Raw genomic sequence first — 114,769 nt, forward strand, 5'->3', positions numbered from 1 at the left:
GCCACCTTCTCGGCCTGAGGCTTGACCCAGTCGTCCTGCACGATGCCGCCCGTGTCGCCGCTGTTCGGGTTGAACGACCAGTACGAGAAGCTGATGCCGCTCGAACCGAGGTAGGACACGATGTTCTCGAACCACTGCCGGTCGCTCGTCGTCTGGAGCTTCGACCCGAACTCCCCCACCAGCACCGGCGCGATCTCCTCGCGGGCGAGGTAGCCCCAGTTCGCGTCCCAGACCGACGGCAGGTTCGCCGGGTAGGCCGGGTCGGAGAACCAGGTCTGCGCGTAGATCGACGCCGGGTAGTCGTGCGGTGAGTAGACCACCCGGTCGGGCACGCTGAGCGTCACGGGGTCGTTCCCGGCGTCGGCGAGCCCGCCACCCCACCAGGTGGTGTCGCCCGACGTCTGCCGCTCGACGCCCTCGACGATGACGAGCAGCTCGGGGTTGACGGCGAGCACGGCGTCGCCCGCCCGTTCGGCCGCGGCCCGCCAGTCGACCGAGGAGTCGCCGCACCCCCAGCACGCCGCGCCGTGCGGCTCGTTGTGCAGGTCGACGCCGATCACCGAGGGTTCGGAGCGGTATCGCTCGGCGAGCATCTGCCAGTCGGCGATCCACGCCTCCTCGGGGAAGCGGTCGGTGTACCAGAGCTCGGACTGCCCCGCCGAGTCGGGGCGGTGCCGGTCGAGGATGACGTTCAGGCCGTACGACTTCGCCGCCTGCACGATGGCGTCCATCAGCTGCAGCGGGCTGAGGTCGACGAGGGTGGGGTTCTCGAAGGCGTTGATCGACGTGGTCACCGGCTGCGCGAGGCACTCGTTCGAGAACGGCAGGCGGACGGTGTTGAACCCCATCGACGCGATCTGCGCGAGTCCGGCGTCGAGGCTGATCGACCAGAGGCCGTGCGGCGCGCAGTTGGTGGTCTCCATGCCGAACCACGAGATGCCCTTGATCACGTAGGTGCTGCCGTCGGCGGTGACGATGCGCCCGCCGTCGGTGTGCAGCGCGCCGGGCAGGGTGGCAGAGAGGTCGCCGGCGACGGATGCGCTGCCCGGCGTCGAGGGCAGGGCCGGGGTCGGCTCGTCCTGCGGTGTGGCGGGTACCGGCGACATCGACTCCCCCGATCCGATCGGGCCGGGGCCCGCGGTTCCACTGTGGCGGGGCGCCGGCGTCGGCACGACGTCGCCGGGCAGAGCCGACGCCGACGCGGCCGATGCCGCCGACGCCGACGCCGTGCCGACGATCGCCGCGACGAGCAGCATCGCGGCCGCGCCGGCCCGCCATCCCACCATGTCGTCCCCCTGTCGTCCGCGAGGCCCGAGCGTCGTGCGCCGAACTCGAGCGTCGTACACCGAACCCGAGCGTCATACACCGAGCCCGCGCGTCGTGCGCCGAACCCGAGCCCGACCCCGCTCGCACGAGACTACCCGCCCGCCGCCCCCGCGGTGCGAGGATGGTCGCATGGCGAAGGAACGGCAGTACGCGCAGAGCTTCGGCGCCGAGGCGGCCGCCTACGACGCGGGCCGCCCGGGCTATCCCGACGACGCCGTGGAGTGGCTGCTGTCGCAGGCCGCCACCGACGACGGCGCCCGCCCCGACGTGGTCGACGTGGGCGCCGGAACGGGCAAGTTCACCGCCTCGCTGCCGGCTCGCAGCGCATCCGTCGTCGCCGTCGAGCCCGACGCCCTGCTGCGGGAGCGCCTCGCCCGCAACCTGCCCGCCGTGACGGCCGTCGAGGGCACCGGAGAACGGCTGCCGCTCGGCGAGGATTCGGCCGACGTGGTGACCTACGCCCAGTCGTGGCACTGGGTCGACGTCGAGGCCGCCTCGCGGGAGGCCGCGCGGGTGCTGCGACCGGGTGGGGTGCTGGCGCTGGTCTGGAACGTACGGGACGAGTCGGTGGACTGGGTGCACCGCCTCACCGAGGTGATCGGCGCCTCGATCGCGGACGAGTACGAGACGGTCGCTCCCCCGGTCGCCGAGCCGCTGCGGCGCGACGCGCACGCCGAGTTCCGCTGGACGAACGAGCTCGACCGGCCCGCCCTGCACTCCCTCGTCACCTCGCGCAGCAGCGTGATCGCGCTCGACGAACCCGCTCGCGCCGAGCTGCTCGCCGGCCTCGACGAGCTGCTCGACACGCATCCCGAACTCGCGGGGCTCGACCGCTACCCGCTGCCCTACCTGACCCGCGTCACCATCGCCCGCCCGATCTGAGCGGATGCCCGGCGGCGCGACCCCCGCCGACGACGACGACGCCGACGCCGACGCCGACGCCGACGCGACGCTCCCCGCCCCCGCGGCGGCCCGCTATCGTGAAGCCATGCCCGACGCGCCGACCCCCGTCACCACCGGCGAGCGCGTGCCCGGACACGGCCCGCGCACCCGCCTGCGCGGCTTCTCGCTGAACGCGGTGCTCGACAACCTCTTCTTCGTCATCGCCGGGGCCGCCGCCGTGTGGCTGGCCTACCTCGTGCTCACGCAGGGCTTCGAGTCGGGCTGGGCGCAGGTGTGGTTCTACCTCGTGTTCTGGGTGCTTGTGGCCTACATCGCGCTGCCGCGGCTGCATCGCATCCTGACCAACATCTACGTGCCGAACTACTTCATCGGGCGCACCCGCACGAGCGACGGCCTGCTCGGCGATCCGGTGAACCTCGGCCTGCTGGGCGCCGAGGAGCAGCTGCACACCGCGATGAAGGCGGCGGGCTGGACCCGGGCCGACGACCTGAGCCTCGCCAGCGGTCTGCGCATCGTGCGCTCCACCGTGCTGCGCCGCAGCTACGACGAGGCGCCGGTCAGCCCGCTGATGCTCTTCGGCCGCAACCAGGACTTCGCCTATCAGCAGGAGGTGAAGGGCAACCCCGCCAAGCGCCACCACGTGCGGTTCTGGCGCTGCCCCGACGACTGGCTGCTCCCCGGCGGCCACAAGACCGACTGGCTCGCCGCCGGCACCTACGACCGTGCCGTCGGCTTCTCGCTGTTCACGCTGCAGATCACGCACAAGATCGACGAGAACACCGACGTCGAGCGCGACCACATCGTCGCCACGATCGAGCAGTCGGTCCCGGCCGCCGAGGTCGACGTGCTGAAGGACTTCGCGACCGGCTACCACTCCCGCAACGGCGGCGGCGACGCGATCGTCACCGACGGCGACCTGCCCGTGATCGACCTGCGCGCCGTGACGCCGACGCTCGAGGCCGCCGCCGAGGTGCACGCCCCGGTGCCGACCCCGCACGTCGGGCCGAACGCGTCGCCCGTGCCCGACAAGACGGTGCGGCGCCCGGCCCAGATCGTCTTCGGCGCTGCCGTCGTGGTGCTGCGGGCGTTCTCGCCGCTGTTCATCATCGCGGCGGTGGTGTTCGACTGGCAGGGCGTGCGCGACCTCATCACCATCGACACGGGCGACGAGCTGCCGGCCGGGGTGGATGCGCGTGAGCTCGTGCTCTGGGGGGTGGTGGTCATCTCGGCGCTGTTCGGGCTGGCGCAGCTGCTGTTCGGGGTGCTGATGTTCTTCGGCAGCAACGTCGCGCGCGTGCTCGTGATGCTGTTCAGCACGATTAACATCGTCATCGCGCTGATCGACCACCTGGGTGGCGCCCGGATCACCCTCGGCACGAACCTGATCGGGGTGTCGCTCGACATCCTGATCCTGATCGCCCTGTCGAGCGGGCGGGCGCGCGACTACGCGCGGCGGCCCCGGGTGAAGAAGGCCGAGCGGCGGGCGCTCTGAGCCTTCGGCGTCAGGGTGCCGGGCGCGGCGCGATCGTGTCGAGCCCGCGGGGCGGGAGTGCGATCCAGCCTTCGCGCCGCGCCCGCTCGACCTGCTCGGGGGGCGGCGGCGGTGTGAGTCCGAGGGCGTGGGCTCGGGCGACGAGCGCGGCCACGACCGCATCGAAGGCGTCGTCGTCGGCGGCCATCATGTCGGCCGACGCGCCGAGGTCGAGCCAGGGCATCCGCTCGCCGATCTCGCCGAGAAGTCGTGCCCGCACCCCGGGGTCGGTCTTGTAGCCCCGCGTGTCGAAGCCCCAGAGCCGCAGCGACGCACCCGGGTAGACCTCGGCCACCCGGCCGGCGCCCGAGCGGTCGACCGGCCCCAGACGGTCGCCGATGCTCTGCAGCAACGCGGCGCAGTGCATCGCGGTGAGGCCGAGCCGGTCGGTGGAGACGCTCAGCGGCCAGCGACCGGTCACCTCGCGGGTGACCCGGTCGGTCTCGCGGTAGGCCAGGGTGCGGCGCCACGGCATGCCGGTCAAGTCCCCGTCGATCCGCTCGCCGCGCGCATGGGCGGCCACGAAGACGGTGAACTCGTCGGGCCAGCCGAAGGCGCAGTCGATGCCCGTCGACACGGCATCCTCGGCCACGGCGACGATGCGCGCATCCGGAACAGCGGTCTCGAGCGACCGCAGCCGGGCCGACGTCGCCGACCACTCGACCACCGCGAGCGCGGTGCCCCGGGTCTCTGCGGCGAGGTCGACCCCCGCGGTCAGCACGACGGAGGACGGATCAGGCGGCGATGACGGTGAGCCCCATGCCCACCATGGACAGCGCGACGACGGCCGAGACGATCGCGACGTTCGAGAGCACCCCGACGGGGAGGCGCCCGGCGATCGGACCGCGGTCGACGGCCGACATGGCCTGCCCGAGGTCGCTGAAGCCACCGAGGTCGAAGCCGGTGGAGCCGGTGGCCAGGAAGTGGCCCTCGGTGTACTCGATCATGCCGGCGTACTCCCCGGAGCGCGAGGCGATCCAGAGCTTGGACTCCGGGGTCGCCCAGCTGAGGGGGGCGACGATCGGCGTGGCCGCCTCGTGGCGCGGGGCCCGCACCGCGGTGATGTTCGTGAGCAGTGCCATGTCGACGCCCTTCTGATTACCCCTGACTGATTATTAGAGAGACTAGCAATAAGTCAGACAGGTTTTACCGGGTTGTCGCGAAGAGGCCTGTGGTGTAAGGCTAATTTTCGTTCTGCGGCACCTTGACCTGCAGCGCACCCGCGTCGATCCAGGTCTTCATCGCGATCGCCTTGCCGAACCCGTCGCCGTCGAGTTCGATCTCCTCGGGGCGGCGCAGTCGCAGCACGAGCTCCTGACCGCGCAGATAGTTGAGGGCGCGCACCTCCTTCGCCGAGCCCATCAGGCGCCGGCCGACGGTGGTGCGCCGCAGCACCCCGTTCTCCCAGAAGATCTTGCCCATGATCTGCAGCCAGCCGAAGAAGCCCTCCGGCCGCAGCAGCACGATGTCGAACAGGCCGTCGTCGACCGCCGCGTCGGGCAGCAGCAGGATGTTCGCCGGCAGCGACCCGCAGTTGCCCACCATGATCGTGTGGGCCCGCACGCTGCGGGGCTCCTTGCCGTCGAGGCTGTACCGCAGCCGCAGCTGGTTCTTGTCGCGCAGCACCGTGGCGACCGCCTTCGCGTAGGCGAGCCAGCCGACCTTGGCCTTCAGCTCGTCGTCGGTGGCGGCGAGCATCTTGGCGTCGAGGCCGAGGCCCACCATCACGAGATAGGCGTGCTGGGTGACCTTCTGGTCGTCGTGACGGATGCGCACCTGCCCCAGATCGATCGCCCGCTCGGTGCCGCGGAAGGCCGTCTGCAGGGCGTTCTCGACGTCGTCGAGGGTGAGGTCGAGGTTGCGCGCGAGCAGGTTGCCCGTGCCCGAGGGGAGCAGGCCGATCGGCACGCCCGTGCCACCCAGCACCTCGGCGACCGCGCGCACCGTGCCGTCGCCGCCCGCCGCGATGACGAGGTCGACGCCCTCCTCGAGCGCCTTCTTCGCCGGGCCCTGGCCCGGGTCGTCGACGGAGGTCTCGAGCCAGAGGGTCTCGGCCCAGCCGGACTCCGCCTCCTCGGCCGCCACGGCGGCCTTCAGGGCGTCGAGGTCGACTTTGATGGGGTTGTAGACGAGCGCTGCGCGGGGTGAGGTCATTGTGGCGACCGTACCAGGAGGGAACCCGCTCCCCCACCCCGTTGCGGGTGCCGGGCTAGTCGGTCACGGCGGGGAAGCCGGGGCCGAACAGCGCACGCAGACAGCGCGCCACCTGCTCGGTGTCGCCGTCCATGTAGGCGTTGATCGCGGCCCGCGCGGTGGACGCCGCGCGCTCGACGGCGAACTGCTCCTCGATCGAGCGCCCGAGCGACGCCTTCGGCAGCACGCGCTGCGTTCCGGTGGGGCTCGTCAGGTCGGGCAGCGGCACGAGGCCGTCGTTCGCGAGGCGCTCCCAGACCCAGCAGACGTCCCAGAGCAGACTGAACGAGCGCTGCTGCAGCGCCTGCCGCAGCGCGATCGTCTCGAGGTAGTAGGAGCTGATGCCGACCCCCTGCTCGTGCTTCCAGGCGATCAGCAGCCGGATCAGTGCCCGCAGCGCCCCGTCGTCGTCGATGCGGGAGAGCAGCAGCTCCCGCGACCCCGGGAGGTGCGGCGCCCAGTGGTGCGCCGCATCGGGCACCCAGACGGTCTCGACCTCGCCCGCGCTCGCGCCCGCACCAGCGCCCCCGCCCGTCGCTCCGTACGACGGGATCAGCCGGAGCCCCGCCGTGCCCGGCCGGTCGATGACGAGCGAGTCCCCGTTCTCCGGGCGCGAGGCGAAGACGCCGAGCGCCGAGGCCGGCGCACCCGTCGAGCCCGCGCCCTCCACGAGGGCCGCCCGAAGGGTGTCGAGCGCCTTGGCGAGGCTGCGCGGCCTCGGCCCCTCGAGCACGACGAGGCAGTCGAGGCGGCTGCGGCCGGCGACGGCCGTGCCGTGGGCGAACGACCCGGTGTCGAGCATCCGACGCACCCGCGGGCTGTGCAGCAGCGCCTTGCCGACGTGGGAGCGCAGGAGCTTCGTCTCGTCGACGACGATCGACGACGGCGTCAGCGCGTCGCCGTACGACCGCGTGGCTTCGGCGACATCATCCGGCACGGCTCGACCTCCCGAGGACGAACCTACTCCGGGCGGGGCCGGGCGCGACGGCGCGACTCAGCGGCGCCGGCGCGCCCGAGAGCCTCAGCGGGGCAACGCACCTCAGCGACTCAGCGGCGCCGGCGCGCCTTGAGGGCCCGGCTGTCCTCGAGCTCCCACAGGTCGAACTCCCGCACCCGGCGCATGCGCTCGGCCCGATGCCGCACGTACTCCTCGTCGACCACGAGATTCGACGTCGCACGAACCTGGTCCAGGCGCGCCTCGATCTCGCGCGAGATCTCCTCCCACGCACGCGTGCGGGCGTCGTCGACCAGCAGCGCCACGGCGACGTCGTCGGCGGCATCGCGACGGATGCTCGCGGCCACGTCGCGGTACACGCGGCGCCGAGCCGACAGCAGCTCGAGGTCGCGCGCCTTGTAGTCGTGCTGGTGCCGGGCGACACCGCGGTCGCTCTGCGCCTCCTCGATCACCTCCTGGGCGTGGTCGAGGTTGCTCTCCTGCTCCTCCGCGAGCTCCGCGAGAACCTCGCGGGCGGCCTCGGCGGCACGGGAGCGGTCGAAGTTCTCGTCGTCGCGCAGGGCCGAGACGATCAGCCGGTTCTTCAGCCCCATGACGGCCGAGAACCGGGCGATGAGCATCCCGTCGGCGATGGCCGCGTCGATCTCGTCGGACGACAGCGGCTCGGGGGGTGCGATCGGCTCACCGCTCGCCAGCCAGCGAGGTCTCTTCGCTCGCCGCCGAACCATGGATGCGCCTCCTCCCCTCCAGCTTAAGCGCTCGGGCCGTCAGGCGCAGAGCCGCCCGCGCAGCCACTCCGCCGCGTCCGACCGCCGCAGCTCCCCCGACCGCAGCAGGCGGGTGAACTCGACCGCCGCATCCGTCAACCGCCCGTCGGCCGACTCGGGGCGGTCACCACCGATGCGGATGCTCGCCCACCGCGCCGCCCGCGGCCCCACCCGCGCGGCCACCGCGACGATGCCCGCGAAGTGCCGGGCCTGCCCACGGGTCGCGTCGTCGTACTCGGGGGCGAAGCCGCGCCCGCGGATGACGTTGCGGCCCCCGGTTCCGGCGTCGAGCACCCAGAGCGGACCGAGCCGCACCCCGGCCCCCGCCCGTCCGATCTCGACGAGGAAGCGGCGGGTCGACCAGCGCGCGGGCGCACCCGCGTCGATCGCCGCGACGAGAGAGCAGAGTCGGGAGCACGCATCCATCTCTTCGACAGTACGACGAGCATCCGTCGACCGCTTTTTTCACGTTGCGAAAAGTTTTACCGTGTGCAACTATGGCGGCATGACGATCGACTCACCGCCCGCCCCGGCCGGGCTGCGCGAGCGCAAGAAGCGCGAGACCGCGCGGGCCATCGAAGTCGCCGCGGTCGAGCTCGCGGCCGAGCAGTCGCTCGCCGAGGTGACCATCGAAGCGATCAGCGCCCGGGCCGACGTGACGAGCCGCACCTTCTTCAACTACTACGCGAGCAAGGAGGACGCGGTGCTCGGCGTCTCGCGCGCATTCCCGCGCCCGGGCTTCGACGAGCTCACCCCGCTGCCCGGCTACTCGGTCATCGAGACCCTGCTGCACGCCGTCACGGATCAGCTCGGTTCGCTCGAGCTCGGCAGCGCCGACTTCCAGGCGAAGAAGCGCCGGGTCATGCTCGAGAACCCGCACCTGCTCGCCCGCGACTTCCAGACCATCGGCGACATCGAGGCGGAGCTCGCCGTCGTCGCCCGCCGGCTGCTCGACGCCGACGGCACCGTGCCCGAGGCCGAGCGCGAGAACCACGCCTGGGCGAACGTCAGCCTGCTCGGCGCGGTGCTGCGGCTCGCCATGCAGAGCTGGAGCCGCGACTCCGGCTCGGGCGCTCCCGTCGCCGATCACCTCGGCGCCGCCTTCCGCACCCTCCGTGCCGTCGCTCGCGACGCCTGAATCATTCCGTCTCCACCCCACCCACGACCCCGAGGACCTCATGACCGCCAACCCCGACGTGAACGGCGCCGCCGTCTCGCCGTCCGGCCGCACCCCGTCCGCTCCCGCCACCCCCGCCGACCCTGCCGATGGCTCCACCGGCCTCACCAAGCGCCGGGTGAACCTGATCTTCGCCGCCCTGCTCGTGGCGATGCTGCTGTCGGCCCTCGACCAGACCATCCTCGGCACCGCCCTGCCGACGATCGTCGGCGAGCTCGACGGCGTGAACCACATGCTCTGGGTCGCAACCGCGTACATCCTCGCCTCGACCATCGTGATGCCGGTCTACGGCAAGGTCGGCGACCTGATCGGCCGCAAGTCGCTGTTCGTCATCGCGCTCAGCATCTTCGTCTTCGGCTCCGCCATCGGCGGCTTCGCGATGTCGATGGAGTGGCTGATCGCCGGCCGGTTCATCCAGGGCCTCGGTGGCGGCGGGCTGATGATCCTGTCGCAGGCGATCATCGCCGACGTCATCCCCGCCCGCGACCGCGGCAAGTACATGGGCTTCATCGGCGCCGTCTTCGGGCTCTCCTCGGTCGCCGGTCCGCTGCTCGGCGGCCTCTTCACCGACACGCTGAGCTGGCGCTACGCCTTCTGGATCAACGTGCCGCTCGGCATCGCCGCCATCGTCGCCGCCGTGGCCCTGATCAAGCTCCCGAAGCTGAACCGCGCCGCCCGCCCGAAGATCGACGTCGCCGGAATGGTCACCCTGGCCGTCGCCGCGTCGGCGCTCGTGCTCACCGCCTCCTGGGGCGGCACCGAGTACGAGTGGAACTCCCCCGAGATCATCGGCCTGATCGTGACCACCGTCGTCGCGGCGGTCGCCTTTGTGCTGATCGAGCGGCGGAGCGCCGAGCCGGTCATCCCGATGTCGCTGTTCGCGAACCGCAACTTCACGCTCACGACCCTCGGCGGTCTCGCGATCGGCATCTCGATGTTCGGCGCGATCGGCTACATGCCGACGTTCCTGCAGATCGTGAACAACGTCAACGCGACCGTGTCGGGCTTCATGCTGCTGCCGATGCTCGCCGGCCTCCTCGTCACCGGCATCGGCGGCGGCTTCCTGATCTCGAAGACCGGCCGGTACAAGTGGATGCCCATCGTGGGCTCCCTCGTCGTCGCTGGCGCCCTGGTGCTGTTCTCGACCATGCGCGCCGACACCCCGCTCGGGCTGGTGCTGGTGTACCTGGCGATCCTCGGTCTCGGCATCGGCCTCGCGATGCAGGTGCTCGTGCTGATCGTGCAGAACTCGGTGCCGCATTCGATGGTCGGAACGGCGACCGCGGGCAACAACTTCTTCCGCGAGATCGGCGCCTCGCTCGGCTCCGCCGTGGTCGGGTCGCTCTTCGTCGCCCGCCTCACCGAGCAGCTCGCGTCCTCCGCCGCCCAGCTCGGCGGCGGGGGCGGCGCCCTCCCGACCGACACGAACGCGCTCACCCCGGCCGCCATCAACGCGTTGCCGCCCGAGGTGCACACGATCATCGTCGAGGCCTACTCGAACGCGCTCAGCCCGGTGTACCTCTACTTGGTGCCGCTGATGCTCGTGGCGGCCCTCCTGCTCTGCTTCGTCAAGGAGATCCCGCTCGAGACCACCGTGGTGCGGCCCGAGGCCTGATTCGTCGCCCCTCCATCGAGCCGTCGAAAATCGCCCTCTCAGAGCTTCGAGAGGGCGATTTTCGACGGGTCGACCACTCCGGGCTAGGCCGAGACCTCCTCGGGGCGGGGGAAGCGCGCGAAGAGCTTGTCGAAGACCGCGTGGCGGTCGAACTGCAGAGCGTACTCGCGCGCCTCGTCGGCCCACTGCCGCCGCTCGTCGGGCGTGGTGTGCAGCACCGCCCGGTCGATGGCCGCCGCCACCGCGTCGGGGTCGTTCACCGGCACGACGATCGCGTGGTCGCCGATCGCCTCGCCGATGCCGCCGGTGAGGGTGGTGATCACGGGCCCCCCGCCCGCGAGCATCTTCTCGGCCAGCGCGATGCCGAAGGTCTCGACGAATTCGGGGCGCGGCTTCGACGGGAGTACGAAGGCCGCGCATCCGGCCATCAGGTACGGCTTCTCGGCGTCGCCCACGTCGTCGAGGAAGCGGATGCGGTGCGCCAGCGGCGAGGCCGCCGCCAGCTGCTGCAGCGCCTCGGCCTGCGGCCCGCGCCCGGCGATCATCAGCGGCAGCTCGGTGGTGCGCCCCACCTCGCTGCGCTCGAAGCCGGCGATCAGGTCGTCGACGCCCTTCGCGTCGGTGAGTCGTGAGAGGAACAGCAGGTAGCCGTCGTCGACGAGCCCGCGCGACTCGAGCTCGGCCGCCTTCGACCCCGGGTCGAGGTCGAGGTACTGCGCGGCGTCGATGGCCGGGTACGAGACCTCGATGCGCTCCCGGCACTGCGCCGCGAAGCGGGTGCCGTGCTGCTCGTCGACCCGCTCGGCCTCGCTGATGATGAGGTCGCGGGTGTACTCCGAGACGGCGACGCAGTGGTCCTGCGACAGGTATGACGAGAGGATGTGTGCGGCCGCCCCCAGCCGCCCCTCCTCGACCGCCGTGCGCACCACGTTGGTGACGTCGCTGCCGACCGCCTCGGCGATCGTGGTGACGTTGACCGGCAGTCCGGTGCCCCAGGCCGCGCGCACGGCGTCGGCGACCGCGATGGTGTGCGGGCTCAGGTAGAGCGACAGCGCCACGGTCGGCACGCCGTCGGTGAAGAGCTCGACGAGCCGGCCCGTGATCCCGGCGAGGTAGCGCCCGTCGGGCACCTTGTAGTCGCCGACCGGGGCGGGGCGCTCGACGATGATGCCGTCGCTGTAGGGCAGCACGGTGTCGAGCGGCTTGAGCGGCAGCCCGGCCGCCTCGAGGCGGTCGATCGGCCAGGTGACGAGGCGCACCTCGTCGAAGCCGCGGGTGAGGGCGGTCTCGGCGAGGTTGCGGCCCTCCACCGAGTGGCCGCAGATCACCGGATCGGCACGGACCACGATGACCAGGCGGTTGCGGATGGCGTTCATGGGGTGTCTCCTGTCGTGCGGGCGGTGCCCGGCTGCTCGGTGGTCGGCGGGATGGTCGGCGGTGTGGATCGGTCGGTGGGTTCGAGGGCCTCGTCGGGAGCGGGCGGCGGAGCATCCGGAACCTCACGATGCAAAGGCTCGGCGTCGGCGGCGGAATCGGCCGGGTGGTCGGTCTGCAGCGCCTCGGCCACGAGCGACGCCACCTGCTGCGCGGTCGCGAACGCCGCGGCCGCACCCGCCTCGGCGGAGGTCGGGCCGGCGGCACCGGCGGCGACCGGGTGCGACGGTGGCAGATGGCGGGTGCCCCAGTCGCTGGGTGCCGGCCCCAGCTCGACGACCAGCTGCCCGCCCCGATGCCACTCCTCGCCCGTGAGGTGGCTGCGGTCGAGCGGATGCCCGTTCAACCACATGCGCTGCACGTACTGCACCGGCCCGCCAGCGACGGGCTCGACGAAGTTCTCGGTGCGGATGGTGAAGTCTCCCCCGGCGACCGCCACCGTCACCTCGCGGAACGACGGAGCGTTCACGAGGAACAGGTTCTGCCCCGCGACCGGGAACACCCCGATCGACGCCCAGACGAACCACGAGCTGAGCCCGCCCGAGTCGTCGTTGCCGGGCAGCCCGCCGCGACCGGTGCCGAACTGCTGGTGCACGATGTCGTGCACGATCTCGGCGGTGCGGTCGGGGCGGCCGGCGTAGTGGTAGGCCCAGGGCGCATCCATGTCGGGCTCGTTGTTCAGCCCCTCGAAGCGGCCGAGCACGTAGCCCGCGAGCAGCTCCTGGGCGTCGGGCTTGTTGCCCGGCTGCACCACGGGCTCGGCGCCGTAGCCGAAGAACGTGTCGAGCTGCTCGACGAAGCGGTCGCGCCCGCCGCTCACCTCGATTCGGCCGGCCATGTCGTGCTGCAGGCGGAAGGAGTAGTTGTAGCGGCTGCCCTCGTAGTAGGTGCTGTCCTTCAGCAGGCCGCTCGTCGGGTCGTAGGCGTTGATCCACCGGGCGGCGAGCGCCTCGAACTGCGCCGCGAGCGCCGTGTCGCCGACGTGCCGGGCCACCTTCGCGGTGCACCAGTAGCCGAACGCCAGGTCGAGGGTGTGACTGATCGGATGCGCCTCCCCCCGCAGCAGGAACTCCTCGCCGTAGGTGCGGCGCAGGTCGTCGCTCATGTGCACGAGCGCCCACTCCCAGTCGATGCCGGGCAGACCCGCCTGGCAGAGCTCGGCGAGGAAGGTGTGGGCGAGCGCGCTGCCCTGCCGGGAGAAGCGGTCGCCACCCCGGGCGAGGCGGTAGCCGATCGGGAAGTTCCCCTCCTCCTCGCAGATGGTCAGCAGCGCGTTGGCCAGCTCGACCGCCTTGTCGGGGAACAGGGTGATCAGAAGCGGCAGCTGGGTGCGGTAGATGTCCCACATCGTCGACAGGTCGAAGGCGAACGGGCCCTCGCTCGGCCAGAACGGGCTCTCGGAGTCGGCGAAGCAGGGCTTGATCAGCGAGTGGTAGAGCGCGGTCGAGAAGACCGTCTTGCGTTCGGGGCTCGGCGTCTCGACCGAGATCGTCTTGAGGTGCTTCCGCCACGTCTTGCGCGTGCGCTCGCGCCGGGCCTCGAACCGGCCGGGGCCGGGGCCGCAGTCGGCGCGGAGGTTCGCCTCGGCCTGCTCGCCGCCCCGCAGCGAGAAGCCGATGCGCAGCTCGATCGTCTGGCCGGGCTCACTCGGCCCCGCCCACATCAGCCCGAACGGCCGCAGGGTCGTCGGGCGGATGTGATCGAGCGCCAGCTTCGTGCCTCCGGGCATCAGCCGCCGGTCGTACCAGAGCATCTGACGCCACTGCGGGGTGTCGCACTCGATGTGCACGGCGATCGGCGCCCCCTCGGCGACGATCTCGCCGCGTGCGACGCCGGGCTCGAGGGTCTCGAGGTTCGCCCGAAGGGGGATGGTCGCTCCGTAGGGAATGCCGAGTCCGCCCAGCGAGAAGTCGATCACGACCCGGGCGTTCGCGTGGCGGGGGAAGGTGTAGCGGTGCACGGCGCTCTTCGGGCCCACGGTGATCTCGGCGGTCACACCCGAGTCGAGCGTGGCCGAGTAGTAGCCGGGGCTGGCCTCCTCCTCGGTGATGTCCCAGGTGCGGCCGAGAACGTCGAGCGGTTCCACCATCGGGGTCACCCGGAAGTAGTTGTAGTACTTGCGGATGGCGCCGGTGCCCGACTGCTGGAAATGCGTGAAGCCGCTCGCCAGCAGGGTGTCGTGGATGGTGCTCGGCACACCCTCGAGGCTGAGGTCGTAGCGGCCGTAGCCGGTGGGGTAGCCGCCGGAGTAGGCGCAGGCCGAGACCATGCCGAGCGGGTAGGTGGCTCCCGGGTGGGTGTTGCCGATCTGGGGCTTCGGCCACCACCAGGTCGCCGCTAGGCCGGTCTGCGGCGGGAGCGCGGTGGCCTCGGTGCCGATGAAGGGGTCGACGCGGTCGATCATGCGCTCGGGCTCCTTCGGCTGGTGACGGTGGCGTCTTTGTCTGGGGTGATCGTCGGAGCGTAGGTTCCGCCGGGTACCGCGCGGTGAACCGAAGGTGGACGGACGGCGAACGGATGCGACGGACGGGGCTGGTGCGGTCTCATGGGGCTCCTCGTGGTCTCGGGTCGGGTCAGGGCGGGGGCGCCGTGAGCAGGGCGGCGCGCTCGGCGAGGTACGGGCCGAGCGGTGTGAAGGCGTTCTCGCCGGGCTGCGCGTTCCAGCGCACGGCGACGGTGTCTCCGCGGAGAATGAGGAGTGGCGTCCGATCGCCCGCCTGCACCGCCTCAGCCTGAGCGCGCAGGGTCGGCGGGTCGAGGGCGAGGTCGACGGTGTCGAAGTTCACGGTGTCGCCCTCGGCGAAGCGTCCGTAGGCGGCGCGTCGGTGGTCGCGTCGCTCCTCGGCCCGGGGGTTCTGGTTCGTCACGCGGCCGGGTTCGATCGCGCGGGTGACCTGGCCCACGCCGTGCAGCCGGGCATCCGTGTCGAGCAGGAGCACGCCGAGCCGCCACACACGGCCCAGCGGCCTCATCACCGGCCCGCGCCGGACGCCGAGGATTGCGCGCCGCTCCTCGAACCGGGCCAGGGCCTCGGTTCGGGCATCCGCCCCCTGCAGCGCCGCCACCGTGCCCGCGAGCAGCTCGTCGAGCCCGGCCGCAACGGCGGCGTCGCCCTGCTCGGTGCCCCCGGTGGTGCCGTTCATACGACGACGCTACCGGTCGCCCCGTTTCGCCCGTGTTACCGGATGCCCGCCCGCCGCTCGAGGGCCCAGCCGACCGCGAGCGCGCCGAAGGCGACGGCACCGGCTGGGAGGCCCAGTGCCCCACCGACGACGACACCCTGGATCACACCGACGAGGGTCGGCAGCCAGGCCGTCAGAGCGCCTGGGTCATCCGGCCATCGGAGGGACGTCTCGAGGACCGCTGCCACGACTCCCAACCAGGCTCCGGCGAGCATCCCGCCCGGGACGACCCAGATCGCCTGGGCGGGTCGCGGTAGTTCGCGATCCGCTCGCCGGCTCCTCATGACAGGCTGCGGTCTCGCTTCGTCGGAGATCTCGTTCCGACTTCGGCGCCCGAGGCCGTCGATCACCGCGAGGCCGACGACGCCGTGCGCGAGGGCGACCGACGCCAGGCCGATCAGTCGAGCATCCGGGGGGAACAGGACGAACACGTAGGCCCACAGAGCCGGAACCAGGCCCGCTGTCGCGAGCGCGACGGACCAGCCGGCCCGAAGGCGCACCGCCCACGCCACCAGCAGACCGAGCGCTGCCGGCACCGCGATGAGGCCGCCGGAGACGGCGCCGACGGCGGTGCCGATGATCATCGCCGTGCTGGTCAATCCGGCGGAACCGGTGCCGCCGGCACTCGACGGGTCGACCAGCTGGTCGGGCAGGAACACCGCCACCGCCTGGAACGATCCGATCAAGGCGCCCTCGAAGACCCCACCGGCTACGGCGAGCAGGGCGAAGTAGGCGGCGGGCGCCCGGGCACTGCGTGGTGCAGCGCCCGGGGCCCGGCCGTCAGACGAGATCACACACCGCCGCCGCCCGAGGCGCCGGCGTGGTCGGCGACCCGCTGCCAGAAGAGCATCCAGTTCGCACCGGCGACGCGGGAGTTGGCGATGTTGACGGCCGGACCGTTGTCGACCTTGACCATCGCGTGCACATAGAGATGAAGGTAGCCGCTCGGGTCGTTGTACCAGGAGAAGGTGATCAACGATCCTGCGCCGTCGAAGTGACCGGGCAGGGCGACGAACTGCATCGCTCCCCCGTTGGCGGTCTGCACCTTGACCGGGGCGGCGAAGGCCTGCAACGAGAACGGGCTCGCGTTCAGGTTCAGCACCTGGCCGTCGACGGGGTAGCCGCGTGGCGCCCCGAAGATGGGGAAGGAGCAGTTGAAGCAGCTGTGCAGCAGACGACTGGCGGCCAGGTCGGTGGCCTTCGGGTAGCGGGCGCTGTAGAGCGGGAGCGCCGCCGAGAAGTCGTAGGAGTAGTACCAGTTGGGGTCGAGGAGCACCGGGTACGCCGTCTGCGCGTCGAGGTCGACGTGCTGGGTGAGGGTGTCGCCGGTCCACTCGTAGCGGGTGGGGAGGTCGCGGCCCGCGGCGTCGCGCGCCCAGGGGGCGGCGAGGGTGCCGATGTAGTGATGGGCGGCGTCGGCGAGGAGGGTGTCGCCGTCGGGGAGCTCGGTGCGGGTGGTGCCGTCGGGGAGGTCGAAGGTGTAGTCGAAGGCCGTACCGGCGTCGGGGCCGGACAGGGCGGTGAGGAGCCGGACGCCGTTCGTCAGGGGCTGCACGTAGGCGGCGGCCGTCTGGCCGATCGAGAACGCGTCGATGCCCGCGGTGGTCGACGCCTGCCGGCTCGTGGCGCCGTCGATCGTGATCGTCGTCGGGAGCCCGGCACCCTCGGTCTGCGCAGGCGAGAGCTCGACGGTGGGGGCGACGCCGCCGGCGTCGAGCCGCAGCTCGAACGGGCGGGCACCCTGCGCGGCGGCGATCGCATCGGCCTCGGCGACGGTCGCCGGGCGGCTCGTCTCGGCGAGCAGCTCGGGGGCGACCCGGCCGATCACCGCCGCCGGGTCGGTGATGGGCGCGTTGAGGGTGGATGCGCTCGCCGGACCGCCGGCCGGGAGCGTGATCAGGGTGGCCGCCGCAGCGGTCGCGACCACGGCCAGCGCAGCGGAAGCACGCCGCAGCATGGGTCGGTGGAGTCGTGACATCGAGTGACCTTTCATCGGAGTGGACCGTTCCCCCGGGCCTGACCGCGATCACAGCATAGACACATATGGCGTTTGCACCACATGCTTTTTCGATTAATCCTCCGTTTTTGTTCGACCTCTCGAAATGACCCTCCGACGTCAGCGCATCAGGGCGTGGGCAGCGGCGTCGCGAGCGGGTCGCAGTGGGTAAGGTCGGTCTGCGCGAGGGGCTCCCCCTCGGCGATGACGTAGGTCACGAGCAGCACCACGGTCGCCCGACCCCCAGTTCGGGTGCGATGCGCCGCGCCGGGGCCCGCGACGAGGCGGCCTCCCCTACCCTGAGGGCGGATGCGGCAATCGCCGGCCTCGGGCGGCGGCGACCACCCGTCCCGGCGACGCGGCCCGCGATCGCCGCACAGTGAGCACCGGCCCGGGAACAGCCGCATGTCCAGCAGCAGGGATCTCCTCGAGCACCACCGGTCGGCCGGGCGCGTCGTCGGAGTGGTCGCGGGCGTGCTGGCGCTGCTCCTCGGCGTCGCCGCGGCGCTCGGGCTCTGGCTGCTGCCTCCCGTGCTCGCCGAGACACCGCGCGAACGCCTCACCACGGCAGCCCCGACGGTCACGGTGCACGATGACACCACCGCAGCCACGATCACTCCGGGGGCGGGGTGGCTGCTGCTCGGGGTCGGCCCGTTCCTGGCGACGGATGCTCGGACCCTCGTCTCCCCCGACGACGCCTACCGCCTCGTCCTCACCTTCGAGCCCGCCGCCCTGCCGCCCGCTGCGCCCGGCACCACCCCGCTGGGGCTCGAGCCGGACGCGCTCGACGACCTCCTCGCCCGAACCGGCGTGACCTCGGGCGCCTCAGCGACCTCGGGCGCCTCAGCGACCTCGAGCGACTCGAGCGCCTCGGGCAACTCGGCGACCTCGAGCGCCTTGAGTGGCTCGGCGACCTCGGCCGCTTCGGGTGGCTCGAGCGATGGGCGGGCCGGCGATGCGTCGCCGACGGCCACCGCTCCCGCCGTTCCCACCGGGTCCCGCACCGAGGTAAGGCCGACCGGGTCTCCCGCCGAGGTGCGGCCCACCGTGGAGTGGAGCCGCGAGGTGCTGGCGAGCGGCACGACCGTCACCTATGCCGACGTGGTCCACGGCCCGGACACCACGACGATCGCCTTCGTCGCTCCCCCAGCCTCCCTGCCCGGCGCGCCCGCGGTCGCCCTCGTCGCCACGACAGCCACCGCCGACGCCGCGCGCTACCGCACGGTCACCGCCGACCTCGCCGCCACGACCACCTTCGCCCCCGCGTCCCCCGGCACGACCACACCCGCCGGTGCGGCGCCATCGACCCCCGCGGCAAGGCCAGCCTCGACCCCACCCGCCGACGCGGCACCACCGACCCCCGCGGCATGGCCAGCCTCGAGCCCAACCGCCGGTGCGGCACCGTCGGCCTCCGCAGCAGGGCGAGGCTCCAGCCCACCCGCCGGTGCGGCACCGTCGGGTGTCGCAGCATGGCGGGCCTCGAGCCCACCCGCCGGCGCAGCACCGCCCGCCCCCGCAGCGGGGCCAGTCTCGACCACATCCACTGGCGCCACACCGTCGGCGCCCGAAGCAATGCTGGCCTCGTGAAGCGACAGGGACTAGGCGCCGACGGGGGCGGGTTCCGCACCGTGCGGCGGAGGGTCGGCGCGTCCATCGGCGCGGCGGCGGTCGTGGGCGTGCTGGCCGGGTGCGCGAGCGTTCCGCCGGCCGCCGGCACGTGGGAACCGCGGCAGCCCGAGCCGGCCGTCGTGACCGTGACCGTCGATGGCGGGGCGACCACCGCATCCGGAACCGTCGGCCAGGAACCGCCACCGCAGTCACCCGCCGGATTCGACGCCCGCCTGCTCTACAACGGCGACACCGCGTCGCCCGTCGCGGCGCGGTGGGGTGAGATCCCGGGCAACCCGGGCTTCACCGAGATGCTCCGCGGCCGGGTGCTGGCAGCGGTCGCCGACCATGCGGCGGCGACCGGCGTCGCCTTCACCCCGGCCGCCGACGCTCCCACGCTGTCGCCCGAGACGAGGGGCTGCGTCGCCGGATCCACCTCCCGCCCCGCCGCCGAGCTCCTGGCCGACCCCGCTTTCACGCCTCCGTCCGCGAGTGGCGCGCCGACCCTCACCGTCACGTGCGAGATCGTCGCCGGGGCCGGCACGGTCATCGCCCAGGCGATCCGCTTCGTCACCTCGGCAGCCGGCCAGGTCTCCTCCGACGAGACCACCGTCTACTTCGCCGAGACCTCGGGCGCGTTCACCGTGACGAGCGACGCCTTCCTCAGCGACGACGGCCTGCGCCAGCTCCTCCGCGACATCGTCCAGTCGCTGAAGGCCGAAGCCGGAGCCCTGCGCCCCGAGATGGTGCAGAGCACCGACGACTTCGTCCCCGAGCAGCTGCGCGACCTGTTCTCCCACCTCACGCTCGGCGCCGACGGCTCGCTCACCGTGCGGGTCGCCGCCGGATTCACCGTCCCCGAGCTCGATCAGCTGGCCGCCGCACGCGCCGGTGTCGACGAGCCGCACGTCGTCACCGTGCCCGCCGACCTGGCGACACCGCTGCTCAGCGAGCAGGGCCGGCAGATCCAGGCGGCGCTCACCTCGGGAGCGCCGCTCTCCCTGCCCGCGGCCGGCCCGCGGGGCGACGAGGACGTCGACTGCACGGTCTTCGCCTGTATCGCCGTGACCTTCGACGACGGACCCGGCCAGTACACCGGCGCCGTCCTCGACGCCCTCGCCGAGCGCCGGGCCGCTGCCACCTTCTACGTCCAGGGCTACCGGGTCGAACAGAATCGCGGGATGCTCGTGCGCGCCGACGCCGAAGGACACCAGATCGGCAACCACACCTGGAACCACCCCGACCTGACGAAGCTGCCCGACGCGGAGGTGAGGTCGCAGCTCGACCGCACGAGCGCCCTGATCCGGGCGACGATCGGCGCCGCGCCCACAACGTTCCGCCCGCCCTACGGCGCCGTCGACAAGCGGGTGCTCGACGACACCGCGCTGCCGGCCATCCTGTGGACCGTCGACACCCTCGACTGGCAGCTCCCCGACGACGACGTGCTCCTCGGCCGTGCAGTCACGAGTGTCGACCCGGGCGACATCGTGCTGCTCCACGACGTGCACGAGAACACGGCGCGCATGACGCCGGCCATCCTCGACGGCCTGCTGGGGCGCGGATTCACGCTCGTGACCGTGGAACAGCTGCTCGGCGGCACGCCGTCACCGCACACGACGACCCGCTCCCGCTGACCGAGCTACGACCCTTGACGGGTCGCTCTTTCCGGCCTAACGTACAACCAAATGGTTTCACGACTTCTGGATCCCCCAGCACCGCTCGCCGGCACCGACGCCGACGCCGTCTTCCGGGCGCTGGCCGACGGCACCCGGCGCGACATCCTGCGGCGCACCCTCGGCGGCGAGCACTCGATCAGTGCGCTCGCCGAGCGCTACGAGATGAGCTTCGCCGCCGTGCAGAAGCACGTGGCGGTGCTCGATCGCTGCGGGCTGATCGAGAAGCAGCGGTTCGGCAAGGAGCAGCTCGTGCGCGCGCGGGTGGAACGCATCGCACAAGCCTCCGGGCTGCTCGCCGAGTTCGAGCAGCTCTGGCGCGATCGCGTGGGCCGCATCGACCTGCTGATCGCAAGCGACTATTCCGCAGAAGCATCCGACCACTCGCCGAACGACGAGCCGACCCCGAACACCTGACGAAAGGACGTCACCATGCCCGTCATCAGTTCCGAACGCGATACCGAGGCGCTCGCCCTCACCGTCGTCGCGCGCTTCGACGCCCCCGCCGAGCGGGTCTGGCAGGTCTGGGAAGACCCGCGGCAGCTCGAGCGCTGGTGGGGTCCGCCGAGCTGGCCGGCGACCTTCGAGCGCCATGACTTCGTCCCGGGCGGGGAGTCGCGCTACGTGATGACCGGGCCCGACGGCACCCGTGCCGGCGGCTGGTGGCGCGCCATCGACGTCTCCCCGACCCGTCGCTTCGAGTGGGCGGACGGCTTCGCCGACGCCGAGGGCGAACCCGACCCCTCGATGCCGGTGACGCATGCCGTCGTCACCCTCGAAGAAGCGGATGGGTCCACGACGATGACCACGGTGTCGACCTTCGCGTCGCTCGAACAGCTGGAGCAGCTGCTCGCGATGGGCATGGATGAGGGGATGCGTCAGGCGATGGGCCAGATCGACGGCCTGCTCGAGGAGTGACCGCCTGACGTCGCGCTCAGACGGCGCCGAGCGCCTCCAGCAGGGCGGCCGCCTTGAGCTCGACCTCGTCGTACTCCTCCTCGGGAACGGAGAGCGCGGTGACGCCACCGCCGACGCCGATCGTGGCCCGGGTGGCCCGGTTGGCCCGGGTGGGCGGCGTGGGCGGCGCGCCCGGCGTGTCGGCGTGGGCGTCGACCCCGGCACCACCGGCATCGACCGCTGCGTCGAGCACGATCGACCGGATGGTCATCGCGAGGTCCGCGTCGCCGTCGCGGCCGATCCAGCCGAACGCCCCCGAGTAGAGTCCGCGAGCCCGCTGCTCGAGTCGGTCGAGGATCTCGACCGCACTGCGCTTGGGCGCCCCCGTCATGGACCCCGCCGGGAACGTCGCGTCGAGCACCTCGGCGACGCCCGCCCCCGGTCGCAGCCGCGCGGCCACGGCGCTGACCAGCTGATGCACCCGCGGGTGCGTCTCCACCTCGAGCAGCGACGTCACCTCCACCCCGCCCGGCACACTCACCCGAGCCAGGTCGTTCCGCATCAGGTCGACGATCATGACGTTCTCCGCGCGCTCCTTGACGCTCGCCGCCAGCTCGGCGCGCAGGGCGGCGTCGACACGCGCATCCGTCGATCGCCGCCGGGTGCCCTTCACGGGATGGGTCGAGACCGCACCGCCGGCGACCCGCACGAATCGCTCGGGCGACGAGCTCAGCAGCGTGACCCCGCCGATGCGCAGCACGCCCCCGTGCGGGGCGGGCGAGATCGCGCGCAGGCGGTCGTAGATCTCGAGGGCGTCGAAGCCGGCGGCGGATGCGGTGGTCACCTCGATCTCGGTCGAGAGGTTCAGCACGTAGGCGTCTCCGCGGGTGATGGCCGCCTGGCAGGCTCGCACGGCATCGAGGTACTGGTCGCGGGTGTCGCGCCAGCGCACGGTCGGGCGCTCCGGCAGAGGATCGAGGTCGGGAGACTGCGAGACGGGTTGGGTCGGATTGGCAGCGAGGGCCTCCAGGGCCGCGGCGATTCGTCGGCGCCAGGCGTCGAGTTCGCCCGTCCACGCCGACCCGATCGCGAGCAGTTCGACCCGCCGCGCGCCCCCGGTGATCGGCCCCAGCGCTATGGCGCGGTCGACCACGAGGAACGCGGCATCCGGATACCGGCTCGGACGTGCATCCGGAACCCCCATCGTCTCGCGGGCGACCTCGTACCCGAGCCAGCCCACGAGGCCCGGACGGAACGGCGGAGCGTCCGCGTCGACCACCAGCGGGTCGGTTCGCCACGCCCGCTCCTCGGCGGCGAGCGCCGGGAGCAGCGGACCGTCGAGCGGCCATCGCGACCCCGTGCCGATGATGCTCCACCCGTGGGCGTCGTCGAGCCAGAAGGCGTCGGCGGCCGGGTCGCCGTGCAGCGCGCGGAAGACGGTCGCGGGATCGAGGGCCGCGGCCCCGGCGACGGAGTGACGCAGCAGCCGCGATGCCATGCCCCGAGTCTGCCACGCCCCGGTGCGGAGGGTCGGCGACGGGAGGTGAGCCGGGACGCGCATCCGGGGTCTCATCGGGTCGTTCAGCGGCCTCACGCCTCAGTCGCTTCCCAGGGGAAGTGATTATTGTTCGGAGTACTACCACCCGGTACCCGCTCACGCCCGCCCCGCTCCCCGAAACGAGGAAAATTGGACGTCCCCGGATACGTCTGGACGCTGACCATCGTCGGCATCATCGGCCTGCTGGCCTTCGACTTCGTCTTCCATGTGCGAAAAGCGCACGAACCGACGTTGAAAGAGGCGGCCATCTGGTCGTCGATCTACGTCGGCATCGCCATCCTGTTCGGCATCGGCGTTCTCGTCTTCGGCGGCGCGACCGCCGGCAGCGAGTACTTCGCCGGCTACATCACCGAGAAGGCGCTGTCGGTCGACAACCTCTTCGTGTTCCTCATCATCATGTCGAGCTTCGCCGTGCCGCGCGCCGACCAGCAGAAGGTGCTGCTGTTCGGCATCGTCTTCGCGCTGATCGCCCGCACCGGCTTCATCCTCATCGGTGCCGCCGCGATCTCGGCGTTCTCCTGGGTGTTCTACCTGTTCGGCGCCATCCTGATCGTCACGGCGATCAACTTGCTGCGACCGCACGACGAGCACGCCGGCGACAGTCTCATGGTCAGGCTCGCGAAGCGCCTGGTGAAGACGAGCGACCGCTACGACGGCGACAAGTTCTTCACGATGGAGAACGGCAAGAAGGTGCTCACCCCGATGCTGCTCGTCATCGTGGCGATCGGCCTCACCGACATCCTGTTCGCGCTCGACAGCGTACCGGCCATCTACGGCCTCACCGAGAACGTGTTCATCGTGTTCACCGCGACCGCCTTCTCGCTGCTGGGTCTGCGTCAGCTGTACTTCCTGATCGACGGGCTGCTCGACCGGCTGGTGTACCTGTCGATCGGGCTGGCGGCGATCCTCGCGTTCATCGGCGTGAAGCTCGTGCTGCACGCTCTGCACGAGAACACGCTGCCGTTCATCAACGGCGGCGAGCACGTGGAGGTGTTCGAGATCAGCACCGGGCTGTCGCTGTCGGTGATCGTGGGCATCCTGGTCGTCACGGTGGTCGCATCGCTGCTGAGCCCCAAGGGTCGCGCGCAGAACTTCGCGGCGGCCATCCGACGGCACGCGGGCGACGCCGTCGACACCTCGAAGCCCGAGCCCGAGCGGGCCGCCGCCTTCGACCGCCTGCAGGAGACCCACTCGAAGGCCGAGGCGCTCCCGCCGAAGCATCGCGAGGCGGTACTCGGCGACGAGTCGCTGAAGGCGGCCGTCTCCCGGGCGCACGAGGAGCACCCGACGCGCTGACCCGCGTCCTCTCCTGCACGTTCCGCGGCCGCCGCCGCTCGTCCACAGTCGTGGGTGGGCGGCGGCGGTTCGTCGTTTCCGCGGCTATGCTCTCCGTGTCCGAGGGAACGGGCTGCGGGATCGGAGTGCTCTGCGATGAGCGTTCGTACCCTTGCCGTCGAGAGACGGCGCGCGAGCGGGTCTGTCGGCGGGCTTCGTCGTGAGGCCTGAGATGGTCGCCGCGTGGGCTGTGCTGGTGGCCTCGTTGGTTGTGCTGGTGGCGATGTTGGTCGTGGCGTCGGTGGCTGCTGCGCGGGTCTCCGCGTCGTCGCGGCTGCGAGCGGGGCGTCTGCCGTGGCGTCGGCGCCGGCGCCGCGTCGCGCCGTTCGCTTCACTCGCCGGTCAGGGCGCTGATCGGTGCGCGTGCTGGCGCGAAGGCCACGCGGCGCACCCTCGTGCGCACGACGGGCCCTCACTAGCCCGATGTCAGGCCGACGGATGCGCGTCCCTCCCTGCGCGGGCTCCCGACGGATGCGCGTCCCTCCCTGCGCGGGCTCCCGACGGATGCGCGTCCCTCCAACCGGGTGTGACCGACTCCGCTGCGCGCACCTCACGCCCCTTCGTGACGGGCCGTTCCGGCGTGACGGAGTTCCCTGAGCTCGATGAGAACGACGACACGATCGTCACCGTCCGCTTCGGTGGTCCGGACGATCCGACGCCGCGCCGCCGCTCGCCATCCGGGGGCGGTCATGGGCCCGCGTCAGCACTGCGCGCCCCGATCGACAGCCGGTTCGCGTTCCGGCCCGAGTTCGCCCGGCACCCGCCCACGCCTGGGCCGGCCGACTTCGACTTCACCCTCCCGCCCCGGGAGCGGCAGGCGCCGCCGATGCTCGAGGTGGAACTCATCCCGCTCGAGCCGGACGAAGAACCGTGACGGGCCCGAATGCATCACCAGCCCCGGGCGTCGGTTGCCACACTCTCCGTCTGCCGGGTCGCGCCATTGGCGACCCCGGCCACTCTCACGACGGGCGCCTGGTGCGGTGCTCGAATCGCGCGGCCGCAGCCACCGGGCTCGTTCAGTCTCGAGGTCCGTCAGCGGTGGAGACGGGCCACCGTGGACTGATCAGCGGGACTGTTCGAGCGCCGTCTTGGCCGCCGGAAGTGTCGCGTGCAGCCCGAGGTCGAGGCCCCAGGCGGTGGTGACCGCGAAGCCGCGCCCCCAGTTCTCAGACACGATGCCGAGGGGTTCGCCCTGAGCACCCGACGCGACCCAAAGTCCGGCCTGCACGCAGCGCCAGCCGACGGCCGACTGGCTGCGGTTCTCCGCGCGCGGTTCGGTCCTTGTGTGAGTGCGCTGCGGGGACGTCGTCGGCACCGTCGCCTCCATCGTCGTCTTCGCATTTCCGATCATCAGCGACCGCCCTCCACTTGTGATACTTCTACAGACGCCCGATCCGCGCGTTCGGCCACCCGCTTGACACAATTCGCGAACTGCGTACGCCGTCAGCGGCACCTGCGGCTCTCCCTGAGAAGCCGGTCGGTGTGGATCCCAAGTCGCGAGTCATGTGCCCCGACCGTCGCCGACGTGGGGATCCGCCTTGGATCAGGCGCGCGCAATGATCCCGAACATGGCGAGTTCGGGCGAGTCGTATTCGCCCGCTTCGGACCCCCGCGCATCCGTCGCCCGATAGCCACCGTCGCTCTTCGCGATGGCGCCCACCAGATCGTCGGTGCCACTGACGCGGACATCCCAGGTCGAGCCCGAGGTCTGCACCATCACGACGTTCTCGGCGTCGGCTCCGACGATGGTCGGCGGATGCTCGGGATCGGGCCGGCCGCCATCGCGCGTGTAGGGCTGTCCTGCCGTGTCGGGGCCGCCTGCGGAGGTGTAGGTATCCGAGGCGGCGGGGTCGCTCGCGGTGTCCGTCACTCGGCGTCGGCCTCGGGCTCGGTGGCGGGCACGCCGTCCGGTCCGAGATCGGACTCGATGTCGTAGGGGTCGGGCCCCGTGTCGGCTGATCCACCGGGCGAGGCCGGCTCGTGCCCCTCGGCCCCGTTCGCCTTCGCGCTGTCCTTCGCGTCGCTGCTCCCGCTGCTGACGTGGTCGTCGCTGCTGACGCCCTCGTGCTGCTCGCCGCTGCCGTCGTGATGCTCGGTCATCGCTGCCTCCCGTCGAGCCGCACCGGATGCGCCGCCCACCTCCACCCTCCACCCTGCACCCGGTCGCCCCCAGCCGCCCGCCCCACCCACCGAGCCATCCCGCCCCCAGCCGCCCTGCCAACCCTCCGAGCCATCCCGTCCCGGCCGCCCTCCCACCCGCCGAGCCGCCTTGGAGCCCACCACCGCCCGCCCCACCCGAATACCCTGCCGGGCCTCATCACCCACCGCCGCCGCCCGAATGACCTGCCGAGCCGCCGTGCGATCGCCGCCCGCATGCGACCGCGGCCAGCGCACCGCCGGGGCCGACCCACGGCGTCCACGGCCATCGGGCAGACTGGTGGGCTGTCGAGAGGAGCCCCATGCCGTCCACGCCACCATTGACCATCACCGCAGCGCCCGCCCTGGACCCGGTCGCCGAGGCCTTTCGTGCGTTGTTCATCGCCGGCGACGACGTGGGCGCATCGCTCGCGGTCCACCGCAACGGCCGATCGCTGTTGACCGCAGCCGGCGGATGGGCCGACACGGCTCGAACCCGCCCGTTCACCACCCGCACGCTCAGCCGCGTCTTCTCCGCCGGCAAACCCATCGCCGCCCTCACCGCCCTCACCGCGGTCGCCGACGGACTCCTCACGCTCGACGACCCGATCGCCCGCTGGTGGCCTGCCTACGCCCACCACGGCAAGGGCAACACGACCCTCCGCCAGCTCCTCAGCCACCGCGCCGGTCTTCCCGCCTTCTCCCCCGCCGCCTGGCCCCTCGACGCCCTCGACACCGACGCCCTCCTCGCCGACCTCGAGTCGAGCGCCCCGATCGGCCCGCCCGGCGAGGTCATCGCCGAGCACGCCCTCACCTACGGCACGCTGATCGACGGGCTGCTCGCGAAAGCGGGGGCTCCGGATGCTCGGACCGCCGCCGCGCAGCTCGCCGCCCTGTGGCGCACGGAATCCACGCTCGGCGACGGCCCGATGGAGCTGCAGTTCGGGGTCGGGCGGAACGAGCATCCGCGGGTCGCCGACCTCGAGGTGGTCGACCCCGACTGGTCTGCCCCCTATCTGGCCCGCGAGAGCAGTCGCCGGATGCTCGACCGCCCGCCCGGCCACCTCGACCCCGCCCGGCTGAACTCACCCGCCTGGCGCGAGGCGTCGATACCGGCGACCGGGCTGTTCACGACGGCGTCGAGCCTCGCGCGCTTCTACGACGACGTGCACCGGGCCGACGGGCGCGTCGCCACGCGCATCGGGCCGACGTTGCACGCCGAGTACCTCGCTCCGCAGGCGGTCGGCCACGATCTCTTCGTCGACGGTCCGGTGGAGTGGTCGCTCGGCCTTCGGGTCGACGGCGGCGAGATCGGCATGGGCGGTATCGGCGGCAGCGCGGCCTGGTACTCGCCGGAGCACGACTACTCCTTCGCGTTCGTCACCCGCTCGCTCGGCACCTTCGCCCGCGTCGACGCGCTCGCCGACGCGGTGGAGGCGGCACTGGCGGCCGCGCCCGCCTGACGACAGCGCTCTCGTAAGCTCGCCGGCACGCATGCGGTCGCGCTCAAGCGCCTTCGCCGGCACGCACCGCCGGGCGGCAGCGCTCGCGTGCGCTCGCCCGTGCGAACAGGCACGCACCTCGGTCGGGTCGGATCAGCGCGTGCGCGCCACCAGGTCCGATACCGCCGCGGGCGACAGCTGCAGCGCCCCGAGCGACCACGCCCGCGGGAACGCGAGCACCAACCGCGGGTACCCCTCGATCGCCACGGCGACCGCCGCGTCGCCGCCTGCGAATCCGCCACGCTCCTCCACGTCGAGGCGCGCGTAGGTGGTGTCGAAGGAGACGACCTCCGCGCCGTCGCGGGAGAGCAGGGTGAGCACTCGGGGGCTGAAGGAGGCGTAGAGCGGGCCGGAGAAAGTGGGAAGCGGCCGCCCCGTGTCGAGCCAGTAGCGGTCGGCGAAGGCGTCCAGACCGCCGACAGCCCGCGCGCGCACGATCGTCGACTCGGGGAATCGGCGCCGCAGCCGGTTCAGGCGCACCTGGCCCAGTGCGGCGAGCAGCACCACGACGACGAGGCCGACGACCACCACCGCGGTCGCGACGCCCACCACGGCAGGCGCGCCGGCGAGGTCGGCTGTGCCGGTGCCGGTGCCGGTGCCGCCCACGCCGTCGGCACCGCCCGAACCGCCTGGCGACGTGCCCGACGCCCCCGCGAGCCGCACCGCGTACCACGCCCAGTATCCCGCGAACACCAGGCTGGTCAGCCCCGACAGCGCCCAGACCGCCATCATCAGCCTTCGATTCACGTCCGCCTCCGCCTCTGATGCATTCGCTGCATTCGCTGAGCTCAACAGGACCGGCGAGCCACATGATCCAACCAGCCGGCGAGCCCGCGAATTCACAACCCGACAGGCCCGAACAACCCACCGAAGCCCCCGCGGGCCCGAAAGAAGCCCCGCTCAGGCCCCGCCCGAACCCTAGCGCCCCAACCGCGTCCGACGCCGAGAGCCCGCCCCGAGCATCCGCCGACCGACCAGCGATCGAGACAGGGGGATCGACAAGAGAGCGCTCTCACAGGCATCATGGGCGAGGGCGCACCGTAGCGCCCACACGAATCGCGACGGCCAGGCGCCGTCGTCAGACCGAAAGGCGACACCCCCGGTATGAGCTCCACCACCGGCAACCCCGACTACCGCGACTCGGGGCTGACGTTCCCCGACGGCTTCCTCTTCGGCTCCGCGACCGCGTCGTACCAGATCGAGGGCGCCTACGACGAAGACGGCCGCGGCCCCTCGATCTGGGACACCTTCAGCCACACCCCCGGCAAGGTCTGGAACGGCGACACCGGCGACGTCGCCGACGACCACTACCACCGCTGGGAGAGCGACCTCGATCTGATGGTCGAGCTCGGCCTCGAGTCGTACCGGTTCTCGATCGCGTGGCCGCGCATCCAGCCCACCGGCCGCGGCCCGGCCGTGCAGGAGGGGCTCGACTTCTACTCGAAGCTCGTCGACGGCCTGATCACCCGAGGCATCACCCCCATCGCCACCCTCTACCACTGGGACCTGCCGCAGGCCCTCGAGGACGAGGGCGGCTGGACCGTGCGCTCGACGGCCGAGGCCTTCGCCGACTACGCCCGGCTCGTCGGCCAGGCCCTCGGCGACCGGGTCGCGGTGTGGACCACGCTGAACGAACCCTGGTGCTCGGCCTACCTCGGCTACGGCTCGGGCGCCCACGCACCGGGCGTCACCTCGCCGCTCGCGGCTCTGAAGGCGGTGCACCACCTGAACTTCGCGCACGGACTGGCCATCGAGGCGCTGCGCGAGGTCGTCACGAACGACCCGCAGTACTCGATCACGCTGAACCTGCACGTCTTCCGCGGCGACGGCTCCGACGGTGCGGAAGCGGTGCGCCGGGTCGACGCGATCGCCAACCGCGCCTTCACCGGGCCGCTGCTGCACGGCGCCTACCCGCCCGACCTGTTCGCCGACACGGCGTCGATCACCGACTGGTCGTTCGTGAAGAGCGGTGACCTCGAGATCATCCAGCAGCCGCTCGACGTGCTCGGCGTCAACTACTACTCCACAACCCTGGTGGCGGTGTGGGACGGCGTCTCGCCTCGTCAGATGGCGGATGGCCATAAGGACGCAGGTGGCTCGCCGTGGCCGGGCGCCGACGACATCGAGTTCCTGCCGCAGCCGGGCCCCTACACCGCCATGGGCTGGAACATCGACCCGTCGGGACTCGAGGAGCTGCTGCTCGCGCTGCACGCCGAGTTCCCGAACCAGCCGCTGATGATCACCGAGAACGGTGCCGCCTTCGACGACTCGGTGACGACGGATGCCGACGGCGAGGCGAGGGTGCACGACCCGCTGCGGGTCGACTACCTGCGCCGCCACTTCACGGCCGCCCACCGCGCTCTCTCGGCCGGCGTCGACCTGCGCGGGTACCAGGTGTGGAGCCTGATGGACAACTTCGAGTGGGCTTACGGGTACTCGAAGCGGTTCGGGATCATCCACGTGGACTACGAGACGCAGGTGCGGACGCTGAAGGACAGCGCGCGGTGGTACGCGGCGCTGATCGCGTCGCGGACGATCCCGGGGGCGTGAGCGCGGCGTGAGCGCGGCGTGAGCGCGGGGTAGGCGGCCGGCGGGCGGATGTGCGCCCGCGAGGCCGCCCGCCCCACCCAAGTTAGGGCACCCTCAGGTCGAGGCGATAGCGTCGAGTCCATGACCGACGCCGTCGCCTCCCCCACCGCCCCAGCCCGCCGTCCCCCGCGCCCGCCCCAGCCGCAGCGGGTGCTGCAGGTGCGGCGCACCGAGCAGCTCACACCCCACCTCCTGCGGGTCGTGGCGCACGGGGAGGCGGTGGCGAACATCCCCTCGTCAGACCACACCGACCGCTACGCGAAGCTGCTCTTCTCCCCGGCCGGCTCGACGCTGCGGCCGCCGTACGACCTCGCGGCCCTGCGGGAGACGCACGACACCGCCGAGCTGCCCACGCAGCGCACCTACACCGTGCGCCGGGTCGACCACGAGCGGGGGGAGGTCTGGATCGACTTCGTCGTGCACGGCATCGCCGGCGTCGCCGGCCCCTGGGCGTCGGCCGCCCGGCCCGGGGACGATCTGGTGATCTCGGGGATCGGATCGGGCTACTCCCCCGATCCCGCTGCCTCGTCGCACCTCTTCGCCGGGGACGAGTCGGCCGTGCCGGCCATCGCCGCCGCCCTCGAGTCGTTGCCCGCCGACGCCCGGGGGCTTGCCCTGATCGAGGTCGACGGGCCGGCCGACGAGCTGCCCCTGACCGCGCCGTCCGGCGTGGGAGTCACCTGGGTGCACCGCGGCGGAGCCGTCGCCGGCGTCTCGACGGCCCTCGTCGACGCCCTCACCTCGCTGCCCGCGCCGAGCGGCGACACCCAGGCCTTCGTGCACGGCGAGCGCGGGGCGATGAAGGCGCTGCGGCCGCTGCTGCTCGACACCTGGGGCATTCCCCGGGCCCGCCTGTCGCTCTCGGCGTACTGGGCGCACGGCCGCGCCGAGGACGCCTTCCAGGCGGAGAAGCGCGAACCGGTCGGGCAGATCTTCCCGGGCTGAGCGGGGCCGGCCGTCTCTGTGCTTTCCCATCCGGTCGCCGTAGCGTGAAGCGCATGACCCGCCCCCGCCGCCGACCCGAGCCCGTCTACGCCGCCGCCATCGCGATCGGCCGTACCCTGTTCGCCTCCTGGCGCCTCAAGCGCCACGCGACCGGCCTGTCGAACATCCCCGACACGGGCGGCGCCGTGATCGCGATGACCCACTTCGGCTACCTCGAGTTCGCGCTGGTCGAATGGCAGACGTGGCTGCACAACCTCCGGCGCATCCGCTTCATGGCCACCAAGCGCGCCTTCGACAAGCCCGTCGTCGGGTCGTTGCTGCGCGGCATGAAGCACATCGAGGTCGACATGTCCGCGGGCGGCTCGGCCTACGCGGCGGCCGTCGAGGCGCTCCGCCGGGGCGAGCTGATCGGCGTCTTCCCCGAGGCCGGCGTGAGCGCGAGCTTCACGGTGCGCTCGCTCAAGACCGGCGCCGTGCGGCTCGCGGCCGAGGCGGGCGTGCCGGTCATCCCGGTCGCGGTCTGGGGCGGTCAGCGGCTCCTCACCAAGAACCGCAAACTCAGGATGCGCGACCGCATCGGTGTGCCGGTGCACTTCTCCTTCGGCGCCCCGCTCGTCGTCGCGCCCACCGACGACCCGGGCGAGGCCACCTCCCGGCTGCACGACGTGCTCGTGTCGCAGACGGATGCCCTGCAGCGCTCGTATCCCGTCGACGGGACGGGGGCGTGGTGGCAGCCGCGGCACCTCGGCGGCACGGCGCCGACCCCGGAGGAGGCGGCGGCCGCCGACGCGGCCCGCGACGCGCGCCGGGCGACGGAGGCGGCGTCCCGCTCCTGAACCGACCCCCCTGTCCGGGGACTTCCCCGACATCCGTCGACATCTGTAGTGTTCGAGGGCCCGATCGCCCGACGACCCGATTGCGACCCGATGACGACGACGCCCCCCGGCTGGTACACCGACCCCTCCGACCCGACGGCGCAGCGCTGGTGGGACGGCACACGCTGGACCGAGTTCACCTCCGCCTGGTCGGCAGCTCCGGTCGGGCCCGTCCCGCCGGTGGCACCGGTGGCGCCTGCTGGTCCGGTCCGGTCGTCGACCGCTCGACGGTCCTGGAGACCGACGCTCTCGACCTACATCGTCGGGTCGCTGGCAGTGCTCGTCTCGATCGTCGGCGCCGGTACGAACGGCATCGGCGGGTTCCTGGTGGGGCTCGCTCTCTTCGGAATCGGTGCCGGTGTCTACGTGCTCGTCACGCGTCGACCCAGCTTTCTCAACGTGGCACCCACGAGGCGGGCCGGCGGGGCCGCCCTGGGCATCTCGGCCGCGCTGCTCCTGGTGGGCTCGTTGATGGCGCCGCATGCAGCCCCGGCACCCGACACCGCTGAGGGCGCCGCTGTCTCGCTGCTGACTTCTCCCGAACCGGTCGCCCCCGAAGCCGCCACCCCTCGTCCGACCGTCACGCCGTCACCCAAGAAGACCGCCGCGCCGACCCCCACCCCCACGCCCACCCCGGTCGTCGGCACCCAGCTCGTCGACGTGTCCGAGCCCATCCCCTTCGCCTCCTCCAGCTACGACGAGCCCACTCTCGAACTGGGAGCATCCGTGACCGTCACCGCCGGAGTGCCGGGCACGCTCGTGAAGCGGTGGCAGATCACGACCACCGACGGGGTCGAGACCAGCCGAAGCCTCGTCTCGGAGACGGTCACTGCGGCGCCCGTGGACGAGCTCATCGCGATCGGCAGCCTTCAGCCCGCCCCGCCCCCCGCTCCGGAAGCCGCGCCCGCTCCGGAGGGAGGGGGATGCGACCCCAACTACGCCGGTGGCTGCGTCCCCATCGACTCGGATGTCGACTGCCCGGGCGGCAGCGGCAACGGGCCGTCCTACGCGCCCGGGCCGGTCCAGGTGATCGGGAGCGACATCTACGACCTCGATCGCGACGGCGACGGATGGGCCTGCGACTGATCTTCCGCCTCGTGGTGGTGCCGGTGCCGCCTCATTGTGGCGCCGGACCGCCACTGGTAGTGCCGGGAGCGCTCCCTGATGACGCCGGGTCCTCCTTCCTTCTGGTGCCCGGGCCCCGGCCGTGGTTGCCTGGGGGCAGGCCCTCAGCCGCGAGCGCACCGAGACGACGGATGCGCAGCCACACCCGAAGGACGCCGCATGCCCGACTCGACCCGCACCCCTGCCGCAGCCGATCCCGGTGAGGCGACCACCCCATCCGGAATCGCACCCGGCGACACGTTCGACGTCGCCGTGATCGGCGCCGGGCCCGCCGGCACCGCCGCCGCCCTGCGCGCCGCCGAGCTCGGGGCCCGGGTGGTCGTGCTCGAGGCCGGCCGGGTCGGCGGCACCTGCGTCAACACGGGCTGCGTACCGACCCGCGTGCTCGCGAAGACCGCCCGCCTGATGCGCGACGCGCGGCACTCCGACGACTACGGCATCCAGCTCGGCGCGCCCCGCATCGACTGGGCGGCGACCGTCGCGAACGTGCACGCCCGCGTCGACCGGGTGCGCGACATCAAGCGGGAGGCCGAGCGCTTCGCCGAGGCGGGCATCACCCTCGTGCAGGAGGGACGCGCGCGCTTCGAGGACGAGACCACGCTGGTGCTCGACAGCAGGCGGCGGGTGCGCGCCGCGTCCGTGCTGATCTGCGTCGGCGGGCACTCGCGCCGGCTGCCGATCCCGGGTGCCGAACTCGCCACCGTGCCCGAGGACGTGCTGCACCTGCCCGAGCTGCCCCGCCGCGTCGCGGTGATCGGTGCGGGAAACACCGGAGCCCAGCTGGTGACGGTGTTCAGCTCGTTCGGATCGGAGGTCACGCTGCTCGACGTCGCGCCGCGCGTGCTGATGGCGTCGGATGCGGCGATCGCGTCGGTCGTCTCCGCCGCGTTCACCCGCCAGGGCGTCGAGGTGCACACCGGCATCGAGACCGTCGAGCGGCTGACCCGTTCCCCATCGGGTGTCACGGTGTCGTGGCGCGCAGCCGGTGCCGCGACGTCGAAGACCGTCGACGCTGTGATCATGGCCACCGGATGGCCCGCCGACGTCGACGACTTGGGTCTCGAGAAGGCGGGCGTCGAGGTCGTGCGCTCGGCGATCCCGGCCGACCGGTACTTCCGCACCGCCGTGCCCCACATCTTCGCCGTCGGTGACGCGAACGGGCGTGACATGCTCGTGCAGGCGGCGCAGTTCGAGGGCGAGGCGGCGGCCGAGAACGCGGTGCTCGGCGTGAACCGCCGCACCCCGCAGCACCTGCTGCCGGCGGGAGGGTTCACCGACCCCGACTACGCGGGCGTCGGGCTCACGGAGGTCGAGGCACGCGAGCGCGACCCGCAGTGCGTCGTCGCGACGGTGCCGTTCGGCGATGTCGACCGAGCGGTGATCGACGACCGCGAGACGGGGTTCCTGAAGCTGATCGCCGACCGTCGGCGCGAGCTCATCCTCGGCGCGCACGCCGTGGGCGAGAACGCGATCGAGGTGGTGCAGTCGGTGACCACGGCGATGGCGGCCGGGGTCGACGTCTCGACGCTGGCGAACGTGCGATTCGCGTACCCCACCTACAGCGCGGTCATCGGGCTGGCGGCGAGGGCTCTGCTGGCGGAGTCGCCGCGGCCGACCGAGCTGGATTGAGTACGAAGTACTCATAACTCCCCCGGTCGCTCCACCGACAGAGTCGTTTCTCTACCCAGACTCGACCGAAAGCGACCCGCCCCATGCCCGTGCTCTCCTCCTCGTCCCGCCGCCTGACGCTCGGCGCCCTCGCCACGGCCGCCGTCCTCGGCGCCGCGCTCCTCCCCGCCGTCGCCACCTCGGCCTCCGCGGCGATCCCGTCGCCGACCTGCCACCATAGCCGCGCGGTGGCCGGCTTCCCGATCACCTCGCAAGACCTGGTCGCCCCGGTCACAGCGCCGGCCACACTGAAGGCGATGATTGACGGAACGCTCCCGGACGGTGTGACGCTCTACAGCGACTCGCAGCGCGCCTACCTGCACGGCACTCCCACCAAAGCCTCGACGGCGCAGTACGCCATCACGATCGCGATCACCGAAGGCGGCAAGACCACCACTGGCTCCGTCGAATGCGGGCTGACCGTCAGCCCCGCCCCCACCGTCTCGCGCATCGCAGGCAAAGACCGGTTCGAACAGAGCGCCCTCCTCTCCAAGGCGACCTTCAGCACGGCCGAGACCGTCTACCTGGCAAGCGGCGAGAAGTTTCCGGATGCGCTGAGCGCCTCGTCTGTCGCGGCCGAGCATTCCGCCCCACTGCTCCTCACCACTACCGCGCGGGTCACTGACGAGGTCGTGGCCGAGCTGAAGCGTCTGACTCCGAAGAACGTCGTGGTCGTCGGCGGCCCTCTGGCCGTCGCGCCGGCCGTCGTCGATCAGGTGAAGGCGGCCCTCGGCACGACCAGCACGGTCACTCGCATCGGCGGCGCCGACCGCTTCGAGGTCTCTCGCAACCTGATCGGAGACCACACCTTCGGCATCCCGGCCTCCGACGACGTCTACATCGCGACGGGAACCAACTTCCCCGACGCCCTCGGCGCGTCGCCGGTGGCCGCGCTCATCGACGCCCCGGTGCTACTCGTGAACGGCGGCGCGACGAGCCTCAGCGCGCCCGAGAAGGCGACCCTCTCCGCCCTCGGTGCGAAGTCCACCTCCATCGTCGGTGGCCCGGCCGCCGTCGGCACGGCCATCGAGTCCGACCTGGCGAAGTACTACGTCATGACCCGTGTGAGCGGCGAAGACCGCTTCGAGGTCAACGCCCGTCTGAACGACTCCGCCTTCACGAAGACCGTCGACACGCTGTACCTGGCCAGCGGCAGCAACTTCCCCGACGCCCTCAGCGGTGGCGCCGCCGCGGGCACTCAGGGCAACCCGCTCGCCATCACCGAGAAGAACTGCATCTCGGGCCCGATCGGGTTCAGCATCGGGCGACTTGCTCCGGCGAAGATCGTGATCCTCGGCGGCACGGCGAGCCTCGGCACGGCCATCGACTCCCTGACGCTCTGCCCCACCGAGTAGCCGTCTCGTCCTAGCGACCGCGGCGGGGCTTCTTGCAGAGGCTCCGCCGTGCTCGCTCCTCCAAGTGTGGCGCAGGGCTGAGGCGGACCCGTCAGCGCAGCAGACCGGTGAGCTTTCCGTGGAACAGCGAACTGCGATCGTCGAGGCCCACGATCTGCGCCTCAATGCCGTGCTGGCGGTACTTCGTCACCACGGCGTCGAGGGCGGACACTCGAGGCGTCCCAGATCTGCGAGCCGCTGAAGTCGATCACGACCTGCGGAGGGTCGATCGCGTAGGAGAAATGCTCGACGAGATCGTTCGAGCTCCCGAAGAACAGCGGGCCTCGCACCAGGTACCGAACGCCCGTCGACCCGTCTTCCGCCGCCCCGGCCGCAGCCCGCGCATCCGTCGATGAAGCAGCAGGAACCACGACCCGCGTCACCGTGATCACGTGCGCCACCCGCCGCGCGAACAGCACCATCGCCAGCACCACCCCCACGAGCACCCCGATCGCGAGGTTCCCCGTCGCCACCACGACCGCCACCGTCACGGCCATCACGAGCGTCTCGGGCACGGGCATCCGCCGCAGGGTCGACGGCCGCACACTGTGCCTGTCGACGGTCGTCACGGCCACGATCATCATCACCGCGGCGAGCGCCACCATCGGGATCTGCGCCATCACGTCGCTCAACAGCGTCACCAGCGCCAGCAGCACGAGCCCCGCCACGAACGTCGAGATGCGCGTGCGGGCCCGCGCCATCTTCACGTTGACGACGGTCTGGCCGATCATCGCGCATCCGGCGATGCCCCCGTAGAAGCCGGCGAGGATGTTCGCCACCCCCAGCGCCCACGACTCGCGATTCTTCTGCGACCGGGTCTCGGTGAGGTCGTCGACGAGCTTCGCGGTCAGGAGCGTCTCCATCAGACCCACGAAGGCCACGCTCAGCGCGGTCGGCCAGATCAGCGCGAGGGTCGAGAGGTCGAGCGGCGCGAGGAACGGCGTCAGTCCAGGAAGCGAACCCCCGATCGCCCCCTCGTCGCCCACGTTCGGCACCCCGAGATGCGCGATCATCACGATCGCGGTCACCACGACGATCGCTACCAGCGGCGCCGGCACCGCCTTCGTGAACCGCGGCAGCACCAGGATGATCGCGACCGTCAGCGCGAACAGCGGGTACACCAGCCACGGCACGTCGATCAGATGCGGTACCTGCGCCACAAAGATCAGGATGCCCAGCGCGTTCACGAACCCCACCATCACGCTGCGCGGGATGAACCGCGCGAGTCGCGCCAGCCCCAGCGCGCCGAACGCGATCTGCACCAGCCCGGCCAGGATGACCGTCGGCAGCAGGTACTCCACGCCGTGGTCCTTGACGAGCGGCGCCACGACGAGCGCCACCGACCCGGCCGCGGCCGTGACCATCGCGGGCCGCCCGCCGAGCACCGACATACTCAGCGCCAGCACCACTGATGCGACAAGACTCACCTTCGGGTCGACCCCGGCGATCACCGAGAACGAGATCACCTCGGGGATGAGCGCGAGCGTCGTGACGATCCCCGCGAGCACCTCCCGGCTGAGCAGCACCGGGCTGCGGAACGCCGCCCGCGTCGTGATCTCCTGCTGTGGTGCTGTGCTGTCTGCGAGCGCGATCGTAGGTCCCCTCATCCGCTGAGCGGACCGGGTCGGAGCCGCGCCCGTCAATGCTACGCACTCGATCCCCGGCCTCCTGACGTCGAGCCCCCTGAGCGAACGGCCAGCGGATGCTCGCCCCGCCCGCCCCGCGGCGCTACGGTCGACCCATGCCGAGCGGTGGCAGTGGCTCGACCGCGCGGCGGACACGGTCTCGGTCACCCACCCGCTCCACGGCGGCCACTTCGCGCCCGTGGAGCAGCCGGCCTTCTACGCCGCCGAACTCCGCGCCTTCTTCCGCCCCTTCTGCGGTCGTGAGCTGCAGAGCGCGCGTTCGGCCGGTGAGTAGAAATTGCTCATAACAGACCTCGCTGTTCGACTGCCATCGTCGTGTTCTCGCCACTACGAAGAGGATTCTCAACCATGGCATCTGTCATCCATCGTCCGTCCGCGCGCGTCGGCACCGTCGCGCTCGCCATCCTGACCGGAGCGACCCTGCTACCGGCAGTCGCGACGTCGGCCTCGGCGGAGGCCCTCGCGCCGACTCTCGTCTGTCCCCCCGCAAAAGCCGCAGTAGCGCTGCCCCTCGGCTTCTCGTTCCTCTCCAGCGATGTCGTCGCACCGGCAACGGCGACCGTCACCATCGGCGGTTCGCTTCCCGACGGGTTGAAGCCGTATCTCGACGGCACGCGTCCGTTCGCGACGGGCACGCCCACTCGCGCTCAGACCTCGACCTTCTCCGTCGACTCGGTCATCCGAGCCGCCGACGGCACGACGACGAAGGCCCATGTCGACTGCACCATGACGGTTCAGGCCACCCCGCCCGTAGAGCGCATCGGCGGGCGCGACCGATACGACCAAGGCGTGTTGGTCTCGAAGGCTACCTTCGACAAGGCGAACATCGTCTATCTCGCAAGTGGGGAGAATTTCGCAGACGCCCTCAGCACGGCGGCGGTGGCGGCCCACCACGATTCACCACTTCTCCTTACGCCCAAGGCCCACGTCCCCGCCGACGTCACCGCTGAGATCGCTCGACTCGGTTCGAGTGATGTCGTGGTGGTGGGTGGCCCTAATGCCGTCAGCCCCGCCGTGGTGGATGAGCTGAAGGCAGCTCTTCCCGGAGTCACCGTCACTCGCATCGGCGGCGCCGACCGCTACGAGGTCTCCCGGGCCGTCATCGACAATGCAAAGTTCGGTATCGACTCCGCCGAGAGCATCTACATCGCGACCGGTTCCAACTTCCCCGACGCCCTGAGCGCATCTCCGGCCGCGGCGAAGGGGCACTCCCCCGTTCTGCTCGTCGACGGGGCCCGAACCGCGTTGAGCGTGGCCGAGCATTCCACCATCAGCGGGCTCGGCGCGAAGACGGCTCACATCGTGGGCGGCACAATCGCTGTCTCCACCGGACTGCAGCACGACCTGGAGAAGACGTACACGACGGTTCGATACAGCGGTGCTGACCGGTTCGCGGTCAACGCCAGGATCAACGACGCGATCTTCACCAAGGCCGAGCGCGCCTACATCGCCAGCGGCGCGAACTACCCCGACGCGCTGACCGGCGCCGTCGCGGCGGGCCTCGCCGCCAGCCCGGTCTACCTCACCCCGCCGAGCTGCCTCTACGGAGACGCCGCCTTCGACATGGGATCGCGGATCCCCGAGAAGATCGTCGTGCTCGGTGGCACTGCGGCCTTGAGCGACAACGTCGCCAAGCTGGGGATGTGCCCCTTCGAGTGATGACGTGATGACCTGATGACGGAGGGTGCGATCGGAGACGGTCGCACCCTTTGTCGGTTCCGGCGGTGGCATCGATAAATTGGGAAAAGCTGCGCGGAGGATGGGGCAACCGCTCAGGAGCGCGCAGCGAGTACCGCCGGGTCCGGATCGTCCCAGCGCTCGGCCGATTGCAGCACCCAGAAGACCACGAAGAGCGCCAGGGCGATCGATTCGCCCATGAGAACCGGCGGCGGCGCCGTGTCGTCGGCGTGGCCCGTGAGCACCGCGGCCACCGTCAGCGCCAGATCGAGCACGAGCGCGGCGGCCAGCACCCCGTAGCTCCGGCGCAGCCAGCGAGCGGGCGGCCGGCGGTGCGCCGTCGGCTGAGCGGGTAGGGCGCCTGACCTCGACGGCGGAGCAACCGCGTTCACCACGGCGACCGCTGCCACCAGCCCGAAGAACACCACCGCCGCCGCGAGGTGCGCACCGGCGAGGAACGCGTCGGGAGCGAGCGTCCACCAGGCCGCCACGATCGCGAGCACCCCAGCCGCGACACCGGCCGACGGCAGCGCACCACGCCCCGCACCGCTCGCCGCAGCGAGCGCCACCACGACCCCCACCGCGAGCGCACCGGCGATGAGGTACACCGCGACCCCCACCTGCACGTCGGGCAGCACGTCGGCGGGCACACAGCGCGAGCCGGATGCGCACTCCACCGCCACCCCGGGCACCGCTCCCGCGCCCACCGGCGTCGGCACCAGCGCGATCACGGGCGCCACCACCGCCGCGGCGTCGAGCAGCGCCCGCTGCGCGCCCCGCCCCGACAGCACCAGGATCGCGACCGACGCCGCGAGCAGCGCCCCCACCAGCACGTTGCGCGCGGGCGTGTAGTAGTACGCACTGATCGAGCCCAGCACCCCGGTGCGGAACGAGGTCACGATCACCGCGATGCCGATCAGCAGCACGGTGCCGCCGATGGCGATCCGCCCGTTCCGATAGGTCCGCTCCAGCGCCGTCACGGCCCCGACCCTACCCGTGCCCACCGACACCGGACGGAGCCCGCGTCCGCGCACCGCCCCGGCCGGCGAACCGAAGGGCTACCCTTCCGTCACGACCCCCGCCGCCACCCGCCACTGCCGCCCCAACTCCACGGTCTCGAGCATCCGCCGGTCGTGCGTGACGAGCAGCAGCGTCCCGTCGTACGACGTCAGCGCCTGCTCGAGCTGCTCGATGGCCACGAGGTCCAGGTGGTTCGTCGGCTCGTCGAGCACGAGCAGGTTCACCCCGCGGGCCTGCAGCAGCGCGAGCCCCGCGCGGGTGCGCTCCCCCGGCGAGAGCTCGGCGAGCGGCCGGTTCACGTGGTCGGCCTTCAGCCCGAACTTCGCCAGCAGCGTGCGGATCTCCGCCACCGGCAGCGACGGCAACAGCGTCGAGAAGCGGTCGACCAGGGGCCCGGGGCCCGCCAGCACAGCCCGGGCCTGATCGATCTCCCCGATCTCCACCGACGCTCCGAGCGACGCCGAACCCGAGGCCGGCGCCAGCCGCCCGAGCAGCAGCGACAGCAGCGTCGACTTCCCGGCGCCGTTCGGCCCGGTGATGCCGATGCGGTCACCGGCCGAGACCTGCAGCGAGACCGGTCCGAGCGTGAACGCGCCTAGCGAGACGACCGCCGCCGACAGCGTCGACACCACCGACGACGAGCGCGGCGCCGAGCCGATCGTGAACTGCAGCTGCCACTCCTTGCGCGGCTCCTCCACCTCGTCGAGGCGCGCGATGCGGCTCTCCATCTGCCGCACCTTCTGGGCCTGCTTCTCCGACGACTCGGCCGAGGCCTTGCGGCGGATCTTGTCGTTGTCCGGCGACTTCTTCATCGCGTTCCGCACGCCCTGGCTCGACCACTCGCGCTGCACCCGCGCCCGCGAGACCAGGTCGTCTTTCTTCGCCGCGAACTCGTCGTATTCCTCGCGGGCGTGCCGCCTGGCGACCTCCCGCTCCTCGAGGAAGGCGTCGTAGCCGCCGCCGTAGACCCGGTTCGTCCCCTGTGCGAGGTCGAGCTCCAGCACCCGCGTCACGCTCCGCGCCAGGAACTCGCGGTCGTGGCTGACGAGCACCACCCCGCCGCGCAGCCCCCGGATGAACCCCTCCAGCCGCTCGAGCCCGTCGAGGTCGAGGTCGTTGGTCGGTTCGTCGAGCAGCACGATGTCGAAGCGCGACAGCAGCAGGGCCGCGAGTCCGACGCGCGCCGCCTGGCCACCCGAGAGCGAGGTCATCAGCGCATCCGCCGACAGCTCGAGGCCCAGCTCGGCCAGCACGATCGGCAGCCGCTCGTCGAGGTCGGCGGCACCGCTCGCGAGCCAGCGCTCGAGGGCGGTCGAGTAGGTGTCGGCGGGGTCGGGGGCTCCGGATGCGCGCTCCGCCGTGTCTCCGAGCGCCGACGCCGCGGCGTCCATCTCGGCCGTGGCCTGCGCGGTACCGGTTCGGCGGCCGACGTACTGCGCCACCGTCTCGCCGGGCACCCGCTCGTGCTCCTGCGGCAGCCAGCCGACGAACGCATCGGACGGAGCGAGCGTGACGCTGCCCTCCAGCGGCTCCGACAGACCGGCGAGCAGCCGCAGCAGCGTCGACTTCCCCGCTCCGTTCGCGCCGACGACGCCCACCACGTCACCGGGGGCGACGACGAGATCGAGCGAGCTGAACAGGGTGCGGTGGTCGTGGCCCCCGGCGAGCCCCTTGGCGACGAGCGTTGCGGTCATCTCTCCATGCTCCCGCATCCGAGCCCGTCCCGCGGCCACCGCCGTCGCGCGATGCCCACGGCCACCGGCCGCGAGCGGCCCGCACCGACCACCAGCAACCACCGCCCAGCGACCGGCACCGGATGCCCGCCGCACCCTTTACGTGGCGCGCCGCCGGGTCTACTCTCGCCCTGGGGAGATCGACGCGGAAACCCGAGCGTCGTCGGCGCAGTGACCCGACCGTTCCATTCCGCTCCGACCGCGATCGAGGAATCATGAACCCCAGCCGCTCCTTCCGCCCATTCCTGCCGGCCGTCACCGCCGCCGCCCTCGTGCTCCTCCTGACCGGGGCGGCCCTTCCCGCCTCGGCAGTGACCACCGAGGACACGGCAGCCGCCGCCGCCGGCCCGACCGTCGACCGCATCGGCGGAGCCGACCGCTTCACCGTCGCGGTCAACGTCTCCAAAGACGGCTACCCCGACGGCAACGGCGTCGCCTACCTCGTGACCGGCCTCGACTACCCCGACGCGCTCGGCGCCGCTCCGGCGGCCGTGCACACGAACGGCCCGCTGCTGCTGACTACCCGCGACACCATCCCGCCCGTGGTGCTCGACGAGCTGAACCGCCTCAAGCCGAACCTCGTGATCATCGTCGGCGGCCCGAACTCGGTCTCGGCCGCCGTCGAGGCCCAGCTGGGCACGGTCGTCTCCACCCCCGCCGTCACCCGGGTGCAGGGCACCGACCGTTACGACACCTCGCGCAAGCTCTTCGACTACGTCTTCGGGTTCACCGTCGGACCGGTCGCCTACGTCGCGACCGGTCGCAACTTCCCCGACGCGCTCTCGGCGGGAGCGGCCGCGGGATCGGCCGACGCCCCGGTCGTCCTGGTCGACGGCGCGGCGCCCCAGCTCGACGCCGCGACCTCCGGCACGCTCACGGCCCAGAACATCTCCACGATCAAGGTCGCGGGTGGCGAGGCGGCGGTCTCGCCGGGCATCGTGTCCGACCTCGACTACCTCTTCGACACCGTGAAGCGGCTGAGCGGCGCCGATCGCTACCAAAGCTCGGTCGCGATCAACCGCGACGGCTTCGGCACGGCGAGCCGCGTCTTCCTGGCGACGGGTTCGACGTTCCCCGACGCCCTCGCCGGCGCCGCTCTCGCTGGCAAGATCGACGCGCCCCTGTTCGTCGTGCCGACCACCTGCGTGCCGCCGGAGGTGCTCGCCGAGATCAGCTTGCTGAAGGCATCGCGCGTCACCCTGCTCGGCGGAACGGCGGCGCTTGCTCCCAGCGTGCAGGCGCTGCAGCCCTGCGGCGGCCCGCAGTAGCACACCGCCGGAGGCGCGTGGGCAGCTCGGAGCCGGAAAGCGCAAAGACAGCTGGGCGGCACCACACAATGCCCTCCATTCCGCCGGCCCACACTCGGGGGCGCTTGCCATCGGGTCCCTCGGGTGCCAACGTGGGCGGAGCGGGTGAGCGAAAAGCATCGCCCGGGTGAACAGGGAGCCCCATTGGCATCACACATCGAGTCCCTCCTGCGACTCGACGAACTCACCCGCCAGGGGGTCGTGAACCGCCAGGCGGGTGACCTGACCGCGGCGGCGGAGTCGGTGCGCGCCTGTCACGACCTGCTCGACGGCTTCGACGGCGACACCGTGTTCGATCTCGGCCCCGACCTGGTGCCGATGCGCGCCGAGTGGGCGCTGACCTCCACCCTGCAGGGCGACGAGGAACTGGCACTCCGCGGCTGGGAGCGCTGCTGGGAGCAGGCGGGGCGCTTCGGTCTCGATGAGCTGCGCCGCGAGTCCGCCGCCGCGGTGGCCGTGGTGCACGCCTTCAACGGCGACTGCCGCTACGCGACCCACTGGCTCGATCGCACCGACCCCGACACTCCTAGCTCAGCGACTCCGCTGGCCGCCGTGGCGCGCGCCACCCTGGCGCTCGACGCACTCGAGCTGCCCGACGCCGAGCGCGAGCTGGCGGAGGCCCAGGCGCTCGTGACCAGTGAACGCTGGGCCGATCTCGCCTTCGTCGAGGCGCGGCTCGCGTCTCTCGACGGCAAGCACGTCTCGGGCATGGCGCGGCTGCGCGCGACCTGCCTCGCCCACTATCCGAAGCAGTGGTCGGGCGGGGCGAACTGGGAGCTGATCGACTCCGCCACGCGCATCCTGGACCGCGTCGACGCCCGGGTGCCCCGGGGTGATCGCGGGGGCTACGGCGGCTCGTCGGTCACCGAATACGCCGATGTCGTGATCGCCCTGCGTGCCCTCGACGACGGCAAGGTCGAGTCGGCGCGGATGATCGCCCTCGACGATCTCGACCAGCCGACCGTCTCGCTCCGCACGGGTGCGGGCATGCGTCTGCTCCTCGCGGTGACGGCGCCCGACGAGCAGGCGGCGCTGGCCCCGGCCGAGGCGGCGCTCGAGACCATCCGCACCGAGCACCTCTACTACCTGCTCCGCTATTTTCCCCAGCCGAGCATCCGCACCCTCGCGGCCCGCAACGACGAGCTCGTGCCCTACCTCGGCGACCCGGATGCGACCCCGCAGCGCCCGACGCTCACCAAGCGCGAGCGCGAGGTGCTCTGGTACATCGCGCAGGGCTACCGCTTCGAGCAGATCGCGGCGGCCGAGTACATCTCGGTGAACACTGTGAAGAGCCACGCGAAGAACCTGTACCAGCGCATCGGGGTGAACGACCGCTCGTCGGCCGCGCGGTACGGCGAGGCCAACCCCGACGAGACGCTCGCGCCGAGCGACGACTACTGACCAGCCGGGGCGGGCCTCAGCCCTCGAGCAAGTCGGTGCCGCTGGCCGTGCAGGTCGCGGTGGCGAACGGGCCGGTGGCGGTGCGCTCGATCAGGATGCGGTCGTCGAGCGTGATGCGGCAGGTGACGTCTCCGTCGCTGTCGCCGTTCACCGCGGTGAGCGTGTAGCTGTTGTAGGTGGCCGCGCCGCCGTAGGCGACGTCGAAGTCGCGCGCGAACGGCAGCCGCTGCCCGGTCTCCTGCTGGGTGGCGTCGACGCCGTCGACGAAGGTCGTGTAGGTGATGTCGACGTCGGATCCCGTGCCCTCGACCTCGTAGCTCAGCGACACCGACGTCTGGTCGAGCGGCGACGAGGTCGACGGAGTGAGCGACCCCGACACGGCCCCGATCAGGCTGCCGAAGAGCCAGACCGTGTAGAGGATCGACATGCCGAGCGAGACGATGAGCGCCATGAAGCTCACGATGGTTCCGGCCGTGGCCGCCTTCTTGCGCCGCCGGGGCAGCACGAGCGCCACGACGCCGAGCACGACGCCGACGAGCGCCACGAGGATCGCGAAGTAGCTGAAGAACGGGATGAGCCCCGCGACGAACGCGCCGATGCCGACCCAGAGCGCGGCGAGGCCCAGCTTGTTGGGCAGCAGAGCCCCGGCGGGGGTCGGCGGGTACGGGGGCTGCGGTGGGTGGCTCATGCTCCCACCCTGTCAGACTCTGCTGACAGTGAGGAAGGGATCGACATCGAGGAAGGACCGGCAGCGAGGAAGCGATCGGCCGTCCGCAGCGCCAGCGCCATGATAGTCAGCGCCGGGTTCGCGATCAGCGAGCTCGGGAAGATCGAGTTGTCGCAGATCCAGAGGTTCGGGATGTCGTGCGAGCGCCCGTCGGGGTCGACGACCGAGCTGCCCGGGTCGACGCCCATCCGCGCGGTGCCGACGGTGTGCGCGGTGCGGGTGAGCACCCGGGTGCTGGTCGCCCCCGCCGCCTCCACGATCGCCGTCATCGTGGCGATCGCGTGCTCGTCGAGTGCCTTTTCGTTCTCACCGGCCGAGAACAGGATGCGCGCCTTCGGTATCCCGAACTCGTCCGTCTCCTCGGCGAGCTCCAGCCGGTTCCCGTCGTAGGGCAGGCACTCGGCGTTGATACCGACACCGGCGACGAAGGCGTAGTCGTCGAGGGCGTCCATCAGGCCGCGGCCCCAGAGTCCGCCACCCCGGGTGAGCGAGGTGGCGTAGGTCAGGGGCATGACGCCGAGGCTCTGCATGAGGTAGCCGCCGGCGAAGTCCGCGTCGGCGGGCCGCACCATGTCCTCGCTGATGATCGACGAGGGGTAGCCGCGGTAGCCGCGCATCTCGGTGTCGAAGGTGCCCCAGACCTGGGTGGCGCCGTGGGCCATGAAGTTCCGGCCGACCTGACCGCTGCTGTTCGCCAGCCCCGTGTGCAGCAGCAGCCGCGGCGTCTCGATTCCGCCGGCGCAGAGGAAGACGTTCGCGCAGCGCTGCCGGTGGTCGACGCCGTGCTGCCGGTAGACCACCGCGACGACCCGGCCCGAGGCGTCGGTCTCGATGGTGTGCACCATGGCCTCCGCGCGGATCTCCGCCCCCGACGCCACCGCCACCGGGAGGTAGGTGGTGTCCATGCTCGCCTTCGCGGAGGTGCGGCATCCCTGGTGGCAGGCGCCGCAGGAGACGCAGGCCTGTCGCGGGCCGGCGTTCGGCTGGTCGCGGTCGCGGGTGAGCACCGCCGCCGGGGCGTCGGTGGCGCGGATGCCGAGGGCCGAGCATCCGCTCATCATCATGTCGCTCGAGGCGTTGCGGCGGGTGGGCGGGTAGTCGTAGCGGCGGCCGGCGTCCCAGGGGTAGTCGGCCGGGCCCGAGACGCCGATGTCGCGCTCGGCGCGCTCGATGTAGCGGGTGAGCTCGGCGACGTCGACGGGCCAGTCCTCGCCGCGGCCCGAGTCGCGCTTCAGGCGGAGGTCGGTCTCCTGCGGGCGCGGGGTGAAGGCGCCCCAGTGCAGGGTGGAGCCGCCGACGCCGCGTCCGCTGTTGTTCTGGCCGAAGGTGGTGGGGTCGTCGCCGCCGCTCAGTCGCTCGGCCATCCAGTTGATCTCGACGGCTTCGCTCTCGTCGGGCGTGTGCTGCTCGGGCTCGAAGTTCGGGCCGGCCTCGAGGGCGACGACACTCTGGCCGCGGGCCGCGAGCGCGGCGAGGATGGGCGCGCCGCCCGCGCCCGTGCCGATGATGACGGCGTCGACCACGTCGGACTCGGCGTGGGTCTTCATGCCGGTGAGGTTCATGCGCGGGCCTTCGGGTCGGTGGTGGACGTGGTGGTGGTGGCGGCGGGCTGGGCGGGCGCGGGCTGGCCAGGCCCGTGCGGCGCGGGCCGGGCGGGCGCCGCGTGCGCGGGCTCGGCGGGCGACCCTGACTGCGCGGGCGCGTTGCGCGGCCGAGGCCGCGGCGCGGGTTCCCACTGCTCGCGGGCGCCGGCGACGAGCAGCTGGAAGCCCTGCTTCCGCACCCCGTCGCCGCCGGTCGCGAAGCCGTCGAAGCCCACGCGGGCGAGCGAGGCCGGATGCGCGAGCCACAGCTTCGCGAGATCGGCACACGCGTCCTCGAACCAGCTCGCGAGCTGCGCGCCCGACAGCGCACCGCCGGCGGGCGCCTCCCCGGCGGCGAGGCGCTCGAGGCGCGAGTCCTGCTCGTCCGGAGCCGCGCCCTCGAACCCACGGAGGGCATCCAGCGCCAGCGCGTACGCCTCCGGGTCGGCCGGCAGCGAGGCGTTCCGCCACCCGTCGCCCGCTCCGGCGGCGAGCTGTGCGTCGAGGCGGGCCGCGAGGTCGATCGGCTCGCCCTCCTGCGGAACCACCCGCGCGGCCACGGCGCGCAGGGTCGTCAGCTGCGCCGGCGTCAGCGTCTGCGGCTCGTACAGCACGTCGTCGCCGAGAGCCCGCCGCGCCAGGATGCCGCGCGTGCGGCGGCTGGTGCGATCCGAGGCGATGACCGCGGCGACGTCGCGCGGCACCGCCGGACCGCGCCCGGCCGACAGCTGCCAGAGACTGTCGATCAACGCGGCGACCTCGCCCGGCTGCTCGATTGGCAGCAGGTGCGCGGCTCCGTCGACCACGGCGAACGTCGCATGCGGATACACCGGACCGTTCAGCTCGCGCTGGGCCTGCTCACCGAGATCGCCGTCCTCCCGGCCGCTGACGATCAGGGCGGGCACGGGGAGCGGCTCGACGACCGGGCGCCAGTCCTCCTCGCTCCCCCGGTTCAACCACGCGATCCAGGCCTCGGGCGCGGTGCGGGCGAGATCCCGCACCACGAGGGCGTCGTCGGCGGGAGAGAGCGGGCCGGCGGTGTTCGCGTCGATGAAGGTGCGGGCGTCGGCGCCCGACACGGGCCCTCGGCTCGCCCAGCCGATCATCTGCTCGCGCCGCTCCTCCTCCATGGGCTCGGGCGACGGCGGCGATCCGGCCAGCAGCACCACGCCGGCGAGGCCGAAGACCGGCGCCTCTCCGCTCAGCACCCGGTCGGCGACAAGGGTCGCGATCTTGCCGCCCATCGAATGTCCGACGAGCAGCCACCGCTGGGGGGCCGCGAAAGCGATGCGCGCCAGCACGTAGTCCACCGTCTCCTCGACGGTGACGGCGCCCCGCGCCGCCTCGTCGCCGAAGCCGGGGAGGTCGAGGGCGAGCATCCGGAACCGGCCGTCGAGCCGCGCGCCGAGCGTGTCGAAGGCGTGGCGGCTGGAGCCGAGGGCGTGCAGGCAGACGAGGGTGGGCAGCTCGTCGGGGAGAGCCGCGGGAGTGTGAGGGATGGCGGTGCCGTTTCGTTCGAGACCGGAGGTGCGGGTGATGCTCGCCAACCTAGTCACATCGCGACTCACGGCAAGAGCAGGTGACGCGAATCGCGGTCAGCCCCCAGCCGGCCGTCCGCGGGCGACACCTGTCGGTGAGCCTGGCAGTCCCTCGCGGGCGACACCTGTCGGTGAGTCTCGCTAGATTGAACGGATGCTCTACCTGCTCGCCGCCGTGATCGCCCTCGCCGGCCTCTGGTGCCTTCTCGCCCCGCCTCGCGCCATGCTCTTCGGCACCCGCTGGCAGCTCGCCGACGGCGAGAACGCCATGCCGAGCCGCGCCTGGATCGCCTACACCCGCGGATCGGGCGTCGTGCTGCTCGTCGTGGCGGTGGTGCTCGTGATCGTGACGCTGGTCACCCAGGGGCAGAACCGCGACCGCGCGTCGCTCAAGGAGGCGTGGGAGATCGGGCGGTACCTCTCCTCCGACGAGCTGCAGATCGACCTCGACCCCGAGGTGCGGGAGGTGTCGAGCGTGCAGTCGACGATCGGCGGCTACAGCGGCGAGACGCAGGGTCTGCGGGTGCACCGCTCGGCGGTCGTCGGTGTCGACGCGGTGGGTGACGTCGGCGACGTGAAGGACGGCGACCTGCTTGTCGCGGTGATCGCGGGCGGCTGCCGCCCCGGGCCGGTGCTCGTCTCCGAGACCGACAGCACGGTGACGGTGGCCGTCACCGGCATCGGCTTCGAGGTGCTCGACGAGCCGATCGTGTGCGGCGGCGAGCGCCCGCGCCTGACCGATCCCGACGCCGAGGAGCTGCTGATCGTGCGCGTGCCGCTCACCGCCCCGCTCGGCGACCGCGACCTCGTGCTCCCCGACCCGCCAAAGCGCGACCGGCCGGCGCGGCCGATCCCGGGCCTCCCATCCCTCCCGACGACCGCACCCACCGCCAGCGCCGCCCCCGCCCAGGCGTCATGATGAGCTCGCCCCGCCCCTTCGCCCCCCACCCCGCCTGGACGACGTGGCTCGGCCTCCCCACCGACGCCGACCCCGCCGTCGCCACGCGCGCCCGCCGCGTCGCGATCTCCGCCATCCTCTGGGCGGTCGCCTACGGCATGTTCACCACGGGCGGCAGCGGCCGCTGCGGCGGACTCTCCACGCAGATCCCCGACGGCAAGGGCGGCCTGCTCGTCTCGCAGGAGTGCGTGAGCCTCAGCCTGCACCTGAGCCCGCTGATGTTCGTCGCCTTCGTGGTCATCCTGCTCGTGGCGGTGCGCCGGGCATCCGCCGATTCGGTCGACCGAGCGGATGCGCCGCGCACCCTCGACCGGGCCGCCGCCGCCATCGCCCTGCTCACCGTGGCCGCCGTGCTGATCTCCCTGGCCTGGTGGGTCGCGCTCACCACCGCATGGACGCCCGGCCGCCCCTTCAGCTACCTCCTGCCGTTCCCCCTCGCCATCCTCGAGGTCGAGGTCACGCCCTAGCGCCCGCGGCGCCCCGAGAACAGGGCGTGCAGCAATGGGAGCACCGACGCGACCATCAGCACCGTGCCGAACACCGTGTCGTCGATGCGCAGCACCGTGCCCGCCACGAGCAGCGCCGCGAACACGATCGCCGACACCACCCGCCCCACCGAGCGCTCGAGCCGCGCGACCCGCTTCTCGATCGCCGGGCTCTGCACCGACAGCGTGCCCTCCTCGAACTGTGTGGCGAGCGAATCCAACCGCCCGGGCAGCCGCAATGCGACTCGGGCGCTCTCGGCGGCCTGCTTCGCCACGTCCTGCACGACGTTCCCGCGCTCCTCGCGGATCAGCCGCTGCGCGTACGGCTCGACCGAGTCCCACAGGTTGAACGCCGGGTCGAGCGCACTGGCGACCCCCGACGTCAGCGACATCGCCCGGATGATCAGCAGGAAGTTCTCGGGCAGCTGGAACGGCAGCGCCCGCACCACGTCGCCGAACTGCACCGCGAATTCGCGGAACTCCCGCGGATCCACCTCCCGCAGCTCCGCGAACCCCATCCCCCCGAAGCGGGCGAACAGCTGCGTCATGGCTCGCTCGAGCTCGCTGGTGTCGGCCGACGGCAGCAGCACGCCGAGGTTGCGGGCCGCGTCCACGAGCCCCTTGCCGTCGCGCGAGGCGGCGGCGATCAGCATCTTCCGCAGGCCGGCGCGCGTCGACGGCGGCACCATGCCCATCATGCCGAAGTCGATGAAGGTGAGGGTGAACGGATGCGCGACCGCCGCATCCGTCGCATCGCCGCTCGCGCCCGACCCGCCCGCGCCCGCCCGCAGGCCGGCGCCGGCGCCCGCACCACCTGCACCCGGCAGCGCCCGAGGCGTCACGAAGATGTTCCCCGGGTGCGGATCCGCGTGGAAGAACCCCGTGCTGAACAGCTGATCGAACATCACCGCGGCGAACACCGGCGCCACCTCGGCCGGGTCGATGCCCGCGGCGAGCAGCCCCTCGTGGTCGGTGATCTTGATCGCGGTCACGTCCTCGAGCGTCAGCACCCGCCGGGTGCTCCGCTCCCAGACGACCTCGGGCACCTCGACCCGCGGGTCGTCGGCGAAGATCTCGGCGAACTGCACCGAGCTGCGCGCCTCGTGCAGGTAGTCGATCTCCTCGAGCGAGGTGGCGGCGAACTCCTCGACGAGCGCCGGGGCGTCGACCCGCGAGTAGACCAGTCGCACGTGGCTGAGCCACCCGCCGACCTTCCGCAGCGCGGCGAGGTCGACCCGCACGATCTCGTCGATGCCCGGCCGTTGCACCTTGAGCACCACGGCCTCGAGCCCGGTGTCGGCGGCGTCCTGCGGCGCGAGCCGCGCGCGGTGCGCCTGCCCGAGCGAGGCGGCCGCGACCGGCGTTTCATCGACCCAGATGAAGGCCTGCGCGAGCGGCACGCCCAGCTCGGCCTCGGCCAGCCGCCGGATCAGCTCGAACGGCACCGGGGGCACCTCGTCCTGAAGCCCCTCCAGCTCTTTCGTGATCTCGGGCGGCAGCACGTCGAGGCGCGACGACATGAACTGCCCCACCTTGATCATCAGCCCGCCGAGATCGACGGCCAGCACGTGGAATTTTCGCGCGAACTTCTGCATTCGCCGCGTGCGCGTGCGCTCGGCGATCTTCACCAGCCCGATGCGCGGCAGCGCCAGCTCGAAGAACCACGTCACCGCGAGGTTCCAGCCGGCGAAGCGCAGGATGCGGTTGTAGCGCGCGCGGGCGACCCGCGCCGCGGGAACCTCGTCTCCGCGGTCGGGTCGGACCGTGCTCACCCGGGTCAGTCCTGGGCGAGGATCGCGTACAGGCGGCGCCGAGCGTCTTCCAGCTCCTTGACGGCCTGCTCGACCTGCGCCTGGGTGCCCGTGCGGCCCACCTGAGCGGCGGCCTGCGCCAGCTCGAAGCCGGCCTTGGGCAGGGCGCCGTGGTCGCGCTTGCTCTCGCTCGAGCCGGACACGCCGTCGTCACCCGCGAAGGTCGCCTTAACGCCCTCGTCGGCCGCCACGACCTGGCCGGCGTCGGTGAGCGAATAGGTCTTGCGGCCGTTCGACTCCTCGGCGCTGACGAGACCCTCGTCGGCGAGCAGCTGTAGGGTCGGGTAGACCGAGCCGGCGCTGGGCTTCCAGCTGCCGCCCGAACGCTCCTCGATCTCGTGGATGATCTGGTAGCCGTGCATCGGCTGCTCGGCCAAGAGGGCCAGCACGGCGGCGCGCACGTCGCCCTTGCCGACGCGGGTGCCGCTCTTCTTCTCGAAGCGGGCGCGGAACTGCTCCATCGCCTGCCAGATGCTGTCGGCGTTCATGCCGGCGCCGAAACCGCCGGTGGGAAACGAGTTGCTCATGATGACCTCCGTTGTGATCGCGAACGATACTCAACGATATGCCTCACCGACACCCTGCGGCCGGCCCCGGCCCGACCTCCCAGCAGACCGTCAGTCGCCGTTCGCCGGCGCTCAGATCGAGTTCTGCTCGGCGACCTTCCGCATCTCGGCCGGAGCATCGCCCTCGCGGGGTACGCGGCCGCTGCGCTTGATCGTGAGCACGAGCACCGCACCCACGAGCATGATCGCTCCCGTGACGTACAGGGCGACCGTGGCCGACCCGAGAGAGTCCTTGACGGCCCCGATCAGGTAGGGCGCTGCGAAGCCGGCGAGGTTGCCGGTCGAGTTGATCAGCGCGATGCCACCGGCCAGGGCGGTGCCGGCGAGCATCGAGGTCTGGAAGCTCCAGAAGATCGCCGGGATCGACAGAGCACCCGCGTTGGCCAGGCTCAGGCCGATCACACCGAGGATCGGGTTGTCGGTGCCGGCGACGATGCAGAGGGCGAATCCGAGCGCCGACAGCACGAAGGCCGCCGCGATGAACTTCTTGCGTTCGCCGACGCGGTCGGAGAGGAACCCGAACGTCACCATGGAGACGATGGCCGCGAGGCTCGGGATGGCCGAGATGAAGCCGATCGCGATGGGCCCGGCGAAGCCGAGTTCGCCGACCAGGTTCGGCAGCCAGAAACTGATGCCGTAGAGCGCGAAGTTGTAGGAGAAGTAGACCGCCGTGAGCATCCAGATGAGCTTGCTTTTGAACACCTCGCGGAGCGGCGTATGCCCTCCGCTCGGCGCCTCGGCGGCCAGCAGCGCGCCGAGCCGGTCCCTCTCGGCTCCGTTCAGCCACTTCACCGTGCGGAAGTCCTCCTGGAGTGCGAACAGGATGACGACACCGAGCACTACGGTGGGGATGGCCTCGATGAAGAACAACCACTGCCAGCCCGCGTGACCGGCCACGCCGTCCATCCCGGCGAGGATGACGCCCGACACCGGTCCGCCGATCAGTCCCGACGACGCAAGTGCGATGTAGAAGATGCCCCAGGCGCGCCCGCGGCGGCTCGGCGGGAACCACGACGCCATGTAGAAGAGGATTCCCGGGATGAACCCGGCCTCCGCGACACCGAGGATGAACCGGAGCGCGTAGAACATCCACTCGCTGTTCACGAAGAACATCAGGCCCGAGATGATGCCCCACGAGATCATGATGCGGGCGATCCACTTCCGGGCTCCGACCTTGGCGAGAATGAGGTTCGAGGGGATCTCGAAAATGAAATAGCCCACGAAGAAGAGACCGGCGCCGAGACCGTACACGGCGTAGGAGAACCCGAGGTCGGCGCTCATCGTCTCCTGCGCGTAGCCGATGTTGACCCGGTCGAGGTAGGAGAGGAAGAAGCCGAGCATGGCGAGGGGAAGGACGCGGAGCATCACCTTCCGGAAGAGCTTGTCGTCGTTGACGGTGGTCATGGGTCAGCTTTCTGTGGTGAGGAGGGGGGTGAGGTCGACGCGGTAGACGCGCGCCGCGGTGTTGTGGAAGAGGGCGTCGAGCTGGGCGGCGGTGGAACCAGCCGCTCCGCGGAGCACCACGTCCATGACGTCGTCGAAGGTGGCCGCGGTGAGCGTCGCGACCGGCAGGTTCGAGGCGAACATCGCACGGTCGTGGCCGAAGATCTGCAGCGTCTCGCGCACGACCGAGATGTTCGACTCCGGGTTCCAGACGTTCGGGTACAGGCCCAGTTCGGAGACCTTGACCGTGGTGCCGGGCAGGGCGGCGAGCCTATGCATCCCGTTGCGCCAGATGGCCAAGCCTTCGTCGCTGCGATCCAGAGGCAGCCCGCAGTGGTTCACGACGACGGGGATGCCATCCAGTTCGGCGACCAGGTCGGCCGCCTCGGCGAGGTGGTAGAAGGGCACCCGGAGGTCCCAGGAGAAGCCGTGCTCGGCCAGACGGTGGAGTCCGGCGATCCACCGTGGATCCTGCAGGGTTCCGGGCTGCCCGACCACCGATTCGGAAGCGGAGCGGGCGATGACCGGCTTCGAGCGGATGCCCCGCACCAGCGGGCGCTCCGCGTGGGCGGCGAGCACCTCGTCGAGGTCGTCCCGGAGGAACGAGGCGTGCGCCACGGCGGCGGCGGGGAAGCGGCGGTCGACGGCGTGCAAGCCTTCGAGGAAGTCGTCTTCGGCCACCTCCTCGTCGCGGCTTCGCTCGGCCTCGCAATGCACCGTGCCGATCACGTCCCAGCCCCGCGTGGCCTCGAGGTACTGCTCGTGCAGGAACGTGCGCCGCATGGCGTTGTAGTCGCCGAGGAAGAAGTCGGGGTTGTACTCGTCCTGGATCCAGGGCCAGCTGCCGTCGCCCTCGAGATCCCAGAAGTGGTGGTGCGCGTCGAGGATGCGCGGTGTCCACCCCTCGGGCAGGTCGCGGCCCTCGAGCACGGCGGCGTTCACAGCGCGAAGCCCGAGGAGAAGGCGGCGAGTGCCCGCTCGGGCATCTCGTCGAGGTCGGCCAGGGCGATCTGCTCACCCTCGGCGATGTCGCGCAGAAGCACCGCGCCGCTCAGCAGGTAGTAGGGAGCGAGCTGCGGCGTCGCCGGGTCGTCGGGGTGCGCGGCGACATCGCGGTCGAGGATGACCGGAGCGACATCGGCGATCTCGTGATGGTGGCCCTCGACGCGGAAGCGGGTGCCGGCCGCGAGCGGCGCGGTGGCCCGGGCGGCGAGCACGGTGTGCTGGCGGGGCCGGCGCTCGGGAGCCGTTCCATCGGCGGCGTCGAGCACCGTGAGCACGGTCTCGACCCCCATGGCGTGGTACGGCCAGTAGAGGCAGGCGTACGCACCGGAACGGGAGACGACGTGTCCCTTCCCGCGGAGCAGGTCCCAGGTGACGGGATCGTTGGTGCGGACCACGGCGAACACGCCTCCAGCGAAGCTCGCCTCGCCCGGCAGCCGCAGCATCGAGAAGACGTCGAGCGAGCGCTCGCGCATCCGGATGCCGCCTTCGGAGACATGGGAGTAGATGTCGGCGAGCTCGTCGGGCCGGGCGACCGGGTAGTGCAGAGTGTCGATGTCGGCGACGGCACCCGTGTAGAGCGACACGACCGCCATTTCGCAGGCGTCGGCGGCGGCCGAGCGCTTCAGCGACGACACCACCGCGGCCCGGGCGTCGAGGCGGCCGACGATGTCATCGCCGAGGTCGAGCAGATCGGCCAGGTCCGAACCGTCGACCTCCTGCTCGAGCTGTGCCACGGTCGCGGCGCGCGGGTCGTAGACGAGGTCGTACTCCCCCGACTTGCCGAGCGCCACGACCTCGAGGCCGGTGCGCTCGACCCAGTCGACGAGCCGTACGAGGTTGGCGGGCTGATCGCCGTCGCCCGGAAGGTAGCGCACCCCGGCCACTCGGGCCGCCTCGGCCAGGGTGACTCCGGCGAGGGATTCCACCTCCTTGCTCACCATCACGACGTGCACCCCGTGCGCGATCGCGATGGACGCGTAGTCGTAGCCGGCGTCGATGCGACCGGTGGCCTCGATCAGCACGTCGATCGTGCTCCAGTCGATGTTCTCGACGTCGGGAACGAGCGCCGGCGCAGCGCCGTCGGCGTCGAATCCGAGTTCGTCGAGCATGGCGCGGACGCCGGCGGTGTCGGGGTCGATGAGCTGGGTGGCGACAAGTCGTGGCACCGCCCTCAGCTGGGCGAGGAACGTGCGGCCGAATCCGCCGCGCGCCCCGGTGAGGGCCACGCGCACGTCCGCTCCGATGGGCAGGTGGAGCTCGGGGGAATTCACCATTGGTCCCGTCTGCACGGTTCGTTCCGCGCGTTGGTTGGTCGAGATCGTGCGTCATGGCCGGTAGGAGCCGTCGACGATTCGCCAACCATACACACGGCGTGATCAAATTTTCAAACTTTGCAACACCGATTCACATGTGATGAAATGACGGCATCGTGTTCAGACAGCTCGAAGAGGAGGCCGCCGTGCTGCGCCTGGGTGCCATCGCCGACGACTTCACCGGCGCCACCGACCTCGCGACATCGCTGAGAGAGAGGGGCTTCCGCGTGGCGGTGGCACTCGACCCCGACGCGGTGCCCCGAGCCGGAGAAGCCGACGGACTCGACGCCGTCATCGTCGCCCTCAAGACCCGCACCGCGCCCGTTCGCGAGGCCGTCGACCGGTCACTCGCAGCCATCCAGAAGTTGTCGGAGCTCCAGCCCGAGCAGTACTTCGTCAAGTACTGCTCCACCTTCGACTCCACCCGCACCGGCAACATCGGCCCGATCCTCGACGCGGTGCTCGACGAGGTCGGCGCCACCCGAACAGTCGTCGTCCCCTCGTTCCCCGACAACGGGCGAACCGTGCGCCAAGGGCGACTCTTCGTCGAGGGCGAGCTGCTGAGCGACTCCCCCATGCGGCACCATCCGCTCACTCCCATGACCGAGTCGAGGGTGGCCGACATCCTGGCCCCTCAGACGCCTCGTTCGATCAGCGAGATTCCGCTCGGGATCGTGCGACAGGGGCCCGAGCAGGTGCGTTCGGCGCTCGAGGAGTCGGCGTCCGCCTACGCGGTGGTCGACGCCGTCACCGACGACGACCTGGCGACGATCCAAACGGCCACCGCCGACTGGCGAGTGCTCTCGGGCAGCGCCGGGCTCGCCTTCGGGATGCAGGGCGACCACGATCCCGCTGCCCAGCCCTTCGAGGCACCGGACGGCCGTCGCCTCGTGCTGTGCGGCAGCGCCTCGGCGAAGACCCGCGCTCAGATAGCGAACGCCCTCGCGGCCGGCGCCCAGGGCTTCAAGCTCGACATCGACCGCGCCCTGGCCGACCCGGATGGTCTGCTCACCGACACCCTCTCCTGGCTTGCGGGTCTCGCCGACGGCTCCCTCCCGGTGATCTACTCGGTGGCGACGCTCGACGACATCAGGGCGACGGATGCACGTTCCACGGCCGACCCGGCCGCCGCCGTCGAGCGCGTCCTCTCCCGCATCGCGCACGAGGCAGTGCACCGTCTCGGTTTTCGGCGCATCGTGGTGGCGGGAGGCGAGACCTCGGGCGCCGTCGCCACCGCGCTCGGATGTCGCCGCCTGCTGATCGGTCCCCAGCTCGCCCCGGGCGTCTGCTGGGCGCTCGCGGAGACCGAGGACGTGTCCGCTCGGTCTGCCGCGGGCGCTGCCGCCCGCGCGCACCCCCCGACCGTCGCCCTCGCCCTCAAGTCGGGGAACTTCGGCGCCGACGACCTCTTCACCACCGCCTGGAAGGTTCTCTCGTGACCGACGCATCCGCGCTCTCCACTCCCCCGACCATCGGCCGCCGGGCCCCGGTCGACGTGGTGATAACCATGGGCGCCCGTATCTCGGCGGCCGGCGTCAGCCCGGGCTCGAGCGGCAACGTGAGCATCGTGCACGAGGATCTGATCTACGCGACCGGCACCGGCACCGACCTCGGCCGCCTCACGCGCGACGACGTGGCCGTGCTCGATCGCTCCGGCCGCCACCTCGACGGGCCCCGGGCGTCGAAGGAGACGTCGCTGCACCTCGCGTTCTACGCCAAGAACCCCGAGCACACCGCTGTGGTACACGTGCATTCCCCCAACGCCGTCGCGCTCTCCTGCCTCGAGCCCTGGAGCGACAACTCCGCGGTGCCCCCTCTGACGCCCTACTTCGTCATGCGCGTCGGCCAGGCGCCGCTCATCCCGTTCCGGGTGCCCGGCAGCCCCGAGCTCGGAGAGCTGGTGCTCGAGCGCGACCTGCCCTTCCACGCGGCGGTGCTCGCCAACCACGGACAGATCGTCAGCGCCCTCGACCCGGATCGAGCCGTCGAAGCCGCCATCGAACTCGAGGAGGCGTGCCGGATCGCTCTGCTCACCGACGGGCGTGCCCGTCGCCTGCTGCCCGAGGCCGACATCGCGGCGCTGAGCCGGAAGTGGGGAACTCCGTGGACCGCCGCCGCCGTTCGGTCGACCCCCTAAGCTGGTCGGGTCGAGGAGGTGACGTGTCCGATCCGGATGAGACGCCGCTGATCCCCGAGCAGCGTCGCGAACTGATCGTGAAGCACCTGCGCCGGGAGTCGGTGATGAGCTATCACCAGCTCACCGCGCTGCTCGGCGTGAGCCAGATGACCATCCGCCGCGACATCGCCGCCCTCGAGTCGGCCGGCCGCGTGCTCGCCACTCCCGGCGGCGCGAAGATCTCCTCACGCCTGTCCGTCGAGCCGTCGCGGTTGGAGAAGTCGACGCGCGACCTGCTCGAGAAGGATGCGATGGCCGCCGAGGCCGCCCGGCTCGTGCAAGACGGGATGACGGTGTTCCTCGACGCCGGCACCACCATTCAGGCCATGCGCCCGTACCTCGATTCGCTGGCCGACCTCACGGTCGTGTCGAACGACCTCGCAGTGGTCGGGTCGTTCCTCGACCACCCGACCGCCGACATCATCGCTTTGGGCGGCCGCGTCGAGAAGGCGAACCAGTCGACCGTCGGTCGGCTCGCCGCGCTGGCGCTCCGAGAGCTGTCGGTCGACATCGCCTTCCTCTCCTCGAGCTCGTGGGATCTGCAACGTGGCGTGACCACGCCCGCCGAGTCGAAGGTCGAGCTGAAGAAGACAGCGATCGCCGTGTCCTCCGAGTCGGTGCTCGTGGCGGGTTCCTCCAAATACGGCAGCTTCGGCCGATACCGGATCTTCGGTCTCGACGACGTCGACATGATCATCACCGACGCCGGCCTCAGCGAACCGGTGGCTGCGGGCATCCGGGACCAGGGCGTCTCCGTGATTCTGGCCGGGCCGACCGCACGCCGCGCCACCGGCTGACTCCTCATCACCCGGCCGTCGATTCGTGACCGCCTGCGAATCTCTGCCATCACGGGGCCCGGAATGACGCCGAAGGCGACGGTCGATCGACGCCTGTGCTGCGAAATGCGTCGACACGAAACACGTCGCCGACGGATTTCGAGGCACTCGGCGCGGGACCGGCACGCCCCGTATCGCAGGATGGACGTCAAGCGATGAGACTGCCCGTCCCGTCCGAACTCCCGCCGACCATCCGAGGAACGCCCTGTGAACGCTTCGAGCTCAGCCCGCCCGGGCCGCATCGCGCCGTCGGCCGCCGGCTACCTCATGCTGCTGCCCGCCCTCGCCGTGATCGTGCTGCTCGTGATAGTGCCGATGCTCGTCATCGCCCGCGACAGCTTCGCGATCAGCGACCCGCTCGGCGGCAACCTCGGCGGCTTCACGCTGGCCAACTACGAGAAGCTGATCGACCCCGTCTACCTCAAGACGCTCGGCTACAGCCTCGGCATGGCCCTCCTGAACGCGGTCGTCTGCACGGTCGTCGGCTACATCGTGGCCTACTACATCGCCACCCGCCGGGCCTCGCTGCAGCCGGTGCTGCTCGTGCTCGTGATCATCCCCTTCCTCACCGACTTCCTGGTGCGCACCTTCGCCTGGATCACCCTGCTCGGCTCGGGCGGCCCGTTCATCTCCCTGCTGCGGGCGCTCGGAGTGGATGCGCAATCGCTCGTCCCCTCGCAGCTGGCCGTCACCCTGTCCCTCCTCTACGCCTTCCTCCCGGTCGCCGTCTTCCCGATCTACGCCGCCATGCGCTCGATCGACCCGAGCCTGAAGGAGGCGGCCGCCGACCTCGGCGCCGGCTGGTGGCAGACCCACGCCCGCATCTTCGTGCCCCTGTCCGCCTCGGGCCTCGCGTCGTCGGTGATGCTCACCTTCGTCCCGACGCTCGGCGTCTTCGTCATCCCCGTGCTGCTCGGCGGCGGCAAGGACCCGCTCGTCGGCAACCTGATCGTCACGCTGTTCACGGAGTTCCGCAACGAGCCGCTGGGGGCCGCGCTGTCGATGGTCGTGCTCATCCTGATGCTCGCCTCGGTGGCCGGTGCGGGGCTGCTGCTGCGGAACGGCGCCCGGCGCAACCGCTCGCTCGGAAAGGACGCCTGATGGACCGCCTCACCTCATGGATCGCCCGGGCGGTCTTCCTCTTCCTCTACCTGCCGATCGCGGCGCTCATCGTCTACTCCTTCAACTCCTCCGAGGTCAGCTACCGCTTCGACGGCTTCACCTTCCGCTGGTACGCCGAGCTGTTCGCCGACCGGATGCTGCTGGAGGCGCTCCGCACGAGCGCCGTGGTCGGCGTCATCGCGGCGCTGGTCGCGACGGTCATCGGCTTCCTCACCGCCTTCGCGCTCGTGCGGTTCCGGGTGAAGGGCCGCGCGTTCTTCGTCGGCGCGATCCTGATCCCGCTGATCGTGCCCGAGATCGTGCTCGGGGTGTCGCTGCTCACCGTCTTCAGCACGGCCGGCATCCCGACCGGGCTGCTCACGCTCGTGCTCGGCCACGTCGTGATCACGCTGCCGCTCGCCACCCTCGTGCTGATGGGCGCGATGAGCTCGCTCGACCCGAGCCTCACCGAGGCCGCGACCGACCTCGGGGCGTCACCCTGGGTGACGTTCCGGCGGGTTCTCTTCCCGCTGCTCCGGCCGAGCATCCTCGCGGCCTTCCTGCTCAGCTTCACCACCTCGTTCTCGAACATCGTCATCTCGACGTTCACAGCGGGCGTCGGCACCACCACGCTGCCGCTCCGCATCTACTCCACCCTGCGCACCGGCCTCACCCCCGAGCTGAACGCGCTGGGCACGCTGCTGGTCGTGGCCACCCTCGGCGTCATCCTCGCCGTCGGGGTCTCGCAGATGCGCCGCATCCTCGCCGGGCCGACCACCACACCCTGAGCCACGCCGGCCCACCCCGGGCTCATCCCAGACCGCACCACCGCACCACCCACCCTCCTGCACCATCCGACCCCTCACGAAAAGACATCCACATGAACAAGAAGGTCCTGGCGCTCGGCGCCCTGACGCTGGCCTCGGCCACCGTGCTCGCCGGCTGTTCCGCCGGCGGCGACGCCTCCTCCACGGGTGCTGCCGGTGACGGCACCCTGTCCATCTACGCCTGGGCGGGCGAGATCCCCGACTCCGCCATCGAGGGCTTCGAGAAGGAGACCGGCATCACGGTCACCGTCGACACCTTCGACAGCAACGAGACGATGATCTCCAAGCTCGCCGCCGGCAACTCGGGCTACGACGTGGTCGAGCCCAGCCAGTACGCCGTGCAGCTGATGGTCGACCGCGACCTCGTCGCCTCCATCGACCAGTCCAAGCTCGAGGGCTTCGACAACCTGGCCGAGAAGTTCGTCGACCCCTCGTTCGACCCCGGCAACGAGCACTCGATCCCGTGGGCCTGGGGCACGACGGGCATCCTGTACAACGAGGCCTGCACCGGCGCGCCCGTGACCGGCTGGAAGGACATGTGGAACCCCGCCTACACCGGCAAGGTCTACATGCTCGACAACATGCTCTCGGCCTACATCGCCGGCCTGCAGGTGAACGGCCTGTCGGCGACCACGACCGACGAGGGCGACATCGAGAAGGCCACGGACTCGCTGCTGGAGCAGAAGGCCATCCTGGGCGGCTACAACAGCACCAACTACGCCGACCTCGTTGGCACCGGCGACGCCTGCATCGCCGAGGCCTACTCCGGCACGACGTCGGCCACCGCGGTCGAGAACAACCCCGACGTGAAGTACATCATCCCCGAGGAGGGCGGCACCCTCTGGACCGACAGCTTCTCGATCGTGAAGGGCACCGCGAACGAGGACGCCGCCTACCAGTGGCTGAACTACACGCTGCGCCCCGAGGTCGCCGCGCTGGTGACCGACGACGCCTCGCTCGCCTCCACCAACGAGGCCGCGCTGCCCCTCGTCGCCGACCAGTCGCAGGTGGAGAACCCCGCCATCTACGCCCCGGCCGAGTCCCTGAAGAACTCCGAGTTCATCGTCGACCCGGGAGACGCGCTCGCCTTCTTCCAGGACGGCTGGACCCGCGTCCGCGCCTCATAGGCCCCGCCCCTCTTCTGAAGGAACAGCACCCATGAACGAGACCACCGAGTCGCCGGCGGTGAAGCTGACCGGCCTCACCAAGAGCTTCGGAGCCAATCAGGTCGTGCAGCCGCTCGACCTCGAGATCGGCCGCAACGAGTTCTTCAGCATCCTGGGCCCGTCCGGATGCGGCAAGACCACGCTGATGCGCATGATCACCGGCTTCGAGACGCCCTCCGGCGGCTCGGTGGAGCTCGACGGGAAGAACGTCGACAGCGTTCCCACGAAGTCGCGCGACCTCAACATGCTGTTCCAGAGCTACGCGCTGTTCCCCCACCTCTCCGTCTACGAGAACGTGGCCTTCGAGCTGCGCGTGCGGCGCACCCCGAAGCGCGAGATCGACGGCCGAGTTCAGGATGCTCTCGCCCTCGTTCGCCTCCAGGCCTTCGCCGAGCGCAAGCCCGCCGAGCTCTCGGGCGGCCAGCGTCAGCGCGTGGCACTCGCCCGCGCCGTCGTCGGACGCCCCGCGGTGGTGCTGCTCGACGAGCCGCTCGGCGCCCTCGACCAGAAGCTCCGCAAGGAGATGCAGTTCGAGCTGAAGCGCATGCAGCGCGAGGTCGGCATCACCTTCATCTACGTCACGCACGACCAGGAGGAGGCGCTCACGATGAGCGACCGGATCGCCGTGATGAGCGAGGGCCGGGTGCTGCAGGTCGCGAGCCCCACCGAGATCTACGACGCCCCGGCCTCCCGGTTCGTCGCCACCTTCATCGGCAGCTGCAACGTGCTCGACGGGGCCGTCTCGGCCGACGGCCGCGGTGTCGTGGTGCCGGGGCTCGGCGAGCTGAACGCGGCGGTGCCCGCGGATGCCCGACCGGGCTCCGGCGTCACCCTCGCCATCCGCCCCGAACGCGTCACCCTGTCGCCCGCGACGACGGTGGCCGCCACGGCTCCCCTCGGTGGTGTCGCCGGCACGCTCGTGGAGCGCGTCTTCCTCGGCGACGAGTGGACCTTCCACGTCCGGCTCGACTCCGACGTGGTGATGACCGTGTCGGTGCCGAGCGGCCAGGCCGCGGCCGCCCTCGGCGCGATCCCCGACGGCGCTCCCGTGCTGCTCAGCTGGGCGGCCGCCGACGCGCGGGTGCTCCCGGCCGACGGCTCGACCACCGCCGCCCCGTCGTCCGCCCCGCTCTCCTCCGAGGTCTCCGCATGAACCCCTCCCTCGTCGCCGCCGTCGCGCAGCTGGCACCCTCCGTCGACGCCGCCGCGAACCGCGAGGCGATCGCCGCCCTCGTCGCCGACGCCGCCGCCGGCGGCGCCCGACTCGTGGTGCTGCCCGAGGAGTCGATGCTGCTCGCGGGCGACGTGCCCGAGAACCTCGGCGCCGTGGTCGAGGCCGAGTGGCCGCGCTTCCTGGCCCAGCTCTCGCTGCTCGCCGTCTCGCACGAGACCTGGATCATCGCGGGCGGCTACGAGCCCACCGGCAGCGATCGCCCGTTCAACACCCTCGTGGTGGTGAACCCCCGCGGAGAGCTCGTGGAGAGCTACCGCAAGCTGCACCTCTACGACGCCTTCTCGTACCGCGAGAGCGACTACGTCACCGGAGGCAGCGAGGTGCCGCCCGTGGTGATGATCGAGGGCGTCGCCATCGGTCTCGTCAACTGCTACGACATCCGCTTCCCGGAGCTCAGCCGCGACCTCGTGGCGCGCGGCGCCGACGTGCTCTCGGTCTCGGCCGCGTGGGTCGCCGGCGCCCGCAAGGAGGAGCACTGGGCCACGCTGCTCAAGGCCCGCGCCATCGAGAACACCTGCTGGGTGCTCGCGGCGTCGTCCTCGTCGCCGGAGTGCATCGGCAACAGCCTCGTGATCGACCCGATGGGTGTCGAGCGGGCCGGCCTCGGGCCGATCTCCTCGGGGGTCGCCGCCGTGCGCATCTCGCTAGACCGCACGGCCGAGGTGCGCGAGATCCTGCCCTCCCTCGCGAACCGCCGCCTCGTCTCGACCGTCACCGTCCAGGAGTAGACCCATGCCCTTCACCTCCGGCCCCACGCCCGCTGCGCTGCCCGCCGAGCTGCTCGAGAAGCTGGCGCGGGTGTCCTTCCCGACGCTCGGCCACTACCTCGAGGAGGGCTTCGCCGACTTCGGCATCCGTCGCCTCGCCGGCAGCGCCCGGGTCGTCGGTCGCGCCGTCACCGTGCGCATCACCGGTCAGGACTCCACCGTGCTGCACCACGCCGCCGGCTGGTGCGAGCCCGGTGACGTGTTCGTGATCGACACCGGCGGCGACACCCGGCACGCCCCCGTCGGCGAGGTGCTCGCCGCCACGCTGTCGATCCGCGGCGCCGCCGGGGTGATCGTCGACGGCGTCGTCACCGACCTCGACGAGGTCGAGTCGTTCGCGCTGCCGGTCTACGCCCGCGGCTCGAGCGTGCTCACCACGAAGCTGCTGTCACTGGATGCCGGCGGCGTCAACGTGCCCGTCGTCTGCGGCGGGGTCGCGGTGAGCCCGGGCGACGTCGTGCTCGCCGACCGGAACGGGGTGTTCTTCGCGCCGGTCGATGTCGTGGAGGCCATCATCGACACCGCTCTCGCCGACGACGCGGAGGAGCCCGAGCTCGTGGAGGAGCTGCGCCGGGGTGCGCGGCTCGGTGATCTCACGAGCGCGAGCGAGGCCCTGGCCGGTCTCCGGGCATCCTGAAGCGCCCGCAGCCGGCGGACTCGGCACCACTGAGCCCGCCGCCACCAGCGAACCCGACACCACCGACACCGCCGACCCCGTCACCGAACCACGGAGCACCATGCTGATCAAGGCCGCCATCAACGGAGGGCGCGGGCGCGACGAGCACCCCGCCGTCCCCCTCACCGATTCCCAGATCGCGGCCGCGGCCGCGGCCTCGGTCGCCGCCGGCGCCGACGTGGTGCACGCCCACGTGCGCACGCCCGACGGCGGGCAGACGATCGCGCCCGACGCGGTCGCGGCGATGGTGCGGGCGGTGCGCGAGGTCGATCCGGCCATCGTCGTGGGCACCACGACCGGGCTCTGGACCTGCTCCGGGCACGAGGAGCGCATGGCGCACCTCGCGGCCTGGCCGGCCGACGCCCTGCCCGATTTCGCGTCCGTCGCGTTCTCGGAGGAGGGCGCCGCCGAGGCCGCTCGTCTCGTGGTCGAGCGCGGCATGGTGCTCGAGAGCGCGGTCTGGCACCTCGACGAGGTGCCGGCGCTGCTCGCTTCGCCCACGCTGCACGAGAACGTGCGCATCCTGATCGAGCCCGAGGACGAGGAGCCGGCGGCGGCCGTCGCGCACGCCAGGGCGATCGCCGCCGCCGTGCGCGCAGGAGGGGCCACGGCGCCGCTGCTGTACCACGGCTACGACGAGACGGCCTGGCCGGTGGTGCGGGCGGCGATCGAGGACGGCGCCGAGGTGCGCGTCGGGTTCGAGGACATGCTCGTGCTCGACGACGGCTCGATCGCCCCCGACACCGCCGCGATGGTCGCACTCGCCCGGTCGCTCGGCGCCTGAGTCGACCGGCCGCGCGTCGTCGGGGATAATCGGCTCATGGCGGCGGATGACCTGGACCGGCGGCTCGTCGAGCTGCTCGGCGAGGACGGCCGGCGCGCGTACACCGACATCGCCGGCATCGTCGGCGTCTCGGAGGCGACCGTGCGGGCGCGCATCCAGCGACTCACCTCGAACGGCACCCTGCGCATCGTCGCCCTCTGCAACCCGCTCACCCTCGGCCACCAGTCGGTGCGGCTGCTGCTCGGCGTGCACGGCGTGACGCCGCGCAACGTGGCGAAGTCGCTCACCTCGCTGCCGATGATCGGGCACGTCGCTCTGACCTCGGGCGCCCACGACATCTACCTCGAGGCGACGCCGCGCGACCTGGGGCAGCTCGCCGATCTGCTCGACGACATCCGCCGCACGCCGGGGGTGGCGAAGATCGACCAGTTCGTGCTGACGAGGCTGTTCAAGGACTACTCCTGGAACGGCCTCCGCGACCAGTCGGGCGAACGGGCGGTCGGATCGGGACCTAGCGCGCCGTGAACCCGGCGCCGGGGGCGATGCCGCTCGCCGGATGCGGACGCGTCGGCCGCCCCACCGGCTCCCGGAAGCCCGACCAGACGTACTCGTCCTTGATCACCTCGAGCACCGCGGCCGTCTCGAGCACGTCGATGCCGGTGATCGAGCGCACCGTGTCGGTGAGCAGGTGGTTCAGCTCGGCCTGATCGGCGCAGCGCACGTCGGCGCTGAGGTCGAACGAGCCGATGCAGGCGCCCACGTACTTCACCTGCGGCAGCGCGGCGAGGGCCTTCGCCACCGACTCGACGGTCGCGCCGCGCACGCGGATGGACAGGTGCGCCTCGACGTAGCCCATGCGCGGACTGTTGGGCATGCCCACCACCTGCACGACGCCGAGCGCGAGCAGCCGGTTGTACCGCTGCCGCACGCTGCCCTCGGTGAGCCCGACGTAGCGGGCGATCTGGCCGAACGAGCGCCGCCCGTCGAGGCGCAGCTGATCGATGATCTTGCGATCGATCACGTCGATGGCCTCGAGCTCCATCGGCCCATTCTGTCACGGCGCGTCGGGGCGGCCCGGTCTGGTGCTGTTCAGGTGCGCCCGCGTCAGCTCCTCGACCTCGGCGTCGCTCCGCTCGTCGATCGAGGCGCTCTCGCGCTTGTCGTGCCGGGCCCAGCGGATGAACAGCAGCACAAGGATCGGGATGTCCGCCACCTCGGCGATGAACCAGAGCAGGTCGCCCGAGAGCTGCTGGTCGCGGAGCGCGCTCGGGAACCACCCGGGCACCGTGCCGACGAGGGGCGACGCGTGGTCGAGCAGGGTGTCGCTGAGCCGCAGCACGATCCCCGGGATCGCGTCGACCACGAGCTCGACGAAGGCGAGCATGAACTCGGCCGCGATGAACAGCCCGGTGCGCAGCACCACGAGCTCGGTCAGCGGCAGCACCAGCACCAGCCCGACGAGCGGCACCAGCAGCCCGATCGCTCCCTCGGCCACCGGCGACGCGCGCAGCACCCCGGCCAGCGGGGTGAGGAACACGGTGAACGCCGCGAGCGCGAACACCGGCCCGAAGACCGCATTGCCCATCACCCGGAACACCCGCGACGCGAGCACCCGGTTCACCACGACGAGCGGATGCCCGACCAGCGCCGCCCGCACGAGGCCCACCGGCTTCCCGGCCGCCACGAGCGCCGGCACCACGAACAGCAGCAGGGCGATGCGCGTGGTGAATGCGAAGCGGAGGTCGCCACTGTAGGTGCCGAGGAAGCCGAACTCGATCGCCGCGTAGGAGCCGAGGCCGAGCAGCCCGAACCCGAGGGTCGGCAGCACGGGCCAGCGTCCGCCGCGCCGGTGCACGGCGGCGATGCCGAGGGCGTAGGCGGCGGCCGCGACGACGGTCACGGCGAGGGCGACGGGGTTCGGCGACCAGGTGGTGAGGAGGGTCGCGATGTCGGGCGTGGGGGCTCCTCGGGTGGGGTCTTCAGGCGGGGCGGGGCGGGGCGGCGGTTCGAGGTCGTGCGGGCGGGGCGGATCGGCGGTTCGGGGTCGTGCGGGCGGGCGGGCGGGGCGGGCGGTCATCGCGGGGTCGCTCGCCGAGCATCCACCCCCTGCCTGGGTGCGCGCTCGAAACTCGACGATCGACGCTGGTCAGGCGGCGGGCCCGGGCATAGCCTCACCTCATGACCGACGACGTGAAGCGGGTGCAGGCCGAACGCATGACCACGGGCAAGGGCTTCATCGCCGCCCTCGACCAGAGCGGCGGGTCGACGCCCAAGGCGCTCGCGCTCTACGGCATCGAGCCTGGGTCGTACTCGGGGGACGCCGAGATGTTCGACCTGATCCACGAGATGCGTACCCGCATCGTCATGTCGCCGGCGTTCTCGGGCGACCGGGTGCTGGCCGCGATCCTGTTCGAGGAGACCATGGAGCGCTCGTTCGGCGACCGCCCCGCGGCGGCGTACCTGTGGCACGTGAAGGGGGTCGTGCCGTTCCTCAAGATCGACCAGGGGCTCGAGGATGCGCGGGACGGCGTCCAGCTGATGAAGCCGATCCCCGGCCTCGACGAGCTGCTGCCGCGGGCCGTCGGGCACGGCATCTTCGGCACGAAGGCGCGGTCGGTGATCGGGGCGGCGTCGGAGGCGGGCATCGCCGCGGTCGTCGCGCAGCAGTTCGAGCTCGCGGGGCGGGTGCTGGAGCGGGGGCTGGTGCCGATCCTGGAGCCGGAGGTGACCGTCACGATCGCCGACAAGGCGGCGGCCGAGGAGCTGCTGCTGTCGTCGCTGCTGGCGCAGCTCGACGAGCTTCCCGCGGACCAGCGCGTGATGGTGAAGCTCTCGCTGCCGACGGTTGCGAACCTGTATCGGCCGCTGGTCGAGCATCCGCGGGTCATGCGTGTGGTGGCACTCTCGGGCGGATACTCGCGCGCCGAGGCCGATGCGCTGCTCGCCGAGGACACCGGCGAGATCGCGAGCTTCAGCCGCGCCCTCACCGAGGGCCTGTCGGCCCACCAGTCCGACGCCGACTTCGACGCCACCCTCGACGCCGCGATCCAGTCGATCTACGAGGCATCGACGCAGAAGGACCCGGGCCCAGCGGCGACCCCGGCCACCCCGTGACGGCGAGTCACCGAGGCTGGCGTGGGCCCGACGCCCCGAGCCCCTGCCACCTCGCTGCGGGGTGGCGTGGTCCCATCGCGCCGCACCGACCCCACCTTGCTGCGGTTTAGAACTCCTCGGGCAGGCCGGCGCGGCGGAGGTACGCGGCGCGGTCGCTGTTCTGCGGCAGCGGCTTCGTCTCGGCGTCGTCGCGCCCGCTGACGCGTCCGGCGTAGCTCTCGATGCGCTCCGTCTTAGCGCGATCGGCGTCGAGGCGGGCGGTGTCGAAGCGCTCGGTGGCGTCGCGGCCGGCCGATCGCGTGGCGTCGAACCACGCGGTGTCGGTGCGGTCGGCCGGGATGCGCTCGGTGGCACCGGTCTCGCCGAACATCGCCTCCAGCTCGGCGGCGTCGTCGAACGCCAGGTCGCGGGCCTCGGCCTCGCGGGTCACCTCGGCCTTCGCGGCGGAGTCGCGGCCGCTCAGGCCGCGCCACCACGCGCCGTTCCGCCGAGCATCCGCCACCGGAGACCGCTCAGCGCGACCCTCACCCGCCGTCGCACCCGCCACCTCGGCACCGGGCCGCACGCCGGCCGCACGAGCGCTCGCACCGGCAGCACCATCCGCCGCACCACCACCGGCACCGGCACCGGCTCCGAGCGCGCCGGCTGCAGCACCGGCTCCGCCCACGGCACCGGCCGCACCGGCACCCGACCCACCGGCCGAACCCTCCGAGAGCTCGAGCGACCGCTCCCACTCCCCCATCCGCGCCTCGGCCCGCTCACCCGCGTACCGCCCCCACACCTCGAGCGCCCGCGAGATCACGGCCTCCTGCTGCTCCAGCACGGCCTGATTCACCCGCCGCCCGAACTCGACCTGCCGCTCCGCCCGGTCGGCCGCGACCGACACCTGCACGCCCGCCTCGACCTCGATCGCCTCGGCTCGCTTGGCCGCCCAGACGGATCCGCCCGACACCTCGCCGTCCTCCCGCACGTCGACGAGCCGGTCGTACGCCGTCGGCCCGCCCAGGTTCGCGAGCGTCTTCACGATCACCGGCAGCAGCTCGATGCAGATGAACAGCAGCGCGATCATGATGTGCGCCACGTTCAGCAGCGGGTTCGCCTCCCCCAGCCGGAACAGCGCCTCGAGCCGCGACAGCAGCCCCGCACTGTTGTCGACCGCGTCGTCGTAGGCGTTCTGCTCGGCGGTGCGCTGGTCCTGGGCGGTCGCGAGCGTCGCCTTGTCCGCGGCGAGCTGGGAGGTCGCGGCGTCGAGCCGACTCTGCGCCGACGCACCGAGGTTCGACGTGGCGGCGGTCTCGGCGGCGGCCTGAGCATCCTGAGCCGCCTGCAACCGGGCCTCGGCGGCATCGAGCGCGGCCTGCTTCGACGCGGTCACCGGGCCGTCGCCGCGCACGCCGGTGCCCCCGCTGCCGTCGATCTCGGCGAGGTACGCGGCCTGCGCCGAGTCGTACGCGGCCTGTGCCGCAGCGGTCGCCGCGACGGCGGCGGCGTAGTTCGGGTCGGACGACAGGTCGGTCTGCAACCCCTTGTCGACGATCGCCTGGTTCGCGGCGATCGACTCCTGAAGCGACGGGATCGCGGCGAACCGCGGATCGTTGGCCATCCGCTCCTCGAAGGCCGACTTGTCCTCGGCCTGCATCACCTGGATCTCCGAGTTGATCTCGGCCTGGAAGATCTGCAGCGTCAGCGGCGTCGAGATCACCGTGCCGATGATCAGCGCGAGCGCCACCCGGGGCATCGCCAGCGCGAGGTTGCGCCAGACGCCCTTCTGCTTGGCCATGCCGACGATCAGCAGCCGGTCGAGGTTCAGGATGATCAGACCCCAGAAGACGCCCACGATCACCGCCACGACGATCGGCGCCCCGACGGCCATCACCAGCGCGAATGCCGCCGACACCGCCGACAGGAACGCCGTGCTCAGGATGACCCCGCCCATCGCGACGAACCGCGCGCGGTCGCCGGGCGCATCCTGCAGCACGTCGAGCCGAGCGCCACCCAGCCACGACATGAAGTTCGAGACCGGGTTCGAGTTGAAACGACGAGCCATTGCGCGACGACCTTTCGGGTGGGTTGCGTGCTCACGACGAGCGGATGCGCACCGCACCCCGGCCGCCACGGAACACGAGGAGCGAAACTACCCCACCCGCCTCGGCGTTCCCTGGCATGCGCCTGAGCCCGCCCCCGTTGTATAGTTACAGCTATACAAGGAGGCCTGATGTCCGACCTGATCCGAACGGCCCGCCGGCGACTCGGCCTGTCGATCTACGGGCTCGCCGAACGCCTCGATGTCACGGCCGGGGCCGTCTCGCAGCTGGAGCGATCCGAGCGCGCCGGCACGATCAAGCTGGCGACCCTTGAGCGAGCCCTCCTGGCTCTGGGTGAGCGGCTGACCACGTCCTCGTCGCCGTCGACGATGTCGGATCGCCACCTGCTCACCGCCCGTGCTGCGGCCGAGGCCATCGGCGCGGAGCTGCGATCGTCCGACCCGTCCGCCGCTCTGCGCCTGACGTCGCAGGCGCTCGATCACTTCCGCCAGGCCCGATCCGAGAACGAGATCGCGGATTTCCTCGAAGAACCCGATGAGACCGGGGACGAGCGGTGGGACACGCTGCTGGCGACGGCCGTCGCCTGGGAGGCCGCCGGTCGGGGGCTCGCCGCGCCCCCGTGGACCAGCAGACCGCCCCTCGCCGAGGAATGGGTGCCCGGACCGGAGATCGATCATTCGCGGGAGTACCTCGATTTCCTCAAGGCGACCGCCGAGCCCGCCTTCCTGGAGAAGGGCATCGTGATGCGGGCTCGCGACCTCGCGACCGCATGACATCGTCGCGTCTCTTCACGGCCGCCGAGCTCCGGGCGCTCCTGGACGGACTCGGCGAGCGCATCCAGCGTCGCGGGGAATCCGTCGAGGCCTACCTCGTGGGCGGGGCGGCGATGGCGATCGGGCTGGGATCCCGCCGAGCGACCGAGGACATCGACGGAGTGTTCCGGCCGGCCGGCGTGGTCGAAGAGGAAGCCCGGCTGATGGCGCGCGAGCACGGCTTGCCCGAGCACTGGATCAACCAGCGCGCGTTCGCCTTCATGAACTTCGAGATCGACGACGACGAGGCGAGCTCGCTGGAGCTCGACGGGTTGACGATCCGACTCGCGTCGCCGCGCTTCCTGCTGGCGATGAAGATGGCCGCCGGGCGACTGAAGGATCGGGATGACATCGTCGCGCTCATCCGGCACCTCGGGATCACCGATCCTGACGAGGTCGTCGACATCACCTTCGAGGTGTTCGGCGAGGACGGCGTGACGTTGACCGACAGTCGGGAGAGCGTGCGGCTCCAGGCGGCGGAGATGATCCGGCTGGCGACCTGACTCAATCCGGTTCGCGCGTGCTGTCGCTCGCGTCAGTGGCCGTCGTCGAAGGCCCGAGGGACGGCGGGGTGCCGAGGTCGGTGAGGAACTGGTCGAAGGTGGGGAAGAGGGGCTCGCGGGAGGCGCGTTCTGCTTCGAGGCCGATTCGGAGGACGTCCTGCAGCGGGAGGGCTTCCGCCTCGAGGCGGGCGCGGAGAGCCGCCACGCGTTCGAACGGCGAGACGTCGGAGGCGTCCGAGGCGGCCGCCGAGCCCTCCCCAGAGGCGCGACTGTCCGCACCCGACTCCGTCGCGGAGGCGCGACCGCCTGCACCCGAGTCCGTCGCAGAGGCGCGACTGCCGCCAGCATCACGCGCCCGCGGCCCGCCCGGCGGCAGCGAGATCCCCATCGCCGCCTCCAGCGCCGCAAGATCCGGCAGCACCCCCAGCGCCGCCGGCACCGACGGCGACGCCACCGCGATCCGCGCCGGCGTCGGCACCGGCAGCACCCGCACCACCTCGGTCAGCGCCGACGCCGACCCGTGCGCGTTGACCGCCCGCACCCCGATCCGCCCGCTCTGCCGCGCCGTGAAGCGCTCGCTCACGACCCGGCCCCCGACCTCGCGGCGGATGTCCGCCCGCCCCGGCATCTCGATCACCACCTCGCGCGCCCCGTCGACCTCGATGGTCAGCCGCACCTCGTCTCCCTCGGCCACCAGGGAGGGGCCGACCGACACGCCGCGGATCACCGGCGCGGCGAGCTGTGAAGCCACGACCCCCCGCAGGTACCCGTACCAGTCGCCGGCGGTCGGCCGCGCGGCGGGGTCGTCACCGAGGGCGCGGTCGAGCATCCGCTGCCCGACCTCGTCGAGCACCCCGGATGCCCGCGACGCCTCACGACTGCGATCGAGCCCGTCACCGGCCGGCGCGAGCACCCGCAGCACGAGCAGCCCGAGCTTGTACCGGTCGCTCTCGACGCTCTGCACCGACGGCTCGCGCGACTGCCCGCCCGAGAACTCCGGATGCTCGCCGCCCTCCCCATCTACCGACACGGTCTCGGGCGCCGCCCACCCCGCGCTGTTGCGCTGCAGAGCCCCCTCGCCCGCGAACGCGGCGCCCTCGCAGCCCACGACGAACGCCGACGCGACCTCGCCCGACCCGAACAACACGCTCCGCTCGGACAGATCCCCGAACACGACCCCCCGCCGGTGCAGCACCTCGAGCAGCAGGCTCACCCGCGCGAGCACGGTGGCCCGGGCGACGACGTCCCGCTCGGGCACGCTCCCGGCCCCCGCCCGGCGAGCCCGCTTCGGCGCGCTGATCAGCCACTTCGCGTTCTGCGTGACCTTGCGGTGCTCGGGGTCGTCGGCGGGCACGTAATAGAACGGATGCGCGGCCAACGGCACGAGGCACCCCACCACCTCGCCACCCTCCCCCTCGACGACGGCCAACGGCCACGCGGCGACGGCATCGAGCATCCCGCGCTCGCGCGCATCCATCCCCCAGCGCAGGGCGACGAGTCGCGACAGCACGGCGGCGTTCTGCAGCGGATCCCGCCCCTCGCGCCGCCGCACGAACGCGACCCCGCCCTGATGCCCGGGCACGGTGAAGCTGTCGAGCCGGTACACCTCGGTGGCCGCGCCACTGCCGATCAGCGCCCGCCCACCCAGATCGACCTCCCGCACGCGGATGCCCGCGGCCCGCGACACGACCTGCTCCTGACCCTCACGCTCCGACACGATCAGCGACGGTACCCCACCCGCATCCACGTTCCCTGGAGCGGGCCCGTGACCGGCTAGGGTCGAGCCGTGGCGAGCGAGACGGCGAGGCGACCCGCTCCGAAGCGGTGGCGAGCGTGGCTTCTGCCGGCGGCCATCCTGCTCACGGTCGTTCCACTCACGATCGCCTTCTGACCTCCTCCCGCGCGTGACCAGACCGTCGTCGTCCCGGTCGACGGTGTCGCGACGGTCGCGGGCTACACGCTGGGCGACACGGCTGCACTGCGCACCGCCACCGGCGCCGACTACAAGGGCCGCCACTTCGAGGCGACGACCCTCACGATCACCCTGCTCGGAAGCGGCGACCCCCTCCTCCCCTCTCTCCGCGCGCAACTCCACCGATCGACGGGCGCACCCCTCGGCTGCGAGTCCATCGGCATGCAGCTGACCCCCTCCGGAGATCCGGTGACGATCCAACTCGAGTGCCCGGTCGCCGTGGGATTCGACCAGCTCGCCTCGGTAGCGAGCGCGACCATCTCGCTCGACTAGACCCAGCGCGCCACCACCTACCGATGACTCTGGAAGGATCAGGTTCATGAAGATCGCCGTCGCCGGGGGAACCGGAACCGTGGGCCAGTACGTCGTCGACGCGGCACGCCGCCGCGGACAGGACGTGGTGGTGCTCGCCCGCTCGACCGGGGTCGACCTCACGACGGGTGCCGGCCTCGCGCCCGCACTGACCGGGGTCGATGTCGTGGTCGATGCCGCCTCCACCGGCACCCAGTCCGCCAAGGTCTCCCGGGAGTTCTTCGGCGGCGTGACCGCGAATCTGCTGGCCGCCGAGCGCGCCGCAGGGGTGACCCACCACATCGCCCTCTCGATCGTCGGCAGCGACCGCGCGCCCTACGGCTACTACGCCGGCAAGGCACTCCAGGAGCAGCTCGTCACCGCCGGGCCCGTCCCCTGGACGATCCTCCGCGCCACCCAGTTCCACGAGTTCGCCCAGCAGATCTACGGCCAGTTCAAGCTCGGCCCGCTCAACCTGGTGCCGACGATGTTCTCTCAGCCGGTCGCCGCCCGCGAAGTCGGCGAGCGCCTGGTCGACCTCGCCGAGGCGGGACCCGAAGGCATGGCGACCGACCTAGCGGGCCCTGAAGAACTGCGGATGGCCGATATGGTGCGCGCCTACGCCGAAGCGACAGGCGGTCGCGGTCCGATCGTGGAGATCCCGCTCCCGGGCGGCTTCGGCAAGGCCCTCCGCGACGGCACCATCCTGGCCGCCCCCACCGCCGACCGCGGATCGCAGACCTTCGCGGAATGGATCGGCGAGCTGCGCCGCTCGGCGAGCGCCTGAGATTGCCGGCGGTCGCGAACCTCCCCCGCCCCCCCCCCCCTCCCCCCCCGCCCGCCGCGGCGCCGCCCCCCCCCCCGGCTCCCCACGAGATACCCGCCGGCCGACCACCACCGCTCGTCCGACGCGATCGGCAGCGACCACAGCTCAGCACCGGTGACCACGTCGAAGGCCGTCGCCGTCCCAGCCCCGGGAACGACGCCCTGCACTGCGCTCTGCCCGCCGGTCCCCCACCCACCAGTCAGCTGATAGTCGACCGCCGACCCCAGCTCGCTCCCGCGACGCCCGGTACCGTCGACCGGCGCACCGGTCGCGTGGGAGAAGGCGCAGCCCTCGCGCTGGTCGAACAGCACGCCGTCGGGCTGCAGCTGGAGGCCCGCCGAGCTGAGGTCGAAGGAGTCGGGGGTGAAGAAGCACCCGGTGGCATCCACCGCCCAGATCGTCTCCCCGCTGATCCCGTCGACCAGCTCGAGCCGACCGTCCCGGGTGAACAGAGCGACCTCGCTGCCGTCGTTCAGCCCCACGGCCGCGGGCACTCGTCCAGGCAGATCGATCGGAACGACAGTGATCCCCGACGGGTCGTCCCGGTTCCAGACCTCGTTGCCGGCGTCGTCGATGCCCGCCACCGAGGTCGGCACGAAGCGCTCGGTGTACCCCGTCGCCCGAAGGGTGAACCCCTCGAAGGAGAGATAGGAGCGCTCGGGCGCCCCCGCCGCCATCACAGCCCCGGTGTCGAGATCGAGCACGTCGAGCATCCACGGGCCGTCGCCGCCTCGGTACGTCACGTGGGCGATCAAACTCGAGTTGCCGGGCGTGTTGAACCCCAGCGCCTCGCTCGCCTCGAAGTCGTGAGACCAGCGGGGGTTCCCGAGGTCGAGCGGGTTCGCCCGCCGCACGGTCCACGACGTCGTCGGCTGGCCCGACGCATCGAGCCGCGGCGCGGTGTAGAGGACGTCGCCGGATGTTCCCGCCACGATGCTGAGATTCCTCAGCTGGACGCCCTCAGGCAGGGTCACCGGCCCGAGCGACGCACCGGTGGCGAGATCGAGCACCTCCGCCGGCCCCTGGCCGATCGTCGCGTCCCTGACCAGCACCCGACCCGACGTGCCGAGCAACTGCGCCGAGGCCGAGCCGCTCGTGGTCGGCGCCCACTCCCACTCCCGCGTCCACTCGATCGCTCCGAGGGAGGTGTCCACGAGCGACACCGCCATCCGGTTCGCCGATCGGTCGCACACCTCGGGCAGCGAGTCGCTCGCCATCAGGACCTGCTGCACCAGCGCATATCCGTCGGCGACATCGATCACGTCGTCGGAGGAGCACCCCGGCACCCCACCCGGCACCGGGAGATCCACCGACCACAGAGGCGACGAGGCCGGCGCCGCCACGACGTCGTGCGGCAGGATGCGATCGCCGGTGACAGCGAGCGGATGCGCCGGAGCCGTCGCCACGGGCGGTCCCGCATCCGAGGGCTGCGGCGTGGGCGCACTCGCAGACGGCGCCGACGACGTCGGCACCGCAGCAGGCACCCCCGCGCCGAACAGCGTCCCGCCCGAGAGGGCGACCGCGACGGCCGTCCCGCCGAACGTCAGCCCGATCGCCGCGAGCACCGTGGCGAGGGCGATACGAAGCCGCACCTGCCGCGCCTGCCCGGGCTCGGCCTCCACCGCCTGGATCAGCATGGTGCGGATGGCCGCACTGCGCTCCGGATCGAATCCTGACTCGTTCACTTCCCACCTCCTGCGGTACTCAGGGCTTCCTCGTTCTCCGCGGTCAGCGACGCCAACCGCGCCTTCGCCCGCGACAATCGCGACTTCACAGTGCCGTCCGGCACCCCGAGCACGGCCGCGGCCTGCGTCTGCGTGAGCCCCTCCAGCACGCAGAGCGGGATCACGTCCTGGTCGGCCTGCGACAGCCGCGCGAAGGCCCGGCGCACCCGGGCGTCACGGGCTTCCCCGTCGATCCGATCCCCCACCGAATCCGCATGGTCGGGCTGCTCGTCCCGCCACGACGGTCGCGGCAGCCGGGCCAGCGCGGCGCGATACCGTCGCTTGCTCCGAGCGAGGTTCCGCACCACGTTGTTCGTGGTCACCAGCAGCCAGGCCACCACCGACCCGTCGACCACCCGCACGGATGCGCGCCGGCGCCAGGCCTCGAGGAAGACCAGCGCCGTCACGTCCTCCGCGTCGTGCGGCTCCCGCATCAGCCGCAGCGCCTGCCCGAACACCCGATCCCGGTGCAGATCGTAGATCGAGGCGAACGCCGCGGAGTCCCCCGCGCACGCGGCCTCCCACGTCGCCGCCTCCTGCTTTTCCGTCCCCATACCCTCTACTGTCCGATCGCCCCCCAGGTGTTCCATCCTCGTTCCCGCGATCCCGACCGGCCGACCAGCTCCTCCGGCGAGCGGATGCGCGGCGGCGCCCCCGCGGGAGTAGCGTGTCGCCCATGAGAAGCGGATCCGGGCGCCTGGCGTTCATCATCGTCGGTGTCGTCGCCCTGCTGGTCGGCGCGGTCTTCGCTGGACAGGGCGCGAACCTCATCCCAGGCAGCTCGATGACAGGCGACCCGACGTGGCTGTACATCGGGCTGGCGCTCGCGGTGGTGGGGGTCGTGCTGATCGTGCTCGGGGTGCGGCGGCGGGGCGTCGACCGCTGAGGCGACACAGATGTCCATCGATGACCTCGGCTCGCGTCAGGGTATGAGCTTCACGGCGAGCGTCTCTGAAGCTGCGGTCGAGGACGCGTCCGTTGGCGTCGACGCCATGGATCAGCTCCTCGATCGCCTCCTGGTCGAGCACGGATATGTGATCGACCGCCTGTCCCAGACCTGAGCGTAGCCCTCGTCTCGCTAGCGGAGGCACGTCATATCGCGGGTCGTGTTTTCGACACAGACCAGCCTGAGAGGCTCGTGCGTGACTCGGCGCCGCTTCCCTCGGCGCTGGATCGCCAGTCGGCTTCGATGTTCGGGCAGGCGGCCGAGCCGGGCATCCACGCCAAGGCGGCAGCGCTCCTTCACGACGTAGCCAAGAGTCAATCGCTGTTTGACGGCAAGAAGCGCCTTGCGCTGACGACAACGCTGAATCTCTATGCGAAGAACGGTTGCTGGAACACCACCGACATCGGGGCCGTGTACGACCTCATGCTCTCGGTGGCGTCCGACCAGCTCGACTCCATCGACAGGATCGCCGAGTGGCTTAGCAGCTGGTTCACTAGGTAGACACCGGAGGGGAACAGCGCGCCTCTCTACCGGCCATTTCGTCGGCCCATCCGGCCAGACCGATCCTTCGAACGCAACCACAGTAAAAGCCTGAGCAGAGCGGCTCCAGTCAGCAGGCAATACTGATATTTGCTCACATCGCGGTTGTGGTGCTACGGTGCATCCGCCAGTGTGGGAACGGGCATCGGTCACATCAAACGGAGCCTCGTGGCATCGCTGCACCACGCCCAATTTCCTCATCTCGTCGAACCGCGCACCACGACGGCCGCCGCGCAGGTACGTGATCGATGCCGCCGCGCGTGCAGGAGCTTCATCCTCGGCCTGAGCATCGCGATCGCACTCAGCATCATCTCGGCGCCGTCAGCGACGCTCGCGGCCCAGTCCCCCTCCGCGCCAGTCACCTCGTGCCGCACAGAGGCCGACGCCGGTGCCTGCGACGTCGATCACGACCGCATCCCCGATGTCGTCGAACGCGTCGTCTGCGGTGACCTCACCTGCGCCGACGGCACCGAAGACATCGACGGCGACGGCGTAGCCGATTGGGTGGAGGTCTCCGCCTGCCACGAGGTCCGCTGCGCCGATCCCGCGCGTGACTCCGATGACGACGGCATCCCCGATTTCGCCGAGACCCTCACCTGCGGCTCGACGACCTGCTCGAACTCCCGCGAGAATCGCGACGGAGACGGTGCCACCGACTGGGCCGAAGTGGTCATCTGCGGCGACACCACCTGCGCCTCCGGTCTCGAGGACTACGACGAGAACGGCGTCGCCGATGCCGCCGAGCTGCAATCCTGCGTCCGCGAGGTGACCGATCTGGCATTCACGGGTTCCGTCGTCTGGGTCGCGATCCTCTTCGCGTCCGGCCTCGTCGCCGGCGGCATCGTGCTGCGCCTGCTCCGGCGAAGGCGCTCACCGGCATCCCCCGACGAGACCGTGCTCGAGAGCGCCGAGCGGTGAGCCCGGCGATCGGGTCGCGCCTCGCCATCACGGCCCTGCTCTGTGCGGCTCTCGTCATCACCGCGGGAGTCACGCCATCCATCGCCTCTCCCACCCTGCTCGCCGAAAGGCTCGCACAGCGCACCCTCGACGAGGTGCGCGCGGCGGCGGCTTCCGCCACACCGGCGGAGAGCAGTCCGACGTCCGAAGTCGAGCCCTCGACACCGATAGCGTCCGGCTCCGTCGAGCCCGGCACAGAATCGACCGTCGCAGCCGAGGCCGACGGCGCCTCCATCACCTTCTCCGGCCACGACATCGACGAGCCGCTCGCTGTCGTCCTGACCCACCCAGACGCCGACGACGAGCGGATGCTCCGCTCAGCCCAGTCGGAATCCGGAGGCTTCGCGGCGTCACCGGTCACCGAGATCACGGCGACCACAGCCGACGGCGACGAGGTGACGAAGTTCCCGACCACATTCACTCGCGAGGGCGGCGATGCGCGAGGAACGACCGCCGAAGACGCGACAGCTGCCCCGACCGGGAACGACGAGGTGCCCGCACCGCCGCGAGCGACCGACGTCGTTCCGGGCATCCGCCTCGCCCTCCCGACCGACGACGCGCTCATCGCGACGAACGACCTCGACCGATCGACTCTCACCATCTACACCCGGGAGTCGGAGGGAGACGCCTGGCACCCCATCCCCTCCTACTTCGACCCCGCCACGACAACGGTGAAGGGCGAACTCGACCACCTCTCGCAATTCGTCGTCATCGGCATCCCGAAGCGCGCCAGCCCGAGGCCTCGCGTCGTGCTCGACCCCGACGACGACATCGGCTGGGCCACCACCCCTGCGCCCCCGGTCACCGAGCTCCCGTACAACATCGCCCTGGCGCAGGGCGTGCGGGCGCTGCTCACCGCGCAGTGCCTGGCCGACGTCACGATCACCCGCGACGACCCGGCGACCCCGGTCGTCTCCCACGCGATGCGTGCCGCCATAGCGGCCAGCCGAACACCTGACGCCACCGTCACCCTCGCCTTCGACGCCGCGACGGGAACCGCGTGGGACACGGGCCCCACCTCCGGCGGCTCGAAGGCCTTCCCTCGCGGCAACCTCGACGACAACGCTCTCGGCGACTCGTTCGTGAGCACCCTCCCGAGCTACACGGGCCGGCCCGCTCGCATCGTCGGAGACCCGCGCTATCCCGCTCCCGACTTCGCCGGCCTTCCTGGCGCGGTGACACATCTGGAGGCGCTCTACCTCGACAACAATTACGACCGAGGTGTCATCGACGACCCCGCCGGTTTCCAGGCCATCGTGAACGGCACGGCCCGGTCGATCGGCGACTACCTGGTGAGCAAGGGCGCGAACTGCACCAGTCCCGTGACCGGTGGCTGGCCCGCTCCTCCTAGCGCGGCGGAGATCGAGCGCTGGCGCACCCTCGGCTACCAGAACAATCAGACATACGGCGCCGACCCGGTCTCGTTCAGCACCGGGAACCTGGTCGAGGACGAACCCCTGTTCCAGCTCACCGGCCCCGGCGATCAGGTCACCGATCTCACCCTCATCTACAACGCTCAAGACGACCGCGAGTCCCGTGTCGGCACAGGCTGGACGTTCGGCGTCGGCGCTCGCGCCCAGCGCTTCGACGACGGCTCGGTCATGATCGTGCGCGGTGACGGCGCCAGCTTCGTCTTCGCCGGCGACGGCGGTGGCGGATACACGCCCGAACCGGGCGTGCACCAGACGCTCCGGGAGGCGGGCGCCGGCCATCTGCTCCTCAGCGACACGAAGACCGGCGAGAGCTGGGAGTTCGACGCGGCCGACATCGACGGCATCGGCGAGCTCGTGCGTCACGTCGACCGGCAGGGCAATGCCACGACGCTGACGTACGGCGCGCCCGTCGATGCCAACACGACCCACTTCATGCCGCTGACGAGCATCACGGATGCCGGCGGCCAGACGATCGGCGTCGAGAACGATGGCCTCGGCCACATCGCCGCGTTCGTGCATCCGGATGGCCGTCGCTGGAGCCTCGCCTACGACACCGCCTGGCACCTCACCACGATCACCGGCCCCGACGGCAGAACGCGCTCATTCAACTACGACGCCGAGAGCCGGATGCTCGCCGCGACCGATGCCGCCGGCGTCACGTACCTGCGCAACGAGTACGACACCTCCGACCGCGTGGTGAAGCAGTACGACGCCGAGAACAACGAGCGCCGCTTCGCCTACTCGACCACCCCGGGCGGCGGTTCGACGGTCTACACCGACAACGAGGGCAACGACACGACCTTCTCGTACGACGCTCACCACTGGATAACGGCTCGAACGGATGCGGCCGGCAACACCGCCCGCTACGCCTATGACGCGGCCGGGCAGGTCACCCGCTACGCCGACGAAGCCGGACGCACGTGGTCGTACACCTACGACTCCGCGGGCAACGTGACACGCGAAGTACAGCCCGACGGCACCGAGATCCGCTCGACCTACACCCCGACTGGAGAGCTGGCTTCACGAACTGACGAGGGCGGCCCGGAAGGCGCAGCGCGCACCACGACCTTCGAGGTCTCCCCGCAGGGACAGGTCACCGCGGTGCTCCGGGCCGACGGAACGCGCCTGACGAACACCTACGACGCCGCCGGCAACCTCGCCACGTCGTCGACACCGTCGGGCGCGACGACCTCCTACGCCTACGACACCCGCGGCAACCTGGTGACGATGACCGATCCGCTGGGCGCGGTGACGTCGTTCACCTACGACGGCGCCAATCGCGTTACCTCGGTCACGGATGCGCTCGGCGCCGTCACCGCGATGCAGTGGGATGCGGGCGACCGCCTGACGTCCCGCCGCGACCCGCTCGGCGGTATCACGAGCTACGGCTACGACGCGAACGACCACCTCACCGCATCGACCGACCCTACCGGTGCGGCGACCCGCTACGCGTGGGACGACCTCTTCCGGCTCGTGGCGGTCACCGATCCGGCGGGCGGCGTCGCCCGCTACGAGTACAACCGCGAGGACGAGCTCGTGGCCTCCATCGATCCGCTGGGTGCCGTGACGGCGTTCGCACTCGACGACCTCTACCGCGCGGTGGCGGTCACCGACCCGAACGGCGGCGTCTGGGAGCACGCCTACGACGAGGTCGGAGCGCTCGTCGCGAGCACCGACCCGCTCGGCGCTGAGACTCGGTTCGACTATGACGTCGCGGGCCGTCTCACGAGAGAGACAAACCCGATCGGGATGCAGACGCGCTCGACTTACGACGCGGTCGGCCGACTGGCCACCTCGATCGATGGCGCCGGCAACACGACGAGCTACGAGTACGACGTCCTCGACCGACTCATCGCCGTCGCCGACCCGTCGGGCGCGACCTCTCGCTCGGCGTTCGACGACGACTCCCACCTCACCTCCGCCACCGACCGGCGCGGGCAGACGACGTCGTACTCCTACGACGAGGCGGGGCGGCTCGTGTCGGCGACCGACCCGCTGGGTGCGGTCACGGCATCCGTCTACGACCCGCTCGGACGGATCACCTCGCAGATCGACGCCCTGAAGCGGGCGACCGCGTATCGCTACGACGCCGCCGGGCGCACGACCGCATCCGTCGACCCGCTCGGCCACGAGACCACCTTCGCCTACGACGCGGCCGGCCGTCTGCTGTCGACGACCGACCCGCTGGGGCACACCACATCCCAGACGTACACCCCAACCGGCGCTCTCGCGTCGCAGACGGATGCGGTGGGTGCGGTGCGCTCGTACGGCTACGACGCGGCGGGTCGCCAGACCTCGATGACCGACCCGCGCGGCATCGAGACCCGCTACGCCTACGACCCGGTCGGCCAGCTCACGGCGGTGATCGAAGGCTTCTCCGCCCGCGGTGCGACCGACTCCGACACGAATGTGCGCACCTCGTACCTATACACGCCAACGGGTCTGCTGGCCACCTCCACCGATCCGAACGGCCACTCGACCGCGTACACCTACGACCCGGCTGGCCACGTCACCTCGGAGACGAACCCCCTCGGCTCGGCCTGGAACTATCGCTTCGACGCAGCTGGCCGTCTCGAGTCTCAACTCGACGCGAACGGCCAGACGACGACGTATTCCTATACGTCCCGTTCAGACGTTTCGACCATCTCCTACCCGGGCGCATCCGGCCCCGGGTCGGTCGCCTTCGAATACGACGCGGACCAGCGCCCGATCGCCATGACGGATGCAACTGGCACCACGGGCTGGACCTACGACCCTCTGGGGCGGATGCTGTCGCAGATCGACGGCTCGGGTGCGCGCGTCGGGTACGCGTACGACGCCGCCGGGCGCCTCGACACGCTGACCCTCCCCTCGGGTGCCGCGATCGGCTACGAGTACGACGACGCCGGCCGGCCTCTCGCGACACGCTCACCCTGGGGCAGCCTCGCCTACACGTGGGACGCAGCAGGCAACCTCGCCTCGCAGCTGCGCTCGACCGGTCTCTCGACGGCCTACACCTACGACGCGGCCGATCGAGTCACGCGCATCGCGCACGCCGAGCCGCTCGCGGCCCCGGCTCCCCTCCCTGCCTCGGGCGCTCCGGCGCCCACGCCCTCTGCCTCCGTCTCCAGCCCGTCGGCATCGCAGATGCCCGTCACCACCGACGTCGGTACGTGCACCTCGGCGACCGGCTACCTGGCCTCGCGGACAGTGCCCGCGACGGGTTCGGCCGACGACTGCGTCAAGAGCGGCGACTACCTGTCCCGCCGGGTCGCGCCGACGCCGCCCGACCCGCTCGCCATGGTCACATCACTCACGTTCGAGTACGCCTATGACGAGTCAGGCAACGTGACGTCGGCGACGCGCACCCTCGCTCCGGCGCCGGCACCCTCCATCGCTCCGACGGATGCCCGCACCTACGCCTACGACGCCCTCAACCGCCTCACCGGCAGCACCCGCTCCGACGGCTCGGCATCCACGTACGCCTACGACCGAGCCGGGAACCGCACGTCGACGACGACCACGGCGGCGAGCGCCACCACGACGACCGCCGCTACGACGATCGCCGCTACGACGATTGCCGCACAGTTCAACGCGGCGAACCAGCTCACCGCCACGACGAGCGCCGCTGCCTCTTCGTCCTACCGCTACGACGCGAACGGCAACCGCACCTCGCAGACGGAATCGTCGGTCACCACCGACTTCGGCTACCAATCCGACGGCCGCCTCAACAGCGTCTCCCGTGCAGGCCGCTCCTCCACCTACGCCTACGACGGCCTCGGCCGCCAGGTCGCCGCCTCCGAGACCTCGACCCACAGGACGACGTCTTCCTCCACGACCTGGAACGGCACGACCCCTCTTGAGGTGGCAGCCCCATCGGGCACGACATCCCTCGTCACAGATGCCCTGGGCGAGGTCGCCCTCGAAGCCGACGCCGCACTCGGGCCCGCAGGGTCTGCCGAACCAGCCTCCGATGCGGCTTGGTCCCTCCTCGACCGCCCCGGGTCGACGGTCGCCCAAGCCACCGGCTCGTCGATCGCGCAACTCGCAACCTACGACGACTGGGGCACCCAATCCTTCGACACGACGTCCTGGTCATCGACCACGGGCTTCACCGGCGAACGCACCGACCCCGGCTACAACCTCAACACCTACCTGGCCCGAACCTACGACCCCACCACCGGCACCTGGCTCACCCAGGACTCCTGGCGCGGCCTCCTCGCCCACCCCCAAACCGCGGCCCGCTACGCCTACGTCACCAACTCCCCCACCACCCTCATCGACCCCGACGGCCATCGCCCCTGGGACCCGGCGGCATCCGCCTCCAGCAAGTCCAACACCGGCTGGAACTACACCCCCACGAGCCAGGGCCGCTCAGCGTCGCCTACGGCCAGCGACTACTACGCCGCATCTGATCAGGGTCTACCCCCGGACTACTACTACTCGGGCGGCGGCAGCAGCGAAGAGTACGTCAGCAGCCGAGGATGGGGTGGGTCCTGCTCAGTTAGTGAGCCGTGCAACCGCGAGGAGTCGATGGCGGTGCGGCACATGCTGTCCGCTAAGCGCTCAGCTATCTCCGGCTTCAAGAGCCCCTCACCACATGATCCGCTGTGTCGCCCTGACCAGGAGGTCTGGAAGTCAGGGTACATCGATCCGGTTTGCATTGGCCGCAGCGACTATCTGCAGGCGAAGTATGGAGCGTGCGATTACTACTGTGCGGAGACTTGGAGCACCTTCGGCGCTGCGGCCCTCGATCTTGCGCCATTCCTGTTGCGGTGCGTGAAGACCAGATCGTGCGATCCCGACCCGGAAGAGGCGGCAGCGAGCGCACCGACTGTGAGTGATTGGTGGAAGGCAGAGATGGAGTATTGGGCCAGGACTACGAGTGGCGCACCGAAATACTATCCAGGCTGGTGGTGAGCGACATGTTCAGTGCTCGTCACGAACTTCCGATGACTGCCTTGGTGTCGCGGATCTTGCTGGCTCAGGCGGTCTTGTACTCCGCGGTGATGCTGACTGCTACCGTGCGCGTCGACTGGCCGCGGTCCGTACAGACCGATTACGTCGCAAGTCAAGTGACGATTCTCGTGATCACGACAGTCTTATTCCTCGGGCCTGTCTGGATATCGTGGAGGCTCATGCGACGCGGCAAGCGTGCATCATTCGTTCCAATGATCCTCGTCCTCGGGTTGGACTTGTTCCGGCTTATCTCTGAGCCGTCCGTAGTCGCGATCGTAATGGCCACCCTCAGCACCGCATGTGTGGTGGTGGTGGTACAGCGTCGCACCCGGTCCGAGCTCAAAGTGATCGCTAAGCGCGCTCGCGCGCCCCGGTTCAAGTAACGGCTAGCTCCAGCACGAAGATCAGTGCAGTCGAGCTTCGGTCTCCAACAGCCTCGACGCCGACTTCACCAGTCACCAGAGAGCGAGTCACTACTGAACGTCGAGAGGAACTCCTTGATCAAACGACCGACATCTATGCCCCTCCTCCCCGCGGCCATCCTGGTGGTTCTGCGGGGGCTCGCGCTTTGGCTAGTAGTCCCCACCTCCTTGGTCGTGTGGCTATGTGCCGGGCCATGGATGCTCCGACACGATCATTCACCCCGCCAGGTCATCTCCTGGCTCGACTTCAACTTCTGCGTCGCGCTCGAACGAGGCCCACTCCGCCCGCTCGTGCCCAAGCCGCTCCTGGACTATCTACCGATGAAGCGGATGGACGAGCTCACCGCTCGAACCAACTTCGATGACCTCCTCTGATGACATCCGTCGGGGACGAGCTGAGCGGGGCTTCCCGATCGGCGGGGACGGCGGCCGGAAGTATGCTCGTCTGACGCAGTGACGAGGTGGGCGGGCGCTGCGCGTTCGATCGCCGTGAAGCGCCGGGAGCAGCTCGATGGATAGCAACAACCCTGAAGTCAGCCGTGTGCCCGAAGGCGCCGGCGAGCGCGAGACGACGGCAACAACGGCAACAGCAAGGCTCGAGCTCACGACCGCCGGCGTCGTCAGCTACGCCCTAGCCAACGCCCGCCTCTCCGCGCTCGAAGCCGTCACCATCACGAACGACGGCCCCGCCCGCCGCGGCGCGGCCCTCGAGATCGAGGCCACCGACGCCTTCGGCTCCCTCGGCGCCCCGAGCACCACCCTGATCGACCTAGCCGAGCACGCCACGATCACCCTGGATGAGCGAACCCTCCACCTCGACCCCGCGACGATGCTCGCCGTCGACGAGCAGCGCCCCGGCCGCATCACCGCCCGCCTGAGCGACGCCGACGGCACCTTGATCGCGCAGGCAGCGGCAGACGTCGACGTCCTCGCCGCCTCCCAGTGGCGCACGACCCCGGTGCAGCTCGGCATGGAGCTGCTCCCCGCCTACGTGCAGCCGAACGCCGCCGCGATCCAGCCGCTCCTGCACGAGGCCGGCGAGCTGCTCGAGCAGACCACGGGCGACCGCAGCATGACCGGCTACCAGCTCGACGACCCGACCCGGGTGGATGCGACGGTCGCGGCGATCTTCGAGGCGATGCGCGAACGCGGCATCCGCTATGCCGAACCGCCCGCCAGCTGGGCGGGCACCGGCCAGAAGGTGCGCACCCCGGCCGAGGTGCTCGAGGGCCGGGTGGGCACCTGCCTCGACACGACGGTCGTGATCGCCGCTGCTCTGGAGCAGGCCGGCATCAACTCGACCCTGTGGATCTTCGACGGCCACGCCCTGCTCGGCTACTGGCGGCACAACAGCGAACTGGGCTCGGTGGTCGACGTCGAGCCCGCCGACCTGATCAACCGGGTGGCGCTCGGCCAGATCGTGCTGATCGAGACGACGGCCGTCACCGACCAAAGAGCCGGCGACGTCGAGGCAGCGAAGAGCGCCGCGAGAGCCCGCATCGAGGGCGCGCCGAGTACCTTCATCGGCGCCGTCGACGTGGGCGCGGCGCGGTCGGCGAGCATCTTCCCGCTGCCGTCCCGGTCGGTCGACGCCGACGGCAGCGTGGTCGTCACCGAGTACCGGGTGGCCCCGCGGGTGGCGACGCGCGACGGCCGCGCCACGACGGCGGCCGGCGGTGAAGGGGCGGGTCGAGCATCCGCCCCACCCCGCGTGGCGCAGTGGAAGAACTCGCTGCTCGACCTGAGCCTGCGCAACCGGCTGATCAACTTCACCGACCGCGCCGGCTACTCGCTCGCGGTGCCGAGCGGCTCCCTCGCGCAGCTCGAGGACCAGATCAGCTCGGGGCTGCAGCTGTCGCTGCGACCCTCGAACGCCGTGAGCGCCGTCGATCGCGAGCGCAAGATCCAGTACGGGCGCGAGCTGCCCGACGAGACGCGCGCCCAGCTGCTCGCCGACCGCAAGGAGGCGTACATCGACATCACCGACGAGTCGTACGCCACGAAGCTGCGCTACCTCGCCTACAAGGCGAAGACGATCGTCGAGGAGACGGGCGCCAACAACCTCTACCTCGCCTTCGGCATGCTGCACTGGACGTTCAACGACCGCGAGCTGCGGTCGCCGCTCATCCTCGTGCCGGTCACACTGACGACGGCCAACCGCGGCTCGCTCTACCGGCTCACGCTCGACGAGTCGGGCGCATCCACCCCCAACTACTGCCTGCTCGAGAAACTGGGCCAGGCGTTCGACCTCACGATCCCGGGGCTGGCCGAGCCGGTTCAGGATGGCTCGGGCATCGACCTGCAGGCCGCGTTCACCGCGACGCGGCAGGCGGTTCTGGATGCTGGACTGCCCTTCCGGGTCGACGACACCGTGAATCTGGGCATCCTCCAGTTCGCGAAGTTCCGGCTCTGGAAGGACCTCGACGAGAACTGGGAGTCGCTCGCCGCCAACCCGCTCGTGAAGCACCTGATCGAGACGCCGACCGCGGCCTTCGCCGACCCGGTGCCGCCCGCGGCCGAGGGCACCGTCGACCTCGACGCCCTGAGCGCGCAGTGCCCGGTGCCGGCCGACTCCTCGCAGCTGGAGGCCGTCGCCGAAGCCGCGCAGGGGCGCACCTTCGTGCTCGAGGGCCCTCCCGGAACGGGCAAGTCGCAGACCATCACGAACCTGCTCGCGAAGGCGCTCACCGACGGCAAGCGCGTGCTGTTCGTGGCCGAGAAGCGGGCGGCCCTCAGCGTGGTGCAGCGCCGTCTCGAGGAGATCGGCCTCGGCCCGTTCTCGCTCGACCTGCACGACAAGGGCGCGCGGCCGACCGCGGTGCGCGCACAGATCAAGTCGGCGCTCGAGCACCGGGTGACGACCGACGGCGCCGCCCTCACCACAAATCTCGAGATCGCGAACTCGAACCGCCGCACGCTCTCGCGCTACGCCGACCGGCTGCACGAGAGCAACCCGGCCGGGCTCTCCCTGTATTCGGCGCGCACGAGCGAGCTCGCGGCCGACGCCTTCGTGCCCGCCCTGCCGGTGCCGGCGTCGCTGGTAGCAGGCGGCGCGCCCGAGGACTTCGACGCGATCCGCACCGCGCTCCGTGACCTGCCCGAGACGGCCGACTACGTGCGGCCGCAGCGGGTGAACCCGTGGGGGTTCGTGGTCGACCGACCGGAAGCGCCGATCGATGCGGCCGCCACGCACGCGGCGGCGAAGACGCTCGACAACGCGATCGAGATGGCCGTCAACGCCGGGAACGCCCCCGAGCTCATCGACCTGGCACAGACCCCCGAGCAGATCGCCGACTGGTCGCGCATCGACGGCTACCAGCGCGAACCACTCGCCGTGATCGACGCCGCCCGCGACACGACGAGCCCCTGGAACCAGCACGCTCAGTCGGTCCTCGACCAGCTCGTCACTCTGGCGCAGACTCCCCCGCCCTGGCTGCAGCACGCGCAGCCCGAGGCGATCGCGCTCGACGCGGCGGGCATCCACGCCGAGGCGCTGGCCGCCGACCAGTCGGGCTTCTTCGGCCGCAAGAAGCGCCGGCGCGCGGTCGCGGCACGCCTCGTAACAGTGCTGAAGGCCCCCGACGCCGTCGACCTCAAGCAGCTCTCGACCCTCACCGGCCAGATCGCCGCCTCGGCCGAGCACGCGAACGCCCTGCGAGCCACCGTGCAGCAGCTGCCCGGCGTTCACCTCGCCACCGACTGGAACCCGCTCCGCCCGAGCGACGCCGACGCGGCCCGCAGCCAGATCGCCTGGCTGCGCTGGGTCGGCTCGACCATCGGCGTGCGCCCCGGCGACCAGCCCGACCCCTTCACCACCGAGAGCCGCCGCCTCTACGAGACCACCGCATCCGACACGAACCGCTCAGCAGCCCTGTCGGCACTGAGCACCGCCTGGGGCGACCTCATCGCCGCAGCGCACACGACGGCGAACGGCCTTGCCGACTGGGCGACAGCACGAGAAACGAGCGAGCCGACGGCCGCCCCCGCCCACCGCGGCTTCTTCGACGCCTGGGCCGCCACCCGCCCCGGCCGAGCCGTCGACTCCCCCGCCCCGGTCGCCCTCGACCGCTGGCTCGCCTTCTCCCGCGCTCTCGACCCCCTCCGCCGCCGCGGCCTGACTGAGGCGGTAGGCGCTCTGGAAGCCGGCGACCTCTCAGCCGACGACGCCCGCCTGTCGTTCGAGAAGGGTCTCGCGGCGGCATCCGTCGACGAGCGCGAGCAGAGCACGGGCCTCGCCGACTTCGACCCCACCGCCCACAACCGCTCGATCGAGCGCTTCACCACGAGTGCGCTGGCCATCCGCGCCGAGCTGCCGAACGCCATCCCGGCGCACGTGCTGGCGCTCAGGCGTTTCGACTCGAGTGCGCCCGCCGGCCAGGTCGGCCTGCTGCGCCGCCAGCTCGAGCGCCAGCGTGGTGGGATGAGCGTGCGCACCCTGCTCGACACCTTCGGCGAGCTGATCACCCAGATCCTGCCGATCACCCTGATGTCGCCCGAGTCGGTGGCCCGCTTCTTCCCCGCGAAGCCGGGCCTGTTCGACATCGTGGTGTTCGACGAGGCCTCGCAGATCCGGGTGGCGGATGCAGTGGGCGCCATGGGCCGAGCCGGCTCCGTCGTCGTGGTGGGCGACAGCAAGCAGATGCCACCGACCAGCTTCGGCGAGACGGCCATCGACGCCGACGACGAGCTCGAGCTCTCGGCCGAGGCGGTCGCCGTGGCCGACGAGGAGTCGATCCTCTCGGAGTGCGTGCAGTCGCAGGTGCCGAGCAAGTGGCTGTCGTGGCACTACCGCAGCCAGGACGAGTCGCTCATCACCTTCAGCAACCACCACTACTATGAGAGCCGCCTCTCGTCGTTCCCGGCACCCCTCCGCCCGACCGAGCGCAACGCCCTCGACGGCTACGGCGTCTCGATGGTGCGCGTGAACGGCGTCTTCAACCGCGCCGGCAAGGGCAAGGAGCTGCGCACCAACCGCATCGAGGCCGAGGCGATCGTGGCCGAGATCCGTCGCCGCTTCGACGCCGCCGCTCGCGCTCAGGCTGACGTTCCTCTGGCCGAGTTCGAGGCCCCGTCGCTCGGCGTGGTGACGTTCAACGCCCAGCAGCGCGACTTCATCGAGAACCTGCTGCGCGACACCGGCGACGAGCGCATCCTGAAGGCCCTTGACTACGACAGCGAGGGCCTGTTCGTGAAGAACCTCGAGAACGTGCAGGGCGACGAGCGCGACGCCATCCTCTTCTCGATCGCCTTCAGCGTGAACGACAAGGGATTCCTACCGCTGAACTTCGGCCCCCTGCAGCGCGCCGGCGGCGAGCGCCGCCTCAACGTGGCGGTCACGCGAGCGCGCCGTCAGGTGCTCCTGTTCGCGAGCTTCGACCCATCAGAGCTCCGCGCCGAGCAGACCAGTTCGGTGGGCGTGAAGCACCTGAAGTCCTACCTCGAGATGGCCTCCCGTGGCTCCGACGCCCTCGCAGCCGACCCCCGCCGCACGGCCATCTTCGACCGCCACCGAGACGACATCGCTGCAGAATTGCGGATGCGCGGCCTGGCCGTGAAGACCGACGTCGGCCTCTCCGACTTCCGTGTCGACCTCAGTGTGGCCCCGGCCGCGACCCCCGACCGCCCCCTCCTCGCGGTCCTCCTCGACGGCGACTCCTGGAGGGCCCGCCGCACGGTGGCCGACCGCGACGGCCTCCCGACGGAGGTGCTCAAGAACCTGATGCACTGGCCGGGGGTCGAACGGGTGTGGCTGCCGGAATGGTTGCACGCCCGCGAGGCGGTGCTAGACCGCTTGGAGCTGGCGGTCGCGGACGCTTTGTCTGCCGCCGACAACGGCGCGCAGCTGGCCCGCGTCGCCTCGATGGTCGAGCAGGCGCTCGAGGCCGACCCCGACATCGACGACGCCGAGCCGCACCTCGCCGTGCCGCCGACTCCCCCCGCTGACGCCGAGCCCGACCTGTTCCTCCGCTCGATCGCGACGGCGGCACCGACGTCGACCCACGACGACCTCCTCTCCCCCTACGCGCCCTGGGTGCCGCGCCGCGTCGGCTCGATCGCAGTCCTCGACGCGCTCCCCCGCCAGGACGCGGCCCGAGCCGTCGAGGCCGTCATCCGCGAGATCGTGACGACCGAGGGCCCGGTGCAGCTGGTGCGCCTCGCGAAACTCGTCGCAGCCGCCTTCGACCTGAACAAGGTTGCCCAGTCCCGTGCCACGGCCATCCTCCGCCACGTCCCCGCCGAGATGACGACACACTCGACCGAGCCCTTCGCCTGGCCGACTGACGTCGACCCGACGACCTGGCGCGGCGCTCGCTCCTCGCAGCAGCGCGACGGCCGCTCCCTCGACCACGTCTCCCTCATCGAGATCGCGAACGCCATGTCCATCGTCGCGGAAGCCTCAGCGGGCCTGGCCGAACCCGACCTCAAGCGCGAGGCCCTCGCGGTCTTCGGCGGCCGCCGGATGACGGAGGCCATCAGGACCCGCCTGGACGCGGCCCTCGACTTGGGCATCGAGACCGCCCGCCTCCGCCGCGCCGAAGCGGGCATCATCCAATCAGCGTCCTAGCGAAGACTGACGTAGCGCACAGGCGCCCATCAACGACTTGTAGTTGCTGAATATTCATCACTACCCTACTGTGATCATCATCCGGGGAACGGACAACCAACGCGGCGGTTTCCAGCCGAAGGGTCAACGATGATCACATTCCCCACTGCCCGCACCAGGCGCGTCCGCCTGTACATCGCAACTGCCATAGCCGTCACATGCGCAGCGATGTCAATCGCGCCCGTCGCTGCCTCCGCGAACACTCCGTTCGATGCCGAAGTCGCACCCCCGGTGCAGGTCGAGCCGATCGATCCGAATGATCCCGTCATCCACAGTGACGGCACCATCACCGGAGGAGACGGCCAAATCCTGGGGACCGACCGCTGCGGCAGCACGGCATCCTTCCCGCCCTTCGGCGGCTATGGTCCTGTGTCTCAGGCCACCTGCGCCTACGTCGGCTCACCAGGAGCAATGGCCGGCTACACCTGGTCGGTCGCACCGTTCTCGCGGTCGCAAGCCTGTGTATCAGGTCTCGGCTACAACTCGGCGACCTCGCCTGTCTACTTCGGCGTCGGCTGCGGCAAGAGCGGAGCGAAGAACGTCTCCTGGGGCAACGTCTTCGGCTACCAGAAGCTCAAGGCCTACGCGACCGGCCTGATGACCGCTGGAATGATCGCTTGGCATTGAAATGCCGCGGCAGCAGAGCCACCGCGGCGGGAGCGATCTCGCTCGCGGTGCTCGTCTGCTCATCGTGCACCAGCACGGTGGCCCCTACCCCGCGCGACTTGGCCGCTGAGCTCGCGAAACTCGAAGTCGCACTTCTGTGCGTCCGCGCCCTGCCGCTCTACGACGACGTCTACCACGAGGCCTCTATGAGAGGAACGATCTGCGTCGACAGCGCTGGATCGATCACTCAGATCCGAGTCTTCGACTCACGGACCGCCAGCTTGGTGGCCCTTCAGGACTGGGCCATCGACCCCGACAACCAATGGCTCGTGCAGAACAGCAACTGGTTCGCGATCGGACCACGCCAGACTGTCGAAGATGTCGCCATCCAAGCCGAGGTCACGCTGTCACCGACGCAGGTGATCCCAGAGCTTCCCGGCGACTACGCCCCGAACCCGATCGACGAATGCGTGCAGTTCGTGAGCAGCACCGCGTACACCTACCTCTCCGATGCTCAGATGTTCACTTCCGACCGAGCTGCGCTCGAAGACGTGGCCCCTGCTGTGACTACTGAGGTCGAAGCGTTGATCCAGCGGCCAGAATCGGCGCGACTCCGCTCACTGGCTCCCGACGATCTGGCGTTCGAGTCCGAGTTCTCGCGCCTGGGCCCTGACGTGAAGGCGTTCTGCCGAGACTCCTCGACCTCCGCCCCGAACTGAACGGAACGCTCTTACCCCCCGCGCCTGCAGCGCGCCAGATCTTCAGCACGGGCCTCGTGCTCAACGACCGGTGCCGCCCTGGCCTTGGTCACCGACTCCCGCGGCCGGCGCGTCGACCCCGACACCCTCGCCGACGGCGAAGACCTCACTCCCAAGACCTCCTTCACACCCCTGATCGCCTGGACCACCACGACACCGGCGCCCGCGCTCGGCGCCGGCGGCAAGGTGCACCTCGCCTACGGGCTACTCCTCAGGAAGACCGTCTCACCGCCCTACGCAATCGACCCGCTCTACATCGCGGCCGCCGAGACCGGCGACACACTGCTCACCATCGGACTCGACGTCGTCCAGAGCTCCATCATGCGCACGGAGCGGTATCGGCTATAGACACATACTCGGCTCGCTAATCAATAAGAGAGTGGTAACCCTTAGTGCTCTACGCTGACCAGCATGGCGCAACCAGGCGATTGGCACGTTGATAGCTTGACGTTGCAAAACTTCAGATGCTTTGAATCCCTAACGATCGATTTTCACCCCTCATTGTCTGTCTTGGTCGGGATCAATGGAGCCGGGAAGACGGCCATCCTAGACTCAATTGCGATCATGCTTTCGACGGTTCTTCGAGAGTTCTCGGGACCGACGCGAGGCTTCACGTTAGACGACGCAAGGGAGGTCGCACACGACCTCGACTCTCGAGCTGGCGTAGCCCGCATGGAGCGGTCATTTCCAGTCTCAGCAAAGATTGAGGGGACGCTGGGGGGGGAGGGCGCATGGTGGCGGCGGGTTCGACAGACCGCCGGTGGCCGAACCTCGTGGTCAGATCGAAATACTCATGTTGGGCAACGCGCGGCTGAGATTTGGTCCAGCTCTGCCAATAGAGACCGCGAAACCCTCTTGCCAGTCATCGCCTTGTACGGAGTCGAAAGACTTCTCAGCGTTCGCAGGGCAGCAGGAACTATCCAGAAATCACGTTCAGGTGCATACGATTCTGCACTTGACGGTCGGTCGGATCTTTCCCGCCTGTCTAGCTACATAAAAGCCCTGACTTTGGCTGAATTTGTTGCTGACCGCCGTGGGCAGGACGCAGAAGCGGCCAGCAGTCAGCTGGCGGCTATCACCCTCGCGAGCGACACTATTTTGAGCGGGACCGGATGGCACTCCCCAGAATGGAGTCCTATCGTGGAGGAGCTGACATTCAGCCACAACGCTCACGGGACCTTGCCTCTCTCATATTTATCCAGCGGCATCAAGATCGCCGCGGGCCTGGTTATTGACTTGGTGAGCCGGATCGCTCGAGCTAATCCGGGCATCGGCGCTCATGATCTTCTGCAGGCAGCCCCTGGTGTCGTTCTGATCGACGAGATCGACTTGCATCTCCACCCGCTGTGGCAACAGCGAATTCTCCCGCAACTGAGAAAGACCTTTCCGCGAGTCCAGTTCATCGTGACCACACACAGTCCGCAGGTGTTGTCAACGGTCGAAGCTGAAAGCATCAGAATAGTTGACGGCAACGTCGTGCGGCTTGTCGACTATTCGGCCGGGCTTAGGAGCGACGTGATCATGGATCGGATTCTCGGCACCCGCCCCGAGCCGAACCTTGAGGTGAATGAACAACTCGATCGATATGTCTCGTTGGTAAACGCCGGCAATGGCCTTACTCCTGAGGCCCACCGACTGCGGGAGTTGCTGGATGACGAGCTGGGAGGGATCGCAAATGTACCGAAGCTCGCGGACGCCGATGCAGAAATATCCTTCTACGACCTGGACGACTGATGCAGCGAATCAAGTTCGTCTCGCCGCCCCAGAGCTATGTAAAGCTGCGCAGTGAGGGAGCTGATTTTTCTCAGTTGTCGTCCGACACGGCGATCCGCCGCGCATTGTGGGAGCAACAGTCTCGCCGATGCGCATACTGCGAACGCCGGCTGAAGGATCCGTCGAAACCCGACCACCGGACCAGGATTGAACATTTCCATCCTCAAAGCAGTGATCTATGGGACGGGGATTGCGAAGAGGCAAGCGGAACGGTGAAGCAGGACAAAGCACCGACGAGCTGGAAGAACCTTCTCCTCTGTTGCGACGGGAATGAGCGTGCCGGGGCGTCGTATTGCTGTGACAAGTCAAAGGCGGGGCGCGAAATCTGTGCGGTGTTCCGAAATCCGAAGTCCTGGCCGCTTCCCGCGCTTGTCAACGTGGACCGAGCTGGATATGCAACGGTAGCGCTAGGCCTTCCCCATACGGCTGACGCCGTCATAAAAGAGACACTGAACCTAAATGCGGATCATCTAGTTTCTGCCAGGAAGGCAGTTCTCGCCGCTCGTATTCAACAAATTGAGCAGCAGCGCAGGAAGCATCGTGGCCTGACGCATGCGATGCGTATAGAGATCATCGGAAGGCTCCGTAAGGATGCAGAATCTGCCGAATTCGGAGCAGTCCTTCTATCCATTGCCGATCGTCTGTAAGCCGGTCTAGGTGCCGGAATTCTCCGATTCAGCTCGAGCCGCGCCACAACTGGAATGACCTGCCGTTCTCCGAATAGGAGCGTCAATCCCGAATGCAGACGGTGAACGGTTGCATTCAAAGGGCCGCTAGATGCTGAACATTCGCCATCAAGGCCGGGCGGCGCCAATACCGACGCAAGTAGCTCCAGACCTTTCCGAAGGCTACTCCCCGAACCTTGGACGAACGCGCGCAGTTCGTGCGCAGAATCGTCTAAATCACTTTACCGACGCGCGTGTGTCCGGCTCCGACATAACTGCACTCGGAGACGTGACCCTTGTGTGACAACTGAGCTCGAAGCGTTGACTCAAGCGGCTGGTATCAGCAGAACTCCGCTCGCCTGACTTATGACAACGTTGCGTCCGATCCAGTCGTTCGCGCTTGGGCCCGGACGTGAAGGCGTTCTGCCGAGGCTCTACGACCGCTGCCCCGAACAAAACGGAACGCCCATACCCCCGCGCCTGGCAGCTCGCCAGGTCTTCATCACGGGCTCGTGCTCACAACGATCGGTGCCGCCTGGCCCTGGTCACCGACGGAGTGGCTGACCGTGATCTTCCATCGGCCGAGGCCACCCCACGCAATCGCCGGTTCCATCGCCCAGATCGTACCCGAGGTGTGCATGACCCTCGGCCTGGTCCTGATCGCATGGGCCTTCTGGGCCGCAACCTGGACCCATGCACTGCGTCGCTTCGTACACCGATAACCCGGATCGATCTGCAACCTAGGCAGCATGGCGGCGGTCGCACACAATTGCGATTCAGAACCAGACCGTCGCCAGCCACACCACCACTCCGGCGACGACAGCGAGCACTCCATTCATCCACACGTTCTCCCCACGCCGAAGGTGCACAACCCCCGCCCCCACCTGCACGAGAACGAGCCCGACAGCTGCGGCAAAGGCGAGCCATGGAGCGACCCCGAGAAGCGACGGCACAATGAGCCCGACGGCCCCGACCACCTCAACTACACCGATAGCCCGCACGACACCGAACGGCATGTCATCGACCCACCCCATCATCGGCCGCAGCGCCTCCTTCGACCGCACCGCCTTGATCCCCCCGGAGTACACGTAGAACACGGCCAGCAGCCCGGCGACGATCCAGTAGGCGATCAACATGGCGAACCTCTTCCGATGGTTACGATCAGTGAGCATCGCAAGCATGAGCGCTTTCGATCCGCCTTACAAAAGGCACACGCGTGTAACGAAGGGGCGAACGGATGTCGGACTACGAGAAGGTCTGCCTGATCCGAGGCGACCAGGGCCGAGCCATCCGCGCCCTGCTCGACCGCGTCGCCGACAAGTGGTCCCTACTCGTGATCGCCACTCTCCACGACACCCGCCTGCGCTTCACCGACCTCCAGCGCACCGTCCCGGGCATCTCCCAACGGATGCTCACCCGCACCCTCGGCCACCTCGCCGAAGACGGCCTCGTGACCCGCACCTCCTACCCCGAGGTGCCGCCCCGGGTCGAGTACGAGCTCACCCCGAAGGCCCTCACCCTGCTCCCCCACGCGATCGCCCTCGCCGACTGGGCGGTGCAGAACATCGACGCCGCCTCGGCAGAAGCCGGCGACGAGGATCACATCCACCGCGGTCCCGTCCTCTGAGAAGGTGAGTAGCTCGACGAATAAGACCAGCAGAGCCGCGCACGCGTCGTCTTAGTCACGCAGACTCGCGAAGAACAGCACGACGTGAAGTCTTGGGCGATGGGCGAGGCACCGCTTGAGTATGCGGCGGATGTGGTGCGCGTGATCCGGACTATGTTGGCTCGGTGATCTCCTTCAGCTAACAACTCCTCTACGCCGAGACCTGGCTGACCACGGATCTGATCGCGCGACTCGAGGGCCGGGAGAGCAGTGTCACGCTGCTCTCGACTCCGACCTTCAAGCAACCGACTAGCGCTCCATCGAAGACTTTCAAGTAATCGCTCGCGATCGGAGACCTGAATAGCCCGTGCTGTGACCGGAAGGCTCAGACGGCCCGCGCTGGAAACACCACCAGCGAGCCATCTCGGTGACGCTCGATGTCGATCGCCACATCAGACTCCGAACCGGAGAGGCTGACATCGTCACCGAATGCACGAAGGCGGTAGGAGACCTGCAGTAGTTCGTCAACTTCGCCGCCGGTGAACATCGGGCTCCTGAAACCGCCCGGGCGCTTCAGCTCGAGGGTTGACAGTTGGAGAAGAAGCGACGTGATCCCGGAGGTCAGTTCGTTGAGCCGACACTCGTCGTCGTGCAGGGTGCGCACGAAGGTTTCGAAAAGATGGTCGGCGCCCTCGAGTTGGGCGTGCTCGACCGCCTGCAGGATCATCACGCGGCGCTTCAGGGCGATGGCCAGCTGAGCGAGCTCGAGGTGCGCGCGGAACTCGCCACCTTCTTTGTTTATGCCGGGGAACGTCTTTGTGAGCACCGAAACCTCGATCGGACCGTCAGGGACCGCCGCAATTGCCTGCTGCCACTTATTGAGGCGTCGCCTGGTGCGCTCGATGGCGATGCTGATGGCGTGCACTGCTGAGTCAAGACCGAGGGACATGCCGATTCGCCCCTTGTCGAGGAGGATCGAGGTCGCCTTGTCGACGGGGTCCCGGCAACCGTCGAGCTCGTTCCGCTCTTCGTCGAGCTTGTCCTCGTGCAGTTTCTCGAGCAGCTCGGTGATGTGCTCAATCGCCTTCTGGCGCTCCTGCTCGACGTAAATAGTGATACCCACCGCCACCGCCATGAGCACGAGCGGAGCCGCGACGGTCAGCGCGGCTCCCACCGTGACGGCTCCGGCGGTCGCGGCGCCGGCGGCGGCTACTCCCGAGACCGCCGCCTTGCCTCCGACCGGAACGAACGCTGCGCCTGCAACGATGCCGGACGAATCCGTGAGCGCGCTTCGGATGCCGCCCGCCACACCCTTCGCCACCATCGGCTTCACCAGCCCCTTGCCGAACTCCGCAGCGAACTTCGCCGGGACAACCATTCGGTAGAGGACTTCCCCAGTAGCCCCGACTTCAACGGCCCCCGACGCCGACTTCGAGGTCTGGGCGACGAGCTGCGACAGCTGCTGCGCCAACGGACTCGCCCCGTGAAGCGGCAGTCCTCCGGTTCGGTCGAGTCGCGCCGACACCGGATGCGCTTCCAGGGTTGCGATCGGAGCGGCCGCCAGCGCAGCCAGGGCAGTCCGCAACTCCCCGAGCCGGCCCGGCGTCATGACATCCTGGCCGAGAATGTCCGGAACGACGATCTCCTGCGTCGCGAGTGCCCACACCGGGACATTCTGGCTGGTATCCGTCATGTGTAGATCCTCTCGAAGGTCCCTCTCACAATAGGCCGTGCCTCGGACGTCGGGAGCCACCTATGGGCCGCAGGCTGAGGAGAATCGATGGTCACCTCGGGGAAAGCTCGGCCTTTGCGGCTCATCCGCCGCCTGTCCTTCCTGGGAACCTCCAGAAGACCGCACACGGCGCATCCACGACCATCTCACTCCAAGGCCACTCGGCCCACCTTCAGGGCTGGATGCCCCCGGTCGCCTCGTTGACCGTCACTGGAAACGACCTCAGTACGCGTCGTGCGATATGAGCGCGTTTTCTGCGCTGCGTTCCAGTGCGAGCAGGGCTCGCGCCGCCTGTCTCTCAGTCGGCACGGTCCCTGGAACCGCAATTCGCTCGATGATGCCCCGCTCGGTGGGACTGATGAGCCCACCCCGAACACCCTCGCGTAGCACCGTCGACCAGACGTCAGGCTTCACCTTAAGGACGCGACCGATGGCCTCGAACCCGGAATCCACTTGTCGCTCCCTGCGCGCGGCCACCTGCGCGGTCTTCTCGTCTGATCGCGAGACCAGGTCTACCTCGATCCCTCGCGGCAGCACGAACGGAGAGTCCTTTGCTGAATCCCAGCACGCAACCTGTTTGGCCCATTGGGTGACGTTGGACTGAGGGCGTCCCGGATCAGTCAGCACCTTTTGCATGAGATTGGCGATCTCCAGCAGCACTTCTTCGGTCTCGGCGCTGAGGGACTGCCGGTTCCACACTGCATCGAAGTCGAACCGACTGCTGGGGAACTGCGCCTCGATCTCGAAGGCGAACTTGGACATCGCGTATGCCACGATGTTGGCGAGATAGCCCGTGCCATACCAGGGCGACTTCATGACTGCAGCGCGGAGCTGATTGAACATGATCACCTTGGCCACGTTCGTGCGGAAGTACGCGTCATTGATGGCCTGATCGTTGTTGTCCCAGATAGCGTCCGCCTCGACCGCGTACGCCATGAAGTTGCTCTGAGCACCTTTGCTCACGTCGTGGGGCCGCTTCCCCCAAGCGAACGCGTACTTCGCCCAGTCCGTCTTCATGATCTTCTGGCTCTTCGGGAACTCGAGATCGAACCGCTTTTGCTCCGAGGCTGTTCGCGCATTGCGGGTGTTCTCATACTGCCCTCGCGTTCGTTCGTAGAACCAACCTGTCCCGAATTGCATCCCTTCGAGCGCAGGCGCCTTGAGTCGGAGACTGATCTGCTCCAGGCGCACGTGGAATGGGCTGTTCGAGAAGAAGTCTGCTTCGCTGACCTTGTTCTGGCTGTTGGCGAACCGGGAGACCTTCGACACGAGATCCGCAGCTTGATCGGGTTCCACAGTCACGAGCTTCATCTGCACGAAGACGCCATCAAGAGAACGATCCTTGGCCTGTCTCATGAAGTACGCGAGCGATGACGTTGTCTGCCCTCCGTTCACGATCTGCCAGTTGTCGATAGCGGTGATGAACGCTGCGCCACCCCGTCTCTCCAGTGTCACTCCCGTCGCCGTCGTGGTGAGCCCATTGTTGTACGCGAGGAACATGTCGGGCTCCTGCGCCAGGGTGTACTGGATGCCCTTATTGACCTTTCCACGAGCGCTCAGGAAGGTCCGCACGTTCGACTCCAGGAGTTGGCTCCCGTACTCCCTGAACACATCTGCCAGCAGACGCCCTGGTAGAACCGCGAGGTAGCTCCGCGCGTGCTGGCCGCTCTCCGCGCCTTCCAGGCACGGCAGTCCGTCCGGTAGCCACGTGGTCAAGTCGACGTGGATGTCATCTCGGCCACTGTCCGAATTCGCGAGCTCTTCGAATCGACGAAGATCCCAGATTGAGTAGGACGCTGGCTTTCCTGCCACTTCATCACTTGGGATCGCCTTGATTGTGCTGCTCATCGTGGCGTCCGTGATCAAGATGAACTTGATGCGCTCGAAACGGGAGAAATGCTTCTTGAAGTAGATCGAATACTCTGCTTCCTTCGAACTGATCTCGAGATTGTCTCCAAGCCAACCGTCAGCCGACTGCTCGAGGAACCCCGCACCTGCGCCAAAGACGCGCTTCGCCTCCGTCATGTTGAGGACAGCCCCAGGGGAATCGAAGTATGAACCCACAAGGATCACCAGTGAGTCATCTGCGGGATCCTCCGCATACCCGAGCAGCTCGAGGTTACGTCGGTTGCGACCCGTGCAACGCAACGATTCGACCGAGACGTCGAAGACCACTTCCGCAACCTCGAGCCTCTCAGCCAGCTCCTCAGCGAACGCCTGGATCCGGAAGCTCGAGGAGCCTTCAGCCCGGATGGCGATGCTGTCTCTGAGATCATCTTCGAATGACATCTATCCCCCTGTGACGCTCAGTTGAGTTTCAGAGTCGCCGCGAACGGTTCGAGTTCGCTGACGTTCAAGTGGTACGTGACCGCGGTAATCCCCTTGGGCACGGATGACGACTCGATTCGCGGAAAGTTCGAGGTCACATCGAAGGCGAGAGTGTCTCCGAGGACGAACCACCACGGTTCATAGAAGGGGTCGCTGACATCGAACCCGATGGTGTCGAGCGCGACCGCCCAGAGCTTCCGAGCGGGCGGGCGGTGATCGATGAATGCTTCGATCGATGCCACCACATCGAGCAGTGACCGAGCTTGAGGAGATGCTGGCTGGGCCCGTTCCAGCGGCACAACGGCCAGCTGAAGCGTCACATTGGGTGCTTCCAATTGCTGCAAGCTGGAGATCGTGACGTGCATGGTGGGGCGACGCGCGGACTTCACTTCAACACAGTGCCCAGACGGGAAGATGAAGTCCTTGCTGTTCCCGAACGGCCCGTTCCAGGATCGCAAGGCACTTTCCGGGTCCTCCCCGGGTTCCAGGATCGACTCCAGGATCAGCAACTCCGCCATTAGACCCCGGATGGCATCCTCGCCGAGTGCTCGTCGGGGTCTCGAGAGGAACTCTCTGAACTCTTCCAGAGCGTCGTAGAAAGCGCTTACGCTGGAATCGAAGTCCAGCGCCCGCGAGCTCTGCTCCAGTAGGTGCCTCGTCAGCGCAGCGAATGCAGGCGACACCTCGGCCTCGTAGGATGCGATGCGGATGAAGTGAGGTAGCGCGGCGTTCCCGGAGCCGATCTCGACGGAGAAACCTTTTCCGCCGTCGATGAAGTAGCCCGGCGGGTGCGGCAGCTCCACCACCAGCGCAGGCTTTCCAGCGAGATTCTGAGCGAGCACGTTCAACCACGGATGAGTGAGCTTGATGACCTGGTTGGCGCCCTGGCCGAGCACCGCGACAAGTGCCTCGTCAGAATTCACTGGTCGTCCTCATCTTCGTTGTCCTCTTCGGTCACAGGCAGTCCGAGGTTCGCTCGCACGAAGACCTTATTCGCCACGAAACGCGTGGGTTTGGTTTGCATGATCGTGGCCTCGACGTCCAGGGGCAGTGCCGGAAACGCCACAAGTACGGCAATCAGGGGATCATCGCTACCAATAGCCAACGTCGGTGGCTTTCGGGAGTCCGGAGTCGTGACGAGCGCGAAAACGAGCAGGAGGGGCCTGACCACAAGATTTCTGATCAGTGCTGTCTCAGCCAGCTTCTCTCCCTCTTTCAACCCGACCTCCAGTTCCGTCACCAGGTCTCGAGGTAAGGAGTTTTTGAGGTCGTTGCCCGCTGCGACTCTTCGGTTTCCGAGTGCCACCTGGGTAGGAGCGCGGGGTTCCATACGGTTTCGAACACTGCTCTTGAACTCGAGAGACCTCGAAAGCGTGACTACGTCACTTGATCCGCTCACGAACCCCACGTCCCACTCATCGCTGTTCTGCGCGTCCGAGAGGTACGCCGCAAGTTGCGCGTGTCTGCCCGTGGTGCCTGCCCCGAAGTAGATGTCGGAATCGTGACCGCGAAACCCCATGAAGAATCTGTGCACGAGATCCGCGGGGACACCCACCCACACGTTCTTGTTCTCACGATCATCCGCGGCTGCGCCGATGGCCGTCACCTCGTCTGCAAGTGCCCTGGCCGCGTCCAAGTTTCGTTTCCTATCGCTTGGTTTGATCGAAAGGGAGTGCGACTCGAATCGCGCACCATGGATGTTTACGTCCCCCTGCACCTCAACCCCATGCTGGCGCTTGTTCGCTGCTGTGATCATGAAGGCTTCGGGGTGCCGCTGCATCTTCAGACCGAATTGGCTGGGCGTCATGTCGAGTGCGTTCATCTGCTTCAGTGAACTTCGCAAATCCTCCGACACCTCCGCCACGTACTTGAAGAGATCCACGACGTCGGGGTCCATCCATACACGCACCAGATCGCCGTAACCGGGTCGATAGCCGAACCATCGACCCATCTGCAGCAGAGTGTCCGCGGCCCCGGCTCGGCGCACGAAATAACTCACCTGAAGGCCGTCCAGGGTCAGTCCTCGCGCAAGCACATCTCCGCCCACGAAGATCTTTGGTTGCAGGTCCTCCTTCGTCCGCTCGTCTCTCGACAGCTCATTCATCCGCTTGTTCCGCGCGGACATCGTCCTGCTGTTCACGAGTTCGACTCGCACCTCAGGTGCGGAGGTAAGCAGCTCGGTGCGAACTGACTGCCATGCAACTTCAGTCGAGTACTCGCGTTCGAACGCTTCCCGAAGCCTTGTGGCCTCCGGGCTTTCACCGGTTGTCGAACCGGATAGTCCGAATTCAGAGAGGATGGCGCGTCTGAACTCATCCACGGCGTCGGCGACTAGGTCTGCGACTTGTTCTTGAACGTCGTTGAACCTTGAGATGTTCACCATCATCGATGCGGGCTTGGCCTCGCCACCTCGAATCCGTCTGATTGCAGTGCCGACGAAGAAAGTCGCCATGGCATCCAGCAGACTTTCAGGAAGTTCGTCGAGGCGGGCGGTTCGCCTGTGGTTGAAGGGAAGGACGGCCAAGCAATCATTGACTTCCGTGCGAATCGGCCCGCCGGAGTTCGCAGTCTCACCGAAGAAGCGCTCAATGCCGTGATAGTTCGACGGGCTTTCGAGGGCCTGAATGTAGTCGCGCGGGAACAGATCCTCTTCAAGCTCGTCATCGATGAGGATGTTGGCGAATGGGGTAGCCGTGATTCCAAGATAGGAGTTCCGCCGCGACGACCCCAGCAGTCTCCTGATCGCTTTGTTAACTGCGGCGACATTGTCCTCTGACTTTGTATTCACAGACGCCCAGTCGGCCTCATCGTCGATTACCACCAGTGGATCGGAAAGTCGTCCGTTCTTGCCCTGGCTGGTCAAGTAGGTCGTGAGGTTGGAAAGCACCTTTGCGTTCTTTTTTATGACGAAAACGTTCGGAGTAGATTCACCAGCAATGGCGACGACGCCCGCTCGCTGGCTTGCGGCACCGAAGTCAGTTCGAGTTGTTGTGCGGACGTGAGTTCCGAACGACGTATTCTTGCCCACTCCTACGCGCGTCCGGTGTGACGTCTCGGACACGTTTTCGAGGATGTAGGAGGAGTCGATCCCAGTTAGATCCGTGTCGATGCGCCGTTGCGTCTGCCGACGCAGATCTTCCGTGTGCCCGCCAATGACGACGATAATCTTGTAGCCGTAGTCGATCGCCTTGTTCAGTATGCCCACGTACGTTGCTGTCTTCCCTGACTGCACCTCCCCGATAGCGAGCCCGCGCCGGCTCCACTCGCCTCCCTTCAACGGATCCCCCATCAGTTCGACGATTTTGTCCGTCTGTGCGTCGAGTTTGGAGATCACGTTCGGGCCCCACTCCCGGTTAACTAGGAGTTGACGATAGGCATCCCACCGCGGAAGCTCCGCGTTGGGTTTGCGTTCCGCCAGCCATGGCTCAAATGTTCGGTTGTCGACGACGCCGTCGCCAATATCGAGCACGACCCTGCGCATCTCCGTTATGCGTCCTACTACATCGTCAACATCCGCCTTCGTGAGGGACTTGGCCAGGATCGCGGCCAGTCCACGCGCATTAGCCTCCAGGTCCTCGAAGGTGATGGCCTCTTCGTTCAGGATTAGGCCATTGAGGAGATCGAGCAGTTTCTTCTTCTCGGCTTCTACGACTGATGTCATTTGTCCCCCTCGGTCCATACGAGCCCGACGAGCTCGCCAAGATTGTCAACGCGATCGAATGGCTCGGCTGATCGCAGCATCTGGGTCATCTGCTCAGGAGTGCTCCTACCCAGAGTGCCCATCGAACGGAGGCTGCGAAGTCGCGTGAGGATCTCCTCCTCATCTGCGCTGGGGCGGACGCTCGGCGCGCGCTTGGACGCTTCGACGTAGAGGTCTCCAGTCGGAAACGACTGCGAGAGGTCAGTCAGAAGGCGCCTGAACTGAGCCCGGCCCTCCTCTCTCACAGAATCCGCCACGGCGGAGACGACTGGGTGTTCAGGGTTGATCTCGTACCGATAGCCGTCCCTATCAGAGATTTTGTTCCACAGGCGAACCACGTTCTGGTCGCTCTCGCGCCTCCCTCGGAACGTATGCACGCGCTTGCTCTTGCCGATCACCTGGTCCATCACCCGCTTGAAATGAACCCGGAAGGCCTGGGGCGGCTCGGCTCGGGATTTCTTGATGTCGAGTTGCCACAGATGATCCACGGTGTTCGGTATGTCCACGCGGACCCTGGACTGCTTGGACAGTTCCTCTCGACGCGCAAGACCGTACCAATGGCCGTAAGAGATTAATCGTTTGTTCCGGTAGATGTAGAAGCCCTGGCGCTCACGCATCCCGTTCCCGAGATCCCACCGGTCGCGTTCGCTCTTCGAGAGTGCTGAATGATGGGGCAGTGTGAAGGCCTGGAACTCGATGCGCTGACCACCGATGCTCAGCGGCTCTACCGGCGACGTCTGCGTCCTGGAGTTGGTCGAGAGGAAAGGATCGAGCGCTTTGACTGGAACGCCGTTTACGAGGATCCTGAGCGGCTTGCGTGTGCCATCGTCCAGAAAGCGGTGAAAGGTCAGAGAAAGGTGATCCCTGAGGTCTTCCAGCCGTTCCGCCATGACCTGATCCGGTCGCGCCGCAGCACCCAACAAGTAGTCGAGTTCCTGCCAGACAACCAGCGTTCCGCACTCCCGCTCGAGGAGAGCGTTCGCGTTCGGCAACGTCGAGCAGTCCCTTTCGTTCAGGACCATCAACGACCACTCGCCGGTCTGGCGAACGTGATCGATGTCCCATCGGAGCCCAGTGACGACGCCGTCCCGTTTCGTGAGCACTGTGAGCTGGCGCGCCTGGGAGAGCGAGGCGGTCTTGAGACCGAGGCCGAACCGCCCGAGGTCGCCGCTGGACCTCATGCTGTCTCGGGCGCTTCCAGCCAGTTGCAGAGCCGCACGAGCACCGTCTGCGCTCATACCGAGACCGTCGTCCAGAAGACTCACGTAGCGAGATTCGACTGGGTCTCCGATGATCTCGATCTGACGCGCTTCGGCGGTGATGCTGTTGTCCACGAGATCCGCGATTGCGGCGTGAAAGGAGTAGCCGACCGAACGCATGGAATCAAGTAGTTCCACCCCCGGAACCAAGATCTCGTCCTGCACAGAAAGCCCCCTCGACTAATGCACTCACAGCCTAGAGGCAGTCACTGACATCAACTGATCGCAGTATACGGTTGTCGATCTAGATGGCTGATTAACGAGGTTCCGGATGGCCCCGAGGTCCGTGAAGGTTGCGGCGGGGGTCCGACGGCGTGGGCGGGAGAAGCGATATGCTGCTTGTCTACGACCGGCGAGATCCGATGTCGGAGGGCCGACTGATACTTGGTCCGATCGTGTTTCGTCTGTGAGGGGCAATTCGTGGAATTCCAAATGGGAGAGCTCTTCTGCGGGCCTGGGGGAATGGCGCTCGGAGCGCACAGAGCTGCTGCTGAGATTGAATCCCTGGTTCTGCGCCATGCCTGGGCGAATGACTACGACAGAGACACGGTCGCGACGTACCGATCGAACATCCCCGGCGCTACATCCGCTTCAGTGATCGAACAAGACGTCCGCACCCTGAACATCGCTGGTCTCAGCCCGGTGAACGGGTTCGCTTTCGGCTTTCCGTGCAACGACTTCAGCTCGGTCGGTGATCGCAAGGGCATGACGGGCACATTCGGCCCGCTCTATAAGTACGGGGTGAATGTCCTCGACCAGTTTTCGCCTGACTGGTTCGTCGCTGAGAACGTCGGCGGTCTCCGCAGCTCGAATGATGGCAGAGCCTTCAAGCAGATCCTCGCCGAGCTGGAAGAGGCTGGGGACCACGACGGTTATGTGCTGACCCCGCATCTCTATCGTTTCGAACAGTACGGCCTTCCCCAGAAGCGTCACCGGATCCTCATCGTGGGCGTCAGACGGGACCTCGATGTGAAGTTCCGTGTGCCTTCCACGAGGCCGTACGCGGACATTGACAATTCGGTGGGGCATCGTCTCGAAGGTGAGCCAATCGGCCCTCACGTCAAGCACAACGAGCGGGCACGCCAGGCATCCCAGGTCATCGAACGACTTCTGCATATCAAGCCTGGGGAGAATGCCTTCACCGCGACGTTGCCGGACCACCTCCGTCTGAACATCTCCGGGGCAACGATCAGCCAGATCTACCGACGCTTGGAGCGCGACAAGCCGTCTTACACGGTGACCGGTTCCGGCGGCGGAGGAACACACGTGTATCACTGGGACGAACCGCGGGCCCTGACCAATCGCGAGCGGGCTCGACTTCAGACGTTCCCAGATACCTTCGACTTCGTAGGAGGTCGGGACAGTGTGCGCAAGCAGATCGGCATGGCAGTGCCGGTCGAAGGTGCGCAGGTGGTCTTCTCAGCGCTCTTCAAGTCGTTCGCGGGCATCGACTATGACGTCACGAGCTGCAACATGCGCGAGTTCGCTACCCAGCGCAGCTTCGCTCGGCGGGGGTTGTAGCGACCCCGAGATCGCTTCAGAGTTGTCCTATGGCACCGTCGAGCGCATCATGGGCGTCGTCGCCCGGCGCACTGGCGACCATGAAGGCGAACATACGCAGGGACACCAAGCCAGAGCTTGAGATGCGAAGGCGTCTGCACGCCCTTGGGTACCGCTATCGCGTGGACCACCCGCTGAAGGAGACCCCCCGGCGCCGTGCCGATCTGGTGTTCACCCGGTTGAAGCTGGCGATATTCGTGGACGGGTGCTTCTGGCACGGCTGCCCTAAACACTACATATCTCCCCGTGCGAATTCGGACTACTGGATTCAGAAAGTCGAACGGAACAGAGCGAGGGACGCGGATACGACTGCGAGGCTCACTGAGGCCGGATGGCGGGTCTTACGCATCTGGGAGCACGTTCCAGTGGAGGAGGGCGTCTCGATGGTTGAGGCCACGATCGAGAGCCTCCGCGCCGGGCAGCCGATCCGTTAGGGGCCGTTCTGCGATCGCAGCGGACCTTGGGAACGGGCCGCCGGCCCGATTCAAGTCGCGTAGTTCTCCGTGGTTAGTTGGTCAGTTCAGGGAATGCCAGCCGGATCACGTCGATGAGTCGCGCAGCCGAGCGCTTGTCCAGCTGCAAGGACTGACTGCTCTTGGGGCCAGAAACACGTTCGTCCGAACCGAACGTCGAGAGATGCAGAATCGAGCCCTGCTCAGACTGGATGATCTGGAACGAGCAGTCCACCTCAGTTGGATGTTCGCGCACATTCTGCGTGCCCTCGCTGATGGATCTGATCCGTGCCATCCAGTCCCCCGATGTCGATGATGATGCGTCAGACTCTAACGCACCACCAGTTCAGACACAGAGGGTCATTGGCTCTGCGCACGCCCGCTGACGAGACTTCTGCATCTTTGACCCGCCGACAGGAGTTGCACCTGCACGGCCGCAATCACACGCGCAAACGGCGGCGTATTGCGCGTCAGGCCGGCGCCGCGAACGCATGAACAGGCACTCTCAGTAGAGCTCTGCGTCGGTGGTATTCGCCTTCAACCAGAGCTCATCGGCACAGTCCTCCGAGCAGGCTTTCCATGGCAATATTCGAAGCGCCTTGGGAACGCGGATTCCGCAGTTCCGGCAACGGCGCAGTTTGTTGCCGTACCGCAGACCAGAGAGGCGGAAAACGGATTCGTCTTTCTTGACGTCGCACGCGCCGAGTGTGGTCCCGGGCAAGTCCGCCCCCTGGACCTTCGGCTCGAGTTCATTCACCCAATGTGAGAGCAGACGGATAAGGACTTCCTCCGCGCACAACGCTTGTTCCCACGCCCTATTCTCGAACGCCTCTGCGAGATCTGCGGGGACGAGAACCGAGACAAAAGCCGATGCAGGTGTCATACCACCTACTCTATATGGTGGATGTACACCCCGCAAGAGCCTCAAATAGAATGGGACTCTGGCACGATGAGTCAATGCCCAACCAGCCAAAGACGCCGCATAAGTCGTTTCGTATCCCGCCGGAGCTGTATTCAGCTGCTCAGGCAAAGGCAGCGCGGCAAGGGCGCACGCTTACCGACGTCGTTAAGGAGTTGCTTCAGGGTTACGTAGACGCAACGGACTAGCTTGCGAACGCTCCTAACCGGACACAAATTGGCGCAAATGCTCCCGCAACGCTGGGTCGTGGACGTAGATATAGGTGCCACGAATGCCTCGGGTGAGCAGCACCGCGTAGACGTTCTGGATGTACCAGAGCAGGTCGTCGTCGGAGTAGACGCGGCCGAGCGCCTTGTTGGCCTCCTTGCCCTTCTTGTCTAAGTACGAGGCGCGGTCGACGATGATGCGGCCGGTGATCGTGTCGAGGCGGAGGTCGGGGCCGATGATCACGCCGGCGTAGTTGAGGTCGTAGCCCTGCACCGTGTGGATCGAGCCCACCTCGTCGAGCGAACCCGGCGACGCGATCCAGTCGGTCTGGGTGCTGTTCCAGCGCATCCGCAGCTCGCCGATCTCGATGTCGTGAGCCATCTTGTCGCCCTTTGACTTCCACTCCCAGGCGTAACCCGCAATTAAGCGTGACAGGCCGACCTCGCGGTTACGGCGCATGATCTCCGCGCGCATCTCGGAGACGTCGTCGAACATGCGGAAGTCGTAGTCGCCGAAGTCGGGGACCCCCGTAGACGCCGGCGCATCCGAGCTGTCGGCAGCGCCGAGCATCAGTCGAATGTGACCGACGTAATCAGAGCCCGCCCGCACACGCATCTGCGAGAGGAGCGGATGGTGGTGGTCGGCCGCCGTCGCATTCGCGACCAGTTGCTGGAGGATCTCGACGGGGATGTCGGCCGGCTTCACGCTCTGCGCCGGGTCGACCAGGAAGATCTGGTGGGTGCTTCTGGCCTTGATCCAATCGAGCTGGTTCTTCGATTTGTCGTCGTGGCCGAAGAGCTTTGTCGTGATGTCGCGGAACTTCGCGTTGAGAGTCGCCGCCGGCTGATTCGCGCGCTGATTCAGGCGGTGCGTCTCGTCGACGATAAGCAGGTCGAAGTCAGTGGCCGACTCCCCCACTTCGAACGCCGTCAGCACCATCGATGGGTCGAGACCAGGGGTCTTGCGAAAGACCTTCTGCACCGATTTGCGGAGCGACTGCTGCGGGATGACGAAGCCGATGCGGAGGTTGCGGAGGAGCATCCGGTGATCGTCGGTGAAGAACTCGGAGAAGAGGGAGTCGCCGTCGTCGTCGAGGGCGTCGAGGGGTGTGGATGCGCGGATGTCGGCGAGGAGCTTGAGCAGGTAGATCGCGACGACGGTCTTGCCGGTGCCGGGGTCGCCCTGGATGACCGTGGTGCTGCGGTCGTTGCTGCGCAGATCGTCGAAGAGGCTCTTCACGACGCCCTCGACCGCGAAGGCCTGGTCGTCGGTGAGTGACTTGAAGGGGCTCAGCTTGAAGAGGTCGCTGTTGATGATCTCGGGGATGGTGCGGGTGAAGACGCCGTCGAGCTTCAGACGGTCGAAGATGGCGTCGAAGCTGTCTTGGTAGAAGGCGCGGTTGTAGTATTCGGCGTTGACGATGCCGTCGTTGCGATTGAGCACCTCGAAGGCGCCGACGCCGCTGAGCATCTCGATGAGGAACGACTCGAGGTCGAGGCAGACGGACTTGTTGAAGGTCTCGTCGAGGATGACGCGGAGGTTGGTGAGGTGGCTGCGCTCGATGCTCGCGAGGTGTTGGCGCATGCGGGTGGCTACGTTGAGGGATTCGCCGACGTAGATCTTGCGGCGATCGGATGCCCGGCCCGCGCCGGTCGTGTCGTCGTCGAGGATGTAGACGACCGGCCAGTTGGTGATGCGCTTGTCGCCGCTTCGCGCCCAGACGCCGACCTCGTCCTTATCGAACGGGAGGCGAACGATCTCAGAGCTGGTCATACTTCGTGGACGTGCCGCGGGACTTCTCGATGGGGTACTTCTCGCGGGTCTTCGCGAGCTTGGCGCGGACGATGTCGTCGGGGTTCAGCTCGAGGCGGGCCGCGAGGAGGTAGGCGTAGGTGAGCACGTCGGCGAGCTCGTCTTGGATCTGCTGCTCATCCGCATCCGGTGACCACTGGAAGAGCTCGAGCAGCTCGGCTGCCTCGATGGAGATGCTCTTCGCGAGGTTCTCGGGGGTGTGGAATTGGGCCCAGTCGCGCTCGGCCACGAAGGCGGCCAGGGCTTCGTGGATGGAGGGATCGGCGGGCATGTGGTCAGGGTAGCAGCGGGACTTCGCCACTCCGGGGCCGGCCCCGAATATCAGAATATCTCGATGGAGCGCGAATATCAGGAAAATGCGATGGAATGACAGTATCGTGACAATTCGATAGAAGGGAGCATCATGACTGCCTACACTGCCCGGCTCAGGGCACCGGCCGACTTCGGGTTGGCGCTTCAGCAGGCGCGACTGGCTCGAGGAATGTCGCAGTCCGCGCTGGCCCAGGAGCTGGGAGTGACGCAGAGCACTGTTAGTGCGATGGAGTCCGGCTCATCGACCATCTATCTCCGACGGCTGCTCGCCATGGCTGACGCCACTGGGATCGAGCTCAGCGCATCCTGGGAGGTCAGCGATGCGGCTGGCAGTTGAACTCTACGGGACCGTCATCGGCACCATCGAAGGCGACGCTCGCACCTTCGACTTCGTCCCGTCGCGAGAGGGCATCGAGCAATTCGGGCCGAACAGCGCGGTGCTTTCGGTGGCCGTGCCTCTCACGCCGACCCAACGTCGAGATCATGCTGCACGGCGCCGCAACTGGTTCGGGGAGCTCCTCCCGGAAGGGGACCAGTACGACTACATGCTCGCGCAGGGACGTCTGGCACGTGGCGACACCCCCGCGTTCCTCGCTCGGTACGGCCGTGACACCGCCGGAGCTGCCCAGATTTGGGACATCGACGACCCGGCGGAGCCCGTCGAGCCCGGGCTCGAACTGCTCACCGATCGCGAGGTTCGTCGCCTCCTGGAAGATCCACCTCCCAGATCCTCGGTCGCGGCTGCGGATTCTTCGTCATCGCCAGTCTTGCCTGGTGAGGACGCGGTCGAGAGGTAGCCGATTCTCGGCAAAGTCCTCTAAGTGAACCCGCATCCGATATCGCGGGTAGCTGCCTGCTCACGTCGGCCGCGAGCCCGCTTAGCTCGCGCAGTTCTCTAGATTGCCCTTTACCCCAATGCAAAGCCCGGCCTAGACTTAGCCCGTGCCTCGCCCACAGAAGTACCGCGATGTGATCAAGGCGGTGCGAGCCAACGGGTGGGTGCTGATCAGACAAGGGAAGGGCGATCACGAGGTCTGGGGAATTCCAGGCTCGTCATCTCCGAACGATAAGCACACCATCCCGCATCACAGTGAGGTGTCCGCCCGCATCATCGGCGACTTGATCAAGAAGCTCCCGCACACTCCCTACATCTGGCGATAGGAGACGATATGGCGACGAAGGGCAAGGCCGAAGTGAAGGCACGAGCACGGCGAGATGGGCGCTGGTGGTACATCGAGTTCCCCGATCTCGGTACCTCCGGGCAGGCTCGGACGATCAAGGAGATCGATGAGATCGCGCTTGAGGTCGCCGCGCTGTGGCTCGACGTCGACGAAGCGACTCTCAGCGTGACCGTCGATCTCGAACTGCCCGAGGCCGCCGCGGACCTGTGGACGAAGGCTAACGAAGCTGACGCGCGGGCGCGTGAAGACGCGAAGGCCGCGGCAGTGCTCCGGCGGCGTGCCGTTGCGGCTCTGCAGGCGGAGCACATCAGTAAGGCCGATGCGGCTCGGCTGCTCGGGCTTTCACCTCAACGGATTAGTCAGCTCAGCAAGGCGTCGTAGCCAGCTAGCGTCACCCGAGACTTGGGCGGCCGACGCCCGCCCTCACGTCGGTTGACGGGTGGGCGGGGTCGAGCACCCGCTCTTCTCAGGCGAGGAGGGCCTCGGCGTAGAACTCGGACGGGTTGTTCGCGAGCGAGGCCTTGACCAGGCGGGACCCATCGTCGACCAGGACCTCGATCGCGTCGTCGGCCGACTCGATGGAGATGCTTTTCGCGAGTTTCTCGGGG

General features: G+C 69.4%; 99 protein-coding genes and 1 pseudogene (2 of these 100 cut by a window edge). 56 read left to right on the top strand and 44 right to left on the bottom strand.

The window, feature by feature from the left end; translation table 11 throughout:
• On the bottom strand, positions 1–1,286 hold the 5' portion of the coding sequence (locus NVV95_RS02605) for a cellulase family glycosylhydrolase (RefSeq protein ID WP_259484970.1). The gene continues 586 nt to the left of window position 1, outside the view; only the first 1,286 of its 1,872 coding nucleotides appear in the window; the start codon lies at positions 1,284–1,286; its stop codon lies beyond the left edge, outside the window.
• Positions 1,287–1,455: 169 nt separating this feature from the next.
• Between NVV95_RS02605 and NVV95_RS02610 the strand changes: the two genes are divergently transcribed.
• Both NVV95_RS02610 and NVV95_RS02615 read left to right on the top strand, forming a co-directional pair.
• On the top strand, positions 1,456–2,208 hold the full coding sequence (locus NVV95_RS02610; protein ID WP_259484971.1) for a class I SAM-dependent methyltransferase: 753 nt from the start codon (positions 1,456–1,458) through the stop codon (positions 2,206–2,208).
• Positions 2,209–2,212: 4 nt separating this feature from the next.
• Positions 2,213–3,721: an LssY C-terminal domain-containing protein gene (locus tag NVV95_RS02615; RefSeq protein ID WP_259484972.1), complete on the top strand. Its 1,509-nt coding sequence runs from the start codon at positions 2,213–2,215 to the stop codon at positions 3,719–3,721.
• Positions 3,722–3,731: 10 nt separating this feature from the next.
• Here NVV95_RS02615 and NVV95_RS02620 read toward each other — a convergent pair whose 3' ends face one another.
• From NVV95_RS02620 to NVV95_RS02645, 6 genes are all read right to left on the bottom strand, one after another.
• Positions 3,732–4,481, bottom strand: a complete 750-nt coding sequence (locus tag NVV95_RS02620; protein WP_259484973.1) for a DUF429 domain-containing protein — start codon at positions 4,479–4,481, stop codon at positions 3,732–3,734.
• A gap of 13 nt (positions 4,482–4,494) precedes the next feature.
• The gene (locus tag NVV95_RS02625; protein ID WP_259484974.1) at positions 4,495–4,842 is read right to left on the bottom strand and encodes a hypothetical protein; all 348 of its coding nucleotides are present in this window, start codon (positions 4,840–4,842) and stop codon (positions 4,495–4,497) included.
• A gap of 100 nt (positions 4,843–4,942) precedes the next feature.
• Positions 4,943–5,914, bottom strand: a complete 972-nt coding sequence (locus NVV95_RS02630) for a diacylglycerol/lipid kinase family protein (RefSeq protein ID WP_259484975.1) — start codon at positions 5,912–5,914, stop codon at positions 4,943–4,945.
• Positions 5,915–5,969: 55 nt separating this feature from the next.
• The gene (locus NVV95_RS02635; protein WP_259484976.1) at positions 5,970–6,890 is read right to left on the bottom strand and encodes a nucleotidyltransferase family protein; all 921 of its coding nucleotides are present in this window, start codon (positions 6,888–6,890) and stop codon (positions 5,970–5,972) included.
• A gap of 110 nt (positions 6,891–7,000) precedes the next feature.
• The gene (locus NVV95_RS02640; protein WP_259484977.1) at positions 7,001–7,636 is read right to left on the bottom strand and encodes a hypothetical protein; all 636 of its coding nucleotides are present in this window, start codon (positions 7,634–7,636) and stop codon (positions 7,001–7,003) included.
• A gap of 39 nt (positions 7,637–7,675) precedes the next feature.
• Positions 7,676–8,101 (bottom strand): hypothetical protein, encoded by a 426-nt coding sequence (locus NVV95_RS02645; RefSeq protein WP_259484978.1) that lies wholly within the window; start codon positions 8,099–8,101, stop codon positions 7,676–7,678.
• A gap of 79 nt (positions 8,102–8,180) precedes the next feature.
• Between NVV95_RS02645 and NVV95_RS02650 the strand changes: the two genes are divergently transcribed.
• Together NVV95_RS02650 and NVV95_RS02655 are read left to right on the top strand one after the other, a co-directional pair.
• On the top strand, positions 8,181–8,813 hold the full coding sequence (locus NVV95_RS02650; RefSeq protein ID WP_259484979.1) for a TetR/AcrR family transcriptional regulator: 633 nt from the start codon (positions 8,181–8,183) through the stop codon (positions 8,811–8,813).
• A 40-nt stretch (positions 8,814–8,853) separates the two neighbouring features.
• Positions 8,854–10,467, top strand: coding sequence for an MDR family MFS transporter (locus NVV95_RS02655; protein WP_259484980.1), 1,614 nt, complete (start codon positions 8,854–8,856; stop codon positions 10,465–10,467).
• Positions 10,468–10,550: 83 nt separating this feature from the next.
• Here the strand turns inward: NVV95_RS02655 and NVV95_RS02660 are convergent, their stop codons facing one another.
• The 5 genes from NVV95_RS02660 to NVV95_RS02680 form a co-directional block, all read right to left on the bottom strand.
• Positions 10,551–11,843 (bottom strand): glycosyltransferase, encoded by a 1,293-nt coding sequence (locus tag NVV95_RS02660; RefSeq protein ID WP_259484981.1) that lies wholly within the window; start codon positions 11,841–11,843, stop codon positions 10,551–10,553.
• Positions 11,840–14,305 carry a glycoside hydrolase domain-containing protein gene (locus NVV95_RS02665; RefSeq protein ID WP_259484982.1) on the bottom strand — a complete coding sequence of 822 codons (2,466 nt, stop codon included), beginning with the start codon at positions 14,303–14,305 and terminating at the stop codon, positions 11,840–11,842. Before NVV95_RS02665 ends, NVV95_RS02660 begins: the two co-directional genes overlap by 4 nt.
• A 169-nt stretch (positions 14,306–14,474) precedes the next feature.
• Positions 14,475–15,044, bottom strand: a complete 570-nt coding sequence (locus tag NVV95_RS02670; RefSeq protein WP_259484983.1) for a hypothetical protein — start codon at positions 15,042–15,044, stop codon at positions 14,475–14,477.
• A 35-nt stretch (positions 15,045–15,079) separates the two neighbouring features.
• Positions 15,080–15,877, bottom strand: coding sequence for a hypothetical protein (locus NVV95_RS02675; protein WP_259484984.1), 798 nt, complete (start codon positions 15,875–15,877; stop codon positions 15,080–15,082).
• Positions 15,874–17,061: a hypothetical protein gene (locus tag NVV95_RS02680; RefSeq protein ID WP_259484985.1), complete on the bottom strand. Its 1,188-nt coding sequence runs from the start codon at positions 17,059–17,061 to the stop codon at positions 15,874–15,876. Before NVV95_RS02680 ends, NVV95_RS02675 begins: the two co-directional genes overlap by 4 nt.
• 423 nt (positions 17,062–17,484) lie before the next feature.
• On the opposite strand from NVV95_RS02680, the gene NVV95_RS02685 reads away from it, so the two are divergent.
• The 4 genes from NVV95_RS02685 to NVV95_RS02700 are packed head-to-tail and all read left to right on the top strand — an operon-like array spanning position 17,485 to position 21,278.
• Positions 17,485–18,666: a hypothetical protein gene (locus tag NVV95_RS02685; RefSeq protein WP_259484986.1), complete on the top strand. Its 1,182-nt coding sequence runs from the start codon at positions 17,485–17,487 to the stop codon at positions 18,664–18,666.
• Positions 18,663–20,321, top strand: a complete 1,659-nt coding sequence (locus NVV95_RS02690; RefSeq protein WP_259484987.1) for a polysaccharide deacetylase family protein — start codon at positions 18,663–18,665, stop codon at positions 20,319–20,321. Before NVV95_RS02685 ends, NVV95_RS02690 begins: the two co-directional genes overlap by 4 nt.
• Before the next feature lie 51 nt (positions 20,322–20,372).
• Positions 20,373–20,777, top strand: a complete 405-nt coding sequence (locus NVV95_RS02695; protein WP_259484988.1) for an ArsR/SmtB family transcription factor — start codon at positions 20,373–20,375, stop codon at positions 20,775–20,777.
• A gap of 15 nt (positions 20,778–20,792) precedes the next feature.
• Positions 20,793–21,278: an SRPBCC family protein gene (locus NVV95_RS02700; RefSeq protein WP_259484989.1), complete on the top strand. Its 486-nt coding sequence runs from the start codon at positions 20,793–20,795 to the stop codon at positions 21,276–21,278.
• 16 nt (positions 21,279–21,294) lie between these two features.
• On the opposite strand, the gene NVV95_RS02705 is transcribed toward NVV95_RS02700, so the two are convergent.
• Complete coding sequence (locus NVV95_RS02705) at positions 21,295–22,755, bottom strand: anthranilate synthase component I family protein (RefSeq protein ID WP_259484990.1); 1,461 nt, start codon at positions 22,753–22,755, stop codon at positions 21,295–21,297.
• Positions 22,756–22,944: 189 nt separating this feature from the next.
• Between NVV95_RS02705 and NVV95_RS02710 the strand changes: the two genes are divergently transcribed.
• Both NVV95_RS02710 and NVV95_RS02715 read left to right on the top strand, forming a co-directional pair.
• A complete protein-coding gene (locus NVV95_RS02710; RefSeq protein WP_259484991.1) occupies positions 22,945–24,111 on the top strand; it encodes a TerC family protein in 1,167 nt (388 codons plus the stop codon).
• Positions 24,112–24,676: 565 nt separating this feature from the next.
• Entirely contained in the window at positions 24,677–25,024 is a 348-nt protein-coding gene (locus NVV95_RS02715) for a hypothetical protein (protein WP_259484992.1), read from the top strand.
• Between the two features lie 189 nt (positions 25,025–25,213).
• On the opposite strand, the gene NVV95_RS02720 is transcribed toward NVV95_RS02715, so the two are convergent.
• From NVV95_RS02720 to NVV95_RS02730, 3 genes are all read right to left on the bottom strand, one after another.
• Positions 25,214–25,501: a hypothetical protein gene (locus tag NVV95_RS02720; RefSeq protein WP_259484993.1), complete on the bottom strand. Its 288-nt coding sequence runs from the start codon at positions 25,499–25,501 to the stop codon at positions 25,214–25,216.
• 192 nt (positions 25,502–25,693) lie between these two features.
• Positions 25,694–26,020, bottom strand: a complete 327-nt coding sequence (locus NVV95_RS02725) for a hypothetical protein (RefSeq protein ID WP_259484994.1) — start codon at positions 26,018–26,020, stop codon at positions 25,694–25,696.
• Positions 26,017–26,250 carry a hypothetical protein gene (locus NVV95_RS02730; RefSeq protein WP_259484995.1) on the bottom strand — a complete coding sequence of 78 codons (234 nt, stop codon included), beginning with the start codon at positions 26,248–26,250 and terminating at the stop codon, positions 26,017–26,019. The genes NVV95_RS02725 and NVV95_RS02730 overlap by 4 nt, the downstream gene beginning before the upstream one ends.
• Before the next feature lie 359 nt (positions 26,251–26,609).
• Between NVV95_RS02730 and NVV95_RS02735 the strand changes: the two genes are divergently transcribed.
• Positions 26,610–27,749 carry a serine hydrolase domain-containing protein gene (locus NVV95_RS02735; RefSeq protein ID WP_259484996.1) on the top strand — a complete coding sequence of 380 codons (1,140 nt, stop codon included), beginning with the start codon at positions 26,610–26,612 and terminating at the stop codon, positions 27,747–27,749.
• Between the two features lie 132 nt (positions 27,750–27,881).
• Here NVV95_RS02735 and NVV95_RS02740 read toward each other — a convergent pair whose 3' ends face one another.
• Positions 27,882–28,535: a hypothetical protein gene (locus NVV95_RS02740; protein ID WP_259484997.1), complete on the bottom strand. Its 654-nt coding sequence runs from the start codon at positions 28,533–28,535 to the stop codon at positions 27,882–27,884.
• A 357-nt stretch (positions 28,536–28,892) separates the two neighbouring features.
• On the opposite strand from NVV95_RS02740, the gene NVV95_RS02745 reads away from it, so the two are divergent.
• The 6 genes from NVV95_RS02745 (at position 28,893) to NVV95_RS02770 (ending at position 36,345) form a co-directional block, all read left to right on the top strand.
• Entirely contained in the window at positions 28,893–30,338 is a 1,446-nt protein-coding gene (locus tag NVV95_RS02745) for a GH1 family beta-glucosidase (RefSeq protein WP_259484998.1), read from the top strand.
• A 120-nt stretch (positions 30,339–30,458) separates the two neighbouring features.
• Positions 30,459–31,322 (top strand): siderophore-interacting protein, encoded by an 864-nt coding sequence (locus NVV95_RS02750; protein ID WP_259484999.1) that lies wholly within the window; start codon positions 30,459–30,461, stop codon positions 31,320–31,322.
• 53 nt (positions 31,323–31,375) lie between these two features.
• Complete coding sequence (locus NVV95_RS02755) at positions 31,376–32,158, top strand: lysophospholipid acyltransferase family protein (protein ID WP_259485000.1); 783 nt, start codon at positions 31,376–31,378, stop codon at positions 32,156–32,158.
• Between the two features lie 90 nt (positions 32,159–32,248).
• Positions 32,249–33,283, top strand: a complete 1,035-nt coding sequence (locus NVV95_RS02760) for a G5 domain-containing protein (RefSeq protein ID WP_259485001.1) — start codon at positions 32,249–32,251, stop codon at positions 33,281–33,283.
• Between the two features lie 198 nt (positions 33,284–33,481).
• Complete coding sequence (locus NVV95_RS02765; protein ID WP_259485002.1) at positions 33,482–34,951, top strand: dihydrolipoyl dehydrogenase family protein; 1,470 nt, start codon at positions 33,482–33,484, stop codon at positions 34,949–34,951.
• Positions 34,952–35,034: 83 nt separating this feature from the next.
• Positions 35,035–36,345, top strand: a complete 1,311-nt coding sequence (locus NVV95_RS02770) for a cell wall-binding repeat-containing protein (protein WP_259485003.1) — start codon at positions 35,035–35,037, stop codon at positions 36,343–36,345.
• 91 nt (positions 36,346–36,436) lie between these two features.
• Here NVV95_RS02770 and NVV95_RS02775 read toward each other — a convergent pair.
• A pseudogene (locus NVV95_RS02775) lies at positions 36,437–37,991 on the bottom strand (SulP family inorganic anion transporter).
• Positions 37,992–38,378: 387 nt separating this feature from the next.
• Between NVV95_RS02775 and NVV95_RS02780 the strand changes: the two are divergent.
• Positions 38,379–39,689, top strand: a complete 1,311-nt coding sequence (locus tag NVV95_RS02780) for a cell wall-binding repeat-containing protein (protein WP_259485004.1) — start codon at positions 38,379–38,381, stop codon at positions 39,687–39,689.
• A 113-nt stretch (positions 39,690–39,802) separates the two neighbouring features.
• Here the strand turns inward: NVV95_RS02780 and NVV95_RS02785 are convergent, their stop codons facing one another.
• Together NVV95_RS02785 and NVV95_RS02790 are read right to left on the bottom strand one after the other, a co-directional pair.
• Entirely contained in the window at positions 39,803–40,687 is an 885-nt protein-coding gene (locus NVV95_RS02785; RefSeq protein WP_259485005.1) for a hypothetical protein, read from the bottom strand.
• A gap of 78 nt (positions 40,688–40,765) precedes the next feature.
• The gene (locus tag NVV95_RS02790; RefSeq protein ID WP_259485006.1) at positions 40,766–42,421 is read right to left on the bottom strand and encodes an ABC-F family ATP-binding cassette domain-containing protein; all 1,656 of its coding nucleotides are present in this window, start codon (positions 42,419–42,421) and stop codon (positions 40,766–40,768) included.
• A 254-nt stretch (positions 42,422–42,675) separates the two neighbouring features.
• On the opposite strand from NVV95_RS02790, the gene NVV95_RS02795 reads away from it, so the two are divergent.
• The gene (locus tag NVV95_RS02795; protein WP_259485007.1) at positions 42,676–43,728 is read left to right on the top strand and encodes a cell wall-binding repeat-containing protein; all 1,053 of its coding nucleotides are present in this window, start codon (positions 42,676–42,678) and stop codon (positions 43,726–43,728) included.
• 183 nt (positions 43,729–43,911) lie between these two features.
• Entirely contained in the window at positions 43,912–45,168 is a 1,257-nt protein-coding gene (locus tag NVV95_RS02800) for a helix-turn-helix transcriptional regulator (protein WP_259485008.1), read from the top strand.
• A gap of 16 nt (positions 45,169–45,184) precedes the next feature.
• Here NVV95_RS02800 and NVV95_RS02805 read toward each other — a convergent pair whose 3' ends face one another.
• Genes NVV95_RS02805 through NVV95_RS02815 form a run of 3 tightly spaced genes read right to left on the bottom strand, consistent with a single transcriptional unit; the run spans position 45,185 to position 49,025 of the window.
• Positions 45,185–45,856, bottom strand: a complete 672-nt coding sequence (locus NVV95_RS02805) for an MmpS family transport accessory protein (RefSeq protein ID WP_259485009.1) — start codon at positions 45,854–45,856, stop codon at positions 45,185–45,187.
• Positions 45,853–47,457: a GMC family oxidoreductase gene (locus NVV95_RS02810; protein ID WP_259485010.1), complete on the bottom strand. Its 1,605-nt coding sequence runs from the start codon at positions 47,455–47,457 to the stop codon at positions 45,853–45,855. The genes NVV95_RS02805 and NVV95_RS02810 overlap by 4 nt, the downstream gene beginning before the upstream one ends.
• Positions 47,454–49,025, bottom strand: coding sequence for an alpha/beta fold hydrolase (locus NVV95_RS02815; RefSeq protein WP_259485011.1), 1,572 nt, complete (start codon positions 49,023–49,025; stop codon positions 47,454–47,456). Before NVV95_RS02815 ends, NVV95_RS02810 begins: the two co-directional genes overlap by 4 nt.
• A 145-nt stretch (positions 49,026–49,170) precedes the next feature.
• Here NVV95_RS02815 and NVV95_RS02820 point away from each other — a divergent pair, with 145 nt between their 5' ends.
• Positions 49,171–49,935: a DUF6199 family natural product biosynthesis protein gene (locus tag NVV95_RS02820; RefSeq protein WP_259485012.1), complete on the top strand. Its 765-nt coding sequence runs from the start codon at positions 49,171–49,173 to the stop codon at positions 49,933–49,935.
• The gene (locus NVV95_RS02825) at positions 49,935–50,441 is read left to right on the top strand and encodes a hypothetical protein (RefSeq protein WP_259485013.1); all 507 of its coding nucleotides are present in this window, start codon (positions 49,935–49,937) and stop codon (positions 50,439–50,441) included. The genes NVV95_RS02820 and NVV95_RS02825 overlap by 1 nt, the downstream gene beginning before the upstream one ends.
• Here the strand turns inward: NVV95_RS02825 and NVV95_RS02830 are convergent.
• From NVV95_RS02830 to NVV95_RS02850, 5 genes are all read right to left on the bottom strand, one after another.
• Positions 50,438–52,231: an ABC1 kinase family protein gene (locus tag NVV95_RS02830; protein WP_259485014.1), complete on the bottom strand. Its 1,794-nt coding sequence runs from the start codon at positions 52,229–52,231 to the stop codon at positions 50,438–50,440. The two genes, NVV95_RS02825 and NVV95_RS02830, sit on opposite strands and share 4 nt — an antisense overlap.
• A gap of 5 nt (positions 52,232–52,236) precedes the next feature.
• Entirely contained in the window at positions 52,237–52,797 is a 561-nt protein-coding gene (locus tag NVV95_RS02835; RefSeq protein ID WP_259485015.1) for a PadR family transcriptional regulator, read from the bottom strand.
• Positions 52,798–52,908: 111 nt separating this feature from the next.
• Positions 52,909–54,240: an MFS transporter gene (locus NVV95_RS02840; protein ID WP_259485016.1), complete on the bottom strand. Its 1,332-nt coding sequence runs from the start codon at positions 54,238–54,240 to the stop codon at positions 52,909–52,911.
• Positions 54,241–54,243: 3 nt separating this feature from the next.
• Complete coding sequence (locus NVV95_RS02845) at positions 54,244–55,221, bottom strand: amidohydrolase family protein (RefSeq protein WP_259485017.1); 978 nt, start codon at positions 55,219–55,221, stop codon at positions 54,244–54,246.
• Complete coding sequence (locus NVV95_RS02850) at positions 55,218–56,558, bottom strand: homoserine dehydrogenase (protein WP_259485018.1); 1,341 nt, start codon at positions 56,556–56,558, stop codon at positions 55,218–55,220. Before NVV95_RS02850 ends, NVV95_RS02845 begins: the two co-directional genes overlap by 4 nt.
• 155 nt (positions 56,559–56,713) lie before the next feature.
• Here NVV95_RS02850 and otnK point away from each other — a divergent pair, with 155 nt between their 5' ends.
• From otnK to NVV95_RS02905, 11 genes are all read left to right on the top strand, one after another.
• A complete protein-coding gene (otnK, locus tag NVV95_RS02855; RefSeq protein ID WP_259485019.1) occupies positions 56,714–58,036 on the top strand; it encodes a 3-oxo-tetronate kinase in 1,323 nt (440 codons plus the stop codon).
• Complete coding sequence (locus NVV95_RS02860; protein ID WP_259485020.1) at positions 58,033–58,734, top strand: class II aldolase/adducin family protein; 702 nt, start codon at positions 58,033–58,035, stop codon at positions 58,732–58,734. Before otnK ends, NVV95_RS02860 begins: the two co-directional genes overlap by 4 nt.
• A 23-nt stretch (positions 58,735–58,757) precedes the next feature.
• Positions 58,758–59,570, top strand: coding sequence for a DeoR/GlpR family DNA-binding transcription regulator (locus NVV95_RS02865; RefSeq protein WP_259485021.1), 813 nt, complete (start codon positions 58,758–58,760; stop codon positions 59,568–59,570).
• 246 nt (positions 59,571–59,816) lie between these two features.
• Entirely contained in the window at positions 59,817–60,710 is an 894-nt protein-coding gene (locus NVV95_RS02870) for an ABC transporter permease (RefSeq protein ID WP_259485022.1), read from the top strand.
• Positions 60,710–61,498 carry an ABC transporter permease gene (locus NVV95_RS02875; RefSeq protein WP_259485023.1) on the top strand — a complete coding sequence of 263 codons (789 nt, stop codon included), beginning with the start codon at positions 60,710–60,712 and terminating at the stop codon, positions 61,496–61,498. Before NVV95_RS02870 ends, NVV95_RS02875 begins: the two co-directional genes overlap by 1 nt.
• A 92-nt stretch (positions 61,499–61,590) precedes the next feature.
• Positions 61,591–62,664, top strand: coding sequence for an ABC transporter substrate-binding protein (locus NVV95_RS02880; RefSeq protein WP_259485024.1), 1,074 nt, complete (start codon positions 61,591–61,593; stop codon positions 62,662–62,664).
• Positions 62,665–62,695: 31 nt separating this feature from the next.
• Positions 62,696–63,856 carry an ABC transporter ATP-binding protein gene (locus tag NVV95_RS02885; RefSeq protein WP_259485025.1) on the top strand — a complete coding sequence of 387 codons (1,161 nt, stop codon included), beginning with the start codon at positions 62,696–62,698 and terminating at the stop codon, positions 63,854–63,856.
• A complete protein-coding gene (locus NVV95_RS02890) occupies positions 63,853–64,665 on the top strand; it encodes a carbon-nitrogen hydrolase family protein (protein WP_259485026.1) in 813 nt (270 codons plus the stop codon). Before NVV95_RS02885 ends, NVV95_RS02890 begins: the two co-directional genes overlap by 4 nt.
• 4 nt (positions 64,666–64,669) lie before the next feature.
• A complete protein-coding gene (locus NVV95_RS02895) occupies positions 64,670–65,341 on the top strand; it encodes an RraA family protein (RefSeq protein ID WP_259485027.1) in 672 nt (223 codons plus the stop codon).
• Positions 65,292–66,164, top strand: coding sequence for a 3-keto-5-aminohexanoate cleavage protein (locus NVV95_RS02900; RefSeq protein WP_259485028.1), 873 nt, complete (start codon positions 65,292–65,294; stop codon positions 66,162–66,164). Before NVV95_RS02895 ends, NVV95_RS02900 begins: the two co-directional genes overlap by 50 nt.
• A gap of 36 nt (positions 66,165–66,200) precedes the next feature.
• Entirely contained in the window at positions 66,201–66,689 is a 489-nt protein-coding gene (locus tag NVV95_RS02905; RefSeq protein WP_259485029.1) for an Lrp/AsnC family transcriptional regulator, read from the top strand.
• On the opposite strand, the gene NVV95_RS02910 is transcribed toward NVV95_RS02905, so the two are convergent.
• Positions 66,676–67,206 carry an Lrp/AsnC family transcriptional regulator gene (locus NVV95_RS02910; protein WP_259485030.1) on the bottom strand — a complete coding sequence of 177 codons (531 nt, stop codon included), beginning with the start codon at positions 67,204–67,206 and terminating at the stop codon, positions 66,676–66,678. The genes NVV95_RS02905 and NVV95_RS02910 overlap by 14 nt on opposite strands.
• A 12-nt stretch (positions 67,207–67,218) precedes the next feature.
• On the bottom strand, positions 67,219–68,241 hold the full coding sequence (locus tag NVV95_RS02915) for a cytochrome c oxidase assembly protein (RefSeq protein ID WP_259485031.1): 1,023 nt from the start codon (positions 68,239–68,241) through the stop codon (positions 67,219–67,221).
• Between the two features lie 101 nt (positions 68,242–68,342).
• Here NVV95_RS02915 and NVV95_RS02920 point away from each other — a divergent pair, with 101 nt between their 5' ends.
• The gene (locus NVV95_RS02920; protein ID WP_259485032.1) at positions 68,343–69,278 is read left to right on the top strand and encodes a fructose bisphosphate aldolase; all 936 of its coding nucleotides are present in this window, start codon (positions 68,343–68,345) and stop codon (positions 69,276–69,278) included.
• A gap of 106 nt (positions 69,279–69,384) precedes the next feature.
• Here the strand turns inward: NVV95_RS02920 and NVV95_RS02925 are convergent, their stop codons facing one another.
• On the bottom strand, positions 69,385–71,325 hold the full coding sequence (locus NVV95_RS02925; protein ID WP_259485033.1) for a DUF4407 domain-containing protein: 1,941 nt from the start codon (positions 71,323–71,325) through the stop codon (positions 69,385–69,387).
• Positions 71,326–71,493: 168 nt separating this feature from the next.
• Between NVV95_RS02925 and NVV95_RS02930 the strand changes: the two genes are divergently transcribed.
• Together NVV95_RS02930 and NVV95_RS02935 are read left to right on the top strand one after the other, a co-directional pair.
• A complete protein-coding gene (locus NVV95_RS02930; RefSeq protein WP_259485034.1) occupies positions 71,494–72,096 on the top strand; it encodes a helix-turn-helix domain-containing protein in 603 nt (200 codons plus the stop codon).
• Entirely contained in the window at positions 72,093–72,638 is a 546-nt protein-coding gene (locus NVV95_RS02935; RefSeq protein ID WP_259485035.1) for a DUF6036 family nucleotidyltransferase, read from the top strand. Before NVV95_RS02930 ends, NVV95_RS02935 begins: the two co-directional genes overlap by 4 nt.
• A 1-nt stretch (position 72,639) precedes the next feature.
• Here NVV95_RS02935 and NVV95_RS02940 read toward each other — a convergent pair whose 3' ends face one another.
• Positions 72,640–74,355, bottom strand: coding sequence for a hypothetical protein (locus NVV95_RS02940; protein ID WP_259485036.1), 1,716 nt, complete (start codon positions 74,353–74,355; stop codon positions 72,640–72,642).
• A 574-nt stretch (positions 74,356–74,929) separates the two neighbouring features.
• Here NVV95_RS02940 and NVV95_RS02945 point away from each other — a divergent pair.
• Positions 74,930–75,688, top strand: a complete 759-nt coding sequence (locus NVV95_RS02945) for an SDR family oxidoreductase (RefSeq protein ID WP_259485037.1) — start codon at positions 74,930–74,932, stop codon at positions 75,686–75,688.
• 1,720 nt (positions 75,689–77,408) lie between these two features.
• Here the strand turns inward: NVV95_RS02945 and NVV95_RS02950 are convergent.
• Positions 77,409–78,005: an RNA polymerase sigma factor gene (locus tag NVV95_RS02950; protein WP_259485038.1), complete on the bottom strand. Its 597-nt coding sequence runs from the start codon at positions 78,003–78,005 to the stop codon at positions 77,409–77,411.
• A gap of 122 nt (positions 78,006–78,127) precedes the next feature.
• Between NVV95_RS02950 and NVV95_RS02955 the strand changes: the two genes are divergently transcribed.
• The 12 genes from NVV95_RS02955 to NVV95_RS03010 all read left to right on the top strand — a co-directional run bounded on the left by NVV95_RS02955 (position 78,128) and on the right by NVV95_RS03010 (position 97,075).
• A complete protein-coding gene (locus tag NVV95_RS02955) occupies positions 78,128–78,337 on the top strand; it encodes a hypothetical protein (RefSeq protein WP_259485039.1) in 210 nt (69 codons plus the stop codon).
• Between the two features lie 10 nt (positions 78,338–78,347).
• Positions 78,348–78,512 carry a hypothetical protein gene (locus NVV95_RS02960; RefSeq protein ID WP_259485040.1) on the top strand — a complete coding sequence of 55 codons (165 nt, stop codon included), beginning with the start codon at positions 78,348–78,350 and terminating at the stop codon, positions 78,510–78,512.
• Positions 78,513–78,589: 77 nt separating this feature from the next.
• Positions 78,590–78,898, top strand: coding sequence for a type II toxin-antitoxin system death-on-curing family toxin (locus tag NVV95_RS02965; RefSeq protein ID WP_259485041.1), 309 nt, complete (start codon positions 78,590–78,592; stop codon positions 78,896–78,898).
• Positions 78,899–79,105: 207 nt separating this feature from the next.
• On the top strand, positions 79,106–79,855 hold the full coding sequence (locus NVV95_RS02970; RefSeq protein WP_259485042.1) for a hypothetical protein: 750 nt from the start codon (positions 79,106–79,108) through the stop codon (positions 79,853–79,855).
• Positions 79,852–86,226, top strand: a complete 6,375-nt coding sequence (locus NVV95_RS02975; RefSeq protein WP_259485043.1) for an RHS repeat-associated core domain-containing protein — start codon at positions 79,852–79,854, stop codon at positions 86,224–86,226. Before NVV95_RS02970 ends, NVV95_RS02975 begins: the two co-directional genes overlap by 4 nt.
• Positions 86,227–86,885: 659 nt before the next feature.
• Positions 86,886–87,062 carry a hypothetical protein gene (locus tag NVV95_RS02980; protein WP_259485044.1) on the top strand — a complete coding sequence of 59 codons (177 nt, stop codon included), beginning with the start codon at positions 86,886–86,888 and terminating at the stop codon, positions 87,060–87,062.
• 136 nt (positions 87,063–87,198) lie between these two features.
• Positions 87,199–93,252 carry an anti-phage protein ProA gene (proA, locus tag NVV95_RS02985; RefSeq protein ID WP_259485045.1) on the top strand — a complete coding sequence of 2,018 codons (6,054 nt, stop codon included), beginning with the start codon at positions 87,199–87,201 and terminating at the stop codon, positions 93,250–93,252.
• A gap of 129 nt (positions 93,253–93,381) precedes the next feature.
• Entirely contained in the window at positions 93,382–93,918 is a 537-nt protein-coding gene (locus NVV95_RS02990; RefSeq protein WP_259485046.1) for a hypothetical protein, read from the top strand.
• Positions 93,919–94,016: 98 nt separating this feature from the next.
• Positions 94,017–94,616: a hypothetical protein gene (locus tag NVV95_RS02995; protein ID WP_259485047.1), complete on the top strand. Its 600-nt coding sequence runs from the start codon at positions 94,017–94,019 to the stop codon at positions 94,614–94,616.
• A gap of 84 nt (positions 94,617–94,700) precedes the next feature.
• A complete protein-coding gene (locus NVV95_RS03000) occupies positions 94,701–95,003 on the top strand; it encodes a hypothetical protein (protein ID WP_259485048.1) in 303 nt (100 codons plus the stop codon).
• 63 nt (positions 95,004–95,066) lie between these two features.
• Positions 95,067–96,389, top strand: a complete 1,323-nt coding sequence (locus NVV95_RS18445) for an AAA family ATPase (RefSeq protein ID WP_375163773.1) — start codon at positions 95,067–95,069, stop codon at positions 96,387–96,389.
• Positions 96,389–97,075: an HNH endonuclease family protein gene (locus NVV95_RS03010; RefSeq protein ID WP_259485050.1), complete on the top strand. Its 687-nt coding sequence runs from the start codon at positions 96,389–96,391 to the stop codon at positions 97,073–97,075. The genes NVV95_RS18445 and NVV95_RS03010 overlap by 1 nt, the downstream gene beginning before the upstream one ends.
• A 794-nt stretch (positions 97,076–97,869) precedes the next feature.
• Here the strand turns inward: NVV95_RS03010 and NVV95_RS03015 are convergent.
• On the bottom strand, positions 97,870–98,274 hold the full coding sequence (locus NVV95_RS03015; RefSeq protein WP_259485051.1) for a DoxX family protein: 405 nt from the start codon (positions 98,272–98,274) through the stop codon (positions 97,870–97,872).
• A 56-nt stretch (positions 98,275–98,330) separates the two neighbouring features.
• Here NVV95_RS03015 and NVV95_RS03020 point away from each other — a divergent pair, with 56 nt between their 5' ends.
• Positions 98,331–98,720 (top strand): winged helix-turn-helix transcriptional regulator, encoded by a 390-nt coding sequence (locus NVV95_RS03020; RefSeq protein WP_259485052.1) that lies wholly within the window; start codon positions 98,331–98,333, stop codon positions 98,718–98,720.
• 364 nt (positions 98,721–99,084) lie between these two features.
• Here NVV95_RS03020 and NVV95_RS03025 read toward each other — a convergent pair whose 3' ends face one another.
• From NVV95_RS03025 to NVV95_RS03045, 5 genes are all read right to left on the bottom strand, one after another.
• Positions 99,085–100,392 (bottom strand): hypothetical protein, encoded by a 1,308-nt coding sequence (locus NVV95_RS03025; protein WP_259485053.1) that lies wholly within the window; start codon positions 100,390–100,392, stop codon positions 99,085–99,087.
• Positions 100,393–100,653: 261 nt separating this feature from the next.
• Complete coding sequence (locus tag NVV95_RS03030) at positions 100,654–102,720, bottom strand: AIPR family protein (RefSeq protein ID WP_259485054.1); 2,067 nt, start codon at positions 102,718–102,720, stop codon at positions 100,654–100,656.
• A 17-nt stretch (positions 102,721–102,737) separates the two neighbouring features.
• Complete coding sequence (locus tag NVV95_RS03035; protein ID WP_259485055.1) at positions 102,738–103,682, bottom strand: PD-(D/E)XK motif protein; 945 nt, start codon at positions 103,680–103,682, stop codon at positions 102,738–102,740.
• On the bottom strand, positions 103,679–106,420 hold the full coding sequence (locus NVV95_RS03040) for a Z1 domain-containing protein (protein ID WP_259485056.1): 2,742 nt from the start codon (positions 106,418–106,420) through the stop codon (positions 103,679–103,681). Before NVV95_RS03040 ends, NVV95_RS03035 begins: the two co-directional genes overlap by 4 nt.
• The gene (locus tag NVV95_RS03045) at positions 106,417–107,883 is read right to left on the bottom strand and encodes an ATP-binding protein (RefSeq protein WP_259485057.1); all 1,467 of its coding nucleotides are present in this window, start codon (positions 107,881–107,883) and stop codon (positions 106,417–106,419) included. Before NVV95_RS03045 ends, NVV95_RS03040 begins: the two co-directional genes overlap by 4 nt.
• Positions 107,884–108,138: 255 nt before the next feature.
• On the opposite strand from NVV95_RS03045, the gene NVV95_RS03050 reads away from it, so the two are divergent.
• Positions 108,139–109,239 carry a DNA cytosine methyltransferase gene (locus NVV95_RS03050; RefSeq protein ID WP_259485058.1) on the top strand — a complete coding sequence of 367 codons (1,101 nt, stop codon included), beginning with the start codon at positions 108,139–108,141 and terminating at the stop codon, positions 109,237–109,239.
• Between the two features lie 29 nt (positions 109,240–109,268).
• Entirely contained in the window at positions 109,269–109,712 is a 444-nt protein-coding gene (locus NVV95_RS03055; RefSeq protein WP_259485059.1) for a very short patch repair endonuclease, read from the top strand.
• A gap of 73 nt (positions 109,713–109,785) precedes the next feature.
• Here the strand turns inward: NVV95_RS03055 and NVV95_RS03060 are convergent, their stop codons facing one another.
• The 4 genes from NVV95_RS03060 to NVV95_RS03075 all read right to left on the bottom strand — a co-directional run bounded on the left by NVV95_RS03060 (position 109,786) and on the right by NVV95_RS03075 (position 112,939).
• Positions 109,786–110,025 carry a hypothetical protein gene (locus NVV95_RS03060; protein WP_259485060.1) on the bottom strand — a complete coding sequence of 80 codons (240 nt, stop codon included), beginning with the start codon at positions 110,023–110,025 and terminating at the stop codon, positions 109,786–109,788.
• A gap of 210 nt (positions 110,026–110,235) precedes the next feature.
• Positions 110,236–110,613, bottom strand: coding sequence for a hypothetical protein (locus NVV95_RS03065; RefSeq protein ID WP_259485061.1), 378 nt, complete (start codon positions 110,611–110,613; stop codon positions 110,236–110,238).
• 237 nt (positions 110,614–110,850) lie between these two features.
• Entirely contained in the window at positions 110,851–112,629 is a 1,779-nt protein-coding gene (locus tag NVV95_RS03070; RefSeq protein ID WP_259485062.1) for a DNA/RNA helicase domain-containing protein, read from the bottom strand.
• On the bottom strand, positions 112,616–112,939 hold the full coding sequence (locus tag NVV95_RS03075) for a nucleotide pyrophosphohydrolase (RefSeq protein ID WP_259485063.1): 324 nt from the start codon (positions 112,937–112,939) through the stop codon (positions 112,616–112,618). Before NVV95_RS03075 ends, NVV95_RS03070 begins: the two co-directional genes overlap by 14 nt.
• 132 nt (positions 112,940–113,071) lie before the next feature.
• Between NVV95_RS03075 and NVV95_RS03080 the strand changes: the two genes are divergently transcribed.
• From NVV95_RS03080 to NVV95_RS03095, 4 genes are all read left to right on the top strand, one after another.
• The gene (locus NVV95_RS03080; RefSeq protein ID WP_259485064.1) at positions 113,072–113,317 is read left to right on the top strand and encodes a helix-turn-helix domain-containing protein; all 246 of its coding nucleotides are present in this window, start codon (positions 113,072–113,074) and stop codon (positions 113,315–113,317) included.
• Positions 113,301–113,777, top strand: coding sequence for a HipA N-terminal domain-containing protein (locus NVV95_RS03085; RefSeq protein WP_259485065.1), 477 nt, complete (start codon positions 113,301–113,303; stop codon positions 113,775–113,777). Before NVV95_RS03080 ends, NVV95_RS03085 begins: the two co-directional genes overlap by 17 nt.
• A 145-nt stretch (positions 113,778–113,922) precedes the next feature.
• A complete protein-coding gene (locus NVV95_RS03090; RefSeq protein WP_259485066.1) occupies positions 113,923–114,141 on the top strand; it encodes a type II toxin-antitoxin system HicA family toxin in 219 nt (72 codons plus the stop codon).
• 8 nt (positions 114,142–114,149) lie between these two features.
• Positions 114,150–114,542, top strand: coding sequence for a hypothetical protein (locus NVV95_RS03095; RefSeq protein WP_259485067.1), 393 nt, complete (start codon positions 114,150–114,152; stop codon positions 114,540–114,542).
• An 85-nt stretch (positions 114,543–114,627) separates the two neighbouring features.
• Here the strand turns inward: NVV95_RS03095 and NVV95_RS03100 are convergent, their stop codons facing one another.
• Positions 114,628–114,769, bottom strand: partial view of a hypothetical protein gene (locus tag NVV95_RS03100; protein ID WP_259485068.1) — the 3' portion only. 17 nt of this gene lie beyond the right edge of the window; 142 of the gene's 159 nt are visible here — the last part of the coding sequence; its start codon lies off the right edge, out of view — the gene reads right to left on this strand; it ends in the stop codon at positions 114,628–114,630.

Source organism: Herbiconiux gentiana (assembly GCF_024978135.1).
Classification (GTDB): domain Bacteria; phylum Actinomycetota; class Actinomycetes; order Actinomycetales; family Microbacteriaceae; genus Herbiconiux; species Herbiconiux gentiana.

What these genes read in the sequence shown, in the direction of transcription:
- NVV95_RS02610 (WP_259484971.1), top strand. Translation starts at nt 1,456, where the DNA reads ATGGCGAAGGAACGGCAGTACGCGCAGAGCTTCGGCGCCGAGGCGGCC.
- NVV95_RS02615 (WP_259484972.1), top strand. Translation starts at nt 2,213, where the DNA reads ATGCCCGGCGGCGCGACCCCCGCCGACGACGACGACGCCGACGCCGAC.
- NVV95_RS02625 (WP_259484974.1), bottom strand. Translation starts at nt 4,842, where the DNA reads ATGGCACTGCTCACGAACATCACCGCGGTGCGGGCCCCGCGCCACGAG.
- NVV95_RS02630 (WP_259484975.1), bottom strand. Translation starts at nt 5,914, where the DNA reads ATGACCTCACCCCGCGCAGCGCTCGTCTACAACCCCATCAAAGTCGAC.
- NVV95_RS02640 (WP_259484977.1), bottom strand. Translation starts at nt 7,636, where the DNA reads ATGGTTCGGCGGCGAGCGAAGAGACCTCGCTGGCTGGCGAGCGGTGAG.
- NVV95_RS02645 (WP_259484978.1), bottom strand. Translation starts at nt 8,101, where the DNA reads ATGGATGCGTGCTCCCGACTCTGCTCTCTCGTCGCGGCGATCGACGCG.
- NVV95_RS02650 (WP_259484979.1), top strand. Translation starts at nt 8,181, where the DNA reads ATGACGATCGACTCACCGCCCGCCCCGGCCGGGCTGCGCGAGCGCAAG.
- NVV95_RS02655 (WP_259484980.1), top strand. Translation starts at nt 8,854, where the DNA reads ATGACCGCCAACCCCGACGTGAACGGCGCCGCCGTCTCGCCGTCCGGC.
- NVV95_RS02660 (WP_259484981.1), bottom strand. Translation starts at nt 11,843, where the DNA reads ATGAACGCCATCCGCAACCGCCTGGTCATCGTGGTCCGTGCCGATCCG.
- NVV95_RS02665 (WP_259484982.1), bottom strand. Translation starts at nt 14,305, where the DNA reads ATGATCGACCGCGTCGACCCCTTCATCGGCACCGAGGCCACCGCGCTC.
- NVV95_RS02670 (WP_259484983.1), bottom strand. Translation starts at nt 15,044, where the DNA reads ATGAACGGCACCACCGGGGGCACCGAGCAGGGCGACGCCGCCGTTGCG.
- NVV95_RS02680 (WP_259484985.1), bottom strand. Translation starts at nt 17,061, where the DNA reads ATGTCACGACTCCACCGACCCATGCTGCGGCGTGCTTCCGCTGCGCTG.
- NVV95_RS02685 (WP_259484986.1), top strand. Translation starts at nt 17,485, where the DNA reads ATGTCCAGCAGCAGGGATCTCCTCGAGCACCACCGGTCGGCCGGGCGC.
- NVV95_RS02695 (WP_259484988.1), top strand. Translation starts at nt 20,373, where the DNA reads ATGGTTTCACGACTTCTGGATCCCCCAGCACCGCTCGCCGGCACCGAC.
- NVV95_RS02700 (WP_259484989.1), top strand. Translation starts at nt 20,793, where the DNA reads ATGCCCGTCATCAGTTCCGAACGCGATACCGAGGCGCTCGCCCTCACC.
- NVV95_RS02705 (WP_259484990.1), bottom strand. Translation starts at nt 22,755, where the DNA reads ATGGCATCGCGGCTGCTGCGTCACTCCGTCGCCGGGGCCGCGGCCCTC.
- NVV95_RS02720 (WP_259484993.1), bottom strand. Translation starts at nt 25,501, where the DNA reads ATGATCGGAAATGCGAAGACGACGATGGAGGCGACGGTGCCGACGACG.
- NVV95_RS02730 (WP_259484995.1), bottom strand. Translation starts at nt 26,250, where the DNA reads ATGACCGAGCATCACGACGGCAGCGGCGAGCAGCACGAGGGCGTCAGC.
- NVV95_RS02735 (WP_259484996.1), top strand. Translation starts at nt 26,610, where the DNA reads ATGCCGTCCACGCCACCATTGACCATCACCGCAGCGCCCGCCCTGGAC.
- NVV95_RS02745 (WP_259484998.1), top strand. Translation starts at nt 28,893, where the DNA reads ATGAGCTCCACCACCGGCAACCCCGACTACCGCGACTCGGGGCTGACG.
- NVV95_RS02750 (WP_259484999.1), top strand. Translation starts at nt 30,459, where the DNA reads ATGACCGACGCCGTCGCCTCCCCCACCGCCCCAGCCCGCCGTCCCCCG.
- NVV95_RS02755 (WP_259485000.1), top strand. Translation starts at nt 31,376, where the DNA reads ATGACCCGCCCCCGCCGCCGACCCGAGCCCGTCTACGCCGCCGCCATC.
- NVV95_RS02760 (WP_259485001.1), top strand. Translation starts at nt 32,249, where the DNA reads ATGACGACGACGCCCCCCGGCTGGTACACCGACCCCTCCGACCCGACG.
- NVV95_RS02765 (WP_259485002.1), top strand. Translation starts at nt 33,482, where the DNA reads ATGCCCGACTCGACCCGCACCCCTGCCGCAGCCGATCCCGGTGAGGCG.
- NVV95_RS02770 (WP_259485003.1), top strand. Translation starts at nt 35,035, where the DNA reads ATGCCCGTGCTCTCCTCCTCGTCCCGCCGCCTGACGCTCGGCGCCCTC.
- NVV95_RS02780 (WP_259485004.1), top strand. Translation starts at nt 38,379, where the DNA reads ATGGCATCTGTCATCCATCGTCCGTCCGCGCGCGTCGGCACCGTCGCG.
- NVV95_RS02790 (WP_259485006.1), bottom strand. Translation starts at nt 42,421, where the DNA reads ATGACCGCAACGCTCGTCGCCAAGGGGCTCGCCGGGGGCCACGACCAC.
- NVV95_RS02795 (WP_259485007.1), top strand. Translation starts at nt 42,676, where the DNA reads ATGAACCCCAGCCGCTCCTTCCGCCCATTCCTGCCGGCCGTCACCGCC.
- NVV95_RS02805 (WP_259485009.1), bottom strand. Translation starts at nt 45,856, where the DNA reads ATGAGCCACCCACCGCAGCCCCCGTACCCGCCGACCCCCGCCGGGGCT.
- NVV95_RS02810 (WP_259485010.1), bottom strand. Translation starts at nt 47,457, where the DNA reads ATGAACCTCACCGGCATGAAGACCCACGCCGAGTCCGACGTGGTCGAC.
- NVV95_RS02820 (WP_259485012.1), top strand. Translation starts at nt 49,171, where the DNA reads ATGCTCTACCTGCTCGCCGCCGTGATCGCCCTCGCCGGCCTCTGGTGC.
- NVV95_RS02825 (WP_259485013.1), top strand. Translation starts at nt 49,935, where the DNA reads ATGAGCTCGCCCCGCCCCTTCGCCCCCCACCCCGCCTGGACGACGTGG.
- NVV95_RS02835 (WP_259485015.1), bottom strand. Translation starts at nt 52,797, where the DNA reads ATGAGCAACTCGTTTCCCACCGGCGGTTTCGGCGCCGGCATGAACGCC.
- NVV95_RS02840 (WP_259485016.1), bottom strand. Translation starts at nt 54,240, where the DNA reads ATGACCACCGTCAACGACGACAAGCTCTTCCGGAAGGTGATGCTCCGC.
- NVV95_RS02850 (WP_259485018.1), bottom strand. Translation starts at nt 56,558, where the DNA reads ATGGTGAATTCCCCCGAGCTCCACCTGCCCATCGGAGCGGACGTGCGC.
- NVV95_RS02875 (WP_259485023.1), top strand. Translation starts at nt 60,710, where the DNA reads ATGGACCGCCTCACCTCATGGATCGCCCGGGCGGTCTTCCTCTTCCTC.
- NVV95_RS02880 (WP_259485024.1), top strand. Translation starts at nt 61,591, where the DNA reads ATGAACAAGAAGGTCCTGGCGCTCGGCGCCCTGACGCTGGCCTCGGCC.
- NVV95_RS02885 (WP_259485025.1), top strand. Translation starts at nt 62,696, where the DNA reads ATGAACGAGACCACCGAGTCGCCGGCGGTGAAGCTGACCGGCCTCACC.
- NVV95_RS02890 (WP_259485026.1), top strand. Translation starts at nt 63,853, where the DNA reads ATGAACCCCTCCCTCGTCGCCGCCGTCGCGCAGCTGGCACCCTCCGTC.
- NVV95_RS02895 (WP_259485027.1), top strand. Translation starts at nt 64,670, where the DNA reads ATGCCCTTCACCTCCGGCCCCACGCCCGCTGCGCTGCCCGCCGAGCTG.
- NVV95_RS02905 (WP_259485029.1), top strand. Translation starts at nt 66,201, where the DNA reads ATGGCGGCGGATGACCTGGACCGGCGGCTCGTCGAGCTGCTCGGCGAG.
- NVV95_RS02910 (WP_259485030.1), bottom strand. Translation starts at nt 67,206, where the DNA reads ATGGAGCTCGAGGCCATCGACGTGATCGATCGCAAGATCATCGATCAG.
- NVV95_RS02915 (WP_259485031.1), bottom strand. Translation starts at nt 68,241, where the DNA reads ATGACCGCCCGCCCCGCCCGCCCGCCCGCACGACCCCGAACCGCCGAT.
- NVV95_RS02920 (WP_259485032.1), top strand. Translation starts at nt 68,343, where the DNA reads ATGACCGACGACGTGAAGCGGGTGCAGGCCGAACGCATGACCACGGGC.
- NVV95_RS02925 (WP_259485033.1), bottom strand. Translation starts at nt 71,325, where the DNA reads ATGGCTCGTCGTTTCAACTCGAACCCGGTCTCGAACTTCATGTCGTGG.
- NVV95_RS02930 (WP_259485034.1), top strand. Translation starts at nt 71,494, where the DNA reads ATGTCCGACCTGATCCGAACGGCCCGCCGGCGACTCGGCCTGTCGATC.
- NVV95_RS02935 (WP_259485035.1), top strand. Translation starts at nt 72,093, where the DNA reads ATGACATCGTCGCGTCTCTTCACGGCCGCCGAGCTCCGGGCGCTCCTG.
- NVV95_RS02945 (WP_259485037.1), top strand. Translation starts at nt 74,930, where the DNA reads ATGAAGATCGCCGTCGCCGGGGGAACCGGAACCGTGGGCCAGTACGTC.
- NVV95_RS02950 (WP_259485038.1), bottom strand. Translation starts at nt 78,005, where the DNA reads ATGGGGACGGAAAAGCAGGAGGCGGCGACGTGGGAGGCCGCGTGCGCG.
- NVV95_RS02955 (WP_259485039.1), top strand. Translation starts at nt 78,128, where the DNA reads ATGAGAAGCGGATCCGGGCGCCTGGCGTTCATCATCGTCGGTGTCGTC.
- NVV95_RS02960 (WP_259485040.1), top strand. Translation starts at nt 78,348, where the DNA reads ATGTCCATCGATGACCTCGGCTCGCGTCAGGGTATGAGCTTCACGGCG.
- NVV95_RS02980 (WP_259485044.1), top strand. Translation starts at nt 86,886, where the DNA reads ATGCTCCGACACGATCATTCACCCCGCCAGGTCATCTCCTGGCTCGAC.
- proA (WP_259485045.1), top strand. Translation starts at nt 87,199, where the DNA reads ATGGATAGCAACAACCCTGAAGTCAGCCGTGTGCCCGAAGGCGCCGGC.
- NVV95_RS02990 (WP_259485046.1), top strand. Translation starts at nt 93,382, where the DNA reads ATGATCACATTCCCCACTGCCCGCACCAGGCGCGTCCGCCTGTACATC.
- NVV95_RS18445 (WP_375163773.1), top strand. Translation starts at nt 95,067, where the DNA reads ATGGCGCAACCAGGCGATTGGCACGTTGATAGCTTGACGTTGCAAAAC.
- NVV95_RS03010 (WP_259485050.1), top strand. Translation starts at nt 96,389, where the DNA reads ATGCAGCGAATCAAGTTCGTCTCGCCGCCCCAGAGCTATGTAAAGCTG.
- NVV95_RS03015 (WP_259485051.1), bottom strand. Translation starts at nt 98,274, where the DNA reads ATGCTTGCGATGCTCACTGATCGTAACCATCGGAAGAGGTTCGCCATG.
- NVV95_RS03020 (WP_259485052.1), top strand. Translation starts at nt 98,331, where the DNA reads ATGTCGGACTACGAGAAGGTCTGCCTGATCCGAGGCGACCAGGGCCGA.
- NVV95_RS03025 (WP_259485053.1), bottom strand. Translation starts at nt 100,392, where the DNA reads ATGACGGATACCAGCCAGAATGTCCCGGTGTGGGCACTCGCGACGCAG.
- NVV95_RS03030 (WP_259485054.1), bottom strand. Translation starts at nt 102,720, where the DNA reads ATGTCATTCGAAGATGATCTCAGAGACAGCATCGCCATCCGGGCTGAA.
- NVV95_RS03040 (WP_259485056.1), bottom strand. Translation starts at nt 106,420, where the DNA reads ATGACATCAGTCGTAGAAGCCGAGAAGAAGAAACTGCTCGATCTCCTC.
- NVV95_RS03055 (WP_259485059.1), top strand. Translation starts at nt 109,269, where the DNA reads ATGGCACCGTCGAGCGCATCATGGGCGTCGTCGCCCGGCGCACTGGCG.
- NVV95_RS03060 (WP_259485060.1), bottom strand. Translation starts at nt 110,025, where the DNA reads ATGGCACGGATCAGATCCATCAGCGAGGGCACGCAGAATGTGCGCGAA.
- NVV95_RS03065 (WP_259485061.1), bottom strand. Translation starts at nt 110,613, where the DNA reads ATGACACCTGCATCGGCTTTTGTCTCGGTTCTCGTCCCCGCAGATCTC.
- NVV95_RS03070 (WP_259485062.1), bottom strand. Translation starts at nt 112,629, where the DNA reads ATGACCAGCTCTGAGATCGTTCGCCTCCCGTTCGATAAGGACGAGGTC.
- NVV95_RS03075 (WP_259485063.1), bottom strand. Translation starts at nt 112,939, where the DNA reads ATGCCCGCCGATCCCTCCATCCACGAAGCCCTGGCCGCCTTCGTGGCC.
- NVV95_RS03080 (WP_259485064.1), top strand. Translation starts at nt 113,072, where the DNA reads ATGACTGCCTACACTGCCCGGCTCAGGGCACCGGCCGACTTCGGGTTG.
- NVV95_RS03085 (WP_259485065.1), top strand. Translation starts at nt 113,301, where the DNA reads ATGCGGCTGGCAGTTGAACTCTACGGGACCGTCATCGGCACCATCGAA.
- NVV95_RS03095 (WP_259485067.1), top strand. Translation starts at nt 114,150, where the DNA reads ATGGCGACGAAGGGCAAGGCCGAAGTGAAGGCACGAGCACGGCGAGAT.